Origin of the sequence: Rathayibacter sp. VKM Ac-2762 (assembly GCF_009866585.1) — a bacterium.
GTDB lineage: Bacteria > Actinomycetota > Actinomycetes > Actinomycetales > Microbacteriaceae > Rathayibacter.
In genome coordinates this window covers 1,975,203-2,088,637 of the sequence record NZ_CP047419.1, presented here as the reverse complement: position 1 = coordinate 2,088,637, position 113,435 = coordinate 1,975,203, and the positions used below count along the sequence as shown (strand labels likewise).

The following is a 113,435-nucleotide window of genomic DNA, read 5'->3' as shown; positions in this document are numbered from 1 at the left end:
ATGGGCGGGGTCTGGGTGCGCTCGGACGACCACAGCACCGACGTCCCCGGGCTCTACGCGATCGGAGAGGCCTCCAGCGGACTGCACGGCGCCAACCGCCTCGGCGGCAACTCGCTGATCGAGCTGCTGGTCTTCGGCCGGATCGTCGGGCAGGCGGCGGCGGAGTACTCCGCCTCACTGACCGCCCAGACGCGCTCGGCCGCGTCCGTCCAGGTCGCCCGCGACGAGATCGCCGGCCTGCTCGCGGCCGACGGCGCCGAGAACGTCCGCGCTCTGCAGCGCGCGATCCGCAACACGATGACCGAGCACGCCGGAGTCGTCCGCGACGAGGAGGGCCTGCTCGCCGGGCTCGCCGAGCTGGACGCGATCGAGGCGCGCATCGCCGACATCGGCGTGCACCCGGACATCGCCGGCTTCCAGGACCTCGCCCACGCCTTCGACCTCAAGTCGGCCGCGATGGCCGCGCGGGCCACCCTCGAGGCAGCGCTCGAGCGCCGGGAGAGCCGCGGCTGCCACAACCGCAGCGACTACCCGGACATCGACCCGGCCCTCCAGGTGAACCTCGTCTGGTCGCCCTCCACGGGGATCACGCGCGAGGAGATCCCCGCGGTGCCGGAGGAGATCCAGGCGCTGATCAGCGGCGAGGTCGCCACCGCGGGCAAGCTGCTCGAGTAGCCGGAACCGCGACGGCACGACGCCGGCTCCCTCCCGCGGGGCCGGCGTCGCGCCGTGCGCGGCGCTCGCCGCCCCGCCCGGATCCGCACCGCCGGTTCGTCGGCGCAGGCGCCGCGCTGGTCTACGGTGAAGCCACGGTGCCGCCGGAGCATCCGTCCAGGAGGAGCAGACGATGCCGCCCGAAGGCCAAGGATTCTCGCCCGAGCCGCTGCAGAACATCGTCGAGCGCCTGGCGGGGGTGCTGGGGCGCTCGGTCGCCGTCGACGACGCGGAGCTGCAGCTCCTCGCGCACAGCGCCCACTTCGGCGACGAGGACTCCGCCCGGGTGGAGTCGCTGGTGGGGCGCTCGGTGACGCCGGAGCGGGCGGAGTGGGCCCGGCAGGCCGGCGTGCTGCGCGCGACCGCGGCGTTCTTCACCGACGCGGCGCCCGAGCTGGGCCTCCGGCGGCGGTACGTCGCTCCCGTGCGCGTCGACCGCGAGCTCGCCGCGGTGATCTGGATCATCGACGACGAGACCCTCACGGCCGCGGACTTCGACGCCGTCGACCGCGCGGTCGACGACATGCGGACCGTGCTCGTCCGCCGCGCGATGACCTTCGACGACGGCCTCCAGCAGGTCGAGGCGCAGGTGCTCGCGCTCCTCTCGGACCGGTCGGACGACCGGGTCGACGCGGCCGAGGAGATCGCGGCGGCGGGGATCTTCCGCGGCTGCGTCGCGTACCAGGTGCTCGGCCTGGTGATCGCGAAGGGCGAGGGCGACCGCTCGATCGGCGCCCCGGTCCGTGTGATCGCGCGAGCCGTCGCGCAGCACAGCTCCGGTGCCGCCGTCGCGCGGACCGACCAGGGCGTGGTCGTGCTGGTCGGCTACTCGGTCGCACCCGCCGAGGACCGGATCGCCGCGCTCGTCGAGTCGCTCCGCCGCGGCCTCGACGGCGCGGGCATCGCGGCGACGATCGGGGTCGGGGCGCTCGTGCCCGGGCTCGACGGCGTGCTGCACTCGCACGAGCAGGCCGAGTGCGCGGCGCGGGTCGCGGGAGCGACGGAGGCGGGCGCGGTCCGCTGGGACGAGTCGGGGCTCGATGGGATGCTCGCGGCGCTGCTCCCCGAGACACTGCGGTCGCACCTGGTTCCGCCCGAGCTCGGGCGGGCCATGCAGGAGCAGTCCGAGGACAACATCCTCGCGGTGCGGACCTTCCTCGCGAACGCGGGCAACGTCGTGCAGACCGGCGCCGACCTGCACCTGCACCGCACCACCGTCTACTACCGGCTCGGCCGCTTCGCCGAGACGACCGGGCTCGACCTCGCCGACGGCGACACCCGGCTGATGCTGCAGCTCTGGTTCCGGATGTCGCCCTACGTCCGGATCACCGAGGGCTGACCCTCCGACAGCCGTCGAGCCGCCCCCTCCGCCCCTTCGACAGCAGCACGTGCCCCCGGGACCCCCGCTCTGCCTACCATCGGGCATGCCTTCGAATCCTGGACCCGTCTGCGTCGTCGGCGCGGGCATCATCGGCGCCTCGGCCGCCCTCCACCTGATCGAGCTCGGCGCCCGCGACGTCACGGTGATCGACGCCGGCTCGCCGCTGAGCGGCACCACCCCGGCCGGAGCCGGCTTCGTCGCCCGCTACGGCGCCGACAGCAACCGCCGGATCGGCACCCACGCCGTGCCCCTCGAGGAGTACGGCCTCTCCTTCTACCGGGGCCTGCACGACGCCGGCGTCGAGATCGAGTTCGCCGCCAACGGCAACATCGCGATCGCCCGCACCGAGACGACCCTCACCACCCTCGTCGAGGGCATCGTGCGCCACCCGCTGGCGTCCCCCGGGACCCGCGCGCTGGACGCGGACGAGGTCGCGTCGATGACCTTCGGCGCGGTCGACCCGGCGAGCGTCGTCGGCGGAGTGCTGCTCCCCGAGGCGATCCAGGTCACCACCGGGCTCGCGCTCCAGGAGGTCCTCCGCCGCGCGGAGGCGCTGGGCGTCCGCTTCTCGTGGGGCACCGAGGCGACCGGGATCCGCCGGGACGGCGACCGGGTGACCGGTGTCGAGACCACGGCGGGTGTCGTCGACGCGGCGACCGTGGTGCTCGCCGCCGGAGCCTGGACCCCGGCGCTCCTGGGCACCGTGGGCCGGGCGCTCCCGCTCATCCCCACCGTCGCCACCCGCTTCGTCTCGGAGCAGGCCGGGCTCTCGCCGCTGATGCCGACGATCCAGAGCCTCGACCTGGGCCTGTGGCTGCGCGAGCTGCGCGGCGCGTTCTCGTGGGGCGGCGGCTTCGCCTACCGCCGCGTCTCGGTGCTGGAGCGCGAGGAGGGGCTGGCGCGTGCGTTCGCCCGCCCCGTCTCGCCGCAGCTGATCGAGGCTCAGCGCGACTACCAGGCGTCCGTCGCCGAGGTGTTCCCGGCGCTCGCAGGGCTCGGCACCGCCGAGATCATCCAGGGCATGCCCGTCTACTCCGTCGACGGCGGCCTCTACATCGGGCCCGTCCCCGCGTGCGACGGCCTCTGGGTGCTGGCGGGCGACAACGAGTCCGGAGTGACGCACGGGCCGGGCATGGGCCGTCTCGTCGCCGAGATGATCACCGGCACCGAGCCCTTCGCCGATCCGGAGCCGTTCCGCCTCGACCGCGTCGACCCCGCCCTCTACCCGGACGAGGCGTCGATGATCGCCGAGATGGCCGGCGACCGGGTGCTGAAGGCGATGCGCTGAAGGCCGTGCGCTGCCACCCGTGCGCTGAAGGCCCGGCGCTGAGCCGCTGACGTGCACGAGAGCCGGCCGTCCCTCCCGCTGAGCGGTGGGGGCGGCCGGCTCTCGTCAGTCCTGCGGCAGGGCCAGGGCGTCGAGGACCGCGGCCTCCGCGGCGACGGCGCGGTCCAGCTCCCGCAGGTCGACGTTCTCGTCGGGCCCGTGGACCCTCGACTCGGCGTCGGCGACGGTCGTGATGCAGAGGACCGACTCCGGGAACGCCGCCGAGAGGGCGCTGACGACGGGGATGCCGCCGCCGCCTCCGAGCAGGTCGGGCGAGCGCCCCCACGCGTCCTGCAGCGCGGCGACCACGACGCCGGAGATGCGCGCGTCGCTCCACGGCTCGCTCCGGCTCACCTCGTCCACGCGCACGTGCGCACCGAAGGGCCGCTGCGCGAGCAGGTGCGCCCGGAGCGCGGCGGCCGCGTCGTCCATCGCGAGCCCCGGCGGCACCCGGAGCGAGACGCGCGCGCGCACCCGGGGGAGCAGCACGTTCGCCGACTCCGCGATCCGCGGCGCGTCGATCGCGAGCACGGAGAGGGCGGGAGAGGCCCAGAGGGCGGTCGCGAGGTCGTCGGCGACGTGCACCCCGTCGAGCAGTCCGAGCCGGGCCCGGAAGGCGTCCGGATCGACGCGGGCGGTCGCCGGCGCGCCGACCCGCAGCCCCGGCACGGCCACCTCGCCCCGCTCGTCGTGGAGGGAGGCGGCCAGTCGGCAGAACGCGGTCAGGGCGTCGACCGCTCCTCCGCCGTTCACGCCGCTGTGCGCGGGCTCGTCCATCACGGCGACCTCGACGTCGACGGCGAGCAGCCCGCGGAGCGACTGCGTCAGCGACGGAGTGCCGCGGGCCGCGTTCACGCCGTCGTTCACGAGGACCAGCGCGGGCGCCTCCTCCAGGGCGAGCCCGGCGAGCAGGGCGGGCGCTCCGGGGGAGCCGACCTCCTCGCCGCCGTCGAGGACGACGATCAGGCCGAGCCGCCGGTCGGGGCGGAGCTCGTCGATCGCCGCGAGGTGCGCCACGACGCCGGCCTTGTTGTCGGCGCTGCCGCGTCCGGTGACCACATCCCCCCGGTGCAGCGGCACGAAGGGGTCAGACGTCCAGCCGGCGCCCGCGGGCTGCACGTCGTGATGCGCGTAGAGCAGAGCGGAGGGGACGCCGGGGAGCAGTCCGCGCGTGCCCACGACCGAGGGGCGGCCGGCGTCGTCCTCGACGAGCCGGGTGTCGAAGCCGCGCTCCCGCAGGGCGTCGGCGAGCAGGGTGGCGCTCCGGCGCAGGTCGCCGAGGCGCGAGGGATCGGCCGAGACGGTCGGCAGGGCGATGAGCTCGTCGAGCAGCCGGGCGCGCTCCCGCCGGTCCATCAGGCCACCGCCCGGACGGCGTCGTCCTCGGCCGCCACCTCGGCCAGCGCGGAGGCGAGCCGGTCGACCGCGGTCCGGGGGACGCCGGCCAGGTTGATCCGCCCCGACGGGAGCCCGTAGGCGCCGAAGTCGTGCTGGAGGCGGTGCATGGCCGTCGGCGACAGCGGGAGAGAGAGGAACAGGCCCCGCTGGTCGCGGAGGGCGGCGAAGCGGGCGGGGGCGCCGGCCGCGAGAGCGCCGCCGATGAGGCCGTCCCGGAGCCGGGTGACCCGGTTCCGCATCCGCTCGAGCTCGTCGCGCCACGAGCGCTCGAGATCCTCGTCGCCGAGGATCGTCGCCACGATGGCCGCTCCGTGGTGCGGGGGCTGCGAGTAGGCCGCCCGAGCGATCGCCTCGAGGGTGCTCATCGCACCCGGAGTGCCGGACGGGTCCAGGAGGAGGAGGGCGCAGCCGACGCGCTCGCTGTAGAGGCTGAACGCCTTCGAGCAGCTGACCGAGACGATGCCCTCCGGCACGCGGGCGAGCAGCCGCCGCATCCCCGCGAGGTCCTCCTCGAGGCCGTCGCCCAGCCCGTAGTAGGCCTGGTCGATGAAGGGGATCACGCCCGCCCGGACGATCTCGTCGGTCAGCCGGTCCCACATCGCGGGCGTCAGCGAGGCTCCGGAGGGGTTGTGGCAGTTGCCCTGGAGGAGCACCGCGTCGCCGGGCCGGGCGGAGCGCAGGGCGTCGACGGTCGGCTCCAGCCAGGGGCGGCCCGACGCGTCCAGGAAGGGGACGGCGTGGATGTCGAGGCCGGCCGCGCGCAGCACGGGGGCGTGGTTCACGTAGGAGGGGGCACCGAGGATCACGCGCCGCCCCGGCTCGAAGTGCGCGAGGAACTCGGCCAGCAGCCGCAGCGCGCCGGTGCCCGCGACGGTCTGCACGCCGATCGCCCGCTGCGCCAGGTCCTCGCCGAGGAGGAGCGCGCTCATCCGCGCCGTGAAGGCGGGGTGGCCGCTCGGCCCCCGGTACTGCTTCGACTCGCGCCGCCCGAGCAGGAGGCGCTCCGCGTCGTGGACGGCGTCCATCACAGGGGCCTGCAGGTTCTCGTCGCGGTACACGCCGAGGGTCAGGTCGAGGCGGTCGGGCCGGGGGTCGGCGGCGTAGCGGCGGGTGAGCTCCCAGACGGGGTCGGGAGCGAGGCTGTGCGCGGTGACGATCATCGGTGGCTCCTGGAGGGGGTCGGGCGGGAGAGGGAGGGGACGGGGTCGGGCACGGGCGGGGCGGTCCGGCGCGCCGTGCTCGCGACGATCACGCCGAGCACGATCAGGGCGAGCCCGACGACCTCGCTCGCCGGCAGCGTCTCGCCGAAGAGCGGCAGCGCGACCAGGGCGGTGACGACGGGGCTCAGCGACCCGAAGGCCGCGGCGCGGCCCGCGCCCAGGGAGCGGACGGCGACGGTGTAGGCGAGCGCGGCGACGATCCCGACGCCGACGCCCTGGACGAGGCCGAACACCGCGACGGCGCTCGGATCGGCCGACCCCGAGAACAGGGTGGAGGGCAGGGCGCCGGTGACCGCCGCGACGAGGCTCAGGAGGAAGGAGGGGGCGCAGACCACCACGAGCACCGCGACCGGGGTCAGCCGGGTCCGCCGGAGGCCCAGCGTGTACACGGCCCAGAGGATCCCGGCGGCGAGCAGGATGCCGATGCCCAGGGCGACCGACGCCGCCGAGGTGAGCACCACGATGACGACGACGCCGACGACGATCGCGCCCAGTCCGGCCAGGCGGGCGCCGCTCGGGCGCTCGCGCATCAGCAGGAGCGCGAGCAGAGCGACGAAGACCGGCACCGAGCCGGGGATCACCAGGCCCACGAGCGCCGCGCTCGTCAGGCTCCCGCCCGCGGCGGCCGTGAGGAAGTAGGGCAGCCCGGCGCCGACCGCGAGGCAGGCGAGGGTGAGCGGCGACTCGCGCCGGATCGCCCGGATCGCGCCGGGGAGCGCCGGTGCCAGCACCAGCAGCGGGATCCCGAAGCGCAGGAGCGCGACGTCGACCGTGGTGAGGCCCGACCCGCCGATCCCGCGGATGCTCAGGGCGAATCCGGCCCAGGTGGCCACGGTCGCGATCATCGCGACGGTCCCGGTGAGGGCGGATCTGGTCATGGCGGTCCTCTCGGCGGGGCCGGTTGATGCCGACCCTCCGAGGCTAGGTCGGGGGAGGAGGCTGGCGATTGCGGATCCGAGCGCGGAATCCGGTGGTAGCGGCAGGATCTGCCAGGATCGGCGGTATGGACGACATCGACATGCGCATCCTGCAGGAGCTCCAGCAGGACGGCCGGCTCAGCAACCAGGACCTCGCCGACCGGGTGGGCCTCTCGCCCTCACCGTGTCTGCGCCGCGTGCGCCGGCTCGAGGAGGACGGCGTGCTGATCGGCTACCGCGCCGTCGTCGACCCCCGCGCGGTGGGCCTGGCCATCACCGCCTTCGTGCGCCTGCGCCTCGAGAGCCACAGCCCCGAGATCGTCGAGCAGGTCGAGACGGCCATTCGCGGGATCCCCCACGTGACGGAGGCGTACCTGATGGCGGGCGACAGCGACTTCCTCCTCAAGATCGCCGTCGAGGACCTCGAGGGGTACGAGACGCTGGTGCGCACGAGGATCCGGATGATCCCCGCCCTGGCCTCGATCGAGACCTCCTTCGCCTACGGAGTGACCAAGCCGCAGTCCCCTCTTCCCGCGCGCAGGTGAGCGCGCGAGGCGCTCCGGAGCCGTTCAGACAGCTGTCGGAACGGCCGCTCCGAGAACGCGAATCCTGACGGCGAGGAGCGCCTGACCCACTCCCTAGCGTGAGACGGGCCGGAGCGACCGGCCCTGCCGGAAGGAGCCCCGTGTCCGTCTCACTGCCCCTCGTCCTCCCCGGGCGTCGCGGCGTGAAGAGCGCCTCGAACCCTCTCCTGCGCTATCTCTTCCTCCGCTTCCTGCTGATCGTCCCGACGGTGCTCATCCTCGTCACGATGGTCTTCTTCCTGATGCGCCTGACCGGCGATCCGATCACCGCCGCCCTCGGCGGACGGCTCTCCGGGGCCGAGCTGGCCGCCCGGGTGGCCGCCGCCGGCTACGACCGCCCCGTGCTGGTGCAGTACGTCGACTACCTCGGGGGCGTCCTGCGCGGCGACTTCGGCACCACCATCAGCGACAACCGCCCGGTCACCGAGGTCCTCGCCGTGTACGGCGCCGCCACCTTCGAGCTCGCCGTCTACGCGCTCCTGGTCGCCCTGGTCGTCGGCGTGCCGCTCGGCGCGATCGCCGCCCGCAAGCGGGACCGGACGCCCGACATCGTCCTGCGGGTCCTCGCGATCCTCAGCTACGCGACCCCCGTCTTCTTCGCCGGGCTCCTGCTCAAGCTCGTCTTCGGCGTCGTCCTCGACGTGGTGCCCACGGCGGGCCGCTCGAGCACCGGGACGGAGCTGATGCTCACGACGCTGCAGCAGCCGACCGGGCTCTTCCTCGTCGACGCGCTGCGCTCCGGGAGCAGCTCCGCAGTGACCGACGTGCTCGCCCACGCGGTCCTCCCGGGCCTCACGCTCGGCCTGCTCACCGCGGGCACCTTCCTCCGCCTCGTGCGAACCAACATGATCGGCACCCTGCAGGCGGGCTACGTCGAGGCCGGCCGCTCCCGCGGGGTCTCGGAGGGGAGGCTCGTCTCCCGCCACGCCTTCCGGCCCGCCCTCATCCCGATCATCACCGTCATCGGCATGCAGATCGCGATGCTCCTGGGCGGTGCGGTCCTCACCGAGACCACGTTCGAGTGGCGCGGGCTGGGCTTCATGCTCGGCCAGTACCTCGCCGCCCGCGACTTCGTCGCCGTGCAGGGGATCGTCGCGGTGCTCGCCATCATCGTCGCCGTCACGAACTTCGCGGTGGACGTCCTCGCCGCCCTGATCGACCCCCGAGTGAGGTTCTGACATGACGACCGTCTCCGCTCCGCCGCGTCCGCTGCGGGACCGCCTCCCCCTCGTCGCGCAGGTGCGCAGCAGCACCGGGTCCCAGCGGGCGATGCTCCTGATCGGCCTCGCGCTGGTCGGCGCCCTCGTGATCGTCGCCGCGTGCGCGCCGCTGCTGGCCCCGTTCGGCTACGACCAGCTCGCCGTCGACGGCCGCAACTTCGGCGCGCAGCAGCCGCCCGGCGGGCAGCACCTGCTGGGCACCACGGTCGGCGGCTACGACGTCCTCTCGCGCACCCTGTGGGGAGCGCGGACCGCGGTCCAGGTGATCGCCCTGTCGCTCCTGACCTCGGTCGCGGCGGGCGTGCTGCTCGGCGCGGTGTCGGGCTACGTCGGCGGCTGGCTCGACAGGATCCTCGTGGTCGTCGCCGACGCCGTGTACGCCTTCCCGAGCCTCCTGCTCGCGATCGTCCTGTCGATCGTGATCTCGGGCGGCCAGTCGAGCCTGTGGGGCGGAGTCCTCGCCGCGGCGATGTCGATCACCGTCGTCTTCGTGCCGCAGTACTTCCGGGTGGTCAGGGCGGAGGTGCTCCGGGTCGTCTCCGAGTCCTTCGTGGAGTCGGCGCGCGTGATGGGCGCGCGGGACCGGCGGATCCTGATCCGCCACGTGCTCCGCAACTCCACCCGCACCCTGCCCGTGATCATCACGCTGAACGCCTCCGAGGCGATCATGACGCTGGCCGGCCTCGGCTTCCTCGGCTTCGGCATCGAGCCCACCTCCGCCGCCGAGTGGGGCTACGACCTCAACCGCTCGGTGCAGGACGTCACGAGCGGGATCTGGTGGACCTGCGTCGCTCCCGGCGCCGCGATCATGATCGTCGTGCTCGGGATCACCCTCGTCGGCGAGAGCCTCAACGACCTGTCCGACCCCCGCCTGCGCGTCCGCCGCCGCAGCCAGAGAAAGGCCCGGCGATGACCGCCGTACTGAGCATCCGCGACCTCCGCGTCGTCTTCGACACCGACCACGGCCCGGTCCAGGCGCTCGAGGGCGTCGACCTCGACGTCGCGCCGGGGGAGATCGTCGCCCTCGTGGGGGAGTCGGGCTCTGGCAAGACCGTCACCGGCAAGGCGGTCCTCGGGCTGCTGCCGGAGTCGGCCGTCGTCTCCGGCAGCATCCGCCTCCGCCACGGCGGGAGCGACGTCGAGATCGTCGGCGCCCCCGAGAAGACGATGCGGCGGCTGCGGGGAGCGGCGGCGGCGATGGTGTTCCAGGAGCCGTCGACCGCGCTCAACCCGGTCTTCACTGTGGGCTGGCAGATCGTCGAGGGGCTCCGCGCGCACACCTCCCTCGGCCGCCGCGAGGCGCGGGCCGAGGCCGTCCGGATCCTCCGGACCGTCGGGATCCCCGATCCCGAGCGGCGGATCGACGACTACCCGCACCAGTTCTCGGGCGGGCAGAAGCAGCGGATCGTGATCGCGATGGCGCTGATCCAGGGCGCCCCGCTGATCGTGGCCGACGAGCCGACGACCGCGCTGGACGTGACCGTGCAGGCCGAGATCCTCGAGCTCCTGCGCACGCTGCGGCGCGATCTCGGCGGGTCGATGCTCCTCATCACGCACAACATGGGGGTCGTCGCCGACCTGGCCGACCGCGTGATCGTGATGAACGGCGGCCGGATCGTCGAGACCGCGGACGTGCAGTCGCTGTTCTCCGCTCCGCAGCACGAGTACACCCGCTCGCTCCTGGCCGCGGTCCCGCGGATCGGCGCGCCCGGCGCTGCGGGGCCCGAGCCCGCTCCGGGAAGCGAGCCGCTCGTCGTGGCGGAGCGGCTCGAGATCGTCTACCCGGGGCGCCTGGGCAAGCCCTCCTTCACGGCGATCGCCGACCTCTCGCTGACGCTCGCCCCCGGCGAGGTCCTGGGCCTCGTGGGGGAGTCGGGCTCGGGCAAGACGACGCTCGCCCGGACGATCGCCGGGCTGGTCCCCGCGACCGGCGGCTCGCTCCGGGTCCTCGGCTCCGAGCTCGTCGGGCGCCGCGCCTCCCTCGGTGCCGCCGCGCGCGCCGACCTCGGCTTCGTCTTCCAGGATCCGGCGACCAGCTTCAACCCGTTCCTGACCATCGGCGAGTGCATCGCCGAGCCGTTCGTCATCCACGGGCGCGCGGAGTCGGCCGCCGGCGTGCGCGAGGAGGTCCTGGATCTGCTCGACGCGGTCCGCCTGCCCCGCGCCTTCGCCGACCGCTTCCCCCACGAGCTCTCCGGCGGGCAGCGGCAGCGGGCCTCGCTCGCCCGGGCCATCGCGCTGCGCCCGCGCCTGCTCATCGCCGACGAGCCGACCAGCGCGCTCGACGTCTCCGTGCAGGCGACCGTGCTCGAGCTGTTCGCCGAGCTGCAGGGCGCGCTCGGCTTCGGCTGCCTCTTCGTCAGCCACGACCTCGCCGTCGTCGACCGCGTGGCCGGCCGGGTGGTCGTCCTGCGGCAGGGCGCGGTCGTGGAGCAGGGGTCGACCGCCGAGGTGCTCCGCTCGCCCCGCGAGGCGTACACGCAGAAGCTCCTGGCATCGCTCCCCGTGCCGGATCCCGCGCTCCAGCGCGCGGCCCGGGAGGCGCTGGCCGCCGCGAGCCGGGACGAGCTGGCGGCCGCGGGCTGACGGCGGGCCGGACCGGGCGGCACCTGGTCCGGCTCAGCGGGCGTCCGTTCCTGCGGGCGCCCGCCTCGGCGCGCGTCCGGTCGGGCAGGCGTCCGCTCAAGCGTGTCCGGTCGGGCAGGCGTCCGCTCCTGCGAGGGTCGGTCGGTCAGGCGTCCGCCCCGGTGCGCGCCCGCTCCGCAGGCCGTCCGCCCTACAGGACCGGACCGGCGAGCACCGGACGCGCCGTCGCGGCGAAGCGGCGGGGGGCGGCGACGCCCTCGGACAGGTCCGCGAGGACCCGCCCGATCGCCGGGGTGAACTTGAACCCGTGGCCGGAGAAGCCCGCTCCGACGACGATCGGCCCGCTGCGGTCGAGGATGAAGTCCTCGTTGCGGGTCATCGTGTACGTGCAGCTGATGACGTCGCAGACCTCCGCGTCAGCGCCCGGGATCCACTCCGCCACGTAGCGGCGGAGGGCCGCGAGCTGCTCGGCGACCGGGCGGCGGGTGCGGGCGTCCGGATCGACGCTCCTGCCCACTCCGTGCCAGCCGACCTTCAGGCCCTCGCCCGGCGTGAGCATGCCGTAGACGGGGCTGAGGAAGTACGCGTGGTCGGCGCGGTCCGGGTCGGGCGTGTGGTTGAAGCTCGGCCACGCCGCGTCGGGCATGCGGAGCCGGAAGTGCGCGGGGTGCTCCTCCGAGACCCGGAGGGGGCGCAGCGGCACGAGGCCGGCGAGGAGGGGCTGCGTCCATGCTCCCGCGGTGACGACGACCCGTCGGGCACGGTACTCGGTGTCGTCGGTCGTCACGATCACGGTGTCCGGTCCGACGACGTCGATCCCGCGGACGGGGGTGTCGTAGCGGAAGCGGGCGCCGCGGCGCTCGGCGCCGGCCCGCAGCGCGAGCAGAGCGTCGGCGGCGCGGACGCGTCCGCTGCTGGGGACGTGCAGCACCTCGCTCTCGAAGCGGAGCGCCGGCCAGCGGTCGCGGGCCTCGGCGGCGGAGATCAGCTCGCTCGCGACGCCGCGGGCGCGGTGCGCCTCCCGGACCGCGCGGAGGGGACCGACGGGTCCGAGGTTCACGAGGCCGACCCGGTCGAGCAGCGTCGTGCCCTCCTCGACGCTCAGCCGGTCCCAGAGCCGGGAGGCCTCGCCGAGGAGGTCGAGGTAGTCGTCGGCGGCGTAGGCCTCGTTGAAGTTCCGGGTGCGGCCGTGGGACGCGCCGTTCTCGTGGCCGGGGCCGAACTGCTCGAGGAGCACCACGTCGGTGCCGCGCTGGGCCAGCTGCCAGGCGGTGGCGGAGCCCATCGCGCCTCCTCCGATGACGACCGTGTCGACGTTCTCACGCACCGCGACCTCTCTCTCCCGGTCCGACCCGCGCGGAACCGTGAGGACTCCACTCTGACGACGCGGAGGGTCGGCGGCCATGGACAGGTGGCGAGGGCGGAGGGCCCGGGGCACAGCAGACGTCGAACCCGGGCCCTCCCGGCCGGGCGCGGCGCCGGAGCGCGGTGCGACAGTTGTCGAAGCGAGCGGCCGCAGACCCCGACGACTACTCGACGCCGGACGCACGCTCCCTCGGCACCATGGACCCAGCGCCCCGGCGTCCCTCCCTCATCCCCGCCGCACGGCTGACCCGCAAGGAGTTCCCCATGAGATCCCGAGTACTGGCTCCCCTCGTCGCCGGTGCGGCGATGGCCGTCGCCCTCACCGCCTGCTCGCCGGGCACCACCGGAGCCCAGGCGCCCCCCGGGATCCTCCTGGGGACCACGGACAAGGTCACCGCCCTGGATCCCGCCGGCTCCTGGGACCTCGGCTCGGCGACGCTGCAGAACCAGGTCTTCTCCTGGCTGCTGACCTCCGCCCCCGGATCGACGGATCCCGTGCCGGACCTCGCGGCCTCGGCCGAGTTCACCGACCCCACCCACTACCGCGTCGCCCTGCGCGAGGACGCCGCCTTCGCCAACGGCAATCCGCTCACCGCCTCGGACGTGGTCTTCACCTTCGAGCGCCAGGTGGCGATCGCCGCTCCGAACGGCCCCTCGTCGCTGCTCTCGGACATGGTCTCGGTCGAGGCGGAGGACGACTCCACCGTCGTCTTCACACTGGCCACCCCGGACAACGCCCTCTGGCCCCAGATCCTCACCAGCCCCGCCGCCGCGATCGTCGACGAGGACGTCTTCTCGGCCGACTCCCTCACCACCGACGACGACATCGTCGCCGGCGACGCCTTCAGCGGGCAGTACTCCATCACGAGCTACAAGCTGAACTCGCTCGTGCAGCTCACCCGCAACGACTCCTACGACGGCCTCCTCGGCGCCGCCGCCAACGAGTCCGTGATCGTCCGCTACTACGCGGACGAGAGCAACCTCAAGCTCGACATCCAGCGCGGCGAGATCGCGGTCGCCTACCGCACGCTGAACGCGACCGACACCGAGGACCTCCGCGGCGAGGAGGGCCTGACGGTGCACTCCGGTCCCGGTGCCGAGATGCGCTTCCTGGTCTTCAACCCCGAGACCATGCCCTACGGCTCCGCGACCTCCGAGGCCGACGCCGACAAGGCGCTCGCCGTCCGCACCGCCGTCGCCGACCTGATCGACCGCGACGAGCTGTCGGACCAGGTCTACAAGGGCACCTACGCGCCGGTCTACTCGATCGTCCCCAGCGCTCTGACCGGATCGACGCCGGCGTACGAGCAGGCCTTCGGCGACGGGAGCGGCGGTCCCAGCGCGGACGAGGCCGCCGCCGCGCTCCAGGCGGCCGGGATCACCGGTCCCGTCGACCTCAAGCTGCAGTACAACACCGACCACTACGGCTCCAGCACCTCGGACGAGTACGCGCTCATCAAGAACCAGCTCGAGCGCAGCGGGCTGTTCACGGTCGACCTGCAGTCGACGGAGTGGACGCAGTACGTGAAGGAGAAGTCGACCTCCTACCCGCTCTACCAGCAGGGCTGGTTCGCGGACTACCCGGACTCGGACAACTACCTGAACCTGCTCTACGGCACCGACGAGGCCCCCTCCATCCTCGGCGCCGCCGTGAAGGACGACGCCTACAACGAGGTCGTGCTGCGCGAGCGGAGCCTGGCCCCCGGCGACGAGCGCACCGCGGCGATCGAGGAGGCGCAGCGCCTCGCGGCGGAGAAGGCGATCACCGTGCCGCTCCTCGAGGGCACGGAGACCGTCATCGCCTCCTCCACGATCTCGGGCATCGACGACACGCTCGACGGCTCCGGCCGATTCCGCTTCGGGCTGCTCCGGAGCGAGTGATCGGGGCGCGCTGATCGGCCGGACGGGCCGCGGCGCCGCAGGAGGGGGAGACCCTCGGCGGCCGCCGCGGCCCGTCCGTGCGTCCGGGGGCGGCACTGCGAGGGCGGCTCTGCCAGGACGGGGCACCCGGATCGATCAGCGCGCCAGCGCTGCCAGCTCCGCCCGGGTGCGGGCCCCGGCCTTGCGCAGCAGGTTCGACACGTGGAACTTCACCGTGTTGCCGCTGATGCCGAGGTCGTCCGCGATCCGCTGGTTCGAGGCGCCGAGCGTGATCAGGTTCAGCACCTCCCGCTCGCGCGCACTGAGCTCGGCGAGGTCGAGTCCGTCGGGCTGCGCCGGCGGATCGAGGGGGAGGCGGATCGACAGGGTCGACCCCCAGCCCGCGGTCGACGCGACCGAGAGCTCCCCGTCGAGCCCGCGCACGCGCTCGGCGATCGGGCGCAGGGCGTCGTCGCGGGTCGTCAGCTCGCCCCGGCCGTCGTCGCGGATCTCGATGAGCAGGTTGAGCCCGTCGCAGTCCCACTGGATCCGCACACGGCGCGTCTGCTCCGACTCCACGAACGCCAGCACGGCGCTCCGCACGATCGCGCGGGCCGCGTGCGCCACCTCGCCGGGGAGGGCGCGCCCGGTGGCGGGCGGCTCGACGAACTGCACGTCGAGGTCGCCGAAGCGCACGAGCGGGCGCAGGTCGCTCCGGAGCCGCGCGAACGCGCCCACGACGGGCTCCAGCATCGCGCTGCGCTGCTCGTCCGAGGCGGTGCGCAGCTCGACCAGGGCGTTCGCGGCGATGTCGATCGCGACGGTGCGGGCCGCACGGTCGTCGAGGCGCTCGGCGCGCAGGGCGGCGAGCACCGACTCCAGCGCCACCGCGTGCCGGTCGGCCTGCTCGGCGACCGTGCGGGCGTGCTGCTGCAGCAGGGTGCGGGAGGCGGGGGACTCGGCGGGATCCATCCCCCGAACCTACCCGTCCTACCCGGGAGCGGCACCGCCCACCCGATCGGGTAGGTGGGCCTCCTCGATCAGGTGGCGCGCGGATCCGGTCGCTGGGCGCACTGTGGATCCATGCCCGCTGACGACCGCACCACCGACCCCGCAGAGGCGCTCGCCGTGATCGCCGCCGAGGTGTCCGCCGCGACCGCCTCGCTGACGACCGACCGGCTCGAGCCCGTCCTCGAGCTGCTCGCCGGCGCCGACCGCGTCTTCGTCCACGGCGCCGGCCGCTCCGGCCTCGCCCTGCGGATGACCGCGATGCGCCTCATGCACCTCGGACTCGTGGTGCACGTGGTCGGCGACGTGACGACCCCGGCGATCCGCGGCGGCGACGTGCTGCTCACCGCGAGCGGCTCCGGCACCACCGGGGGCATCGTCCGCGCCGCGCAGGCCGCCGTCGACGCCGGAGCGCGGGTCGCGGCGATCACGACCGCCGCCGACTCCCCGCTGGCCGGGCTCGCCTCCGCCGTGGTGGTCGTGCCCGCCGCCGACAAGCTCGACCGCTCCGGGGCCGCCTCGGCGCAGTACTCCGGCGGGCTCTTCGAGCAGGTCGTCGTGCTCACCGGCGACGCCCTGTTCCACGCGCTCTGGCAGCGCCGCGGCGACAGCGCCGACGAGCTCTGGCCGCGCCACGCGAACCTCGAATGACCCGACTCCCCACCTCGACAGGAAGAAGAACCCCGTGAAGCTCCAGTTCGCCATGGACACCCTGAGCACCGACGCCGCCCTCGAGCTCGCCGCTGCCGCCGCCCCGCACGTCGACATCCTCGAGCTGGGCACCCCGCTCATCAAGAGCGCCGGCCTCTCCGCCATCACCGCCGTCAAGGAGGCGCACCCCGACAAGACGGTCTTCGCCGACCTCAAGACGATGGACGCGGGCGAGCTCGAGGCCGACATGGCCTTCGCGGCCGGCGCCGACCTCGTGACGGTCCTCGGCGTCGCTGGCGACAGCACCATCGCCGGCGCGATCGCCGCCGGGAGGAAGCACGGCAAGGGCGTCGTCGTCGACCTCATCGGCGTGCCCGACAAGGCCGCCCGCGCCCGCGAGGTCGTCGCCCTCGGCGCCGAGTTCGTCGAGATGCACGCCGGTCTGGACGAGCAGGCGGAGGAGGGCTTCACCTTCGAGACCCTGCTGCGCGACGGCGAGTCCTCGGGCGTGCCGTTCTCGGTCGCGGGCGGCGTGAGCACCGCCACCATCGAGTCGGTGCAGCGCGCCGGCGCCCTCGTGGCCGTCGCGGGCGGGGCCATCTACGGCGCCCCGGACGTCGGCGAGGCCGCCGCGGCCCTCCGCGCCGCCATCGTCTGACCCGTCGGCGCCGCCGCCCCCGAGGCCCGCTGATCCGGGTCGCGAGGGCGGCGGCGCCCTCGTTCCGCGCGGGAGGCGGCAGCGCATCCCCGCCGGACGCCCGGCCCCTCTCGACTCGCCGACGGCGCGGTCCTACAGTGGCTGCGACGACCCTCGACTCCCGCCGCGGGACCGACGGCGCCGTCGCGAGCGGAGGGAAGCCGTGTCCTCGACCGCCCCCGTGCCCGGAGCCGCCGTCGACGCCTCGACGAGGCTCCGCGACTTCCACCAGATCCTCCTCAACACCGCCGTCGCGAACGTGACGACGAGCTTCCTCTGGTTCGCGCTCACGTTCTGGGTGTACCTCGAGACGCGCTCCGTCCTGGCGACAGGGATCATCGGCGGCGCCTACATGCTGCTCGTCGCGGTCTTCGCGATGGCCTTCGGCACGATCGTGGACCGGCACCGCAAGTTCCGCGTCATGGTGTTCGCCGGCGCGGTCACGCTCGTGTCGTTCGGCGTCGCGGGCGGTCTCTTCCTCGCGCTGCCCGAGGCGGCGCTCCTGGACTTCCGCGCCCCCTGGTTCTGGGTGTTCTCGGGCACGATCCTCTTCGGCGCCGTCATCGAGAACATGCGCAACATCGCCCTGTCCACGACGGTGACCCTGCTGGTCCCGGTGGAGGGGCACGCCCGCGCGAACGGCCTCGTCGGCACGGTCCAGGGCCTCGCCTTCGTGGTGACGAGCGTCTTCAGCGGGCTCGCCATCGGCCTGCTCGGCATGGGGTGGACGCTGGTGATCGCGATCGGCCTCTCCGCCGCCGCGCTCCTGCACCTCCTGTTCCTGCGCATCCCGGAGGACCGGCCCGCGCCGACGGGGGAGAGGGCGCCGCTGATCGATCTCCGCGGCAGCATCACCGCGGTGCGGGCGGCGACCGGGCTGTTCGCGCTCATCGTCTTCTCGACGTTCAACAACCTGATCGGCGGCGTCTACATGGCGCTGATGGACCCGTACGGCCTCGAGCTGTTCCCGGTCGAGCTGTGGGGCGTGGTGCTCGGAGTGACGGCGACCGGCTTCGTCATCGGCGGTCTGCTCGTCGCGAGGTTCGGGCTCGGGAGGAACCCCATCCGGACGATGCTGCTGCTCGTGATGGCGATGGGCCTGATCGGCGCGGTCTTCACCCTCCGCGACTGGTGGTGGCTCTACGCCGGCGGCATCTGGATCTACATGACCCTGATCCCGGCGGTCGAGGCCGCCGAGCAGACGGTGATCCAGAAGGTCGTCCCCTTCGAGACCCAGGGGCGCGTCTTCGGCTTCGCGGCGGCGTTCGAATCGGCCGCCGCTCCGATCACGTCGTTCCTCATCGCCCCGATCGCCGAGTTCGCGATCATCCCGTACATGGAGTCGCCGGCCGGGCGCTCGGCGTTCGGCGGGCTGCTCGGCGACGGCATCGGCCGGGGGATCGCGCTGGTGTTCCTGGTCGGCGGAGTCGTCATGATCGTCGCGGCCGGCGCGGCGATGCTCACCCGCTCCTACCGCGTCATGTCGGCGCAGTACCTGCGGGAGGCCGCGGCGAGCGGAGCGGCGGGGTCGGGCGATGCGTCCGTGGCCGACGCGTCCGCGACCGGCGCCTCCGACTCCGGATCCGCGGAGGACGGGGCCGTCGAGGCGCCCGCCCCCGCCGAGAGCGCCGCCGACCGCCGCCTCTGAGCCCGCCCCGCCCGGGTCAGTGCCCGCGCGCGATCCACTCCTCGCGGTGCGGCGCCTCCGCTCCGATCGTGGTCGAGTCGCCGTGGCCGGTCCGGACCACCGTCGCGGCGGGCAGCGTCAGCAGGCGCTCCGTGATCGAGTCGATGATCGTCGGGAAGTCGCTGTAGGAGCGGCCGGTGGCCCCCGGCCCGCCCTGGAAGAGGGTGTCGCCGGTGAACACCGTGCCGAGCGCCTCGGCGACGAAGCAGACGGCGCCGGGGGTGTGGCCCGGGGTGTGCCGCACCTCGAGCTCGACGCCGGCGACGGGCACGATCCGCCCGTCGACCAGGGCGCCGCTCGGGGCCGTGCCGGGGTGCACGGCGTCCCACAGCATCCGGTCGGCCTCGTGGAGCAGCACCGGGGCGCCGGTCGCAGCGCGGACTCCCTCGACCGCGTCGAGGTGGTCGTCGTGCCCGTGGGTCAGCAGCACGGCGAGGAGCCGGCGCTCGCCGACGGCCGCGAGGATCGCGTCCGCGTCATGGGCCGCGTCGATGACGACGCACTCGGAGTCGTCGCCGACGATCCAGACGTTGTTGTCGACGTCCCAGGTGCCGCCGTCGAGGCTGAAGGTGCCGCTCGTGACGAGCTGCTCGATCCGCGCGCCCATCAGAGCACCACCACCGAGCGGAGCACGTCGCCGCCGGCCATCGTGGCGAAGGCCTCCTCGATGTCCTCGATCCCGATCCGCTCGCTCACGAACTCGTCCAGGGGCAGTCGGCCCTGGAGGTAGAGGCCGGTCAGCATCGGGAAGTCCCTCTCCGGCAGGCAGTCGCCGTACCAGCTCGACTTCAGCGAGCCGCCGCGGCCGAAGACGTCGAGCAGGGGGATCTCGAGCGTCATCTCGGGAGTCGGCACCCCGACCAGCACCACGGTCCCGGCGAGGTCGCGGGCGTAGAACGCCTGGCGCCAGGTCTCGGGGCGGCCCACGGCGTCGATGACGACGTCCGCTCCGAAGCCGTTCGTCAGGGCCTGCACCGCCGCGACGACGCCCGCCTCGTCGAGGCCGCTGGAGTCGATGACGTGCGTGGCGCCGAGCTTCTCGGCCGCGACCAGCTTCTTGGGGTCCCGGTCGATCGCGATGACCGTGCCGGCGCCCGCGAGAGCGGCGCCGACCACGGCGGCCGTGCCGACTCCTCCGCAGCCGATGACCGCGACGGAGTCGCCGCGCGTCACGTTCCCGGTGTTCATCGCCGCGCCGAGGCCGGCCATGATCCCGCAGCCGAGCAGGCCCACCGCGGCGGGGTCCGCCTCCGGATCGACCTTCGTGCACTGCTTCGCGTGCACGAGGGTCTTCTCGGCGAAGGCGCCGATCCCGAGGGCGGGGCTGAGCTCGGTGCCGTCCTCCAGGGTCATCCGCTGCGTCGCGTTGAAGGTGTCGAAGCAGTACCAGGGCTCGGCCCGGGTGCAGGCCCGGCACTCGCCGCAGACCGCGCGCCAGTTGAGGACCACGAAGTCGCCGACCGCGACGTGGGTGACTCCCTCTCCGATCGCGCTGACCCGTCCGGCCGCCTCGTGACCGAGGAGGAAGGGGAAGTCGTCGCTGATCCCGCCCTCGCGGTAGTGGAAGTCGGTGTGGCAGACACCGCAGGTCTCGATGTCGACCACGGCCTCGCCCGGGCCCGGGTCGGGGACGACGATGTCGACGAGCTCCACGGGAGCGCCCTTCGACCGGGCGATGACGCCGCGCACAGTGGTGGGCATGGGGGCTCCTTCGACGGGGGCGTGCAGGTCCGCTCCACAGTAACGACCGCGGGATGCGGGTGCGCCGGGTGGACGCGGGCGCTCCCGCTCTCTCCGGTGCCGGGCCGCCCGCCTCGCGGACCGCGACCCTGACAGTCGGTAGGGTGCGGGCCATGCGCACTCTGTACCCCGAGATCGAGCCCCACGACTCCGGCATGCTCGACGTCGGCGACGGCCACTCGCTCTACTGGGAGGTCTCGGGCAACCCCGAGGGCAAGCCCGTCGTGTTCCTGCACGGCGGCCCCGGAGCCGGCACCTCGCCCGCCCACCGCCGGCTGTTCGACCCCGAGAAGTACCGCATCGTGCTGTTCGACCAGCGCATGTGCGGCCGCTCCACCCCGCACGCCGGCGAGCCGGAGGCCGACCTCTCGACCAACACCACCTGGTACCTCGTCGCCGACATCGAGCGCCTCCGCGAGCACCTCGGCGTCGAGCGCTGGCTCGTGCTCGGCGGCTCCTGGGGCTCGACCCTCGCCCTCGCCTACGCCGAGACCCATCCCGAGCGGGTCAGCGAGATCGTCCTCCGCGGGATCTTCACCCTCCGCCGCGCCGAGCTCGAGTGGTTCTACGAGGGCGGCGCCGCCGCGGTCTACCCGGATCTCTGGGAGGGCTACACCTCGGTCGTCCCGGCCGGCGAGCGGGGCAGCCTCATCGAGGCGTACTACCGCCTCCTCCACGACGCGGACCCCGCCGTGCACGGCCCCGCCGGTGTCGCCTGGACCACTTGGGAGGCGTCGACCATCACCCTCCTGCAGAAGCCGGAGCTGATCGCGGACTGGTCCGATCCCGTCTTCGCGCTCGCCTTCGCCCGCATCGAGAACCACTTCTTCGTGCACAGGGGCTGGCTGGAGGAGGGGCAGCTGATCCGCGACGCCGGTGTCCTCCGCGACATCCCGGCCGTCATCGTGCAGGGCCGCTACGACATGTGCACCCCGGCCTTCACCGCCTGGGACCTGCACCGGGCCTGGCCCGAGGCCGACTTCCGGATGATCGCCGACGCGGGCCACGCCTTCGACGAGCCGGGGATCCTCGACGCGCTGATCGAGGCGACGGACCGCTTCGCGTCCTGACGGGCGGGGCGGTCCGCGCCTCGCGGCCGGGATGCCCGGGCGCCCGTGCCTGAGCGTCCCGCGCCCGGTGCCGTCGTGCCCCGGGAGCGGGTCTACCCTGATCAGATGCGCGCGGACGACGCCTCCGGGATGGAGGACTGGCCCACCGGCCGGCTGCTCTCCACCGCCTCCCGGATGGTCGAGCACGCCTGGCACGGCGCCCTCGCCGAGATCGGCCTCACCCACGCCGGCCTGATCGTGCTGCACCTCCTGCAGGCGGGTCCCGTCGCGCAGAAGGAGCTGGCCGCCGCGGCCCACGTCGAGGTGCAGACCATGTCGCGCACCATCGAGCGCCTCGAGCGCGAGGGCCACGTCTCGCGCACCACGGATCCGTCGGACCGCCGCCGGCAGCTCGTCGCGCTCACCGACGCGGGCGGCGAGGCCTGGCGCCGGGCGCACCGCCTCGAGGTCGACATGTTCCCGGGCTCGCTCGAGCACGGCCCCCTGCGCGAGGCGCTGCTCGAGATCATCCGCTCGGCCAGCGAGTCGCGCTGGGGCTGACCGCAAGCCCGAGCGGAGCCCGTCCGCGGAGCGCTAGCTTCGTCGGCATGACCTTCAACGACGACTCCCAGCTCAGCGGCGGCAAGGTCCGCCGTCGCGGCCGCACCACCGGCATCGCCGTCGGCGGGGGCGCGGTGGGCGTGGTCGTGCTCGCGCTGCTCTCGCAGCTGCTCGGCGTGAACCTCTCGGGCCTCGGCGAGGTGTTCGGCGGAGGCGGGTCCTCGCCGGAGGGCGTCACCTCCACCGCGGTGGCCTGCGACAGCGGCGCCGACGCGAACACGCAGGTCGACTGCCGCCTCGAGGGTGCGGCCGAGTCGCTCGACCGCTACTGGGGCGAGCAGACGCCGACCCTCGGAGTCGCCTACACGACCCCGACCGGCGTCGACCTGTTCGAGGACAGCACCACCACCGGCTGCGGGAGCGCGACCGCCGCGGTCGGCCCGTTCTACTGCCCGCCGGACCGGACGATCTACCTCGACACCGACTTCTTCGACGAGCTGCGCACCCGGTTCGACACCTCGGGCGGATCGCTCGCGCAGATGTACATCCTCGCCCACGAGTGGGGCCACCACATCCAGAACCTGACCGGCGCGATGGAGTCGGCCGACCGCTCCGGCACCGGCCCCGAGTCGGACTCGGTGCGCCTCGAGCTGCAGGCCGACTGCTTCGCCGGAGCCTGGGTGGGCGACGCCTCGACGGTGCCCGACGAGACCGGCACGCCCTACCTCAAGCCGGTGACGGCGCAGGAGTACCAGGACGCGCTCGGCGCCGCGGCCGCGGTCGGGGACGACCGCATCCAGGAGCAGGCGACCGGCACCGTCGATCCGGAGGGGTGGACGCACGGCTCGGCCGAGCAGCGCCAGCGCTGGTTCCAGGCCGGCTTCGAGGGCGACGCCACCAGCTGCGACACCTTCGCGGCCGCGCAGCTCTGACCGGGCGCCGCTGAGGGCTCCTCGCCGCTCGATGGGGACCCGCGCGGGTCAGGACACGGAGTCGGCCGGCTCCTCCATGTACCACTCGGTGAACGAGCGCGCCCGCCCGTCCGGGGCGAAGCGGATGACCCAGAGGTTCAGGTAGGTGCGGTCGCCCGGGTAGACGGTGCGCGCCTCCACCACGGCGGTCTCCTCCGTCAGCGCGACCAGGCCCCACGCGAACGTCGGGTCGGCGGGCTCCTCCTCCGCCAGCCACCACTCCACGATCGCGTCGCGCGGAGTGATCGCGTCGCGGTGCGGCGCCGTGAAGTACTCGGCGTCCTCGGTGAACAGTGCGGCCACGTCGGCCGCGTCGTCCGTGGCCCAGGCCTTCTCGTAGCCGGTGATCCAGCTCTCGATGTCGATCATCCGCCCATCCTCGTCCTGCCCGACGCGCGCGGGAAGGAGGAGGAGGGAACAAAGCGGCGGCCCGTGCTGTTGAGCCCCGAGCCGGTCGAAAGCAGAGCCGAGCGATACGATCCCGCCGACGACGGCCCGCCCGCCGCCGCGGTCCGGGTGCGCGTCCGCCGCCGACACGAAGGACAGCCGTGCCCGACTCCGACAGACGCTCCCTGACCCGCTCGCCGGACCCGCGCCTCATCACCGCCGTCCTCGCCTTCGCGGGGATGAGCGCCTCCTTCATGCAGACGCTGGTCGTCCCGATCCAGTCCGAGCTGCCGACGCTGCTCGGCGCCGACCGCACCGAGACCGCGTGGGTGATCACCGCGACGCTGCTGAGCGCCTGCATCCTCACCCCGGTCTCGGGCCGCCTCGGCGACCTCTACGGCAAGCGGCGGATGGCCGTGGCCGCGCTGGTCGTCCTCGTGATCGGCTCGATCGTCTGCGCCTTCGCGGGCGACGTGTGGACGCTGGTCGTGGGCCGGGCCCTCCAGGGCGCGGTGATGGGCGTCATCCCGCTCGGCATCTCGATCCTCCGCGACACCCTCCACCGCGACCGGCTCCCCGGCGCGATCGCCCTGGTCAGCGCGACCCTCGGCATCGGCGGCGCGCTCGGCCTGCCGCTCAGCGCCCTCATCGCGCAGAACACCGACTGGCACGTCCTGTTCTGGATGTCCGCGGGCCTCGGCGTCCTCGACATCGTCCTCGTCCTCCTGGTCGTGCCGGTGTCGACGCTGCGCTCGCCCGGCACCTTCGACGTGGTCGGCACGATCGGCCTCGCCCTCGGACTGAGCGGCGTGCTGATCGCCGTCTCGCGCGGCAACGACTCCGGCTGGACGAGCCCCGCGATCCTCGGCTCCGGCCTCGGCGGCATCGCCGTCCTGCTCCTCTGGGGCTGGTACGAGCTGCGGCAGGAGAGCCCGCTCGTCGACCTCCGGGTGGCCGCCCGCCCCGCCGTGCTCTTCACCAACCTCGCCTCGGTGGCGGTCGGCTTCGCGTTCTTCGGCGCCCAGATCACGCTGCCGCAGCGCCTCGAGCTGCCGGCCGCGTCGGGCGTCGGCTTCGGCCTGAGCCTGATCGTGGCGAGCCTCGTGCTCGCGCCCTCAGGCCTGGCGATGATGGCGACGTCCCCGCTCGCCGCCCGCCTCTCGGCGCAGTCCGGGCCGCGGCTCGTGCTGATCGCCGGCTCCGGGCTGATCGCGGTCTCGTACCTGCTGATCCTCCCGTTCGGCGGCGAGGTGTGGCAGATCCTGGTGATCAACGCCCTCATCGGGGTCGGCCTGGGCCTCGCCTACGCCGCGATGCCGACGCTCATCATGCACGCCGTCCCCGCCTCGGAGACCGCCGCCGCGAACGGGCTGAACTCGCTGATGCGCACCCTCGGCACGACGCTCTCCTCCGCCGTGACCGCGGGCGTGCTCGCGCAGCTGACCGTGTCCGTCGGCGACGTGCAGCTGCCGAGCTCGCAGGGCTTCGAGACCACGTTCGTGATCGGCGCGATCGGAGCGCTGGTCGCCGTCGCCCTCGGCCTGCTCATCCCGCGGGCGCCCCGCCCGGAGGCGCGACCCGCTCTGCCCTGACCGGACCGCGCGTCGTCGGCCGCGACTGCTCCTCGCCGAGGACCTGATCGCGGCCGGCGTCGCGCGTCCGCTACTCGTCCTCGAGCAGCATCCGCTCGATCTGCAGCTCGCGCAGCCTCGTCGAGGCCTGCAGGTTCTCGCGCGCGGCGAGCACCAGGCGGCACAGCAGCACCAGCAGGACGATCGCGAGCACCGCGACCGCCGTCACGACGACTCCGTACAGCGCGGTCAGGACTCCCCAGGTCTGGATCATCCCTCGACGCTACGGAGCCGCGCCCGACCTCGCGTCCCCCGCTCGGCGGAGAGCGCGGGGCGGGGCGGGCAGCCGGTGCAGGGGCAGTGGACGCGCAGAGCCCGGCCCGCAGGGGCTCAGCCCGCGAACGCCCCGCGGTACGCCCGCGCCGGGTGCGTCGCCGGCAGCTCGTCCGTCCCGAACAGCTTGCGGCGCAGCGTCCCCTCGGCGTACTCGGTCTGCGCGAGGCCCCGCTCCTGGAGCACCGGCATCACCCGGTCGACGAACTCCTCGTAGCTGCCGGGCAGGATCCAGTTGACGACGTTGATCCCGTCGATCCCCGCGTCGCGCCAGCCCGCCAGGTGGTCGGCGATCTGCTCCGGAGTGCCGACGACCCGTCCGCGCAGCTTCGCCGAGAGCCGGGCCAGATCGCGGACGGTCGGCTCGCGGTCGGGGGAGGCGTCCCGGATCCACTGCAGGTGGCTCTGGCCGGCGTAGGTCTCGATCGCCGAGAGCGGCAGGTCGGGGTCGAGCTTCTCGCCCGTCGCCGGGTCGAAGCCGAGGTTCGAGTGCACGAGGAAGGCGTCGGAGGAGAGGTACTCGTCGATCTCGCGCTCGGCGCGTCGCGCCTCCTCCTCCGTGTCGCCGGTGATGAAGGAGAGCCCCAGGTAGAAGGAGGGCGCACCCGCTCCGCGACCGGCCGCCGCGGCGAGGGCCCGCGTGTCCTCGATCAGCTCGCGGGTCTTCTCCGGCGACCCCGAGAACACGAACTGCGCCTCCGCGTTCCGCGCGGCGAAGCGCCGGCCCGCGGGGGAGGAGCCGGCCTGGAAGAGCACGGGCGTGCGCTGGGGCGACGGAGCCGAGAGGTGCGGCCCCTGCACGCGGTAGCGCTTCCCGACGTGGTCGATGCGGTGGATGCGCGCCGGGTCGGCGAAGGAGCCGCTCTTGTCGCGCAGGAGCGCGCCGTCGTCCCACGAGCCCTCCCACAGCTTGTAGACCACGTCGAGGTACTCCTGCGCCCAGGCGTAGCGCTCGTCGTGCTCCTCGAGCCGGTCGTAGCCGAAGTTGCGGGCCGCGCCGTCGAGGGCGCTGGTGACGATGTTCCAGGCGATCCGCCCCTTCGAGAGGTGGTCGAGGGTCGAGACCTTCCGGGCGAAGTCGAACGGATGCGACTGCAGCACCGAGCTCGTGAACGCGAAGCCGAGGTGCTCGGTGCTCACCGCCAGGGCCGAGAGCAGCACGGACGGGTCGTTGCTGGGCAGCTGCAGCCCCTCGCGGGCGTTGACGTCCCAGTCGCCGTCCGCCGGACCGTAGAGCCCCGCCACGTCGGCGAAGAACATCGCGTCGAAGCGGCCGCGCTCCAGCGTCCGGGCGAGGTCGATCCAGAGCTGCACGTCGTCGAACTCGTGCTGCCGGGCGTCGGGGTGGCGCCAGAGGCCGTGCTGGATGTGGGAGGCGGTGTTCATGACGAACGCGCAGAAGCGCAGCGGGCGGGGCTCGGTGATCACGCTCCCAGGCTAGGCCGGGCGCCTCCCACCGGTCTCGAACGACTCCGCGCGTAGGGTGTCCGACTGTGGAATCCCGCATCCCCGAACCCGCGCACGCCGTCCCTCCGCTGACGGATGCCGTCGCCGAAGCGCTCGACGCCACCACCGTCGCCGAGATCCGCGCCCTGCGCGACGACTTCGCGCGCTTCATGCTCCAGTACAAGTTCGGGATGGACGAGATCGTCACGAAGGTGTCGATCCTGCAGGAGGAGTTCCGCGAGCTGCAGGAGTACAACCCGATCGAGCACGTCACGAGCCGGCTCAAGTCGGCCGACAGCCTGATCGAGAAGATCGAGCGCAAGGGCTGCGAGACGACCTTCGACGGCATCGCCGACGCGATCACCGACATCGCCGGCGTGCGGATCACCTGCAGCTTCGTCTCGGACGTCTACCGCGTCTTCGACCTGCTCACCTCGCAGTCCGACGTGACGGTGCTCGAGGTGAAGGACTACATCGCCGAGCCGAAGGAGAACGGCTACAAGAGCCTGCACGCGATCGTCGAGGTGCCCGTGTTCCTCTCCGGCGGATCGGTCGACGTCTGCGTCGAGGTGCAGTTCCGGACCATCGCGATGGACTTCTGGGCGAGCCTGGAGCACAAGATCTACTACAAGTACGACCGCCAGGTCCCGCAGGAGCTCCTCGACGGCCTCGCCGACGCGGCCCGCACCGCCGCCACCCTCGACGCCGACATGGAGCGCCTCCACCGCCAGGTCCGCGGCCCGCTGCCCGGGGCGCGCACCTACGACGTCTGACGCGCCGCCCCACGCCCCCGATCGGGCCGCCCCGACTCCTGCCGATCGAGCACCCCGCGCAGCGGGCCTCTCGAGATCCCCCTACGGAGTCAGCAGCGGCAGCAGCGCCAGCAGCAGCACCGCGGAGCCGTTCAGTGTCGCGTGCGAGACGATCGCCGCTCCGAGCCGCCCGGTGATCGTCGCGATCCAGCCGTGCGCGAGTCCCGCGGTGACCGTGGTCACGCCGAGCGTCACGATCGTCGCCGGGTTCACCATCTGGTGCCCGTGCAGCAGGGCGAAGACCGCCGTGGACGCCAGGATGCTGAACGCCATCGCCCAGATCCGGCGGCCGCGGGTGGGCGGCGCCGACTCCGCGGAGCCCCGGAGCATCCGGTTCCGCACCGCGCGCATCACGACGCCGCGGCAGAGGACCTCCTCGACCAGCGGCGCGACGACGACGGGGATGAGGACCGAGCTCAGCACGAACCACAGCGGGTCGGGGTCGATGTCGAGGTTCCCCTGCGCGTCCTGGAGGAGCGGAGCGAACGCGGCGAGCACGAACAGGATCACGACACGCACCGCGACGCCGAGCCCGATCCCGATGGGCACGTCGATCCAGCGGAACCGCAGCCCGAAGTCGGCCGCCATGGTGCCCAGCCCGCGCAGCCGAGACGCCGCGAACGGCACGATCAGCGCGACGAGGTAGCTCGCGAGCGCCCCCGCGAAGGCGAGTCCGGCGGAGTAGGGGAGCACGCCGAACCCCAACAGCAGGATGAGCACGGCCAGCGGCAGGACGATCCCGACGATCGTGAGCACGGCGGTCGGCAGGCCCCAGCGGACCCGAGGATCGGGCAGGTAGAGGAGGGAGGAGTAGGGCGCGTGGACCGAGGGGAGGGGCTCGACCGGCCACGAGGGCGCCGCAGCGGAGTCGGGCGCGAGCGTCGCGGGATCGGGCGGCGGGAAGGCGTCGGGTTGCATGGCCGGGCCAGCCTACGCAGACCGCCTGGACGGGATCCGGGCCGCAGTCACTGCTCGGCGCGGGCCGGAACGGGAGGGATGTGCGGCGGATCGCGGCGGCGGGGACCTCCGGGTACGAAGAAACCCCCGCCATGTAGAAGCTAGGCGAGGGTTCCAGTGGCTCCGACGGGCGTCGATCCCGTGACCTCACGATTTTCAGTCGTGCGCTCTACCAACTGAGCTACAGAGCCGTTGCGACGTGATGTCGCTGGAGAGGTTATCTCCTGAAAAAGGCCCTTCCTCTCGGAAGGGCCTCTTTGCGACCCTGACGGGACTTGAACCCGCGACCTCCGCCGTGACAGGGCGGCACGCTAACCAACTGCGCTACAGGGCCTCGTTGCGAAGACAAGCATACTGCCTTCGAGGCTGTTCTATTTTCACGCCCCGACCCTCTCGAGCCGGCGCACTTTCCGGTGGTGCTTGTACTTCTGGTGGTGCTGGTAGTACCGACCCATCCGTGACCCCAACGGGATTCGAACCCGTGCTGCCGCCGTGAAAGGGCGGTGTCCTAGGCCACTAAACGATGGGGCCGGAGACTCGCGGGGCGACCCTGCGGCCGACCCCCCATGACTACCGACACGCAAGCATAGGGGGCCGCGGCGCAGGATGCAAAATCGACGGTTCCGCAGGCGGCGTGCACCCCGTCCGGGGTTGACCCGGGTCTAGGAGATCGGGCAGGGCCGCGGTTAGGGTGGGGCGGAATCGCTCTTCCCCCCACCCGCGCGCCGGAGCCGCACCGCCGCGGAGGGAGGGCCCCCTATCCCCGAGGTCCCATGCCCCACTCCCTGCGCCGTCCGCGTCCCGCCCGCCTCCCCGGCGCGCCGCGACTCGGGCGACTCCGAGGTGCTGCCCTGGCCTCCGCCGTCGTCGCGCTCGTCGCCGGCCTGCTCGTCGCCACTCCCGCCCAGGCGGTCGAGTACCCGTCGTGGGCCGACGTCGAGGCGGCGAAGGGCGACACCGCCGCCGCCGCCGCTCAGGTCGACCGGATCACGTCCCTGATCGGCGACCTCCAGAGCGAGGTCGCCTCCGCCCAGCAGCTCGCGCAGCAGCGCGGCGACGAGCACTTCGCCGCTCAGCAGGCGTTCGACGAGGCCTCGGACCAGTCGAAGAAGCTCGAGGACCGGGCCGCCGCCAGCGCCGAGGAGGCCGACAAGGCCTCGCAGCAGGCGGGCCTGCTCGCCGCGCAGCTCTACCGCAGCACCGGCACCGACCTGTCCGTCAACATCTTCCTCGACCAGAAGGCCGGCCAGGCCGACCAGCTGCTGTCGAAGATCGGGAGCATGACCAAGCTGGTCGAGCGCTCCTCCGCGATCTACGAGCAGGCCAGCACCGCCCGGAACACCGCGTCCTCCCTCGCCGACCAGGCCGAGGTCGCGCAGGCGGAGCGCGAGCGCCTCCGCGTCGCCGCCGAGCAGAAGCTGGCCGAGGCGACCGCCGCCCAGGAGGCGTCCGAGGCCGCGCTCGCCGAGCAGCAGGAGCAGAGCGTCGTGCTCGAGCAGCAGCTCGCCGCGCTCCGCGACACCGAGTCGAAGACCGTGGCCGAGTACGAGGCCGGCGTCGCCGCCCGCGAGGCCGAGCGCCTCCGGAAGCTCGCCGAGGAGGAGGCCGCCCGCCAGGCCGCCGCCCAGGCCGAGGCCGCGCGCCGCGAGGCCGCCCGGGCCGCGGCCGCGTCCAGCGGCGGCAGCGGTGGCGGTGGCGGATACGTCGCCCCCTCGGGCGGCGGCGGCTCCAGCGCCGTCAGCGACTCCGGCTGGGTCCGCCCTGCCGGAGGCCGCATCACCGGCACCTTCGGCCCGCGCGACAGCATCTCGACCGGCGGAGGATCCTCCGGCTCGTACCACCGCGGCACCGACCTCGCGGGCGGCTGCGGTATCCCGATCTTCGCGGCGCACAGCGGCACCGTTTCCTACGCGGGCCCCAACGGCACCTACGGCAACTGGGTTCTGATCGACCACGGCAGCGGCATCAGCACCGGCTACGCCCACATCGTGTCCGGCGGGATCTACGTCCGCGTCGGCCAGCAGGTCCAGGCGGGCGAGCAGATCGCCGCCGTCGGCTCGACCGGCGCCTCCACCGGCTGCCACCTGCACTTCGAGACCCGCGTCAACGGCTCCGCCGTCGACGCCCAACCTTTCATGGCCCAACGAGGAGTCACCCTTGGCTGACGCACAGACGACCGCACGCACCTTCACCCCGGCACCCCGGGAGCGCGCCTGGAAGGGCCGCCTCCCGCTCGTCATCTCCGCCGCCTTCGCGGTCACGGCGGTCACCGCGTCCCTCGGCATCACCCCGGCCCTCGCCGACGACGCGAAGTACCCCTCGTGGGACGACGTGCAGAACGCCAAGAAGGACGAGGCGAGCAAGCAGGCCGAGATCGACTCGATCACCGGCCTCATCGCGAGCCTGCAGACCGCGGTCGACGAGAAGTCGATCACCGCGATGAAGAAGGCCGAGGCCTGGCGCCAGGCCAAGGAGGCGCTCGACGCCGCTGCGAAGGCCGTCGCCGACCTCGAGGAGAAGGCGACCACCGCCTCCGCCAAGGCCCAGACCTCGGAGATGCGCGCCGGCCTGCTGGCCGCGCACCTCTCTCGCGCCGCCGGCGGCGACCTCTCCGCCAGCCTCGTGGCCAAGGGCAAGGACGCGGGCGACCTGCTCTACCAGCTCGGCGCGATGTCGCAGCTCTCGGAGCAGTCGCAGAAGGTCTACGCCGACGCCCTCGCCGACAAGCAGAACGCGGAGTCGCTCGGCGACCAGGCCGACCGCGCTGTCACCGAGCACCAGGCGCTCTCGGACGAGGCCGACGCCGCCCGCAAGGACGCCGACGCCGCCGCCGAGTCGGCCCGCGCGTCGCTCTCGGCGCAGGAGGAGAAGTCGCAGGAGCTGGTCGCCCAGCTCGCGCTGCTGAAGGACTCCTCGGTCGAGGCCGAGACCCAGTACCTCGCGGGCGAGCAGAAGCGCCAGGCCGACGAGGCCGCCGCTCAGGCGCAGGCCGAGGCGGAGGCCGCCGCTCAGGCGCAGTCCACCGCCCGCTCCGCCCAGCAGCAGTCCTCGGCGCAGGCCGACACCGCCGCCCCGTCGCGTCAGACCGCGTCCCTCCCGCAGCCCGCCGCGCCGCAGCCCGCGCAGCAGCAGCCCGCTCCTGCTCCGGCCCAGCCCGCTGCTCAGCCGGTCGCCCAGCCGGCGGCTCAGCCGCTCCCGCAGCCGGTGACCGCTCCGGTCCTGGTGCCGACCAGCGGCGCCGTCGAGAACGCGATCTCGTACGCGATGGCGCAGCTCGGCGAGGAGTACGTCCTCGGCGGCATGGGCCCGGACCAGTGGGACTGCTCGGGCCTCACCAAGGCCTCGTACGCGTCCTCGGGCATCTACATCGGCACCCACTCGGCGACGAACCAGTACAACACGATGGCCGGCGCCGGCAAGCTCGTCCCCTACAGCCAGCGCCAGCGCGGCGACCTGATCTTCTGGGGCGGCGGCGGGGACTACTACCACGTGGCCATCTACCTCGGGAACAACCAGATCATCGAGGCCGCCGACTACGGCAAGCCCGTGCGCATCTGGAACACCTGGGGCACGCCCGCCGGCATGGTCGGCCGCCCGGCCGCCTGAGCCGCGGCCGCACAGCACAACGAGAGAACCCCCTCCTGTCGAGACGACGGGAGGGGGTTCCTTCGTTGATGCGAGGGGTCAGTGACCCTCTTCGGCCAGCTTCTTGATGCCGTCCTGGACGATCTGCTCCGCCTCGGCGGCGTCGCCCCACGCGTCGACCTTGACCCACTTGCCGGGCTCGAGGTCCTTGTAGCGCTCGAAGAAGTGCTTGATCTCGTTCTTCGTCTGCTCCGGGACGTCGCCGATGTCCTGGATGTGCTGCCAGCGCGGGTCCTTCGCGGGGACCACGATCACCTTCGCGTCGGAGCCGGCCTCGTCGCTCATGTTGAGCACGCCGACCGGGCGGACGGAGACGCCCACGCCCGGGAAGACGGGGTACTCGAGCAGCACCAGCGCGTCGACGGGGTCGCCGTCGAGGCCGAGGGTGTTCTCGAAGTACCCGTAGTCCGTCGGGTAGACGAAGGAGGTGAAGAGCACGCGGTCGAGGTAGACGCGACCGGTCTCGTGGTCGACCTCGTACTTGTTGCGGCTCCCCTTGGGGATCTCGACGACGACGTCGTATGCGGCCATGCTCTCTCCTTGAGTCGGTGGCGCCGTGAGCGGCGCATCGGCGGACGGATCGGCCTCCGGAACGCTCGCGCGGGTGCGCGCGCGGGAGGGGCGGATCGCTGGCATTACGTTACTTGATGTGCCCGATCGCCCCCGCCTGACCCCCGCCGTCGCCGATCTGCGGCGGGCGGTGCGCGAGAGCCTCGACGGGCTCGCCCCCGGAGCGCTCGTGCTGGTCGCGCTGAGCGGGGGAGCGGACTCGCTCGCGCTCGCGGCGGCGGTCGCCTTCGAGGCCCCGCGAGGCGGGAGGCGGGCCGGCGCGGTGATCGTCGACCACGGGCTGCAGGAGGCGTCGGCGGAGGTCGCGCGGCGGGCCGCGGAGCAGGCGCACGGGCTGGGGCTCGCGCCGGTGCTGCGCGAGGTGGTGACGGTGTCCGCCGAGGGCGGTCCGGAGGCGGCCGCCCGCAGCGCGCGCTACCGCGCCTTCGTCGACGCGCTGACCGCGACGGGCGCCGCCGCGATCCTCCTGGGCCACACCCTCGACGACCAGGCCGAGACGGTGCTGCTGGGGCTCGCCCGCGGAGCCGGTGCGGCCTCGCTGCACGGGATGGCGCCGGTCAGCGGGCCGCTGAGGCGGCCGCTCCTGGGCCTGCGCCGCGAGACGACCCGTCTCGCCTGCTCCGACCAGGGGCTCGTGCCGTGGGACGACCCGCACAACGACGACCCCCGCTACTCGCGGGTCCGGGTGCGGAACCGCGTGCTGCCCGTGCTGGAGGACGAGCTCGGGCCGGGAGTGGCGCAGGCCCTTGCGCGCACGGCCGAGCAGCTGCGGGAGGACGGGGACGCGCTCGACGCGCTCGCCCTCGACTGGGCGCTCGAGCTGGTGGGCCAGGACGAGGCGGGGCACGTCACGGTCGACGCGCGCGGGCTCGCGGCGGACCCGCCGGCGCTGCGGCAGCGGATCATCCGCCTGGTCGTGGCGAACGAGTTCGGAGTCGCGCTCTCGCGCTCGCAGACGCTGGCGGTCGCCGCGCTGGTCACCGACTGGCACGGCCAGAAGGGCGTCGACCTCCCCGGCGTCCTCGCCACCCGCCGCGGCACCACCCTCGTCTTCGCACCCGCGGCCCCCTGACCCCGTCCCCGCCAGACGCCCGACCCCTCCCCGCGAGATCCCGCTCCGGCACGCGACTCGCCGACAGAGGTGTACCGGAGCGGAGTCTCGCGGGGGGGGGCGGGGGCCGGGCACCCGTAGAGTGGCCGGGTGGAAGCAGCCGACATCGCCGACGACATCACCGAGGTCCTCTACACCGAGGCCGAGATCCACGAGCGGATCCGCGACCTGGCCCGCGCCATCGAGCGCGACTACGCGGGCGAGAACCTGCTCATCGTCGGGGTGCTGCGCGGCGCCGTGATGGTGATGGCCGATCTGGCCCGCGAGCTCAAGCTCGACATCGTCATGGACTGGATGGCCGTCTCGTCCTACGGGAGCGGTACCAAGTCCTCCGGCGTCGTGCGGATCCTGAAGGACCTCGACTCCGACATCACGAACCGCAAGGTGCTGATCGTCGAGGACATCATCGACTCCGGCCTCACGCTCTCGTGGCTGCAGGGCAACCTCCGCAGCCGCGGCGCCGAGTCCGTCGAGATCTGCGCGCTGTTCCGCAAGCCCGCGGCCGCCAAGGTCGAGGTCGACGTGGCCTATGTCGGCTTCGACATCCCGAACGAGTTCGTGATCGGGTACGGGCTCGACTACGCCGAGCGCTACCGCAACCTCCGCGATGTCGCCGTCCTCGCCCCGCACGTCTACGAGTAGCCCCGCGGACACCGCGCAGGAGAGCCTCGAGCGGCTCTTCGCGGTGCCGCTGCTGGGCTATCACATGAGCTACCCGACCTCGCTGCGGGCCGACCTCGAGTTCAACTACTGGTGGCTCGCGCACGCGATCGACGCGGCCGTCGACGCCTTCGAGCGCACGGGCGACGAGGCGCACCTGGAGCGGGCCCGGCGGATCCACCGCGCGATCCGCCTCCGCAACGGCGGGCGCCTGGTGAACGGCTACTTCGACGACATGATGTGGCTCGGCGGCGCGCTCGCCCGCCTCGGGGAGGCCTCCGGCGACCCGCGCTTCCTCGACCGGGCCGACCGCCTGTGGCGCTTCGCCGTCGCGAAGGGCTGGAACCTCCGCCACGGGGCGAGCCTCGCCTGGCGCCGCCGGCAGCTGGACTACAAGAACGCGCCCGCGAACGGCCCGTTCGCGATCCTCGGCGCGCGCCTGGAGCGGCTGCGGCCCGACGGCCGGGAGGAGCTCTCGCGCGCCGCCCTCGACTGGATGCACGTGCGCCTCCGCGACGACGACACCGGCTTCGTCGCCGACGGCATCGGCCGCGAGGGAGGCTCCGCGCGCGACGACTGGGCCTTCAGCTACAACCACGCCGTCTACATCGGCGCGGCGCTCGCCCTGCACCGCCTGCGGCCCGACCCCCGCCTGGTCGCCCACGCCTCCCGCACGGCCGAGGACCTGCTGGACCGGCTCGCCCCCGACGGCGTCTTCGTCGACCAGGGATCGGGGGACGGTGCCCTGTTCGGCGGCATCGCCTACCGGCACCTCGTCGACCTCGCCACGACGAGCGGAGTCGCGCCCGCGGTGGCCGCCCGCCTCCGCGGCTTCGTCGCCGGCAGCGTCGCCGCGCTGCAGAGCTCGAGCGTCCGCCGCGGCGTGCTGCTGGCCGGGCCCCGCTGGGACGCGCCTCCGTCGCTGCCCGCCACGCTCTCGGCCGAGATCGGCGCCGTGCTCGCCCTGGAGGCGTCAGCGCGACTGGACCGGTCGCCGGTGCCGTCAGACTGACGGGGTGAAGGCACCCGAGAAGCGCACCGTCGCCGTCGTGATCAACCCGAGCAAGTTCGACGACGTCGGCGCCGCGGAGGACCTGGTCGCGACGATCGCGCGCCGCCACGGCTGGAACGAGCCGCTCTGGTTCGAGACCAGCCCGGGCGACTCCGGTGCCGCTGCGGCCCGCGCCGCGCTCGAGGCGGGCCCGGACCTGGTGTGCTCGATGGGAGGCGACGGCACCGTCCGCGCCGTCGCCACAGTGCTGCGCGGGACCGGCGTCCCCTACGGCCTGCTGCCCAGCGGCACGGGCAACCTCCTCGCGCGGAACCTCGGGATCCCGCTCGGCTCGCTGCCCGAGGCGGTCGAGATCGCCCTGCTCGGGCAGGACCGCGCCATCGACGTGGGCACGGCCGCGTTCGACGACGGCGAGGAGCGGGTGTTCATGGTGATGGGCGGGGTGGGCCTGGACGCCGAGATCATGGACAAGACGGACGAGGAGCTGAAGAAGCGGGTGGGCTGGGGCGCCTACTTCGCGGCGGGCGCGCCGGCGATGTTCAAGGCCGGATTCGAGGTGACCCTCACGATCGACGGCGCGGAGGAGCCTCCGCAGCGCTGCTTCATGGTGCTGGCCTGCAACTGCAGCTCCGTGGTGGCGAACATCGAGCTGGCCGCGGGCGCGGTGCTCGACGACGGCGACCTGGAGCTGGTGCTGCTGCGTCGGCGCTTCGGCCTCGCGCTGGATGTCGCGACCGGCAACCGCAACGGGCTCGCCTCCCTCCGGCAGTGGCCCGGCCGCGAGTTCTCGTTCGAGCTCGACCAGCCGGTGCTCGCCGAGCTGGACGGGGATCCGGTCGGCCGCACCCGCTCCGGGCGCTTCGGCGTGGATCCGAGCGCCCTCCTCGTGCGCCTGCCGGTGCCGACGCCGCGGAGCCCGGGACTGACTCCGCACGACTCGGTGATCGTCGACACGTCCGCCATCGCGACGCTGCTCCCGGGGCCGCCCTCCTCCTGATGCTTGCGCGCTCTTCTTTACGGTTGTAAGTTATCTGACGGACGTAAAGAAGGCGCTCCTCGCGCCGGGAAGAAGGACCCCGTGACCGATCCGCGGCTCACCCGCTCGCGCGAGCTTCTGCTCACCGCGATCACGAGTGCCCTCGACCGCCCGGGCGACGACCAGCCCTCCATCACGGAGCTCTGCGGCGCCGCGGGCGTCAGCCGCCCCACGTTCTACCAGCACTTCGGGGATGTGCCGTCACTGATCGAGGCCGCCGCGGTGGAGCGGATGCACGCGCTGTTCGGTGACGTCGCTCCCGGCACCGCCCCCGCCGACTGGGAGGGCGCGGTCCCCCGCATCGTCCGCGGGCTCCTCGAGGGCCTGCTCGTGCACGCCGACTTCTACCGCCGCGTGCTGAGCGGAGGCACGGCCCGCGCCGTTCAGGAGTCGGTCGTCGCGTTCCTCGCGCAGCGGCTCCTCGCCTTCTCGCCCCTCGCCGAGCGCGGATCGGGCGGCGGCGACCACGCACGCGTCGAGCGCTTCGCCGTCCTCCTCGCCGCCGGCACCACCTGGCTTGTCGTCGGCTGGCTCCTCGACGGCGACGCCCGCCGTCCCGCGGCCTCGGCCTCCGCCGACATCGCCGAGCTCCTCGTCACCGGAGTCGCCTCGCCGCGGCTCGCCGCCCTGCACTCCACGAAGTAGAAGGACCATGACCACCTCCCCGCTCCGCCGCGCCCTGCGCGCCGTGAACCCGCGCCTCGTCGTCGTCTTCGCCGCGATCGCGCTCATCCCGCTGATCTACGCGGGACTGCTGACCTCGGCCAACCTCGATCCCACGCACCACCTCGACACGGTGCCCGCCGCGATCGTCAACGAGGACACCGGCGCGACCGCCTCGGACGGCTCCGCGCTCGCCCTCGGCGACGACCTGACCGAGCAGCTCACCACCGACACGTCCGGCTCGGACTTCGCCTGGACGGCGACCGGTGCCGACGAGGCGTCCCGCGAGCTCGCCTCCGGCGACGTCCTCGCCGTCCTGACGGTGCCGGCCGGCTTCTCGGCCGACGTCGCCTCGGTCGGCGGCGACGACCCCGCCGCGGCCGTGCAGGCGAAGCTGTCGATCGAGACGAACGACGCGGCCAACCTGATCGTCGGCAACATCGCCTCCACCATCGGCACCACCGTGACGAAGACGCTGGAGGAGAAGGTCGGCGCGACCTACCTCGAGAACGTCTACCTCGGCTTCACCGACGTGCACTCGAGCCTCGAGCAGGCGGCCGACGGCGCCGCTCAGCTGGCGGACGGCGCCGGGACCGCCGCGTCCGGCTCCTCCGAGCTGGTCGTCGGGCTCGCGCAGCTGCAGGACGGCACCGCGCAGCTGGCGACCGGCGCCGACTCCCTCCGCTCGGGCGCGGGGAGCGCGGCCTCCGGAGCGTCCGACCTCTCGTCGGGACTCCAGCGGATCGCGAGCGGGACCGGGCAGCTGCCCGACCAGGCGGCGGCGCTCGACACGGGAGCCCGCACGGTCGCCGACGGCGCCCAGCAGCTCGACGGCGGAGCGGCGTCGCTCGCCTCGGGCGCCACCGACCTCGCCGCGGGGACGTCGACCCTGAAGGACGGCGCGGCCTCGGCGGCGTCCGGCGCCGAGGCGCTGGCCACCGGGTCCGCCTCCCTCTCCGACGGAGCGGGGAAGGCCCTCGCAGGAGCCCAGCAGCTCGCGACCGGCGCGGGAGCGCTCGCGACCGCCACTCCGCGACTCGCCACCGGGGCGACCGGCGTCGACTCCGGCCTCGCCTCCCTGCTCTCGCGGTACGACTCGCTGTCCGACGCCCAGCGCGTGGCCGAGCTGACCGCCCTCGAGCAGGGTGCGGCCGCTCTCGCGGGCGGAGCCGCCTCGGCGGACGCGGGCGCGCAGACGCTCGCCTCCGGTGCGACCGCGCTCGTCGGCGACGACGGCAGCGGACTGACGGCGCTCGCCGCCGGTGCCGCCACGGTCTCGGGCGGAGCCGCCGACCTCGCGACCGGCACCGCCGCTCTGTCCACCGGGGCGACCGCCGCCGCCGACGGCGCCCAGAAGCTGCAGACCGGTGCGCAGGCCCTCGCCCAGGGAGCTGCGACCCTCGACAGCGGAGCCGCGCAGGTCGCCGGCGGAGTGGACACCCTCTCCGGCGCGGTCGGCCCGCTCACCAGCGGAATCGCCTCCGCGGCCGCCGGCGCCTCCGACCTCGCCTCCGGGACGGCCGCCCTCGCGACGGGCGCCTCGGACCTCGCGGACGGCGCCGAGACCGCCGCGACCGGCTCGGCCGACGCGGCCACCGGTTCGCAGGACCTCGCCGACGGGATCGACTCGCTCGCCTCGGGATCGCGCACCCTCGACACGAAGCTCTCGGACGGCGCGGACGACGTGCCCACCTACACCGGCGAGCAGGCTCAGGAGCTCAGCACCGTCGCGGCCGCCCCGGTCGGGATCGACGCCGAGCGGATGAACCGCGTGCCGTCCTACGGCTACGGCCTCGCCCCCTACTTCATGGCGCTCGCGCTCTGGGTCGGCGCGCTCGCCTTCTACCTGATGAGCGCCCCGCTCAGCTCCCGCCTCCTCGCCGCGCGCCGGCCCGCCTGGGTCATCGCGCTGCGCAGCTACCTGCCCGGCGCGCTGATGGCGGTCGCCCAGGGCGTCCTGGCAGCGCTCGTCATCCGCTTCGGAGTGGGCGTCGAGGCGTCGAACCTGCCCGGGCTGATCGGGATCGCCGTGCTCACGAGCCTCACCTTCGTGGCGATCAACCAGGCGCTGATCGCGCTGCTGGACGCCCCGGGCCGGTTCCTGGCGCTGCTGATGATCGTGCTGCAGCTGTCCTCGGCCGGAGGCACCTACCCGGTCGAGACCGCTCCCGCCTTCTTCCAGGCGATCCACGGCGTGCTGCCGCTGACCTGGACGGTGGAGGCGTTCCGCTCGCTGATCGCCGGCGGCAGCATCGGAGTCGCGCACGCGGTCCTGGTGCTCGTGCTCTGGCTGGTCGGGGCGCTCGCCGTGACCGTGCTGGCCGCCGCCCGCCGCCGCCGCGGCCTCGTGCCCGCCCTCCGCGACCCGGAGCCCCTCCTCGAGTCGGCCTGACCCGGCCGGGCGGGCCCGGTCTGCCGTCCGCGCCTGCTGCCCCTCGCCGCGGCACGCCCCGCCCGGACACCTTCGCCCCCTCCGAGACCGCAGTAGTCGTCGCTGTCGAGCTCGAGTGCGACAACTCCTGCGCTCTCGCGGCGCGCCCCGCCCGGACACCTTCGCCTCCTTCCCGAGACCGCAGTAGTCGTCGCTGTCGAGCTCGAGTGCGACAACTCCTGCGCTCTCGCGGCGCGTCCCTACCGCCGAAGCGCCGATCCCCGCGACCTCCACCCGCAAGGCAGAGGACGCGGACCGGGAAACGCGTGCCAGCGTTTCCCGGCAGTCCGACAGCACCCGCTCTGCGGAACGCACCCCGTCGCGAAGCCGACCGCGCGCGGGGATGCGGCCCGCCGCATCCCCGCCGGACCACACAGCCCGCGGCCGTTCGGCCCACGGCGAACGCGTGGGCGGCGCTCAGAGTGCGGGAGGTAGCCTGGCAGCCACAATCTCCTCGTCAGAAAGGCGCCGGGTGTCGCACCCGCAACAAGCATGAACGTGAAGCGCATCTTCCGGGGTCCCATCCTCTACGTCGTCCTGGCGATCGTCGCGGTGTGGATCGGCTCCTCGCTGATCACCATGTCCGGCTTCCGGCCGGTCACGACGCAGGAGGGTCTCGACCTCCTGAAGGACGGCAAGGTCGACTCGGCGAAGATCGTGGACGGCGAGCAGCGCGTCGATCTCACGCTCAAGCAGGCCGACGGCGACAACGGCACGCAGGTGCAGTTCTACTACGTGGCCCCTCGCGGCGCGGAGGTCGTCGACGCGGTGTCCGCGGCCGATCTCGGCAGCACCGGCTACAACGACGAGGTCCCGCAGACCAACTGGTTCCTCTCGGCTCTCGGCTTCCTGCTCCCCATCCTGCTGATCGGCGCGTTCTTCTGGCTGATGCTCTCGGGCATGCAGGGCGGCGGCAACCGCGTCATGCAGTTCGGCAAGTCGAAGGCGAAGCTCGTCTCGAAGGAGTCGCCCAAAGTCACGTTCGGCGATGTCGCCGGCGCCGACGAGGCGATCGAGGAGCTGCACGAGATCAAGGAGTTCCTCAAGGAGCCCGCGAAGTTCCAGGCCGTCGGCGCCCGCATCCCGAAGGGCGTCCTGCTCTACGGCCCCCCCGGCACCGGCAAGACCCTGCTGGCGCGCGCGGTCGCGGGCGAGGCGGGCGTCCCCTTCTACTCCATCTCCGGATCGGACTTCGTCGAGATGTTCGTCGGCGTCGGCGCGAGCCGTGTCCGCGACCTGTTCCAGCAGGCGAAGGAGAACTCGCCGGCCATCATCTTCGTCGATGAGATCGACGCCGTCGGCCGCCACCGCGGCGCCGGCATGGGCGGCGGTCACGACGAGCGCGAGCAGACCCTCAACCAGCTGCTGGTCGAGATGGACGGCTTCGACGTCAAGACGAACGTCATCCTGATCGCGGCGACGAACCGCCCCGACATCCTCGACCCCGCACTGCTGCGTCCGGGCCGCTTCGACCGCCAGATCGGCGTCGACGCCCCCGACCTGCTCGGCCGCAAGCGGATCCTCGAGGTCCACGGCCGCGGCAAGCCGCTCGCCGGCGGCGTCGACCTCGAGGTCGTCGCCCGCAAGACCCCGGGCTTCACCGGCGCCGACCTGGCCAACGTCCTCAACGAGGCCGCGCTGCTCACCGCCCGCTCCAACGCGCAGCTGATCGACAACCGCGCGCTCGACGAGGCCATCGACCGCGTCATCGCGGGGCCGCAGCGCCGCACGCGGGTCATGCGCGACAAGGAGAAGCTGATCACCGCCTACCACGAGGGCGGACACGCTCTGGCGGCGGCGGCGATGCGCCACACCGACCCCGTGACCAAGGTCACGATCCTTCCGCGCGGTCGCGCCCTCGGCTACACGATGGTGCTCCCGCTGGAGGACAAGTACTCCACGACCCGCAACGAGCTCCTCGACCAGCTCACGTACGCGATGGGCGGCCGCGTCGCGGAGGAGATCGTCTTCCACGACCCCACCACCGGAGCGTCGAACGACATCGAGAAGGCGACCTCCATCGCCCGCAAGATGGTCACCGACTACGGCATGTCCGCGAACGTCGGAGCGGTCAAGCTCGGCCAGTCGTCGGGCGAGATGTTCCTCGGCCGCGACATGGGCCACCAGCGCGACTACTCCGAGCAGATCGCCGAGACGGTCGACGCCGAGACGCGCCAGCTCATCGAGCAGGCGCACGACGAGGCGTGGCAGGTCATCAACGACAACCGCGACATCCTCGACCGCCTCGCGATGGAGCTGCTCGAGAAGGAGACGCTCGACCACGACCAGCTGGCCGAGATCTTCAAGGACGTCCGCCGCATCGACGAGCGCCCGCAGTGGCTCTCGAGCGACAAGCGCCCCCTGTCCGACCTGCCGCCCATCGCGGTCCCGGTCGCCAAGGCGCCGATCGACTCGGGTGCGACCGACGGGGGAGTCTCCTCCGCCGGTGCCGACGAGGTCGCGCCGAAGCGCCCGCCGCTGATCAACCCGCGCCCCGCGACGGCGTAGCGCGCGCGTGCCCGTCGACAAGGCGCGCATCGAGGCGGCCGTCGCCGAGATCCTCGCGGCCATCGGGGACGACCCGGGCCGCGAGGGACTCCTCGACACGCCGCGGCGGTTCGCCGAGGCGTACGAGGAGTTCTTCGGCGGGTTCGACGACGACGCCCCGGCCCAGCTGACCGAGACGTTCGCGGTGGTCGAGGGCGGCCAGGAGTCGCCGCTCGACCAGACGGTGGTCGTGCGCGACCTCGCCTTCCGCTCCGTCTGCGAGCACCACCTCCTGCCGTTCCTCGGCGTCGCGCACATCGCCTACCGGCCGCGCGAGCGGGTCGTCGGCCTCGGCCGGCTGCCGCGCGTGGTCGAGACGGTCGCCTCGCGACCGCAGATCCAGGAGCGGATGACCGAGCAGATCGCCGACGCGCTCGAGCAGGGCCTCGCTCCCGAGGGCGTGCTCGTCGTGGTCGACGCCGAGCACGGCTGCGTGCGGATGCGCGGGCCGCGCCAGACCGCGAGCTCGACCGTGACGGTCGCCGCCCGCGGCTCCCTCGCCGACCCGGCCGCCCGCGCCGAGATCATCGCGCTGATCGGCGCCGCGCGGGGGGAGTGACGTGGCCACCACCGTCGCCGACCTCACGCCGACCGGCCGCGCCGCGCTCCTCGGGATCCTCAACGTCACTCCGGACTCGTTCAGCGACGGCGGCCGCTGGCTGTCCGTCGACGACGCCGTCCGTCACGGCCTCGACCTGACCCGGCCCGCCGGGGACGGACCCGCCGCGTTCGGCGCGGACCTGGTCGACGTCGGCGGCGAGAGCACCCGCCCCGGTGCGGCGCGCGTCGACTCCGCCGCCGAGCAGGGCCGCGTGCTGCCCGTCGTCCGCGCCCTCGCCGCGGAGGGGGTGCGCGTCAGCATCGACACGATGAGCGCCGCCACGGCGGAGGCCGCCCTGGACGCCGGCGCCGTCGTCGTCAACGACGTCTCCGGCGGCCTCGCCGATCCGCGGATGCTCCCGCTCGTCGCCGAGCGCGGCGCCGTCTACATCGCGATGCACTGGCGCGGGCACAGCGCGGGCATGACCGCTCTCGCGTCCTACGGCGACGTGGTGGCGGACGTCCGCGGCGAGCTCGAGCGCCGCGTCGACGCCGCCCGTGAGGCCGGGATCCGGGACGACCGCCTCCTGCTCGACCCCGGCCTCGGCTTCGCGAAGGTCGGCGCGCACGACTGGGCGCTGCTGGCCGGGCTCGACGCGATCGTCTCGCTGGGCTTCCCGGTCCTGGTCGGCCACTCGCGCAAGCGGTTCCTCGCTCCGTTCGCCCCCGCCGGCGCCCCGGCCGCCGAGCGCGACGAGGTCTCCGCCATGCTGAGCCTCGTCGCCGCCGGGCACGGCGCCTGGGGCGTCCGGGTCCACGACGTCCGCTCGTCCGCCCGCGCCCTGGCCCTCGCCGCCCGACTCCAGGAGGAGACCCCGTGACCGCGATCGACCCCGCCGCCCTGGCCGTGCGCGACTCCATCACCCTCACCGGGCTGCGCGTGCGCGCGCACCACGGCGTTTTCGACTTCGAGCGCGAGAACGGCCAGGACTTCGTGATCGACGCGACGGTCTGGCTCGACACCGCGCCGGCCGCCGAGGGCGACGCGCTGGCCGAGACGGTGCACTACGGCGAGCTCGCGATCGCCCTGGCCGACGCGGTGACCCGCGACCCGGTCGACCTCATCGAGACCCTGGCCGAGCGCCTCGCCCGGGTGGCCCTGGGCTTCGCCGCCGCCGACGTCGTCCGCATCACCGTCCACAAGCCGGACGCGCCGATCCCGCTGCCGTTCGAGGACGTCGCCGTGCAGATCACGAGGACCCGCTCGTGAGGCCGCGGCAGGAGCGCGTCCGCCCGGTGCGCCACGTCGTGCTCGCCCTCGGCAGCAACCTCGGCGACCGCCAGGCGCACCTCGAGGAGGCGCTGCGGGCCCTCGCCACGACGCCGGGCCTGCGCATCGAGGCGGTGTCCAAGGTCGTGGAGTCGCCCGCGTGGAAGCCCGAGGGCGTCGACGAGGACGCGCCCGGGTACCTCAACGCGGTCGTGACCGGCTCGACCGTCCTCGAGCCCGACGACCTGCTCGCGGCGACGGCGGCGATCGAATCGGCCGGCGGCCGGATCCGCGGCGAGGGCGAGGAGCGCTGGGGCGACCGGACCCTCGACATCGACGTGATCGCGGTCGGCGGCGTGCTCCGCGACGACGCGCACCTGACCCTCCCGCACCCGCGGGCGGCCGAGCGGGCGTTCGTGCTCGAGCCGTGGCTCGACGTCGAGCCGGCGGCGGTCCTTCCCGGGGCCGGACCCGTGGCCGAGCTGCGCGCACGGGCGACCGACCGCGTGACCGACCACCCGGCCGGGCTGACCTGGCCGGGGAGCGACTCCGCCCGCGGCACCACCGCCGACCCCGAGAGCAGGACCCCGTGAGGCGCACCCGCATCAGCACCCTGCTCGGACTCGGCCTCGCCGGGGCCGTCGCGGGGTTCCTCCTCGACCTCGCGATCGCCGCCGCCGGCCGCCCCGTGCTCATCCCGCCGCTGACGGTTCCGCTGACCCTGATCGTGGTCGCGGCCCTCGTGCTCGGCTTCGCCGTCCCGATCCACCGCGCCACGAAGGGCACGCTGCGCCGGCCCATCGATCCGTTCCGGGCGATGCGCGTCGTGGTGCTGGCGAAGGCGTCCAGCCACGTCGGTGCTCTGCTGCTCGGAGCCTCCGGCGGCATCCTGGTGTACCTGCTGAGCCGTGCGATCCCTTCGCTAGGCTCCGTGTGGCAGGACGTCGCGACCATCGTGGGTGCGCTCGTCCTGCTGGTGGCCGGCCTGGTCGCCGAGCACCTGTGCACCATCCCGCCGAGCGACGACGACGACAGCGCCGTCGGCGAGGTGAACCACGCCTGACGCCGACGCCCGGACCGCCGCGGGCAGTGAGGACGACGCCATGCCCGCCGAGCCCGAGGACGCGTCGCCGACGACCCGCCGCGACGCGAGGGGACGCCGGCGGGACCGCCTCGACATCACGGGGGAGTGGCGCCGCGTCTCGCCCCGGTACGTCGCGGTCGAGGTCGTGTCGGCCATCGTGTCGAGCGTGCTGCTGCTCGCCGTGCCCGTGGTGCTGATGCTGATCGGCCTGCCGTGGGGCTGGATCCCGATGGCCGCCGCGGCCGCCCTCGCGGTGACCCTCCTGATCGTGGCCCCGCGCCGTGCGCGCGCCTACGGCTACCTCCTGCGCCAGGACGACCTCCTCTTCCGCCGCGGCATCATGTTCCAGCGCTTCGTGTCGGTGCCGTACGGGCGGATGCAGCTCATCGACGTCAACCGCGGGCCGCTCGCCCGGGCGCTCGGCCTCGCCGACCTCCGCTTCGTCACCGCCGCCGCGGCGACCGGCGTCAGCATCCCGGGCCTGGCCGAGCAGGACGCGGAGGAGCTCCGCGACCGCCTGGTCGAGCTCGCCGAGTCGCGCCGGGCCGGCCTGTGACCGAGCTCCGCGCCGTCGAGACGGACCTCGCCGACGGGGAGTGGCACCGCCTCCATCCCGCGACCCCGGTCCTCAAGGGCGGGATCGGCCTGCTGGTCGTCCTCGGCATCGTGATCACGAACCTCCGCGAGCGCCTGGTCGAGCTGTTCCTGCCCGGGCCTGAGGGGTACGAGAGCGGCGATCCGGTCGACGAGCTGCTGCGCCGCGGTCTCGTCGGCTGGGCGCTGCTGGCGGTCGCGGTGGGCCTGGCGGTCGCCGTCTTCGCGTTCTGGCTGTCCTGGCGGATGCACACCTTCCGCATCACGGACGAGCTCGTCGAGGTGCGCTCCGGCGTGCTCTTCCGGACCAACCGGCGGGCGCGGCTGGACCGCATCCAGGGCATCGCGGTGCAGCGTCCGCTGTTCGCGCGGCTGTTCGGGGCCGCGAAGCTCGAGGTGAGCGTGGCCGGGCAGGACGCGAACGTCCAGCTGTCGTACCTCGGCTCGCGGCTGGTGGACGCCCTGCGCCGCGACATCCTGCGGCTCGCCTCCGGGGTGCGCGAGCGGGAGGCGACGGTCGACGGTGCGGCTCCGGCGGGCGGGTTCCTGGCGCGCCGGCTGGAGGAGTTCGGCGAGCCTCAGGACGAGACGCCGCCCGAGTCGGTCGTCTCGATCCCGCCGGGCCGGCTCCTCGGCTCGCTCGTCTTCAGCGGCTTCACGCTGTTCCTGGCCGCCTCGGTCGTCGCCGTGGTGTTCGTCGCCGTCTACGGCTCGCCCTACGTGCTCTTCGCGATCCTGCCGGGCCTGATCGGCTCGGGCAGCTACTACGTCCGCCAGTTCGTGCGCTCGCTCCGGTACTCGATCGCCGCGACGCCCGACGGAGTGCGGGTCGGCTACGGCGTGCTCTCGACCAGCAGCGACACGATCCCGCCCGGCCGGATCCATGCCGTCGAGATCACGCAGCCGCTGCTCTGGCGCCCGTTCGGCTGGTGGCAGGTGCGGATCGACCGCGCCGGCCACGCGGCCTCCCGCGGGGCGAACGGCGAGCCGAACACCACGATCCTGCCCGTGGGCGACCTCGCCGCCGTCGAGCGCGTCCTCGCCCTCCTGCTGCCCGGACCGGCCGAGGGAGCGGAGTCGACGCCCGTCGGCGACGCGCTCCGGCACCGCGACGCGGCCGGTTTCACCCGGGCGCCGCGCTCGGCGGTGTGGCTCCGCCCCTTCTCGTTCCGGAGGACCGGGTACCGGCTGACGGACGAGGTCGCGATCCTGCGCAGCGGAGCGGTCTGGCGGCGGGTCGCCGTGGTGCCCCTGGCGCGGATGCAGAGCGTCGGGGTCCAGCAGGGACCGCTCCAGCGCCTGCTCGGGCTGGCCTCGGCGCGCGTGCACACGGTGGCCGGCCCCGTCACTCCGCTCGTGCCGGTGATGAGCGCAGCCGACGGACTCGCCTTCTTCGAGAGCCTCGCGGCGGCCGGAGTGCGGGCCGCCGACCGTGACGCGAGCCACCAGTGGGGGCGGCGAGCGGCCGCACCCGCCCTGCCCGACTGGCCCGCTCCGGAGGGGGAACCGCATGCCTGAGAACCGCCGCGACGGACGCCTGGGCGTCGGCGTGATCGGTGCCGGACGCGTGGGCCCGGTGCTCGGTGCCGCGCTCGCCGGGGCCGGCCACGCCGTGATCGGTATCGCCACCACCAGCGAGAGCGGCCGCGAGCGCGCCGATGCGCTGCTCCCCGGAGTCCCCGTGCTCGCGATCCCCGAGCTCGTCGAGCGCAGCGAGCTGGTGATCGTCGCCGTCCCCGGGAGCGAGATCGCCGCCCTGGTCGCGGGGCTCGCCGCGACCGGAGCGTGGCAGCCCGGCCAGCTGGTGCTGCACACGGCGCCTGAGCACGGCTACGGGGTGCTCGCTCCGGCGCTCGCCTCCGGGGTCATCCCCCTGGCAGTCCACCCGGCGATGGCCTTCAGCGGCACCAGCCTCGACCTGGCGCGCCTCGCCGAGACCTACTTCGCCGTGTCGGCACCGGGCCCGGTGCTGCCGATCGCGCAGGCGCTGGTGGTCGAGATGGGCGGGGAGCCGGTGACCGTGGCGGAGTCGGACCGCGCCGCCTACGCGGAGGCCGTCTCGACCGCCACGACCTTCTCGACCGCGATCGTCGACCAGGCGGCGGGCCTGCTGGCGGGCATCGGCGTCGAGAAGCCGGGCTTCTTCCTCTCCAGTCTCGTCCGCTCCTCCGTCGACGACGCCCTGCGCCGCGCGGCGGGCTGACGGGCGGCGCCGCTCGAGACGCCGCTCCCCGGGTGGGACGCCGCTCGGGAGGCGGTGCCTCGCGGAGGAGCACGGCGTCTCCGTGCCGAGGGCCCCGTTGGTCGCGGGCCCGCCGGTAGCATCGTCGGGTGATCAGCACCGTCCACCGCATCGGCGACCTCCGCGAGCGGCTGCAGGAGGCGCGGCGGGCCGGTCGGCGCATCGCGCTCGTGCCGACGATGGGCGCCCTGCACGCCGGGCACCTCGCCCTCGTCGAGCGGGCGCGCGAGCTGGCCGACGTCGTCGTCGTGTCGGTGTTCGTGAATCCGCTGCAGTTCGGTCCGACCGAGGACCTGGACCGCTATCCGCGCGACCTCGAGGGCGACACCGCCCTGCTCGACGCGGCCGGGGCCGACCTCCTCTTCGCTCCGGGAGTCGCCGAGATGTACCCCGACGGGCCGTCCTCCACGAGGGTCGTCGCGGGGGAGGTCGGCGGCCTCTACGAGGGGCGCGCGCGGCCGGGCCACTTCGACGGGATGCTCACCGTCGTCGCCAAGCTCCTGAGCATCGCCCAGCCGGACGTCGCGGTCTTCGGGCAGAAGGACGCGCAGCAGCTGTTCCTCGTGCGCCGCATGGTCCGCGACCTCGACCTGCCCGTGGAGATCGAGGGCGTCGGCATCGTGCGGGAGGAGGACGGGCTCGCCCGCTCCAGCCGCAACCGCTACCTCGACGAGGAGCAGCGCCGCGCGGGTTTCGTGCTGCCGCGCCTCCTCGCGGCCGCCGCGGAAGCCGCGGACCGCGGTGCCGCCGCGGCGATCGAGGCCGCCGAGGCCGTCGCGCACGCCGAGCCGCTCGTTAAGCTGGACTACCTCGTCGTCGTGGATCCCGCGACGCTCCTCCCGGTCGACGCCGACCACCGCGGCCCGGCACTCGTGCTCGTCGCCGCGATCGTCGGCACCACCCGCCTCCTCGACAACGCCCCGATCCTGCTCGCCTGATCGCGGCCGTCCGCCCCGAACCGAAAGCACCGCGACCCCTCATGGCCGACACCCCCGACGTCCCCGAGTCCACGACCCCCGCCGCCGAGCAGTCCGACTCCGAGCAGGCCGCCGCCGAGCGGGCCGCGCAGCAGGAGGCCTCCGAGCAGAAGGCCGTCCGCCTCGCCAAGCGCGAGCGCCTGCTCGAGCTCGCGGGCGACGACCTCGGCGCCGGCGCCTACCCCGTCGCGGTCGGAGTCACCGACACCATCGCGGCCGTCCGGGCGCGCCACGAGGGCATCGAGCCGGACGTGAAGACCGGCGAGCGCGTCGGCCTCGCGGGCCGCGTAGTGTTCCAGCGCAACACGGGCAAGCTCTGCTTCGCGACCCTGCAGGCCGGCGACGGCGAGCGGATCCAGGCCATGGTCTCGCTGGGCGACGTGGGCGAGGAGTCGCTCGCGGCGTGGAAGGAGCTCGTCGACCTGGGCGACCACCTCTTCGTCGAGGGCGAGGTCGTCTCGAGCAAGCGCGGCGAGCTGAGCGTGTGGGTGTCGGAGTGGACGATCGCCGCGAAGGCGATCCTGCCGCTGCCGAACCTGCACAACGAGCTCGGCGACGAGACCCGGATGCGCCAGCGCTACCTCGACCTGATCGTGCGCCCCCAGGCCCGCGAGACGGTCGTCACCCGCGCCCGCGTGAACGCCTCCCTCCGCGACACCTTCGCCTCGCACGAGTTCCTCGAGGTCGAGACCCCGATGCTGCAGGTGATGCACGGCGGCGCCTCCGCCCGCCCCTTCGCCACGCACTCGAACGCCTTCGACACCGAGCTGTACCTGCGCATCGCGCCCGAGCTCTACCTCAAGCGGGCGGTCGTCGGCGGCATCGACCGGGTCTTCGAGATCAACCGCAACTTCCGCAACGAGGGCGCCGACTCCACCCACTCGCCCGAGTTCGCGATGCTCGAGGCCTACCAGGCGTACGGCGACTACAACTCGATCGCCGACCTCACCCAGGAGCTGATCCAGAACGCGGCGCAGGCCGTCGCGGGCTCGCACGTGGTCACCTGGGCCGACGGCACCGAGTTCGACCTCGGCGGCCGGTGGGACCGCATCTCGATGTACGAGAGCCTGTCGCTCGCGGCCGGCATCGCGATCACGCCGGAGACGGAGCTCGCCGAGCTCGAGACCCTCGCCGCGCGCGAGGGCGTCGAGGTGCACGTCCCCACGCACGGCAAGTACGTCGAGGAGCTGTGGGAGCACTTCGTGAAGGGCGGCCTGACGCGTCCGACCTTCGTGATGGACTTCCCCGTCGACACCTCGCCGCTCGTGCGCGCGCACCGCAGCATCCCGGGCGTCGTCGAGAAGTGGGACCTCTACGTCCGCGGCTTCGAGCTGGCCACCGGCTACTCCGAGCTGATCGACCCGGTCGTGCAGCGCGAGCGCTTCGTCGAGCAGGCCCGCCAGGCCGCCGCCGGCGACGACGAGGCGATGCGCCTGGACGAGGACTTCCTCCGCGCCCTCGAGCACGGCATGCCCCCCACCGGCGGCATGGGCATGGGCATCGACCGCCTCCTGATGGCGATCACCGGCCTCGGGATCCGCGAGACGATCCTGTTCCCGCTCGTCAAGTAGGGTCGCAGGAGCCGAGGGGGAGACATGGTCAGGGCATCGAGCATCGTCGCGGCCGTCGCGGCGGGCGTCCTCACGATCGCGCAGTTCGGAGTGGGGACCGCGGTCGCCGCGAGCGTCCTCACCTCCTCCGGCGACGTCGGCACCGCGCTGGCCGACCGGCGGGCGGTCGAGGCGTTCACGCCCGACCCCACGATCGCCGGCTTCGCGGAGCGGACCGCCATGTCCGACCGCGGCCGCGCCCTCTACTACGCGTCGAGCCCGTCGGTCGAGCCGACCGCCGGCTTCAACGACCTCTGCGGCTACGGCGCCTCCGACGACATCGTCCTCGGCTGCTACACCGGCACCAGCATCTACATCTCGGACGTCGCCAATCCCGACCTCGACGGGATCCGCGACGTGACGGCGGCCCACGAGATGCTGCACGCCGCGTGGGTGCGGCTCGACGCGGAGGAGCAGGCCGAGCTGGGCGACGAGCTCGAGGCCGCGTACGAGACCCTCCCTCAGGACGGCACGATCGCCGAGCGCCTCGAGCTGTACCGCACCGGCGGCCTCGGCGAGCGCGTCAACGAGCTGCACTCGATCCTGGGGACCGAGGTGGCCGACCTGCCGCCGGCGCTCGAGGCGCACTACGCCGAGTTCTTCGACGACCGCTCCGTCGTCGTGGGCCTGAACGCCCGCTACGAGGCGGTCTTCACCGATCTCGAGAACCGCATCGAGGACCTGGTCTCCCGGATCGAGACGATGTACGCCGACCTCACGGCGCGAGTCGACGCGAACAACGCCGAGTACGACGCGCTCAACGTCGAGATCGACGACTTCAACTCGCGCGCCGACAGCGGCGACTTCGGATCGACGGCCGAGTTCGAGGCGGAGCGCGCCGATCTGCTCGCCCGCAGCCAGGCCGTCGACGCCACCCGCGCCGCCATCGACGCGGACATCGCCGTGTACGACGGCCTGCGCTCGGAGCTGGAGGGCCTCAACTCCGACGCCGCGGCGCTGAACAAGTCGGTCGAGAGCCAGTAGCGCCCAGCGCCCGCGAAGGCCGCTGGGCGCACGGGCCCCCGGGCTCACGGCTCCCGCGCCGGTGCCGCGGGTAGGATCGCCGCATGGACTGGGAGCTGTGGAACCAGGGGCTGTGGGCCCTCGTGCCGACGATCACGGTCGGAGCCATCTTCTGGTTCGTGATGCGCGCCCTCATCCGCTCGGACCGCAACGAGCGCCGCGCGTACGACCGCATCGAGGCCCGCGAGCGCGAGCGCCGCGGCCTGCCTCCCCGCGACGCCTCCTGACCACCGCCGCCGCGCGGGTGCCTCCCGCGCCCGCTGAGCGGCTCCGCACGACGAACGAGGAGGCGCGGTGCCCGCACCCGACTGGGCCGTGATCCTCCCGATCGCGGCCGTCGTCGTCGAGCTCGTGGTCCGCGTGATCGCCGTGATCGTCGTGCCGCGGAACCGCCGTCCGACCACCGGTCTCGCCTGGCTGATGGCGATCTTCCTGATCCCGTACGTCGGCATCCTGCTGTTCCTCTTCATCGGGAGCTACCGGCTGCCGCGCAAGCGCCGCCGGAAGCAGCAGGAGATCAACCGGTTCATCCTGGAGTCGACCGACGGCATCGACCGCGTCGCCCGGGAGCACCCGTGGCCGCAGTGGCTGGAGTCGGTGGTCACCCTCAACCGCAACCTCGGCGCGATGCCGCTGGTCGGCGGGAACGACGCGCGCCTCCAGGGCGACTACGAGCAGACCATCCGCGCGATGGCCGCCGAGATCGACCGCGCCCGCCGGTACGTGCACTGCGAGTTCTACATCCTCGCCGCCGACTCGACCACCGCGCCCTTCTTCGACGCGCTCGACCGCGCGGTGGCCCGCGGGGTGCGGGTGCGGATCCTCCTCGACCACATCGCGTCGATCCGCGTGCCCGGCTACTACAGCGGCACCCATCGCCGGCTGCGCGTCCTCGAGCGGGCGGGCGCCTCGTGGTCGTACATGCTCCCCGTGCGGCCGTGGCGCGGGCAGTACCAGCGGCCGGATTTGCGCAACCACCGCAAGCTGCTGATCGTCGACGGCAACGCGGCCTTCATGGGCTCGCAGAACGTCGTCGACTCCAGCTACAACAAGCGCGGCAACATCCGCCGCGGCCTGCACTGGCACGACCTGATGGTGCGCCTCGAGGGGCCGGTGGTGCAGGGCATCAACGCCATCTTCATCACCGACTGGTACAGCGAGACCGACGAGCTGCTCCTGCGGGAGTCGGAGCCGATGGAGGCGCTGCAGCAGCGCGACACCATCGACTGCCAGGTGGTGCCGAGCGGGCCGGGGTTCGAGGGCGAGAACAACCTGCGCCTGTTCCTGACGCTGCTCTACTCGGCGCAGAAGTCGATCATCATCACCAGCCCGTACTTCGTGCCCGACGAGGCGATGCTCTACGCGATCACGACGGCGACCCGGCGGGGCGTGCACGTGGAGCTCTTCGTCTCCGAGATCGGCGACCAGGCCGTGGTCTACCACGCCCAGCGCTCGTACTACGAGACGCTGCTGACCGCGGGCGTGCGCATCTGGATGTACCGCAAGCCGACCATCCTGCACGCGAAGCACTTCACGATCGACGACGACGTCGCCGTGATCGGCTCGAGCAACATGGACATGCGCTCCTTCACGCTCAACCTCGAGGTCTCGCTGATGGTGCGCGGCGCGGAGTTCGTCGAGGACCTGCGCCAGGTGCAGCAGGACTACCGCGAGCACTCCCGCGAGCTGACCCTCCGCGAGTGGCGGCAGCAGCCGCTCCGCTCGACCCTGCTCGACAACCTGGCGCGGCTCACCTCGGCGCTGCAGTAGCGCGGCTCCCGTCCGCCCGCCGGCGGAGGATGCGCGGCCCCGGCTCGTCGCGCAAGGCCCTGTGCGGGCCGCCGCGCCCCGCGTAGCGTCGGAGCGTCCTCAGCACCATCCGGTTCCGCCTGCCCGGCGCCGGGTTCGAGAAGGGAACGGACATGACGGCATCCCGTACGACGCGCATCCTCATCCTCGGCGGCGGCTACGTCGGCCTGTACACGGCCTGGGGCCTCGAGAAGAGACGGGGGGAGGCGCCGATCGACGTCACCGTCGTCGAGCCGAACCCCTACATGACCTACCAGCCGCTGCTGCCCGAGGTCGCCGGCGGGCACGTCCAGCCGCGCCACGTCACGGTGCCGCTGGTCTCCGCGCTCAAGCGCACCCGCGTGATCCGCGGCGCGATCACCGGCGTGAGCCTCGCCGAGCGCAGCGCCACCGTCGCCGCGATGGACGGCTCCACTCGCACGATCGAGTTCGACCAGGTCGTCTTCGCGCTCGGAGCCGTCACCCGCACGTTCCCCACGCCGGGCCTCGCCGAGCACGGCATCGGCTTCAAGACGGTGGAGGAGGCGGCGCACCTGCGCGACCGCGTCATCGAGAACATCGCGAAGGCGGCGCTCACCACCGATCCCGCCGAGCGCCGGCGCCTGCTCACCTTCGTCTTCGTCGGTGGCGGCTACACCGGCGTCGAGGCGCTGAGCGAGCTGCTCGACCTCAGCCGCAAGACCCTCGCCGCGCAGCCCTCCCTCTCGATGGGCGACGTCACCTGGCACCTCGTCGAGGCACTGGACCGGGTCGCCCCCGAGGTCGGTCCCGAGCTCTCGAAGTGGACGCTCGACCACCTCCGCTCGCGCGGCGTGCACGTGCACCTGAAGACGACGATGCCCTCCTGCGAGGACGGCGTCGTGGAGCTCTCCTCGGGCGAGCGCATCCCGACGGCCACGATCGTGTGGACCGCCGGCGTGAAGCCGAACCCGATCCTCGACGCGACCGACGCGCCCCGCGGGCCGAAGGGCCACGTCATGGCGGATGCGCGCCTGCGGGTCATCCGCGAGGACGGCGAGCCGGTGGGCGGCGCCTGGGCGGCCGGCGACGGCGCGCAGGTGCCGGACCTCACCAGCGAGAAGCAGCCCGCGTACTACCCGCCGAACGCGCAGAACGCGGTTCGGCAGGCCAAGCTCCTGGCGCGCAACATCATCGCCGACCTCACCGGAGGCACAGTGGAGGAGTACCGGCACGCCTCAGTCGGGACCGTCGCCGAGTACGGCATCGGCAAGGGCGCGGGCCTGATCAAGGGCGTGAAGCTGCGCGGCCTCCCCGCATGGCTCGCGCACCGCGCCTACCACGGAGCGGCGATGCCGACCCTGGACCGCAAGTGGCGGATCATCACGGGCTGGCTCGTCGACGCCGTCACTCCGCGCGACCTCTCGCCGATGAGCGCGCTGCAGGATCCTCGCCGCGCCTTCCGCGAGACGGCCGAGGCCACCGACCGCGAGGCAGCAGCGAAGGCCGCCGCGAAGAAGGAGTCGGACGCGTCCTGACGCGCCGGTGAGAGCGCGGGAGTCGCGGTGGTCGAGCGGGATCATCGCGACTCCCGCGCTCCCGAGTCGTGGGCCCCGCCTCGGAGCGCCTCGCCCTGACGGTCTCGGCTCAGGCCCGGCGGCGCGGCTTGAGGCGCACGGTCGGCAGCACGGGCGCGGGGAGCGCGCGTCCGCCGTACCCGTCGACGGTGCCGAACGGTCCCGCGGGATCCGCCCGGGCGATCACGTCGGACTGCCAGCGCTCGCGGGCGGCCGCCACGTCGTCGTGGCTGCGGCCGACGAAGTTCCACCACATCACCAGCTCCTCGGCGAACGGCTCGCCGCCGAGCAGCACCACGCGGGCTCCCGCGTCCCCGGCGGTCAGCACCAGGTGCGAGCGGCCGGGCGTCAGGTAGGCGAGGTCCGAGCGCGGGACGTCCGCACCCTCGACCGCCACGGGGCCGGCGTCGACGAGCACGCCGTACTCCCACGACTCCTCGACCGGCAGCTCGACCCGGGCACCCGGCTCGAGGTCGATCTGGGCGGCGACCAGCGGAGTGAAGGTGCTCGCGGGCACCGACGCGCCCAGCATCCCTCCGACGAAGACGCGCACCAGCGCGCCGGGCAGCTCCACGGGCACGCCGCGGTGGTGCTCGAAGAACGGATCGACGAGCCGCGCCTCCTCGGGCAGCGCGACCCAGAGCTGCACCCCGTGCAGGACGGGCGCGCCCCCGGTCGAGACCTCCGAGTGCGAGATGCCGCGTCCGGCCGTCATCAGGTTGAGCTCGCCCGGGCGCACCACGGCGAGGCTGCCAACGCTGTCGCGGTGCTCGATCTCGCCCTCGAAGAGCCAGCTCACGGTCTGCAGGCCGGTGTGCGGGTGCGGCGGGACGTCCATCCCGGCCTCCTCGCCGAGCCGCACCGGGCCGTAGTGGTCAGCGAAGCACCATGCGCCGATGGTCGAGCGCGAGCGCTGGGGGAGGGTGCGGCGCACCTCGATCGCGCGCGGACCGCCGAGCGGGACGAGCCGCGCCTCCAGGATCTCGACCGCGCCGGACTCGCGAGGGACCGGCTCCGCGGCGACGGGGAGCTCGTCGGGATGCTCCTCCAGGTTGCTCATGCGGGAAGTGTATGCCTTCGCATGGACCGGTGGACGGGACCGTCGCCCGCACCCCTCCGGATCGCGTGCACGCCCAGGGCGAACAGGCCTGCTCACCGGGGGGAGCGCTGGTTACAGTCGACGTATCGGAGCCCACCCCTGCGGGTTCTGTAGGGAGTGACAGCATGTTCGAGAGATTCACCGATCGCGCGCGGCGCGTCGTCGTCCTGGCCCAGGAAGAGGCCAAGATGCTCAATCACAACTACATCGGCACGGAGCACATCCTGCTCGGCCTGATCCACGAGGGCGAGGGAGTGGCCGCCAAGGCGCTCGAGTCCCTCGGGATCTCGCTCGACGCTGTGCGCGAGCAGGTGCAGGACATCATCGGCCAGGGGCAGCAGCAGCCGACCGGCCACATCCCCTTCACGCCTCGGGCGAAGAAGGTCCTCGAGCTGTCCCTGCGCGAAGCGCTGCAGCTCGGCCACAACTACATCGGGACCGAGCACATCCTGCTCGGCCTCATCCGCGAGGGCGAGGGCGTCGCCGCTCAGGTGCTGGTCAAGCTCGGTGCCGACCTGAACCGCGTGCGCCAGCAGGTCATCCAGCTGCTCTCCGGCTACCAGGGCAAGGAGCAGGTCGCCGTGGGCGGTGAGCAGCAGCAGCCTCAGGGGGGATCGCAGATCCTCGACCAGTTCGGACGCAACCTCACCCAGGCGGCGCGCGACAACAAGCTCGACCCGGTCATCGGGCGCGAGAAGGAGATCGAGCGGGTCATGCAGATCCTCTCCCGCCGCTCCAAGAACAACCCCGTCCTGATCGGCGAGCCCGGCGTCGGCAAGACCGCCGTCGTCGAGGGCCTCGCCCAGGCGATCGTGCGCGGCGACGTGCCCGAGACGCTGAAGGACAAGCAGCTCTACACGCTCGACCTCGGCTCGCTCATCGCCGGGTCCCGCTACCGCGGTGACTTCGAGGAGCGCCTCAAGAAGGTCACGAAGGAGATCCGCACCCGCGGCGACATCATCACCTTCATCGACGAGATCCACACCCTCGTCGGCGCAGGGGCCGCTGAGGGCGCGATCGACGCCGCCTCGATCCTCAAGCCGCTGCTCGCCCGCGGCGAGCTGCAGACCATCGGCGCGACCACGCTCGACGAGTACCGCAAGCACTTCGAGAAGGACGCCGCTCTCGAGCGCCGCTTCCAGCCGATCCAGGTCGCGGAGCCGTCGCTGCCCCACACGATCAACATCCTCAAGGGGCTGCGCGACCGCTACGAGGCGCACCACAAGGTGTCCATCACCGACGGCGCGATCGTCTCGGCGGCCAATCTGGCAGACCGCTACATCAGCGACCGCTTCCTCCCCGACAAGGCGATCGACCTGATCGACGAGGCCGGCGCACGCCTGCGCCTCTCGATCCTCTCTGCGCCGCCGGAGCTGCGCGACTTCGACGACCGCATCGCCGTGGTCCGCTCCGCCAAGGAGGCCGCGATCGAGGACCAGGACTTCGAGAAGGCCGCGTCGCTGCGCGACGAGGAGAAGCAGCTGCTCGGTGAGCGCCTGCGCCTCGAGAAGCAGTGGAAGTCGGGCGACGTCAAGGCCACCGGCGTGGTCGACGAGGGCCTGATCGCCGAGGTCCTCGCCCAGGCGACAGGCATCCCGGTCTTCAAGCTCACCGAGGAGGAGTCCTCGCGGCTCGTCTTCATGGAGAAGGCCCTGCACCAGCGCGTCATCGGCCAGGAGGAGGCCATCGCGGCCCTCTCGCGGACGATCCGCCGCACCCGCGCGGGCCTCAAGGACCCCAAGCGCCCCTCGGGCTCGTTCATCTTCGCCGGCCCCACGGGCGTCGGGAAGACCGAGCTGGCCAAGGCGCTCGCCGAGTTCCTCTTCGACGACGAGAACGCGATGATCTCGCTCGACATGTCGGAGTACGGCGAGAAGCACACCGTCTCGCGGCTGTTCGGCGCCCCTCCCGGGTTCGTCGGCTTCGAGGAGGGCGGCCAGCTCACCGAGAAGGTGCGCCGCAAGCCGTTCAGCGTGGTCCTCTTCGACGAGATCGAGAAGGCGCACCCGGACATCTTCAACTCGCTCCTCCAGATCCTGGAGGAGGGTCGACTGACCGACGGCCAGGGCCGTGTCGTCGACTTCAAGAACACCGTCATCATCATGACCACCAACCTCGGTGCTCGTGACATCGCCGGTGGTCCCGTCGGTTTCCAGATCGAGGGCGACAACGCCACCGGCTACGACCGCATGCGCGGCAAGGTCAACGAGGAGCTCAAGAAGCACTTCAAGCCCGAGTTCCTCAACCGCGTGGACGACGTCATCGTCTTCCCGCAGCTGTCGAAGCCCGAGCTGCTCCAGATCGTCGACCTCTTCATCAAGCGCCTGGGCGACCGCCTGCTCGACCGCGACATGACGGTGGAGCTGACGCAGCCGGCCAAGGAGCGCCTGATCGAGGTCGGATTCGACCCGGCCCTCGGTGCGCGCCCCCTGCGCCGGGCGATCCAGCGCGAGATCGAGGACCAGCTGTCCGAGCGGATCCTGCACGGCGAGCTCGGCGCCGGAGACCACATCCACGTGGACTTCGCCGACAACAGGTTCGTCTTCACCACGACCCCGCGCCTGATCTCGATCAGCGCCGGCGCGTCCACCGGAGCGGCCACGGCCGGCCCGGCGACGCCCGACCTGATGTCGTAGCAGGCTGCCGAACGACCCCGTGCCCGTCCCCTCTCGCGAGGGGGCGGGCACGTCGTCGTCCGGGGGTGGGCGCCTGCTCGCAGGATCCCGCGCCCGGTGCGGCCTAGGCTTGTCGAATGGCCGATTGGAAGTACCCGGTGCGCCGCGCGCGCACGAGCGATGTCCCCTTCATCCAGGAGCTCAGCGAGCCGCTCGTGAACGAGCGCATCCTCCTGGGCAAGGACCGCGTGGTGCTCTACGGCGCCGTGCAGGAGTTCCGCATCGCCGAGGACGGCCACGGGACGGCGATCGGCTGCGGTGCGCTGCATGTGATGTGGGACGACATCGCGGAGGTGCGCACCCTCGCGGTCGCGCAGGACTGGCTCGGGAGGGGTGTGGGCCACCACATCCTGGAGCGCCTCGAGAACGACGCGCGCGAGCTCGGCCTGAAGCGCCTGTTCTGCCTCACCTTCGAGGTCGACTTCTTCGCCCGCCACGGCTTCGAGCCGATCGGTGAGAAGGTCGTCGACCCCGAGGTCTACGCCGAGCTGCTCCGCTCTCCCGACGAGGGAGTCGCCGAGTTCCTCGACCTCGCCCGGGTGAAGCCGAACACGCTCGGCAACACCCGCATGCTGAAGACGCTCTGACCGCCGCCACGTCGTAGCCTGTCCCGGTGACTCCGCCGCCCCGCCGCCTGCCCTCCCGGGTCTACCGGCGACGCCGCGCCGGAGTGCTGCTCGCGCTGGTCGTCATCGTCGCGGGCCTGGCGGTGGTGCTGTCGCTGCTCCCGCGGATGACCGGCTCCGACGCCGCGTCGAGCCCCACGCCGACCGTCGTGCTGCCGACGCTCTACCCGACCACCTCGCCCGGTGCGACGCCCGGCGCCGCACCCGCCTGCTCGGCCGACTCCGTCGCCGTCACCGCGGTCACGGACGCCACGAGCTACGCGCCCGGCGAGGATCCGCAGCTCTCGCTCTCGCTGGCCAACATCTCGAGCACCGACTGCGTGATCGACGCGGGCACGAGCAAGCAGGTCTTCACGATCACGAGCGGCTCCGAGCAGATCTGGACCTCCACGGACTGCCAGACCGGCGCGGCCGATCTGCCGGTGCTCCTCCAGGCGGGCCGCTCGGTGATGGGCAGCGCGCTGACGTGGGACCGCACCCGCTCCTCCGCCGACACCTGCTCCGGCGGACGCGAGGCGGTCGAGGCGGGCGGCGCCGCCTACAACCTGTCGGTGTCGGTCGCCGGCATCCCCTCGGGCTCGCCCACGCAGTTCCTGCTCCAGTAGTCCGCCCGGGGGACGTGCCGGGCGTGCGTCGGCGCGTAGCATCGCAGGCATGTGGGGGCTGCTCGGCACGATCCTGTCCGCCTCGACCGGCCGGGCGGGGGTGGTCGCGCGGCGCGCGGCGGCCGTCGCCCTCGCGGTCCCGCTGCTGGTCGGCGGAGCGGCGGCGCAGGCTGTGGCGGCTCCGCAGCCCGTCGCGGCTCCGCAGCCCGTCGCGGGTGCGCAGCCCGTCGCGGGTGTCGTGCGCGCGGATGTGGACGGCTTCCGGTTCTCGGAGTACTCGGCCGACTTCCGTCTCGACCGCGACGAGGAGGGCCGCTCGACGCTGACCACTGTCGAGACCTTCGTCGCCGAGTTCCCGCCGTCGCAGAACCGCGGCATGCAGCGCGCGATCCCGCTCGACTACGAGGGGCACCCGACCGACGTCGACCTGGTGTCCGTCACCGACGGCGACGGGGCGGCGCGGCCGGTCGACACCGAGCGCGAGGACGGCTTCCTCCTGGTCACCAGCGCGGCGGACGAGTTCGTCAGCGGCAGGCAGACCTACGTCTTCACCTACACGCAGCACAACACGACCCTGCCTGGATCCGGCACGCGCAGCGGTGAGGACGAGTTCTACTGGGACGTCAACGGTACGGGCTGGCGCCAGTCCTTCGACCGCTACGACGTGCGCGTCGAGCTCGCCGGGTCGCTGGCCTCCGCCGCGACGGGGACTGTCAGCTGCTACCGGGGACCGGAGGGCTCGACGACGCCCTGTCCGATCGGCCGCGACGGCGCGGTCGTCACGGCATCGGGGGAGTCGCTGGCTCCGGGGGAGAACGTGACCGTGGCGATCGGCTTCGCTCCCGGGACCTTCACGCCGCGCGACGACCGCTACCTCGCCTCCGGCTGGTCCTGGGTGCAGCTGGGCGGCCTCGCCGCGGTCCTGATCGGCCTCGCGCTCGCCGTGCACCGCCGCCGGACCGTGCTCCGCGACGCTCCCGGCCGCCCGACCGTCGTCGCCGAGTACGACCCGCCCGCGGAGGGGCTGTTCCTCTCCGCCGCGCTGCTGCGGAAGACGTCGAAGGCCCCCGCGGCCGGACTCCTGGACGCCGCCGTCCGCGGTCTCGTGCGCATCGAGGAGACGGGGGAGGGGCGGAAGCAGGAGTACGCCGTGCGGGTGCTCGACCCTGCGACGACGCCGACGCGACGCGCGGGACGCCCGCGGCCCCTCGCCTCCGACGACCGCGAGTTCCTCGACATCGCCCTCGGCCGGGCGCCGGGGACGGTGCGTGAGCTCTCGGGCAAGGACAAGGAGTTCGGCAAGGCCGTCGGACAGTTCCAGACCGCGCTGGGCAACCGGGTGACCGAGGCGGGACTGAAGAAGGCCGGGACGATCGGCGGCAGCGTGCTCGTGATCGTCCCGCTGCTGCTGGGTGTCATGGCCGCCTTCCTGGGCGCGATCCTCCTGATGACCCGCTCCTTCGGCGGAGCGCTCCCGCTCGTGCTGATGCTCGTCGCGATCGTCGCGGCCGTCGTCGGGACGATCCTGGTCTCGAGGGTGCCGCTGACGGCCGCGGGCGCGGAGCTGCGCGACCATCTGCGCGGGCTCGAGCTGTACATCCGCCTGGCCGAGGCCGACCGGATCGCGATGCTGCAGTCGCCCCGCGGGGCGGACCGGCGCACGGTCGGACCGGTCGAGGTGGTCGAGGTGACGGAGCGCCTGCTGCCGTGGGCCGTGCTCTTCGGTCTCGAGAAGGAGTGGTCGGCGGAGCTCGCGTCGGCCTACGAGCGCACCGGCGAGGAGCCGGTCTGGTACTCCGGACCGAACGGCTTCCACGCGGCGGGCTTCGCCGGCAGCGTGTCCTCGTTCTCGTCGTCGACGTCGAGCTACGTCGGATCCTCGTCGAGCTCCTCGAGCGGCGGCGCGGGCGGCGGCGGCAGCTCGGGTGGGGGCGGCGGGGGCGGCGGCGGAGGCGGCGTCTAGGGGCAGGCTGCGACGGGCGGCCGCGGCGGAGCGGACGCGTGCGTGGTCGGGCGGAGCTGTCGGGTAGTGCTCTCGGAGCCGGCGTTCGCCTCCGGCGGCGATCCTCGACGATGCGGTGGACGGGGGCGCCCGCGGCTCCGAGCGGTGGACGAGTGCCTGTGCAGCGGGCCGGGGACGCAGCCGTCAGTGCGTGGGGACCCGCTCCGGACGGATGCGCTCGGGAACGGGGACGAGCGCGTGGGTGATCGCGCTCGAGAGGGTGAAGGCGCTGGAGTCGAGGTGCGAGGAGTGCCCGAGTCGTGTCGCTTCGGAGGCGCGCTGCTTCGCTCCGGAGGCGGGCCGGATGTCTCCCGAGAGGCTGATCTCGCCGAACGCGGCGATCCCGGGCCGCAGCGGCGTGTAGGCGTGGGCGGAGGCGATGGCGACCGCGATCGCTAGGTCCGCCGCCGGCTCCATGAGCTTCACGCCGCCGACAGTCGACACGTAGACGTCGCAGCGCCGCAGGGGGATGCCCGCCTGCCGCTCGAGGACCGCGAGGATCATCGCGACCCGGGACGCGTCGACTCCGTTCGTGACGCGGCGGGGGTGCTCGCCGTCGTTCGCGATCACGAGCGCCTGGATCTCGACGGGGAGCGCGCGGCGTCCCTCCATCGCGACCGTGACGCAGATGCCCGGGGTGGGGAAGCGGGTGCGGCTGAGGAACAGACCGCTCGGGTCGGGGATCTCGGCGATGCCCTCGGAGGTCATCTCGAAGCAGCCGACCTCGTCCGTCGGGCCGAAGCGGTTCTTGAGCGAGCGGACGAAGCGCAGCGCCGTCTGCCGGTCGCCCTCGAAGTGGCAGACCACGTCGACCAGGTGCTCGAGCAGGCGCGGCCCCGCGATGGAGCCGTCCTTCGTGACGTGTCCGACGAGCACGAGGGGGAGCGCCCGCTCCTTGCAGACGCGGATGAGGGTCGCGGCGACCTCGCGGACCTGGCTGGGACCGCCGGGCAGGCCGTCGACGGTGTCGCTCGCGACCGTCTGCACCGAGTCGACGATGAGCAGGTCCGGTCGGACCTCGTCGATCTGGCCGAGCACGGTGGCGAGGTCGGTCTCGGCCGCGAGGAAGAGGCTGTCGTGCATCGCGCCGGTGCGCTCGGCCCGCATGCGCACCTGCGCGGCCGACTCCTCCGCGCTGACGTAGAGGACCCGCTGGCCCTCGGCCGCGGCGCGGCTCGCGACCTCGAGCAGGAGGGTCGACTTGCCCACGCCGGGCTCTCCCGAGAGCAGCACGACCGCACCGGAGACGATCCCGCCGCCGAGCACGCGGTCGAGCTCGCCCACGCCGGTGGGGCGGTGCGCCGCCGACGTGGTCTCGATCTCGGTGATGGGCCGCGCGATGCGGCCGGCGGCCGGAGCCACAGCGGCGACCGCGCGGACGAGGCCGGTGCGCTCGGTGCTCTCGATCACGGAGCCCCACTGCTGGCACTCGCCGCAGCGGCCGACCCACTTCGCGGTCGTCCACCCGCACTCCGAGCAGCGGTACGGGGCGGTGCGCGTCTTCGAGGAGGCCATGAGGTCCTTTCGGGGCGGAGGAGGGGGACGAGCGCGACGCTACGGGGGACCCCCGACACCGCCGCTCGTTCGAACGTGTCTTCGACAGTACCGTCGACCACCGACGCCGCGAGCGGGGCGCGCCAGGCCGGGGGAGAGGTCTCGTGGAGGCCGCCTGTGGAGGAGCGTCGTCGCGGAGGAGCGGAGGCGGAGGATCGCGCCTCGGAGAACGACTCCGCCCCGAGCGCCGCTCCGTCGGCGTCGGACGTCTGCGGGAGACTGGGGACATGCCCTCGACAGTGCACGTCCTCAAGTCCGGCCGCCCGCTCGGAGTCAGCTGGTCCGGCCCCGAGGGCGCCGAGCGGGTCGTCGTCCTGGCGCATCCCGCTCCCGGCTCCTCGGACTTCGACCCCGACCCGGAGGCGACCGCGCGCCACGGCGTGCGCCTTCTCTCATTCGACCGCCCGGGCTACGGCGCCTCCTCCCTCCTGACCGACCTCGACCCCGCCGGAGCGGGCGTCGGAGCCAGCCCCGAGCAGGCCGCCGCCGACATCGCCGAGTACCTCGCGACCGTCGGCATCGCCTCCGTCAGCGCCGCCGGCTGGTCGGCGGGAGGCCGCGTGGCCCTCGCGCTCGCCGCGAACTACCCCGGCCTCGTGGAGCGCGTCGCCGTGATCGGCACGCCCGCTCCCGACAGCGCCGTGCCGTGGGTCGGCGACGAGAACCGCGCCGAGCTCGCCCGCCTGGCCGACCTCCCGCTCGACGAGGCCGTCCGCTCGCTCACCCGCACCCTCGAGGGCGCCTTCGGCCCGACCCCCGCCCCGGACGCCCTGCTCGGGATGCTCGGCTCCGGCGACGCCGACACCGCGGTGCTCGAGACCCCCGGAGTCCGCGAGCGCCTCTCGCGCATGCTCGAGCGCGCCGCCGCCCAGGGCGCCCTCGGCATGGCCGCTGATCTCATCGGCTACGGCGTGCAGGAGTGGGGCTTCGCCGTCGAGTCCGCCGAGCCGCCCGCGCTCCTCCTCTACGGCGCCGAGGACGCGGTCGCCGGCCGCCGCCATGCCGAGTGGTACGCCGCCCGGCTGCCCGACTCCCGCCTCGAGGTCGTGCCCGGCCGCGGCCACCTGCTCGCGATCCCGGAGTGGGACCGCGTGCTCGGCTTCCTCCTCCCCGCCTGACGGCGGCCCGTCCGCTCGATTGGCGCGACTTCCGGCCGTCGCGTACACTCGACCCCGGTACCGTGTCCGAGCGGCCGAAGGAGCATGTCTCGAAAACATGTGTGGGCTTGCGTCCACCGTGGGTTCAAATCCCACCGGTACCGCCAACGAGAAGGCCCCCCGCTTCCACGGAAGCAGGGGGCCTTCGTCGTTCCCGGCGAGCTCCGGCGGTCGCGACGTGCGGGTCAGCCGGCGCGGAGCAGCCAGGAGCGGCCGGCGCGCAGGGCCCGGTACAGGCGCGTGAACGCGTGGTCGGCCTCGGCCGAGCCGACGTCCGAGAAGGAGCCCGCCCCGCCCCAGAGCCCGAGCGCGTCGGCGGCCGCCGCCCGTACCTCTCTGCGGGTCGTCGCTCCGGCGAACAGCTCGTCGAGCCGGTCCGCGACGCGGGCCCGCGCGCCGTCCTGCTGCGACCGTGCGACGTCGCGCACCTCGGCGACGGCCGCCGTGATCTCGGCGAGCACAGCGGGGATCGTGCGGTCCATCCTCCTGAGCCTAGGAGCGGGAGCGCGAGCGCTGCGAGGCGGCGTGGGTCAGGAGCGTCGCCACGACTCCGACGAGCACGCCCAGCGCGGTCTCGAGCGCCCGGTCACGCAGCAGCACGAGCTCGTCGACGGGATGCGCGAGCTCGACCATGAGGATCGCGAGCGGAGTGACGAAGGCGAGGGTCAGGCCGTAGTTGCGGCCGACGACGAGCTCGGCGGTCATCTGGAGGAGCACCACCACCACGATCACGGCGAGCGGGGAGAGCGGCAGGGCCAGGAGCGCGGCCGCGATCAGCACTCCGACGATCGTGCCCAGCATCCGGTGTCCCGCGCGCACGAGCCGGGCGCCGGCGTCCGCTCCTGAGACGGCTGCGACGGCGGAGACCATCGCCCAGTAGGGGTGGCCCAGGCCCGTCGCGGTCGGGACGGTGCCCGCCACCAGGACGACGGTCCCGAAGCGGAGCAGGGCGGCGCGCGTCGCCGGACGGGCCGCCGCCGCGCGGAACGAGGTGCGCCACGGCGTCGGGGCGAGGCGGCGTGCGCGGGGGAGCGCGAGACCGCTCAGGCCGACGACGAGCGAGAAGGCGGCGGAGCCCGCGGCGAGAGCGACGGCGAGCGGGATCCGCGAGGGCTCGGACGGGACGGACGCGCACGCCGTGACGGCGAACACCGGGAACAGCGGGCCGGGCGGGTGCCAGTGCAGGGCGTCGCTGAGGTAGGCGGCCGCGACGGTCACGGCGACCACGACGGGGATGATCAGCCAGTCGCGGTGAGGAGAGAGGGAGACGACGGTGCCGAGGGTCACGGTGGTGACGAGGAACGCGGCTGCCGACAGCTGCATCAGCAGGCGCGGCCGGTGCGTGTGCTGGCGACCGTAGAGGGCCGTGAAGGCGCCGAAGGTCGCGTAGAGGGCGAGATCGGTGCGGCCGAGCGCCCAGAGGACGAGCAGCGGGACGGCGATCGAGACGCCGGCGCGCAGGGCGACGCGATGGGCGCCGGCGTGCGGGCCGAAGGCGAGGAGCTCGCGGGGGTGGGGCAGAACGGGGGTGGCGGCCATCGGGTCCTCTGATCGGGGTCCGAGCGGCGGCGGCCGGAGAAGTGTTTCACGGGTGAAGCAGATATACTTTACGTGTGAATCAGTCTGAAAGCCAGCCGGGCGACGCGGTCGACGAGATCAGGGCGGGCTGGGCAATGCTGCGGCCCGAACTCGACACCTCCGCCGTCGACGTCGTCGGGCGGCTGATCCGCGCCTCCGCGCTGATCGTCCGGGCGACGGAGGAGCTGCTCGCCGCCCACGGGCTGACCCGCGGCGAGTTCGACGTGCTCTCCACGCTGCGTCGCGCCGGCGCTCCGCAGTCGCCGACGACCCTCCGGACGATCGCCCTCGCCTCCGCTCCCGCGATCACCAAGCGCGTGCACTCGCTGGAGCGTCGGGGCCTGGTGCGGCGCGCCGCGAACCCGGCGGACGGGCGCGGCTCGCTCATCACGCTGACTCGCGAGGGGGAGGAGCTGGTCGACCGGGCCTTCCACGAGGTGCTCGATGCCGAGCGGGCGCTGCTCTCGGGGGTGCCCGCCGATCTGCGGGCGGAGGCGTCGCGCTCGCTCCGCGCGGTGCTCGCGAGCGTCGAGGCCGCCGCGAGTCGGTGACCCGCGTGGTGACTGCGAGGCGGCGGGCGCTCGCTACCGTGGTCCCATGCGCCTGACCTCGAGCTTCACCGTGCCGACGCGGCCGCCGGTGCTGCAGCTGGTCAAGACGGCGGCGGCCACGGTCGTCACCTGGCTCCTCGCCGGCGTCGTCTTCCCGGGGACGCTGCCCGTCTTCGGCGCGATCGCCGCGCTCCTCGTCGTCGCGCCGAGCATCAACCAGTCGTTCTCCAAGGCCCTCGAGCGCTCGGTCGGCGTCATCATCGGCGTGATCGTCGGATCCGTGATCGGCACGGTGCTCGGCGGCGAGAGCATCATCGTTCTCCTCGCGATCGTGGCCGCGATCGCCGTCGGGTGGGCCGTGCGCCTGACCCCCGCCTCCGCGGTGCAGATCCCGATCAGCGCGATGCTCGTGCTCTCGGTGGGCGCGGTCACGCCGAACTACGCGCTCGACCGCATCCTCGAGACCCTGCTGGGCGCGGCGGTGGGAGTCGTCATCAACGTGCTCATCGTCCCTCCGGTCGTGCTGGCACCGGCCGAGCGGGCGATCGGAGACCTCACCGCTCAGCTCGCCGCCGCCCTCGACGACCTCGGCGACGCCCTCCAGGCCCCCGTCCCGCGACGCCGGCTCGACGAGCTGCTCATCAACGCCCGGTTGCTGCAGACCATGCAGAGCAAGGCGGAGGAGGCGATCGCGACCGGCGAGGAGTCCCTCCGCCTCAACCCGCGCCGCTCCGCCCACCGCGACCGGCTGCTGGCCCTCGACTCCGTCGTCCCGCGGCTGGGGCGCATCGTGACCCGGGTCCGCGGCATGACGCGGACCGTGCACGACCTCTACGACGACGAGCTCGTCGGGGAGCCGACGATCGCCGACATCGCCGTCCAGCTGCACCGGGCCGCCCACGATCTGCGGCTCCTCGTGCAGTCCTCGGTCGACGTTCCCGAGCCGGAGGCGATCACGGACGAGCTGCCCGCTCTCACCGCGCCGCTCGTGATCGCGACTCCGCATCCGCAGCACTGGATCCTGCTGGGGGCGCTCGCCGAGGACCTGCGGCGCATCCGCGAGGAGATCGTCGGCGCGGAGTCCTGACGGGCGGGCGCCGAGTGGCGTCGGCGGGAGGTCTGCTTTCGCGAGCGCTCGGCGTCTCGCGCCGCGCGACATGCGGCTCGTGGTGGCCTGCGGTGGTCAGCCGTCCTGCTCGCCGTCCTTCCTCGGTCCGCCGCCCTCGACGAGCTCGCCGTCGCCCGGGTCGGGAGCGACCTGGTGCAGTGCCTCGGGATCGCTCGCCTCGGCGTGGAGGGTCTTGCCCTCGGCGATGAGGGAGTCGTCGTCCACGAGGATCCCGGCCAGCTCGGTGATGCGTCCCCGGAGAGCGCCGATCGGGTCCTCGGTGGGCGCGTCCTCCTCGGAGTGGTCGACCTCCGAGTCGGGGTAGCGGCGGAGGGCGGCCTCGTCCCGGTCGGGCTGCGGCGCCCGCGCGTGCTCGACGCAGAGGCGGGCGACCTCCTCCGCGTGCGCGTGCATCACGGAGTGGGAGGCGTCGGGGATCTCCCAGACCCGCGCATGCGGCATCGACCGGGCGATCTCCTCCGCCCACTCGCGCGGCACGAGCCGGTCGAACTCGCCGCGGATGACGAGGGCGGACGCGCGGATCCGGGGGACGGTCTCCTCGATCCGGTAGTGCAACATCTCGGGCAGCACACGGGAGAACCAGCGCGGTCCGCAGAGGAGGTAGGCGCCCGCGGCGAGGATCGCGACCTTGAGCGGCTCGCGGACGCTCGACTGGGCGAAGCGGAGCGCGGCGGTCGGGAGGCGGCGCTCGTGCCGGTTCATCACGGGTCCGAGCAGGACGATGGTGGTCAGCTCCGGACGGCGCGCGGCGAGCTCGGCCACCACCTGCGTCCCCATCGAGTGGCCGAGGACGACGGGATCGTCGAGGCCGAGCTCGTCGATGACGGCGCCGACCAGCTCGGCGTAGTCGCCGATGTCCATGCGCCGCGCGTCGATCGGGTGCGGCACGCCGCCGAAGCCCGGCAGGTCGAGAGCGTGCACCGGACCGAACTCGTTGAGCGCGGGCGCGAGGCGCTCGAAGTAGGTGGCCGCGACTCCGATCCCCGGCACGAGGACGAACGTGCGCTCGCCGTCGCGCCCCACCGTGCTCACCCGCGCCCAGACGTCGCGGTGGTGCACGCGCTGGACCGAGACGTCGGTGCTGCGGGTGCGGCGGTGCGGATCCCGCCCCCGGGAGCGCGTGGTCGCGAAGACGTCGCGGACTCCGCGCCGGAGAGTCGTGGCGAGAGTGGGGAGGAGGTCGCTCGGGCGGAGCACGGGGCCTCCTTCGATCGGGGGAGTCGGTCGCTGCGAGCCTAGGCGCTCGCCGCCGGGCTCAGATCAGCATGTCGTCCGACCTGTGGAGGATCAGGCGGGCCGGCCCGGTGTGGAGGACGCCGTTGGTCAGGGGGGCGGTCCGGACGCCGCCGCGCCTCCGCATCGCCCGGAACGCCCCGGGGGCGAGCACGACGTCCATCCAGGCGCAGGGGTTCGCCGGTCGTCCGCCCTGGAACTCGATCCGCTCCCCGCCCTGCTCGATCGCGAACGTGCGGCCGGCGAGGGCATCGACGTCGGCGCCGCGGACGATGATGTTGCGGCGGGCGTCGGCGGGGTCGAAGGGCCCTGCGCCGAGCTCGGCGGCGATGTGCTCGAGGGTCTCGACCGCGAAGAGCGTGATCGCCGCGGGGCGGTGCGCGCGCTGGGCGAAGAAGCGGTCGCCGACGATGCCGAGGCCTGCGCGGATCTCGATCCGCTCGGGCTGCTCGTTCCCCTCGGACGGCACCGGGCCATCGGCGGGGCGGCCCTCGTAGCGGTGCAGCGGAGAGACGACGAAGCCCACGAGCTCGATCGCGGCGGCCTCCATGAGCCCACGGTACGCCGTGAGGGGGAGCAGCGGCGTCCGCCGGTCGGAGGCTCTGCGAGACGCTCCGGGACACCGCGACGGAGCCTGGGTTCTGGTGGCTGCGGCGGCGTCCCGAGAGGGAGCCGTCTGCGCCGCCGCCGCCGATTCGCGGAGGGGGCTCCCGGCATGTATAGTCGTACCTCGTTGCGTGCGCCTCTGGCCCACGCGATGGACTGCGCCCGTAGCTCAACGGATAGAGCATCTGACTACGGATCAGAAGGTTGGGGGTTCGAATCCCTCCGGGCGCACTCTGGTTGAGACAGAGCAGAACGGCCCGCTTCGGCGGGCCGTTCTCGTTTTAACGGTCGCTCGTTCCGGTGGCCGTCGGCGTCGGTCTCCCGGTGAGTGCAGGGCGAGGGAACAGCCGATTCTCCGCCTCGCAGGACGCCTCTTCGCGCCGTCGACGACGTCGACCGTCTTCCGCCCGCATCCGCGGTCAGTCCGCGCCCGCGCTCGCGATCACTCCTCGCAGGCTCTGCGATCACGTGTCGCGAACACGCAGCTCGGCTCGTCTCACGCGCCGTTTCCTCCTCCACAGCGACCATCTCGCGCCGTTCTCCACGGATGCAGCCGTCCCGGCCGCGGTGACGTCGAACCGAGCAATACTCTCCTTCCGTGGGGCTGAACGGTCGCCGCCGACGCAGTGCGCTCGGTCGGCAGAGGAGAGGACATCGGATGAGTCGAACGGAACAGTCGGGGCGGGACGAGCGCGGACGACCCCGAGCGCGGACGGCGCGAGCGCTGGTCGGCACGACGGCGGGCTGCGTGCTCGTGAGCGGGCTGCTGGGCGGAGGCCTCGCGCCGCCGCCCGCCGTCGCCGCCGACGGTCCTCACACGACGATCGAGAACACCCTCCTGCAGGGAGGCGCGACGAACGCCGGCGTGACGACCGTCTCGGCCTGGGTCCAGAAGGGCGAGACGCTCCGGGTGGACCTCCACCCGCTCCACGCGGGCTCGGGGACCGGCGAGGGCGAGACCGGCGGCGGTACCGCCCGGGTGACGGCTCCGGGCGGCGCCGTCCTCGACGAGCAGGACTTCGCGCCCGGAGCGGCGCCCTCGGTGTCCGCCGGCGGCTCGTTCGTGGCGGACGAGACCGGCGTCTTCCAGATCCGGGTGTCCGACGACGACGTGACGGCGCCGGTGAACCTCGTCTGGAGCATCGGCGTCCAGGACGCGCGGGGCGCGGCGGTCGCGGGCCGGGTGTGGTCCGACTCCTATGCGATCCAGTCCGGGGCGAAGGAGTCCTACTCCTCGCCCGAGGAGCGGCGCTCCTCCTTCACCCTCCACGCCGTCACGGAGACGGGCGCCCGCTACGAGCTGGGGCTGCGCGGCTACGACGGAGTCGCCTCGACGGTCCAGGCCACGAACAAGGGCAACGTGAAGGTCGGGTCGTCCGATCCGTCCTATCTCTCGGTCCCCATGCCGCAGTCGAGCGAGGCGGGCGGCATCGGGGCGCAGTACGTCCAGGCGTCCGGACGCTCCGGGATCGACGGCCTGCAGACCTACAAGCTCTTCCTGGACCCGCCGTCGTCCGACCTGCCGGAGTCGATCGCTCCGGCCTACCGCGCGCCGACGATCGAGGGCCTCGCCTTCCGGCGGTCGTCCGCGGGCTCCGACGCGGGCACGCTCACGGGCGTCCTGGGGACGCAGCCGGGCACCGTCGTCGTGGACGTCGATGCGGACGGGGACGGCTCCTACGACGGCGAGCGCGACGTGCATCTCACCCGGATCGCGGGGACGACCGGTCCCTTCTCGGTCGACTGGGACGGACGGGACGCGAAGGGCGGATCCGTCGACGTGACCGACCCCGACGTCACCTTCCGTGCCTCCATCGGTCGCACGAACGAGTTCCACTTCACGCGGGTCGACGCCGAGACGTCCGCCGGCGGCGTGTCCGTCGTGCGGTCGACCGGCGGCGGCGACGACCCGTCGACGGTGCACTGGGACGACTCGCTCCTCGCCGGATCGAACTCGGAGCGCTACTCGGGCACCTCCGCGGTGACGTCCGGCGACGGCGGCACCGACTCGTCCGGCGGGGTGCACCGCTGGGAGGGCGACGACTCCGGGCGGGGACGCGTCCCCAACGCCAACGACTCGGTGCACGGCTCCTACGGCGACCTGCGGGCGATCGACGACTGGGCCTACGGCTCGGACGGTGCGGTCGCGGTCGCACGCCTCGATCCGCTCGCGCCGCACGTGACCATCGCGAAGACCTCGTCGGTCGACTCCGCCACTCCGCTGCTCCGCGGCGCCCGCGTGCCCTACCGGGTGACGCTGACTTCGGACGGGACCGGGGACTACTCCGACGCCGCCGTCATCGACTACCTCGACAAGGGCGTGCTCGACGACGCCGAGCTCGACGCCGGCTCCCTCCGCGCCTCGCAGGGCACGGCCACGATCGACGCGGAGACGGGCCGCATCTCCTGGGCGGCCGGCAGCCTGCCGGTCGGGGCGACGGCCGAGCTGACCTTCGACGTGATCGTGACCGGCGAGGGGGACCGTGCGCTGACGAACACGGCCTGCCTCGCCGATGCGCCCTTCGCTCCCGCCTCGTCCGGCACGGGGACCGACGCGAATCCCTGCGCCACCGTCCCGCACGACATCGGCGAGGGGTCGCTCCTGATCCGGAAGACCGCGTCCCAGGCGAGCGCCGAGCACGGCGGCACGGCGGGCTTCGACATCGTCGTGGCGAACACCGGAACGGTCGACGCGACGGACGTGACCGTGACCGACGTCCCGACGCTCGACCACCTGCTCGAGGCGACCATCGAGAACGGCGCCGGAGGAACGCAGCCGGCGACGGAGCCCGTCACGGGTCTCGACATCCCCGCCGGCGGTCAGGTGTCACTGCACGTCAGCGGCCGGGTCGCCGACGGGTACGACGCCGCGACCCTGCCCAACCGCGTCTCGATCACCCACCAGCCCGAGGGCTTCGACCCGCCGACGGTCGAGAACGCCTGCGCTGACGATGCGACGTCGTCCTGCGCCGAGATCCCGGTGCCGCCCGTCGAGGGCAGGCTCTCCATCGAGAAGACGGCGATCGGGAATCAGGTCGACCACGGCGGGCGTGCCGGGTTCCGGATCGTGGTCGCCAACGAGGGGGCTCGGCCGGCGGACGGGGTGACCCTCACCGACATCCCCGAGCTCGCGCACCTGAGCGACGTCACGATCTCCCGGGACGGCGGCCCGGCGTCGTCCGACCTGACTGTCGAGGACCTGTCTCTGGCACCGGGAGCGTCGACGACGTTCACCGTGACCGGACGGGTCGCCGACGGCGTGGACGCGTGGACCATCCCCAACCGGGCGCGCCTGACCGAGGTCCCGGAGGGCTTCGATCCGACGACCGTCCTGCACCCGTGCGCGGACGACGGCGGAGCCAGCTGCGCCCAGGTGGCGGTGCCTCCGGTCGGACTCGTGCCGACGGTGCTCGCCTCGACGGGAGCGGCGGCCGGGCCCCTCGCGGCCGGAGCCGGCGCTCTGCTCCTGGCAGGCGGCGCCCTGACGGCGCTGCGCCGTCGCTCGACCCGCACCTCGTGAACCGGAGCCCGGGCCGCTGCAGCGCGACCCGGGCTCCCGGACCCTCTCCTCGAAAGGCACTACTGCATGACCGAGCACGGCCTCCCGTACCGCATCACCGAGCGCTTCCCTCTCCCCGATGGACGCGTCGGCGTCAGCACCTGGTGGTCCGCCGATCCGGAGCAGCTGGAGCAGCAGCTCCGCACGCGCTCCGGACATCCGCATCCCGAGAGGGAGCCGGTCCGGAGACTGCACCTCGCGACCGCGACGATCGTGCTGATCGAGGAGCGGACCGCGGGAGGCTTCCGCCCGCTCGACCCCCGCCTCCGGGCCCGCACCGATCCGCGCTGGCGCCGGGCTCTCCTGCGGTCGCGCCGGTCGGCCCGGCTCCGACGGGTCATCGGTCCGCGGGACCTGCCGAGGACGGATCCGCCGTCGAGCGTCCACCGATCGGTCAACTGAGACCCATCGGTCGGAGCACGAGTTGTGGCACTTTCCGAGCGCCCTGCTTGGGACCTAGTGTCGCATTGTGACTGCTCCCGCCGCTTGGTACCCGGATCCGACAGATCCCACCCTTCTTCGATACTGGGATGGTTCCGCTTGGACTGACCACACGCATCCGCTAGCAGCAGTGCAGCAAGAGACTCGGGAGTCGCAGAGTTCGGCGTCGCAGCCCTTGTCCCGTCGCGAGCGGCGGGCCGCGGAATCCCAAGAGCAGGCGGAGCGGGAACAGATTCGCGGAGGCGTTGACCGACAGGAGGAGCAGCGCGGCGAATCCTCCGAGGTGACGAGAGAAGGAGCCGCGCCGGTCCGACCTCCTTCCGGCGGGGATACGAGCGAGGCCCGCTCCGGCGGAGACGTGCCGTTCTTCGGGGCTCGGAAGATCGCCAGAGAACTTCAGGCGCGAGTGGCGGAACTCGAAGCATCGATGGACCGCTACGGTCTGCTGGAGCTCGCGGCACTCGACACGGAGAAGAGACGGCGACGAGAGGAGATCGCAGCGGATCAGCGTGCACACGAGGTCGAAGCGGCGCAGGTCGCCGCCGCGGCGCACCGTCGAGAATCGGAACTCGAAGCTGCGCTGACCGCTCTACAGGCCGAAATCGCCGCGCGGAGGACGGAGTTGGCGGATCTGGATCGCGAGATCATCGGGGTCCGTCACTCGATCGAGGTGCAGGAGCTCGGCCTCTACGACTACGAACACCCCGCCGAGTCGTCCGCCGACCTCGCCACTCGATTGGAAGCGCTGCGCTCCGAGATCAAGAGCGCCGTTCGAGAGAAGCGGGCTGCCCACGCGGCGAGCAATTTCACCTTCAACAACTCGCAGGCGCAGGGGCGCAAGTTCGTCGGTGACATGACCAAGATCCTGCTGCGGGCGTACAACGCGGAGGCGGAGAACTGCGTGAAGTCGGTTCGAGCCGGAAATCTTGCAACGGCTCAAGCCCGCCTGAGCAAGGCTTCGGAGATGATCGAGCGTCAGGGCTCGATGGTGTCGCTCACGATCGATCCGCAATACCACCACATGAGGCTCACTGAGATCCAGCTCGCCAACGACTATCTCCAAGCACTTCAGCGGGAGAAGGAACTGGAGCGGGCGCGACGCGAGGAGCTCCGCGAGCAACGCAAAGCGGAGCAGGAGCTGGCCCGTGAACACGAGCGTCTTGATAAGGAACGCGCGCATTACATCGCGACGCTTTCCGCCCTCGAAGCGAACGGAGACGTAGACGGGGCAGCCAGGCTGCGCGCCCGGATCGAGGACGTGGACAGGGCGCTACACGACGTCGACTACCGCGCGGCAAACATTCGAGCAGGGTACGTGTACGTCATCTCCAACGTCGGCGCATTCGGCGACGAGGTCGTCAAGATCGGTATGACGCGTCGACTCGAGCCGATGGACAGAGTGAACGAACTGGGCGACGCCTCCGTTCCCTTCCGCTTCGACGTACACGCGCTGTTCTTCGCAGACGACGCCGTCGGCATCGAGGCGATGCTGCATCAGACGTTCGCGGACCGACGCGTGAACCGGATCAACCTCCGCCGGGAATTCTTCTACGTCAAGCCGGAGGAGGTACTGGCGCAACTGAAGATGCATTCCGTCGAGATCGTCGAATTCCGGACCGATGTCGCTTCGGAGGAGTATCGGGCGAGCGTCGCGCTTGCCGCGCCTGCTCGCTGACGCGCGCTCCGCTTATCAGGCGGCAGCGGTGAGGTCGAGGTCCGCATCGTCCGCCGAGCGGTCTCCACGAGCGTCGTCCTCGGCCGGGGATGCCGAGGCCGCGATGCGCGAGCGCTCGAGCCCGGCGAGGAGCACGGCGAAGGCCTCCTCGAGCTCGGCGGTGTCGCGGAGCAGGACGCGCTCACCGCTCGTCGGATCGAGGCGGACCGTCCGGTAGGCCGGGCGGGGGAGGTCGGAGACCAGGGTGATGATGCCGAGGACGACGCCGCTGCGGCGGGCGCGCGCGGTCCAGCGGTTGGCGTGGGTGCGGAGAAGGATCATGACCGGGGCCGTCCTCGGTGACGTGGTGCAGGAGCGGGGGGAGGGGGGTGTCGCTGGCGGTGCGGGGATCCTCTCGAAGCTTGCTGCACGAAGGGCCTCCGCTTCCTGTGCTTGACAGCAGAGCCGAGCAGCGGTCACCGGCGCCGGGCGGCCGCCGCGGCGTGCAGGGCCCGCAGGAACTCGGGGACGACCGGGTTTCCGGTGTCGCGGGCGAGCACACCGATCTCACGGCTCGCGCCCGGATCGTCGATCGGGATCTCGCGGACGTCGTCGTCGACCGAGGACGGGCTCGGCGGCAGGATCGTGAGTCCGAGACCGGCTGCCGCGAGTCCCCGGGCGGCGCGGTAGTCGCCGACCTCGAACGCCGGCACGGGGTCACGGCCGTCCACGGCGAGCAGGCGCCGGGCCGACTCGTGGAGGCCGTAGCCGGGTGCCAGCATGATCAGGTCGAGGCCGCGGAGGTCCTCCACCGTGACCGAGCGCCGCGAGGCCAGCGGATGACGGGGGTCCACGACCGCGAGGAGAGGCTCCGAGTAGAGGGTCGTCGTGGTGGTTCCGGGGAGATCGGGCGGATCCGCGACGATCGCCAGCTCGGACTCGCCCTCCGCCACGGCCCGCAGGCAGAGGGCTCGGGAGCCGTGACGGAGCCCGAAGCCGACTTGCGGCCAGCGGCGGCGGAACCGGCGGATCACATCCGGCACGAAGCTCTCCCCGAGGAGCGTCTGGAAGGCGAGGTCGATCCGGCCGTGCTCCACGTCGCCCGCCTGCCGCACCTCCGCGAGGCCGGCGCGGATCACCGACATGCCGTCCTGAGCGGCCTCGGCGAGCCGGGTCCCCGCCTCCGTCAGCACCACCCCGCGGCCCTCCCGGCGGACCAGGGGAGTGCCGACCAGGGCGGACAGCCGGGCGAGCGACCGGCTCGCGGTCGGCTGCGGGATCCCGAGCTCGGCGGCCGCCGCCGTCACGCTCCCGGTCTGGGCGACCGCGACGAGCAGGGGCAGGAGGCGGAGGGTCGCGGGCCAGTCGTCGGACACGCCACCACCCTAGATCCGGACATGACCAGAACGCATGAACAGTACGACAAAGGGCATTAGTCATGCACCCGCAGGCGGTCTACCGTCGGAACCATGAGCACCGCCGCACGCACCCGACCGATGCGCGCAGCGGCACCCTTCTCGCAGCGGCGGCTGACCATCGCCCTCCTCGCCGCCGGGGTCGCGACCTTCGCCGAGCTCTACGCCGTGCAGAGCGTCCTCCCGCAGCTCGCGCGGGAATGGGCCCTCGCCCCGTCCGACGCCGCGCTCACCGTCTCGGCCGCGACCCTCGGACTGGCGCTCTCGGTGCTGCCGTGGGCCTCGGTGGCCGAGCGCATCGGACGGCTCGAATCCATGCGGATCGCGGTCCTCACGTCCGTGGTCCTGGCGCTGCTCGCCTGCATCGCCCCGACCTTCGAGCTCCTGCTCGTCCTGCGCTTCCTCGGGGGAGCGGCACTGGGTGCCGTCCCGGCCCTCGCCGTCGCGGCGATCCACGACCGGGTCGGAGGCGCCGGAGCGACGGCCGCCGCGACGGCGTACGTCTCCGGGACCACGATCGGCGGTGCCGCCGGACGCCTGGTCGCCGGACCGCTCGCGGCGGCGCTCGGATGGCGCGGAGCCCTGCTCGTCGTGACGGCCGTCTGCGCGGCGGCGGCGATCGTCTTCGCCGTGCTCGCGCCCCGGGGCGGCGGCGCGCGCGAGGCGGCCCCCGGCGGCTGGCGAGCGAAGACGGCGCAGGTGCTCCGCGATCCGATGCTCGTCGCGATCGCGCTGCAGACGTTCCTCGCGGTCGGCGTGTTCGTCGCGGTCTACAACTACCTGGCGTTCCGGCTCGAGGCGCCGCCGTTCGCGCTGGCGCCCGCGCTCGTCTCCCTCCTCTTCGCCGCCTACCTCGCGGGAACCGTCTCCTCCCGGCTCGCGGGGAGATGGGGGCCGCGGATCGGTCCCCGCCTCGTCATGCGGATCGGCGTCGCCCTGATGATCGTCGGACTGCTGGTGATGCTCGCCGAGAACGTCGCCGTGGTGATCGCGGGACTCCTCGTCTTCACGGCCGGCTTCTTCGCCCTGCACGCGACCGGCGCCGCCTGGACGGGAGCGCGGGCGGTTCCGGCACTCCGAGGGCACGCCGGTGCGGTCTACACGATCGCCTTCTACGCGGGCTCGGCCGCCGGCGGCTGGCTCCTCGGCCTGGCCGTCGGAGCCGGTGGCTGGCCGGCGCTGACGGCGGTGACGATCGGCCTGCTGCTGGTCGGAGCGGGGATCGTCAGCCTCCCGTCGCGCACCACCGCGGCCGGGCGGTGAACCCCCGCCTCCGTCGACCGCACCCCGAGCTCCGCCCGACACCTCCCCGCAGCGGGCGAGGTGCGACATGATGGCCCGACTGCACGAAGCGGGGGACGGCATGGCGCGGAGCACCGGAGCGGACGGCTCCCCACGCGAGAGCGGCGGGACGGACGAGGGCGGCACCGACCCGCGCTACCACGCGGGCTTCCAGCGCGGCTACGACGGACGCGGCGCCGAGCGGCGCGGCAGCGGCGAGGAGCGCCTCCGCTCCCCGTTCCTGTCGGGCGGGGCCGCGGGCACCGGGCGCTCGGCCGGCCGGAGAGGCGGCCGGTCCGCTCCCGAGCACGAGGACGTGCGATCGGTCGGCGGCCCGACGGGCTCCCGAGCCTCCGGCCGACGGACCGCTCCTGAGCGCGCGAGAGCGGCGGTGCGGGCCGTCCCGACACCCGCGGAGCCGACCGCGCCCCGACCCGCGGAGCCGACAGTCCCACTCCCGACCGAGCCGACCGTCCCGCTTCCCGCCGAACCCGACTCCGCTCCCGGCGACGCGGCACCCGACTCCGGTGACCGTCGCGACGCGACCGACATCGACCCTCGCCCCGCTGTCTCCACTCGCCGCATCGCCGGAGCCCTGGCGGTCGTCGGCGCCGTGAGCGTCCTCGTCGGACTCCTCGCCCTCTGGAACAGCTCCCACAGCTGGTACGACTACTCGCCGTCGCAGAGCGCCTTCGGGCCCGAGCAGTACCTCCGCGTGCTCAGCGACAACGCGATCGGGCCGTTCCTCACCGTCGGCCTGATCGCGCTCGGCCTGGCGGTCGTGGTCCCGCTGCTGAGGGCTCCCCGCTGATGACGCGGGTCCGCCTGCTCTGGGCCGCCGCGATCGCGGTCACCGTCGTCCTCTGGGCCGCAGTGCTCGCGCTCCCGGTCGTGGTCCTCCTGCTGCCGAACCAGTACCAAGGCGACTCGATCACGGTCCCGCCGGAGCTCTACGTGCGGCAGGCGCTCGCGATGGTCGCGCCGCCGCTCCAGACCGCTGCCCTGGTGATGCTGGGGGCGCTGATCGTCGTCGCGGTCGCGCGGCGCCCGCCGGCGAAGGCCCGTACGACGGACGCGGCGAGCGGCTGGGACGACGCCGTCCTCCTCGACCCGGACGGCCGCGAGCAGCGCAGAACAGGCTCGGCAGGCCGCTGAGCATCCGCTGCTCGATCGGAATCCGCCTCCCGGGAGCACCCGCTCCTCCCCGGTCGGAAGCCGCTCCTCCGGACGCACCCGCCCCTCACGCCCGCAGCAGCTGGAACCGCTCCCGCGCCGCCCCGCCGGCGACGAGGTCCGCGAGCAGCTCGCCCAGGACCGGGCCGAACGTGAAGCCGTGTCCCGAGAACCCGGTCGCCAGAGTCATGCGGCCCACGCGGTCGATCACGAAGTCCTCGTCGGGGGTGCTGTCGTAGAGGCAGCTGATCGGAGTGGCGCTCGCCGCGTCCACGCCCGGGATCCACTCCGCGACGTAGCCGACGAGGCGGGCGAGCGCTCCGGGCTCGGGCTCGAAGGTGCGCTCGTCCGGATCGACGACGACTCCGGTGCTGTGCTCGCCCACCTTCATCCCGACTCCGGGCGTCGCGAGCCCGTAGGCGACGGGCACGCCGACGCGGTGGTGGGCGAAGCTCGGCCAAGAGTCGAGGGGCAGGTCCGTCGCGAAGTGCGCGGGCTGCTCCTGCGTGACGCGCAGCGGAGGGAGGCGTCGGCCGGCCGCGCGGACGAGGCCGTTCACGAGCGGCGGCGTCCAGGATCCGCCGGCCACGACGACCGCGTCGGCGTCGAGAGCGCCGTCGGTGGTCAGCACGCGCACGTCGTCGGCGCGCTCCTCGATGCCCAGCACGCGCGTCCGCGTCCGGAGGACGGCGCCGCGTCCGAGGGCGGAGTCGAGCATCGCGTCGATCGCGGCCGCCGCGTCGAGGCGTCCGCCCTCGGGGTGCAGCAGGACGTCTGTCTCGAAACGGAGTCCCGGCCAGCGCCGCTACGCCTCGTCCGCCCCGATCCGCACCACGGTGATCCCGTCGCGCAGGAGGACAGCCTCGACGGCGGCCAGGACGGCGGGGTCGCCGTGGTCGATCGCGCCGACCGGGTGCAGCAGGCGGCGGCCGGTCTCGGCCTCCAGCCGTGCCCAGGCGCGCCCGGCCCGTCCGGTGAGGGCGCGGTAGTCGTCCTCGAGGTAGCCGCGGCGGAAGATGCGCGTCGCGCCGTGGGACGAGCCGCGGTCATGACCCCGCTCGAACTGCTCGACGAGCACCACGCGATCGCCGCGCTCGGTGAGGGCGCGGGCTGTCGCCGCTCCGACCAGGCCGGCCCCGACGACGACGACCTCACGGGTCACGGAGTCTCCCGGGAGGCGCGGCGCACGCCGAGCAGGACGACCAGGCGGAGGAACCCGACGAGTCCCATGCCGATCAGTGCGGCGATCAGCATCAGCACGGCGACACCGGCCACCCAGGTCGTGTCGCCCGTCACCGACTGAGCTGCGAACTCGGTGCAGAACAGCGCCAGCCCCGCGTAGCTCAGGATGAGGACGGTGATCGTCCCGGGGCGGCGGAGGCGCTGCGCGGGCGTCCGCCAGAGGGCGGGCGGCTCGAGCCAGCGGCGCAGCAGCCGGATCACGAGGGTGCCGACCAGGCCGAGGAAGCCGGCCGCGATCAGGATGATGCCCGCGCCTCCCAGCCCCGACGCCTCGACGCCGGCCAGCTCGAGGGCGATCCCGATCGCGACGCCGACGGCTCCTGCGCCGCCCGCGATCATCGCCGCCCACACTCCGAAGCCGCCGCGGAGGACGCTCTCACGCTCGGGACGTGACGGGTCGGCGTCCATCGGACGCTGCTGACGCGGACGGATCGGCGCAGGGGGAGCCGACGCCGGCGCTGCTGCCGGAGCGGCCGCGGCCTCGGACACGCCCCAGACCGGAGCGGCGTCCGGCGTCTGCGACTCGATCACGTTCTCGCGCACCGGCACGTAGCGCAGCGGCGCGTCGATCCGCACCTGCGGCCGCCCCCGCACGACGATCGTCGCCCCCAGGTCGGCCCCGCGCTCCAGCGCGACCGGTCCGAGGAGGAGCCCGACCGCCGGATCGATCCGCCACGCGTCCGACCGGGGAGCCGACCCGTACCACTCCGCCGACACGGCCCCGCCGAGATCGACCGAGATCGGCCGCCCGTCGCTGTAGCTCGTCACCGGCACGAGCGAGCGGCCGGAGTTGCGCACCCGCGCGCCCACCCGCCACCAGTCGTCCCCGGCGTGCGTCAGCCGCACCTCGACGTCGACCAGCGACGCCGGCACCGCCCGCCGCCGTCCGATGACCACCGCGACGACCGCGAGCCCGGCGATGACCAGCCCGCCGAGCAGGCCGACCACTCCGATGAAGATCTCCATGGGAGCAGTCAAGCAGGCGCGGGTCGCCGGCGCGGGCGCGACGAGGTGGCCTCCGGGAGGCTCGATCCCGGCCGTCGACGCCGCCGCTCCGCGCGGCCGCCCCGTTCCCGACGCTCCGCCCGACCGTCGAGCCCGGAGCGGGTCACTCCGCATACTGAAGAGGCGCGTCGCGTCGACCGCATCGCGGGTCTCATCGCAGGAGGGGTCGATCATGCGCCACTGGTCGGCGGCCCCCGTGCGTCGGCGCGCTCGTCGACGGGCCGGAATGATCCTCGCCCTGCTGGGGGCTGCGGCGCTCGCCGTCGCCGCCGTCGCGCTGTCGGACACGGCGGGAGGAGGCGGACCGGAGGCGGTGCCCTCCTCGGCCGGTGCTTCTGCGGCGTCGAGCAGTTCGGCTGCTCCCGCGCCGAGCAGTCCCGCGGCGGACGTCGAGCCGTCCGCTCCGGAAACGGAGCCGTCCGCTCCGGAGACGGAGCCGTCCACTCCGAAAGTGGAGCCGTTCGCTCCGTCCCTCGCGACGCTTGCCGCTCTCCCCTCGGTCGAGGGCCCCGCCGCCGTCCCCTACGACCGCGACCTCTTCGGACAGGCGTGGTCGGACGTCGACCGCAACGGCTGCGACACCCGCAACGACGTCCTCGGCCGTGACCTGCTCGCCCCCGTGTTCAAGCCCGGCACCCGCGACTGCAAGGTCCTCACCGGCACCCTGATCGACCCCTACGACGGCGCCTCGGTCGCCTTCGTCTCCGGGACCGACACCTCCCGCCTGGTGCAGATCGACCACGTCGTCGCCCTCGGCTGGGCGTGGCACCACGGCGCCTGGTCGTGGACGGACGACCAGCGTCTGGCCTTCGCGAACGATCCCGCGAACCTCGTCGCCGCCTCCGAGCAGACGAACCGCGCGAAGAGCGACGCCGGCCCGGGGGAGTGGCTGCCACCGGCCGCGGAGCTGCGCTGCGGGTACGTGGAGCAGTTCGTGGCCGTGCTCAGCGTCTACGGGCTCGGGATCGACGCGCGGGACCGGGCGGCGTCGGAAGCGGTGCTGGCGGGGTGCGGGGAGTGAGGGGCCGGTCCGGCTGTCGCGAGCGGAGCGTCGGCGACGGTTGTCGGTTGCGCCGGCCAGAATGGCTGAGCCGAGAGGGGGCCCGATGACCGGGAGCGCGTACGAGGACTTCGACTACGAGGGAGAGCTGCCGATCGGCTGGAGGCGGGCTCTCCCCTGGCTCGAAGGGCACGCGACCGCCGACAGGGCGGAGCTCCGCTCCGTGCTCGCGGAGGCGGACCCCTCGGATCCGAGCGCGCGCTCGGCCGTCGTCGAGCACATCGTCGAGCACAGGTCCGCTTCGACCATGGGCGAGCTCTTCCCGTCCGTCCGGGTCCGCGGCCTGCCCGAGCGCATCGACAGCGTCCGGCTCGCCAACGTCCTCCTGAGGGAAGGACTCGTGGACTTCGAGGCACTGGCGCCGATGCGCGTCCGGGGACTCATGGTCGTGCGCGGCATGGGCGCCCGCAGCCTCACGGATCTCCTGAGCTGGTACGTCGGAGAGGCACTCCGGACCGGAGAGGACCGTGCGGCGCCGCTCGCCGAGCAGTCTCCGCCGTCTCGACGTTCCCGTCAGGCGGCCGAGGCCACCCCGCGCACGCGGCTCCTCGATGCGCTCCACCTCGCCTCCGCCTGGAACGAGGCGCTCGGCCTCAGCGACGAGCCGCTCCTCGCCGGTTCCCGGGACACGGCGAACGCTCCGGCCGAAGTCGTCGAGGCGTGGTCTCTGCTCGACTCGCTCACCTCTGCGGAGTGGAGCGGAGGAGCGCCGGCAGCGACGCTCGCCGAGCAGCTCGGAGTCCACCTGTCGGAGCTGGACGACCGTCAGCGGGTGATCCTGCTCGAGCGGCACACAGCCGGTCGCCGCGCGACCCTCGACGTCCTCGGGGAGCGGTTCGGCGTCACTCGCGAACGGGTCCGCCAGCTCGAGGTGCGCCTGCGCGCCGCTCTGCCCCTCTGGCTCGAGCGCGATCAGGCGCTGGCCTTCCGCGCCTCCGCGGTGAGGGCCCGCATCGGAGCGCTGTCCCACCTCGACGGGCTGTCCGACGTCCCCGGACTCCTGGACGAGATCGACGACGACGGCACGTCGGCGCTCGCCGTGCTGGACGCCGTCGACGACGGCTTCGAGGGCGACGGCGCCTGGTTCGCCGCGCCCTCTCTCGGGGCCGCACGCGCCGAGACGGCCGTCCGGTTCGCCGACCTCGTCGATCCTCACGGCGGAGCGACCCACGCGGAGGTCCTCGCCTCCTTCGCCGAATGGACGTCGCTCAGCGAGAAGAGGGTCGTCGAGTGGATGGCGATGCTGGGCCACGTCCGCATCGGGGACGTCTGGACGAGTTCGCGTCGGAGGTCGATCGGCGATCTCGCAGTCGTCCTGCTGAGCAGCGAGGGCGAGCCGAGGTCCGTCGACTGGATCGAGGCCGCGTTCGAGGGCGAGCGCGAGGTCCGGTCGATCCGCAGCGCCCTCGCCGCCGACGCGCGTCTGGTCCGGGTCGGCCGCGACGACTGGGCGCTCGCCGAGTGGGGCGGAGAGGCCTACACGAGCATCAAGGACGCCATCGCCGCAGAGGTGCGCCGCAACGACGGAGCGGTCGCGCTCGAGGCGCTCCTGGAGGATCTGCCGGAGCGGTTCTCGATCTCGGCGAACAGCATCAGGACCTACGCCGGAGGCTGGCCCTTCGTCGTCCAGGCCGGAGTGGTGCGCTTCGCGGAACGCAGAGCAGTCGTCCGGACGAAGCCGGGGATGACCAGGAACCTGTACTTCCTCGACGAGGGGCGCATCGCCTTCCGCATCGACGTCACCGGGGAGCACCTGCGGGGGAGCGGGACCATGCTCTCGTCCGGAGTCGCCCTCGCGCTCGGCGTGGCCCCCGGGGAGACCAGGCAGTGGAGCGGGGACGGGTGGGGTCTGACGATCACCTGGGTCCGCACGCAGCCGATGATGAGCACTCTCCGCGCAGGGCTCGCGACCATCGACAGCGCGGCCGGAGACAGCGTGCGGCTCGTCTTCGACGGTGAGCACGTGACCGTGGCCGGCATCGAACGGCCGGACGACCTGCTCGCCGTCATGGGCATCACCACCGCGGACTCCTCGACGATGGCCCGGGCGGTCGGCCTGCCCGAGGAGGCGAGCCGTGAGGAGCTCGAGGCCCGGCTGGAGGATCGGGGCGAAGGGGGGCTCGCGAGCGGGCTGGCTGAGGCCGACGGGGCGACCGACCGGATAACGGAAACGATTCTGCCTTGAGGGACTCGAGCCTCTGGCGCGGCGCAGGGGCGGTGCCTCTTCTTCGTCCGAAATAACGGCTTCCTTGAGAAACGTTCTTCGGCCTTCGCTTCGCTGAATGAAGAGGAGACCCTCGTCGATCTGAATGAGAGTTCGTCACCCCCCGGATGCGTGACAAGCAATAGTCTTCATTTGTGAAGACGAGGAAGCGGTGCTCGCGGCGGGCTCGATTCGCGAACTCGAGTGGATCCGTCTCTTTCTCGAGTCGCTCATGCCTGCGCGACCGCATCGAGGGGTGTCATGGCTGACCCAGCCGGGCCCTCTGAGTCGGGACCGTTCGATCTCGTCCCCGGGACTCGCACCACTCGTCGGGAAATCCATGCTCGATTCGGCGGGGACTGGCGGCGGGGGATCTCCGTTCCGAGAGATCATCGAAACATCTTCGTTTTCACAGATCCCGTCCGAGGCGCCAAGCACGGCTACGACGTGCACGAGGGCCTCACGCCGGAGGGTGTCTTCCTCTACACGGGAGAAGGCCCTAGCGGTGATCAGGATCTGAATTACAGCAATCGGGCGCTTCGAGACGCGGACGCGACATGCGTGCCGGTCAGAGTCTTCGCGGTGGACGGGACGTACGTCACGTACGTCGGGTTGTTCGTCCCGGACGACCCTCCGTATTCCGTGCAATTCGTTCCCTCGGTCGGTGACACGTCGAGAAGCGTGCTCGTCTTCGCACTTCTCCCGGTCGACGCCGACACGTCGCTCCTCGAGGCCGGAACGCTTCTCGGGAACGGTGCGCCGGAGATCTCCGAATGGCGAGAGCCTGCATTCGGTGAGATCGAACTCGCCGGAGGGTCGGTCGAGGCTCGATCCATGACGCGAGTCGAGTTCGAGCTGCAGCGGGACTTCGGTCGGTGGCTGATCAAGAACGACATGCCACCTCGACGAATGCGCTTGGCGGTTCGTGGTGGCCGAATAGAGCCCGACCTCTACGTCCCCTCGACGGGATGGATCGTCGAGGCGAAGAAGTCCACCGCGCGGTCGTTCGTACGCACCGCTATCGGACAAGTCCTCGAATACACTCAGCTCGCACGAGATCACCACGTCGAGGCGAAGCCCATGATTCTTCTACCCGGTCGGCCCGAAGTCGATCTCCTGAGGCTGCTGTCGGGTCTCTCCATCATCGCAGCCGTCCGCGACGGATCGGAGTTCGCCCTTCAGCATCCAACTCGGTGACTAGGGGCCTCGGAACTCGCATGATGATCGAGCCTCGATCGATGCGGCTCGATCGCATCTATGGTCGGGACCGATCATCGCGGAATCACTCCGGATCGCTGTCGAGTTCCGTGCTGGACACCTGAAGAAGGATCATCCTGTCGAGGACATCGATGTCGACGAGCCCGTAGAAGTCGACCATGTGCTCCATCCGGCCGGCCGCGGTCTGCATCGAGGCCAGTCGCGACACGGCGAGTACCTCTTGCAGAGGCACCTCCAGAAGGCGCCGGACCCCCAGCGGTCGGATGCGGAGTGCCGGCGTTCCCGCGATGCGCAGGGTGCGTTGGGACCCGAGGAGGGGGATCTCGAAGTCGTCGGCTTCGATGCGGCGGGAGTCGAGCAGTGAGGCGATCGCTCCGTTCATCGCCGCGTCCGCCGATCCGAGGATGGACTCGTCCTCCACAGTGCCCGCGATCAAGCGGCGGAGGCGCGATTGCAGGACGGGTCCTTCCGCCGCGATCGCCGCTTCGACCACTCCTTCGAGCGCGGACTCTTCGAGCAGCTGCGTGGCGGACAGGGCGGCGGGACGGACGTAGGCGATGTACTCCGGTTCGACGAGCCCGAGTGCACGCTCGGGAACCTGTTCCTCGGGGACGACGGAGACGGAGGCGCCAATGGTGCTTCCGGTGTCGTGCGACGCGTTCAGGCCGCCCGTCACCTGGAGGGTCGACTGCTCGACGACCTCGTCCGCCAGGGCGCGGATCTCGTCCTCGTCGAGGGCGGGCGTCTGGACGAAGGCGAGGAGTCGGCGGATCCTCTTCGTCGCGTCCCGGACGATCGCCCGACGATCACCGGTGACGGTGACGAAGGACCGGGCGAGCGCGCGTACGAGGGCGCTGTCGCCGCCGATCGACCGACGCTCGAACAGTTGGTTGAGGTCGCTCTCCGACAACGGGCCGAGCAGTTCGGGCTCCTGTCGGAACGCTTCGCCCTGCCACCACAGGCGAGCCCAGGTGTGACGGGTCAGGTCGCTTCCGATCCACCGTTCTTTGTTGCGGTGCCCGAACCGCCATTCCGTGACGTCGGGCAGCACCGCGAACGAGACGAAGGACCAGACGTCCCCGGTCGCCGCTTCGGCGAACGGCACGTCGATCAGCTCGCGGACCACGAACGCGGCCTCACGGTCGAAACGCCCGAGGTCGTCTCCGGCGGAGTCGGGGAATCCGTGGCTCTGCGCGAGAGCGGTGACCCGCTCCCGAAGGGTCTCGAACTCCTGCTCGTCGGCGCGGTTCCCGATCGCGCGCCAGTGGGCGTCGCGGATCAACTGCCGTCCGCTCGCGGACCTGTCGTTCTTGACCCGGTCCCATTCCCCTGCCGCGATCGCCCTGCTCAGCCTCGGCCAGATGATCACGAGAGCTGCCTTCCGACGCCGAGCGTGCGCACTTTCGACATGATCGCCGCCCGCCACATCGCCAGCTCGGAGGGGACGACGGGGACGGATCCGAGGTCGTCCGCCCGGGTGAGGAGTGAGCGGAGCACGTGACCGACTGTCTCCTCCTCCCAGTCGTTCTCCATCAGGTCGTGCTGAAGCATCGAGGCGGACTCCAGCAGCAGTCCGAGAACGCCTTCCTCGAGGCCGTCGAGCAGCATCTTCTCGCGGTCGGTGGGCCTCCTGGATCCGATGGCCTTCGTGAGTTCCGCATCGCGCTCGTTGATCTGCAGCCGGAAGCCCGCGAGGAAGGCCTGGTCCAGCTCCTGAGACGTCTCGAGGTGCCAACTGGCGGCGTTCGGAAGTCGCGTCTTGACGAAGTCGACGACCTCGACGGGGAACATGCCGATGGTGCCTTCGAGTGCCACCGAGTACCGGCGCTCAGCCAGCACGGAGCCGCGACGGCGGGCCGTCCCGGCTCCGACGTCCGCGTTCGGCAGAGCGACGACGGCGGTGGTGATCTCGACCTTCCCGTCGAGGCGGGCTCCCGGCATCGTGACCGTGAAGTCGGTGACTCCGGCGTCCGCGAGTGGAATCCGGGGAGCGGCCGCGCGGAACCTACTGGACGAAGAGGACCAGGAGACGGCGAGCGCCATCTCGCGCAGCGTCAGACCGGTCTCCGTCTCCACGGCGCGAGGGTCGATCTCGACGGAGCCGCGGATCACCAGGTCGATCGAGGGGTCCCACCCCTCGATCTCGTCCCGGAGAGGAACCCACGCGTCCCCGTCGAGGAGATCCGGCGCCGACCAGCTGATCGTCGCGGGTGAGGGTGTGCGATAGGGCGCGAGTGCGTCCGCCATGTCAGCTCTTCCAATCCACAGTGAGACGCAGGGCGGCGTCGTCGACGATCGTCACGGAGAGCCACCACCGACCCGCCGCATCGGTCTGCGGCGACAACACGGGTCCCTGAACGACGGAGGTGTCGCCCTCCTGCCGACGCCAGACGAAGTCGGGCGCTGCGGCGCCCTCGGGCGGGTCCTCTTCGAGGCCACCGCCGTCGAGGACGACCTGCGCCGAGGCGACCACGGTCTGCTCGTCCTCCGACGGGGGGACCTCGACCAACGCGCGCAGGACAGCGATCCCGTCCTCGACCACGACACTCGGACCTTGGACGATGCGCGGCTTCGTCGCGCGCCGACGCCGAGAGCCGCCGCCCCCGCCGCCTTCACCGCCGCCTCCCGAGCGCTTGTCCGCGACGGGACCGTCGGACCCGGCACCCGTCCCCGAGAAGCTGCGAGTGACGGAGCCGAGACGGGCGGCCAGTCGACCGAGGCCCGCCGTCTCTGTGGAGGACTTGAACGTCTTCTTCGGTCCCGTCTCCTTCTGGATCGCCCCCCGGAGGAATGCGCCCAGATTGTTGACGACGCCGAGGTCGGTGCCGCGCAGTCCGGCCGGTACCCACGCGTCATGAGTCGGAGGTTCGGCACGACCGAAGACGTCGTCGGCCTCTTCGGACCCGATGAAGACACCGGAGTAGCCGAATCGAGGGTCGGGGTGCTCTTCGCCGATGAAGTAGTCGACGACGAGTTCGACCCTGCGCATCCGTGCGATGTGACGGCGTGGCCCACTGATCGGACATGCCGCGTCGAACTCGTCGTCCTCGGAGGGAACGGCCGGGGACAGCTGCAGTGCCATCGTTCCCACGTCGAACGGCGCTCGCTGGCGGGTGTAACGGTGGCCGTCGAGTCGACGGGCCTTCTCGAGGGCCATCGCGAAGGGTGCGACCGTCGGAATCCGATCGGCTGAAGGGACCGCTTCCTGCTTCCCGTCGACACTCGTGGAGAGGAGGAGGACTCCTTCCGGCGCGGGGACCGTCTTCGGCCAGAGGTGCCAGACCATGGAGGAACGGAGGAAGGCGATCGCTTCATCGACGGTCCTCGGTCGTTCCAAGTCGAACATCCCCAGGTCGGGGTCGATGATGACGACGTCCGTCCCGTGCTCGCCCTCGGTGAATCCCGGCAGCCCCAGTCGCGCGGACAGGTCCGCCGCTTCGAACCCCGTCACCGGGTCGGGCACGCCGTCCACCACGTCGCCCCACCAGTGACGGCCCGTGTAGACGTCGTTTCCGTCCATCCACTTGTGCGTCATCGCTGCGCCCATGACTCGCCGGCCGGCCTTGCGATCGACCGCGTGGGTGTCGACCAGGATGGCGCTCGCCCGACTGACCGAGTAGTAGATGCCCTTGCCGAAACCGTAGGTCCCGCCCCCCAGCGACTGGTTCCGTGGCTCGCCCACGTTGCGGAGGAACTGGACGAAGTCGGGGCGCTCGTCCTCCTCGACGCGTGCATCAGCGCGCGCGGGACCACCGAGTCCCACGGTCCCTCGATCGCTGACCGTCATGACGAGAGTGTCGGGGGTCCATTCGGTCTTCTCGAAGAGTCCGCTCTCCGTCGGAAGCTTCGACTCGAAGTTCTCCTGCCACACAGCGGCACGATCACCGAGGCGGGAGATGTCGATGGAGAACCGGACCTCGAGCCCGGCCCGAGCGTCCCAACTGTTCTGAGCGGCTTCTCTCGCCAGGACGGTGAGGGGATCGAGTCTGGGCTGACCGAGTTGCTTCTTGATGCCGTCGGCAGCTGCCGAGCCTTCCGGCGCGAAGCGCTGGGACCACCATTCAGGCATGTAGGACCTCCTGCAGGAGTTCGTCGACACCGCGTGCCGAGGCGAAGGGAAGAAGCGCGGCGGTCCGCAGTCGATAACTCACGTCGGAGTAGTCCTCCTCGGCACTACCGGGCAAGGGGACGAGTCGGGGTGTCGTGTCTTCGACATCGAGCACGATGACGGAGCCCGTCCGGAATCGAGTCAGTGGAGGACCGTCGAACGCGGTCGACAAGCCGAGTAGAGCGAGCGGTCGGTCGAGATCGACGTCGTGAACCTCGCGGAGTCGCGCCGCGGTCTCGAGGACGGTGGCACCGTCCTCCGCTTCGAACACCTCGATCAGAAGGAGGTGCAGGCTTCGCCCGTCGTGCCTCGCCAACTGTCGGAGGCCGTGGACTTCGATGGAGTCCGAGTCCGCCACGGCCTTGACCTCGACGCAGCCGGAGGGGAACTCGAAGTCGTGCGGTTCTCGGAAGGGCCCACGCCAGGCGTCCGCGACGGTCGCGTCGATGCTCAGAGCCCGATCGAGAACGGCGAACTCCGCCGCGATCCCCATCTGCTCGATGAACGACAACCGCTTCCCTCGCTCCAGGGCGAGAAGACGCCGCCATCGGTCGATCGCTTCGAGAGCCGCCGCGCCCGCTGACCGCGGGTCGTCGACGCTCGCGATGACGTCCTCGATGAGGAGGTCGAACTCCGCGTGCACGGAGGAGTCGCCGCACGCGACGTCCAGGACGATTCCGCTGTCGACGCCGAAGGCCAGGTGGCGAACGGCGAAACGAACGGCGTCCCCGTCCCCCGGGAGCGACGGAGGTGCGATGACGAGAGGGACGAAGAGGTGACGTCGACCCTCACCGTCCACACCGAGACGGACACTTCTCGGACCCACGTCCTTCATCGGGAAGGATTCGAGCCGATTCCCCGAGGGACGGACGAGGACCGCCCAGGCGCCGGCGGTCGTTCCCGTCGGACTCACGCCGTCGTTTCCGCTTCGGTGTCCTCATCGACGCCTTCGACGCGATCGTCGGGCTCCTCGATCTCCATGTTCGACAGATCGACCGAGACCTTCGTCGCCGCGACGACGAGCTCAGGGGAACGCTGGCCCGGGAAGACGACGCCGATACCGACCGGGACGACCTCGGCGTCCATGGACAGGCGGAGTCCGTCCCTGCCGCCCAGCGCCCCACCCTTCGGAGCGATGAAATAGAGGACGAGCAGACCCTCCGCGCGGGCGACCGGATCGAGGTCTCTGAGCCTGATCAGGTCCTCCTCACTGGCCTTCCGCGCGTCCTGACGGGACAGACCGAGATCGGCGACACGGTCCTCCTTGCTCATCAGGGTCTTGATGTCGGCCCCCTCGAAGCTCTCCTTCCCGTTCACCCGGCCGCGCGTGACCATGTGCACGTCGAGATCCCCGACCTGGACGGGCTCACCCTCCGGGCTCTCGACGATCGCGACGGACCACGTCTCGAGGCTCTTCTCTTCAGCAGTGGTGCACTTCTCGATGTACTGCCGCATGAGGTCGGGATCGACGTCCTTCGACTCCGTGTGCACCGAGTAGTCCGACAGGAACCGCTGAACCAGATCCACCGGAACGTGACGGTAGAGTCGCGCTCCTGTCGCTCCGGTCTCCAGAGGTCGTTCCGATCCTCCGCACGCGTCGAGGAGTACGGTCGCGGCGTCGAGGTTGTTCTGCAGCCACGTCCGGTCGTGGTTCCGGAAGTACCGCGTCTGGAAGCGCCGCCCCTCGAACGACACGAATCGAGGGGAGGCGGCTCCCATCTTCGCGGTGATCCGCAGCGCCGGGTGCGTACTGATGCGGACAGCGGCCTGTTCCGGCGTGATGTCCTCCCGCTGGAATCGGTCGATGTCGTCGCGCATCTCGTACTCGACCCGGGAGAGATGGCGGAAGTTGTCTTGCAGCTCCGCCGTCATCCAGATCCGGGGCAGGTCCTCGTAGCCGGTCCGGTAGCCGAACCAGCGCCCCATCTGCATCAGAGTGTCGTACGCGCTGGCGGCTCGAATGAAGAAGCTGACGACCAGTCCTTCAAGGGTCAGGCCGCGCGAGAGAGTGTTTCCACCGACGGCGATGACGACCTGCGAGGGCCGGGAGTTGTAGTCGAGGCGATCGGTGCTGCGGAAGTTGTCGAGGACGACCCGGGACTCGTCGACGCTCGATCGCAGGAACGGGAGGATCTCGTCGAACGTCGAGACGGACTTCGTAGGATCCTCGAGGGGCACTCGCGTGCTCTCCGTCGCCCAGAGTGCGCGCAGTCGATCCTCCGTCCCGGACCCTTCAGTGGCGAGACCGAGCGCTGTGGCGCCCCGGTACTGCTCGATGACCGGTTTGAAGGCCTCGTGCACCGACGTCTTGACCGTGGTGTGCACCAGCATCGAGCTGTGGCCGCGGTCGCCGCGTGCTCGACGGGCAGCCGTCGCCAGCCAGAACCAGTCGAGCGCGTCGGCGAACTCGGCGGTCACCTCCGGTACGAAGGTCGCGGCGTCCTTGGTGCCGGGCCGCAGTTTCGCGACGTCGTCGTCCGGCACGATCCGCACCATGTCGTATCCGTCTTCGGGCTGATCGGTCGATGCCAGGTCGGACGTCACCGTGTCACGACCGAAGATCTTCTCGGGTCCGAAGTAGCCGTCAGGCCTTGGCAGGCTGAGGATGAAGTCCCGCGGGTACAGATCGCTCTTGTCGTAAGGGTTGATGAAGACATTGGCGAAGGGAGTCGCGGTGTAGCCGATGTAGGTCGACTTGGCGGCGAGGCCGAGCAGATCCGTGATGAGCGGATTGATGGTCGACGTCTCAACGGACGCCTGGTCCGCCTCGTCGTCGATCACGAGCATCGGGCGCTCCCGGAGCGCCGTCCGGGCCCCGTCCGTCTCGAGCCACTTCTTCAACTTCCTCAGGACGGAGGCGTTCTTCTTCACCACCGCGACTCCGGTCTTGTTCCCGGAGAGGAGCGCAGCAGCGTCGAACGGAGGGAGTCGGAAGTCGCGGTCGAGCTCGGTCAGTCGGAACCAGTCCTTCGCCGGAACCCGCGCGAGCGCTTCCTCCAAGCGCATCTGAGTCTGCTTGCGGAGGGCGTTGTGGATACCGGAGAGGACGATGATGAGCCCGTACTCGAGATCGGCCATCTTCGCCGCCGTGGCGAGGAAGTTCGTCGTCTTGCCGCTCTGCACGTAGCCCACCACGAGACCGCGGGTACCCCAGCCGGCCTTGTCGGGTCGTTCGGTGTGAGCGACGACCTTGTCCGACGAGCTGTTGACGCTCATCAGGCGGTCGTCGTTCCAGCCTTCCGAGCGGAACTGCTCGTACAGACCGCTCCAGAACTTGTCGTCCGGGGTGGGGCCCGGGTACCAGTCCGCTTTGCCCGCGGCGATGATGACCGGTCCGCCCGTCACCACTTTCTTCTTATCCGCTTCGAACCGATCGCGGAGCTGGGCGAGTACGCCCGCGTCCAGTACACCTGACATCGATTCTTCTGCGGCCTCGACGCCGTGCCGGCGCGCGTACGAGGCGAACATTCCGTAGAACAGGTCGATGCTGATCGAGACCACTTATCCTTCGTCGGACGATGATGCTCGTGCAGCCTATTGAGGCCCACCGACATGGGCAACTCGAAGTCGAACCGGTTCAGCTCGATGAAGCGGCATTCGAGTCGACCCTCAGAAAAGTGAGATCGAATCCGCTTCGCGAGGACCGGCGACGAGGACGTCGCCGTCCAACGCGCCGATGAGGTGAGTCGCGATCGCAGCGCCGAGCGGGATGGGCACGGCGTTACCGATCTGCTTCGCGATGGCCGTCCGGGACCCGACGAATCGGTAGTCGGTGGGGAAGCCCTGCAAGACGGCCGCTTCGAAGAGGGAGATCGACCGCATCGCTTCGGGGTGCAGGTAGCGGCCCTTCTCCGGCTTGAAGAACTCGGTCCTGATGGTCACGGCCGGTTTGTCCCAGTGCAGCCGTCCCATCACGTCAGCCGAGCCTGTGCGGTGGTTCCTCCAGCAGTTCGCCTGCAGCTCGTAAGGGAGGTCGAACCGATTACCGCCGGGCGGGATCCGGGCGAAGCGCTGGAGGGAGAGTGATGAGTAATTCCTCCCGGTGTGCAGTTCGAGACCGGAATACGGACCCTTGAGCAGTCTTCCCGCGAACTCGATCGACCGCTCGGGGAGGTCTCTCTCATCGATGGTCTCGAAGGAGATCCGGTGCTCTGCCATCAGAGCGTCGCGAACGGTCCGGTGACGTCCGAGATGGGAGGGCTCGGGGAAGCCCGGCGTGACGAGATCGCGACGGTGACCGATGAGTACGGCGCGCTTCCGTGCCTGGGGAGCGCCGTGGTCGGCGGCGTTCAGGATCCGGCACTCGAAGGCGTAGTCCTCGAGGACCTCTCCCGGCTGTACCGCCGCTTCGAACTCGCGGAACTGCGGCGACTTCATGAAGGCGGCGACGTTCTCCACGACGAAGTACTTCGGCCGCACGCGACTGATCGTCTCGGCGTAGGTCTTCCAGAGGTCGTTCCGCTCGTCCTCGACGTCCTGCTTGCCGAGGGTGGAGAAGCCCTGGCAGGGCGGACCGCCGATGACGATGTCGATGTCCGTCGGCATCGGTGCGTCGGCCAACCAGCTCTGAATGCTTCCCGCCCAGGCCTTGCCCCTGCCGAAATTGGCCTCGAAGGTTGCAGCGGCCGCGATGTCCCACTCGACAGCCGCGACCGTCTCGATCCGGGACGAGGCGGAGTGGAACCCTGCGGTGAGGCCGCCCGCGCCGGCGAACAGATCGAGGGTTCGAATCGGGCCGCGTTCCATGTGACAAACGTACTGTGACAAACGCACTGAAAACGGCGGCACCGCAGGCCCGAGGCGGTGGATCCTCTTACGCTCGGATCATGTCCTGGGCTTCGAGCGACGGCGTCCGGCGCTCGATGCGCAGCAACCGCGGCCGAGACACGAAGGCGGAGCTCCGCATCCGATCGGCGCTCCACGCCGCGGGACTCAGGTACCGCCTCCAACGCAAGGTGCCGGGGTCGTCCCGGCGCACCATGGACGTCGCCTTCCCCCGACAGCGCATTGCGGTCTTCATCGACGGCTGCTTCTGGCACGGTTGCCCGGTGCATCACACGGTGTCGAAGACCAACGCCGGCTTCTGGGCGGAGAAGGTGACGAGGAATCGCGAACGGGACCGCGACACCGACCGACTACTCCGAGAGGCAGGCTGGATCGCACTTCGTTTCTGGGAGCACGAGGACCCCGACGAGGTCGTCCGGGTCGTCACGGAGACGGTCGCGTCCCGACGAGTTCAGTGACGCTCCCGCCTCCGCCCCCTCTTTGACGCCCCACCCACCCCCGTGTTACGTTCGCTCTCGGACATGTGACTGGTCGTGCAGGCAGGATCCGACGAAACGCGTAATGAGCGTCGTCGGGTCCTTTTTTTGTGCCCGGACGCCTCCTGACGCTCGGCCGGAGCACCGATGACGGTGCCGGAGGGGGCGGGGACGGCGACGGACGGCCGGGCAGCACAGCGCAGGGAAGCGCGCGTCCCCACACACCCGGAGGAGTACCGATGAGTACCCAGGAGAGCGCGAAGGCGATCCTCGAGCACGTCGGCGGCGCCGCCAACGTGGCGAAGCTGCAGCACTGCTCGACCCGTCTGCGGTTCGCGCTGGCGGACGACGCGAAGGCCGACGTCGAGGCGCTGAAGGCGGTGCCCGGCGTGATCGGCGTCGTCACCGGCCCGCAGACGCAGGTCATCGTCGGCAGCGGCGTCAGCGAGATGTACGCGGCGGTCGAGAAGCTGCGCGGCGGCACCACCACGTCGACGGCGCAGGCGAAGCAGCCGCGGTCCCTCAAGCGCCTCGGCGCGACGATCATGGACTTCGTGGTCAGCGTGTTCACGCCGATCATCCCGGCCATCGCGGGCGCCGGCATCTTCAAGTCGTTCCTCGTCCTCGCCTCGGCGCTGGGCTGGCTCGACCCGGCCTCCGACAACTTCAAGCTGCTGTCCGCCATCCCGGACGCGGTGTTCGGCTTCCTGCCGCTGCTCGTCGCCTACACGAGCGCGAAGAAGCTCGACGTGAACCGGCCGCTCGCGCTCGGGCTCGTCGGCGTCCTGGTCTTCCCGGCGTTCACGACGCTGCTCAACCAGGAGGGCGGCGTCGCGCTCTTCGGCATCCCGGTGCCGGTCATCGCCTACAACGCCCAGGTGTTCCCGGCGATCCTGGCCGTGCTGCTGCTCTCGGTCGTCGAGCGCTTCTTCACGAAGCACTCGTGGGGCCCGATCCGCACGTTCTACGTGCCGCTGATGTGCCTGGTGATCGTCGCTCCGGCCACGATCTTCCTGCTCGGACCCCTCGGCTACTGGCTCGGCTCGATGCTCACCGGCGCGATGATCGGCCTCTACGGCGCGCTCGGCTGGGTGGCCGTCGCGCTGCTGGCCGGCGTGCTCCCGCTGATCATCTCGGTCGGCATGCACAAGGCGTTCATCCCGCCGACCATCGCGACGATGGCCAGCGCGGGCAAGGACACCTTCTACCTCGCCTCCTCGCTCGCCCACAACGCGGCGGAGGCGGGCTCCAGCCTCGCGATCGCCCTGCGCACCAAGAGCGCGACCCTCCGCGCCACCGCCTTCTCGGGCGGCCTCTCGGCCCTCTTCGGGATCACCGAGCCGGCGCTCTACGGCGTCACGCTGCAGAACAAGCGCGCCCTGGTCTCCGTCATCACGGGCAGCGTCGTCGGAGGCGCCTACATCGGCGCCACGCAGGTCGCCGCGTTCGCGCTGGTCAGCCCCGGCGTCGCCAGCATCTCGATGTTCATCGACGGGCTGAACCCCTGGAACCTGCTCAACGCCGTGATCGGCCTGCTGATCTCGGTCGCCGTCTCGTTCGTCGTCTCCTTCGTCATCTGGCGCGACGACGCCTCCGCCAGCGTCCAGGCGCTCGGCGACGTGGCGGCCGACGCCGGGAGCCCGCTCGCGCTGCAGGCGCCGCTCACCGGCTCCGTCATCCCCCTCTCGGAGGTGCCGGACCCGGTGTTCTCGGCCGGCGTGCTCGGCGAGGGGCTGGCGATCCGCCCCACCGACGGAGCCGTCCGGGCGCCGTTCGCGGGCGAGGTCATCGCACTGCTGTCCTCCCGCCACGCCGTGGGGCTGCGCCGCGCGGACGGCGTCGAGGTGCTCATCCACGTCGGCATCGACACGGTGCAGCTGGACGGCGCGCCGTTCGAGGCGCACGTCGCGGTCGGCGACCGGGTCGAGGCCGGGCAGCTGCTCCTCACCGCCGACCTGGCCGCGATCACCGCGGCCGGCTACGACACCACGACCCCGGTGCTCGTGACCAACTCCGCCGAGTACACCGTGCTCGTCGAGGCCGCCGAGCGGATCACCGCCGGCGACCGGATCATGACCGTGACGCAGAAAGAGAAGGAGCTCGCCGATGGCGCTTCCTGACGGATTCCGATGGGGCGGCGCCCTCGCCGCCAACCAGGTCGAGGGCGCGTGGCGCGAGGGCGGGCGCGGCCCGGCGGTCAGCGACGTCGCCTCCTACAAGCCGAAGGCGGACCCGAAGGAGTACGCGATCCACCACCGCAACACGGTGGAGAGCATCACGGCGGCGATGTCCGACGACGACACCGAGTACTACCCCAAGCGCCGCGGCATCGACTTCTACCACCGCTACCCCGGCGACCTCGCGCTGTTCGCCGAGATGGGCTTCACCACCCTCCGCGTCTCGATCGCCTGGACCCGCCTCTACCCGACGGGGGAGGAGGCGGAGCCGCTCGAGGAGGGCATCGCCTACTACCTCGCCCTCTTCACCGAGATGCGGCGCCTCGGGATCGAGCCGCTGGTCACGCTCTCGCACTACGACCCGCCGCTCGCCCTCGCGCTGAAGCACAACGGCTGGGTCGACCGCCGCACGATCGGGCTGTTCGAGCGCTTCGCCCGCACCTGCTTCGAGCGCTTCGGCCACCTCGTCGACATGTGGCTGACCTTCAACGAGATCGACGGCATCATCCGCCACCCGTTCACCTCGGGCGGGATCATCGAGGAGACCGTCGAGGGCAGCGTGGAGCAGGCCTGCTACACGGCCCTGCACCACCAGTTCGTCGCCTCCGCCTCGGTCACGAGGACGCTGAAGGAGCTGTGGCCCGAGTCGCGGATGGGCTGCATGCTCACGATGCTGACCACCTACCCCAACACCTGCCACCCCGACGACGTCGCGGCGACGCAGGCGAAGGAGCGGATGCTCTACCTCTGCACCGACGTCCAGGCGGGCGGCGCCTACCCGCGCCTGGCGCTGCGGGCGCTCGAGAGCCGCGGGGTCGAGATCCCGTTCGAGTCGGGCGACGCCGAGCTGCTGCGCGAGCACCCGGTCGACTTCATCTCGTTCAGCTACTACATGTCGATGACGGAGTCCGTGCGCCCCGACGCCGAGCGCACCCCCGGCAACACGGTCCTCGGCGTCAAGAACCCGTTCCTCGAGTCGAGCGAGTGGGGCTGGCAGATCGACCCCGTCGGGCTGCGGATCTCGCTGATCGACCTCTACGACCGCTACGGCAAGCCGCTGTTCATCGTCGAGAACGGGCTCGGGATGCGCGACGAGCTGACCGAGGACGGCCGGGTCCACGACCCGTACCGGATCGACTACTTCCGCGCGCACTTCGAGCAGATGATCCAGGCGGTGGACGAGGGCGTGGAGCTGCTCGGCTACGTGAGCTGGGCGCCGATCGACCTGATCAGCGCCTCCAGCTCGCAGATCTCGAAGCGCTACGGGTTCGTGTACGTCGACATGGACGACCTCGGCCATGGCAGCACCGAGCGCTACCGGAAGGACTCGTTCTTCTGGTACCAGAAGGTCATCGCCTCGAACGGCGCGGATCTGGGATGATCCTCCTCTGCCCGGAGGCGCCGTCCGGCTCTCCGGGCAGAGGCCCCGCCACCCCCACCCCAGCCCTGACGCGGCCGTCGACGGAGACACGCATGCAGACCATCAAGAAGGTGCTCAACTCGAGCGTCGTCCTCGTCGTCGACGAGCGCGGCGTCGAGCGCGTGCTCCTGGGCAGGGGGATCGGCTTCGGAGCGAAGGCCGGCGAGGCGATCGAGCCCTCGAGCGTCGACCAGGTGTTCGTGGCGCTGGACGACTCGGATCAGCGCAACCTCGTCGAGCTCCTGGCGCAGATCCCGCCGGAGTTCGTCGAGCTCACCCGCGCGGTCGTCGCCGACGCGGAGGAGCAGGGGCTGAAGCTCGACCCGCACGTGTACCTCGCGCTCACCGACCACCTGCACTTCGCGGTGGAGCGGCAGCGGCGCGGGCTCTCGGTCGCCAACCGGCTGGCCTGGGAGATGCGGACGGTCTACCCCGTGCAGTACGCGGTGGGGGAGCGGGCGGTCGAGCGGATGCGCGAGCGCCTGGACGTGGAGCTGCCCGCCGACGAGGCCGCGAACGTCGCGTTCCACCTCGCCAACGCGGAGCTCGGCAAGGTCGGGATCGACTCGCTCCGGATCGTGCAGCTCATCCGCTCGGTGACCGCGATCATCCAGCACTCCAGCGGAGCCGCGCTCGACCGCGACGACCTCCGCTCCGCCCGCTTCGTGGCGCACCTGCAGTACTTCGCCGAGCGCTTCTTCTCGGGCGGCCTGCTCGAGAGCGAGGACGACTTCCTCTTCACCAGCCTCAGCGCCCGCTACCCGCGCGCGATCGCCTCCGCCGAGCGCGTGCGCTCCTTCGTGGCGGCCGAGTACCAGGCCGCCCTGCCCAACGAGGAGGTCGCCTTCCTGGCCCTCCACATCGCGCGCGCCGCTCCGGAGTAGCGCGCTGACCCCGGAGAACCGCATGCACCGCACCACCCCCGCCCGCCCGACGACGCCCGCGAGCGCGCGCCCGTGAGCGGCACGATCCACCTCGTCCGCCACGCCGAGACCCTCTTCAACGTCGCCGGCCAGCTGCAGGGCTGGTGCGACTCGCCGCTGACCGAGCGCGGCGAGCGCCAGGCGGCGGCCCTCGGCGAGCGGATGCGCGAGGTGCCGCTCGTCGCGGCGTTCACGAGCGACCTCACCCGCACCCGCACCACGGCGGCGGCGGCGCTCGCCGGGCACCCGTCGCTCGAGGCCGAGCCGATGGTCGAGCTCCGCGAGTGGCACTTCGGCGCCTTCGAGGGGCAGCCGAACGCCTCGCTCTGGGAGCCGGTGTTCGCCGATCACGGCTACTCCTACGTGCCCTCCTCCGCCGACTGGCCGCGGATGACCGACGCCGGGCTCGACTCGGTGCTCGACGCGATCCACCGCCACGACCCCTCCGGCCGGGCCGACAGCGGTGCCACCGTGCGCGCCCGCGTGGAGGCCGCGATCGCGCGGTTCGTGCCGGCGGCCGAGCACGGGGACGTGCTGGTCGTGACGCACGGAGCGGTGCTCGGGAGCATCCTCCGCGCGCTCGACCCCGCGCACCGGCCGCAGCGGGGCTACCCGAACTGCGCGGTGGTGACGGTGACGGACGGCGTCATCGGCGAGGTCGACGGGAGCTGCGCGACGGCCTGACCCCGCCCCGGGCCCGGCCGTCACTTCAGCGGGTCGTTGCCCCAGTTCATCAGGGAGTAGCGCCACTTCGTCTCGGTGACATCGCCCGAGGGACGCTGCTTCGCGTGCCGGTGCACGTAGCCGACGACCTTCGTCATGTGGGCGTAGTCGTCGTCGCTCAGGTCGGCCTGCTTCGTGCCGAGCAGCTCGACGATGCGGCGCCCGCTCTCGTGGCCGACGGACTCGCCGCCGCCCTCCGGCTTCTGGCCGACCTCCTTCGACTCGTCGGTGCCGAGCCACTCCTCGAGCTCCTTCGCGGTCATGTTCACGGCGTCGTGGAACTCGTCGCGGGTCGTCCGCTTCTCGTCGTCGGTGGGCATCGCGGGGCTCCTCGGGTCGGTCGGTGACCTCCAGCGGAGCGTGTCGGTGGGGGAGAGGTCAAGCCCCGTGCGCGGTTCCAGGGCGCGCGTAGCGTCGGAGGAGTCCGCACCAGCCGACCACCGCCGGCGTCCGCCGCCGGCAGAGAAGAGGCCCACATGCCCTCCCGCAACACCCTCGTCCGCAGTCTCCACGACCTCGGAGCCGCCGCCTGGTTCGGCGGCTCGCTCATGGGCGCCGTCGGCCTTAACGGCGCCGCGTCCACCTCGTCCGACCCGGCGGAGCGCCTCCGCCTCTCCTCGAACGGCTGGGCCCGCTGGACCCCTGTGCAGCTCGCCGCGATCGCCGCCCACGGCGTCGGCGGCATCGGACTCGTCCTCGCCAACAAGACCCGCCTGGCCAACCAGCAGGAGAGCCGCACGAACACCGTCGTCAAGACCGTCGTGACCGGGCTCGCCGGTGCCGCCTCGGTGATCGCCGCGGTCGCCGGAGCGACGCAGGCCAAGCACGCCGACGAGGGCGCCCCCGGCGTGACCGAGGCGTCGGAGCACAACTCGCAGGAGCTGACCACGGCCCTCCGCGTGCAGAAGGTCACCCAGTGGGCCATCCCCGTGCTGACCGCCGTCATCATCGTCCTCGGCGCCCAGCAGGGCGAGCAGCAGCGCCCCGTGAAGGGCCTCTTCGAGACCACGGCGCGGATGTTCCGCAAGTAGTCCCCGCGCTCGCGCGCAGAACGTCGGCCGAGAGTGCCCGCCGTACCCCGAGGGTGGAGGCGGCTGCTCTCGGCCGACGTTCTGCGTGCGGGGTCCGGCTAGCGGCGCGAGGGCCGGCGGCGGACGGTCAGCGCGAGGGCTCCCGCTTGCGAACACGTCGCCTGGTCGGCGTCGGAGCCCTCGGTCCCCTTTTCGACCGTCTCCGGGAACACGCGCCCACCGATCGCTGCCTCTCGATCAGGCGCTACGCTCCGGCATCCCGCTGCTCCTTCTCGGACGTCAGAGCGTCGATCCCGTTCTCGTGCCCGACACAGCTGGCGACCGTGTCCGGATCGATGCCCAGCGCGTAGCGGACCTCTTGTCCGGCGCTCTGCTGTTCAGTCGTGGCCTCAGGGAACGTCGAGTAATAGGCGTCACTGAAATCGGCCGAGTTGGCCATCGTGTTGAGAGTGGCCATCTCGGCGATGTAGGAGCCGCGGATCGTCGCGATCTGCTCGGAGACATCGCTCGGCCAGTGGTAGTACGAGTCGTCCAGGAGCGTGAGTGTCCGTCTTGTCAGATCGAGCCGAGCAGACGCAGCGGCGTGCACGCCGGAAGGGTCCGGGTCGCCACCGTTCAGAAGCTCGTCCTCGCCGGATGAGAAGGCGTCGCTCAGATTCTTGATCGCGATGTTGTTGGGGCAGACGAGATCGAGATAACGGGACGCCGCTTGTGCGGTGTCGAGCTCGACGAACGCAGGTGTCGCGGGCGCCGCAGGTGCAGGGGTCGTCGACTCGGCCGGAGCTGCTGCGGGCGCGGAAGCCGTGCAGGCAGTCAGGAGGAGCATTGCCGCACTGAGAGCTGCAGGGAAAAGGGCTTTACGCACGGCGGCTACTCCGGGGTCGCCGAGCAGAGCGCCGACGCGAAGGCCCCGGTGCTGGTCTGCTCGGCGATGACCTCGCCGTCGAGGGTGATTCGGCAGCTGATCTCGCCTTCGTCATCGATGCCGTTCGAGGCGGTCAGCGTGAAGCTCTGGAAGGTGAAGTCGCCTCCGGTCTGGACTTGCAGCTCCTTCGTGAAGGGGAGCGCCTGACCGGTGGCCTGCTCGGAGCCGGAGGTTCCTCCGTCGTAGGTCGACCAAGTGATGGAGGCCGCGGTAGCCGAGCCGGTGACCTCATAGACGAGCGTCCGCGGCACGGCAGCGGCCTCGGAGCTCTCGGCCTGCGCGGTGGCGATCGCGTTCGAGACGCCGCTCGCGAATCCGGCCGTGTAGACGATGGCGAGAATGATCGAGAGGACAAGCGCGATCACGTTGAGGACGGTGCCGGCGATGGCCGTGCCGCGAGAGCGGCCCTTGAGGAAGAGGCCGATGATGCCGAGGACGAGTCCGATGAAGGCGAGGAAGCCCGAGGCGTAGTTGACGATCGGGATAAGAGCGCCGATGAGCGCGAGGATTCCGATGATGAGGGAGGCGAGGCCCAGCCCGTTGCCGGTCTTCTTCGGAGCGGAGGGGGCGGAGCCGGGGAATACGGCGGGGTTGAACTCGGTCATCTGCGGAGTATGTCAGAGGCTGACAGGCAGCTGAGAATCCAGAGAGCGGTATTGCTTAGAGATGCCGTCCCGCCTGTGTTGACCCGCTATCTCTACATAGGTAGCGTCATCCGTGTGCAGCCACTCCCTCGCCTCACGTCCGCCACCGCGGACGTCCTCCGGACCCTCCTCGACGCCGACGGCCCGACCTGGGGCATGGTCGTGATCAAGGCCACCGGGCGACCGGCGGGCAGCGTCTATCCGATCCTGGAGCGGCTCGAGGGAGCGGGCTGGGTGGTCTCGGAGTGGGAGGCCGCGAGCGTGCGGAGCGGCCCGCGTCGCCGGCTCTACGAGCTGACCGCGGAGGGCGCCCCGGCAGCCCGGGCCGCCGTCGAGCGGATGCGGTCGACCGCGCGGACGGCGCCGCGAGCGGCGGAGGCGACCGCATGAGCGCGCTCCTGCGGCTCCTGTCGCTGCTCCTGCCCCCGCTCGCCCGGGAGCGCTACCTCGAGGAGTGGCGGGCCGACCTGGCCGGGGCCGCCGAGCTGGGACTGCCCCGGCGCGGCGTCGTCCTCGGAGCGCTCGCCCTGCTGGTGAGCGTCGACCGCGACCTGCCCGCGCACACCGGCGAAGCGCGGGGCACGCTCCCGCGCCGCCTCGCCCGCCGCGGACTCGCGCTCTTCGCCGCGGCCGCGCTGATGCTGAGCGGCATCGCGCTGACCGGCGGCGGGATCGTCCCCGAGCCGGGTGCCGCCTCCGACACCGCCCTGGCCGCCGTCGGCGCCGTGCAGACCGCGGTGCTCGTCGCCGCCGTCGCGGTCGCGGTCCTCGGCGCGATCCACCTCCTCGGCGCCGCGGCGTCGGCCCGCACGGTGCTCGCGCGGATCTCCCTGGTCGCGGCCGTCGTCGGCCCGGTGCTCACCGCGGCCGGACTCCTCCTCCCCGGACCCCTCGCCCTCGTCGGCCTGCCCGTCTCCCTCGCCGGACTCGTCTGCGGCGCGATCGTCCTCGGCGGCTCGCGGACCATCGCCCTCGCACCGCGGACGGCGACTCGCGCTCAGCGCCTCCCCGTCGCCCTCGCGGGCCTCGCGCTCGTGGCGGGCGTCACGGTGGTGGGCGCCGTCGATCTGCTGGTCTGGAATCCGCAGGCGAAGGTCCCCGGCGTGGCCCTGGCGGAGATCTACGCGACCATGTCCGAGCGCGACGGCTTCGAGTTCGGCTCCCACGCGATCTGGGTCACCGGCTGGGCCGCGTTCTGGACGGCCGCCGCGATCGTCGTGACGGCCGGCGCCCTCGTCGGCCGGAGGTCGCCGCTCACTCCGCGGCGGATCGCGGTGCTCATGCTCGCCTTGGTCGCCGGCGCCGTCGTCTTCCGCTTCTTCGCCGGGTTCGGCTTCGGGATGTCGGTCGCCGACACCTTCGTCACGTCCGGCGGCGACGGCTCCCTGGTCTCGGCGATCCTGCCGCCGCTCGGACAGCTCGCGCTCGCCGGCGCCGCGATCGCGGTGGGCTGGGCGCCCCGGATCGCCCGGCCGACGGCGGCCTCCGCGGCCTGATCGTGCTCGTGCCGGCGGAGACTTTCCCCCGGGCGGCTCGGAATCCGCGAGATCGGGGCGGCCTGCCGACGTACCTCCCTTCGTGGTGAACACGAACGGCCCGTTCCGGCGCGGCTGAGCGCCCGCCGACCTACTCCAGCCGCCGCAGGAAGCGGGCCGGCTGGTCGAGGAAGCCGCGCCAGGTCCGCACCAGGTCGAGGTCGTCGTAGCGGCAGGGGCGCAGGCCCGTCTCGTCGAGCTCGTAGAGGTCGGCTCCGGGGAGGGCCGCGAGGATCGGCGAGTGCGTGGAGAGGACGACCTGCGAGCCGCCGGCGACCAGGTCGCGCAGCTGCCCGATCAGGGCGAGGCAGCCCGACACCGAGAGGGCCGACTCCGGCTCGTCGAGGAGCCACAGCCCGCTGATCCGGGAGCGGTTCGCCACGATGTCGAGGAACGACTCGCCGTGGCTCCGCTCGTGGTACCCGCCGTCGATCCCCACCTCCTCCAGGTAGCTGAAGAAGCCGTGCATCGTCTCGGCGCGGAGGAAGAAGCCGCGCTTGGACGCCCCGGCCCCGCGGACCAGCTGGAGGTGCTCGGCCAGGTCCGACTCCGAGGCGCGGGAGGAGTGCATCGCACCCGTGGATCCGCCCTCCGCGTTCAGCCCGTAGGCGAGGGCGACCGCCTCGAGCAGCGTCGACTTGCCCGAGCCGTTCTCGCCGGTGATCACCGTCACCTGGCCGAGATCCCAGCCCTCGGCCAGCACCTGCCGCACGGGCGCGAGCGTCGCGGGCCAGCGCGCGAGGTCGGCGGGGTGCTCGGGTCGGGCCTGCACGCGGCGCACCGGGAGGGTCGAGAACACCCGATCAGTCAAGCAGGTCGACGCTCCAGCCGGCCTCGGCCAGCGCGCGGGCCGTGTCGGCGCGGGGGGAGTAGGGGAGGTCGTCGGCGCCGACCACGCGGTAGTCGGTGTCGCCGGGGCCGACCCAGAGGACGGAGTCGGACGGGCCGGCCCGGTGCAGCGCGGCGCGGACGGCGTCGGCCGGCTCCGCTATCTCGAGCACCTCGCAGCGCTCGACGCGGCGGGCGCCGTCGACCAGGGCGCGACGGATCCGCGCCGGGTCCTCGAAGCGCGGGTGGTGGTCGGTGACGATCACCAGGTCGGCGCGCTCGGCGGCGGCCCGGCCCATCGGCGCGCGCTTGCTCGGGTCGCGGTCGCCGTCGGCGCCGAGGAGGACGAGCACGCGGCCGGGCGTCACCTCGCGGAGGGCGTCGACGGTGCGCGCGACCGAGTCGGGCGTGTGCGAGAAGTCGAGGAAGACCCGCGGCCCGTCGGCGCCGGACACGAGCAGCGTCCGCCCGGGCACGGTGACGTCGATCCCGGAGCCGACCGCCGCGGCCACCCGGTCGCGCGCGTGGCCCGCCTCGATCAGCATCACCAGCGCGAGGGCCGCGTTCGAGGCCATGTGGCGGCCGAGGAGCGGGACGGAGGTGGTCGTCGACCAGCCGTCGCGGGCGGTGAGCCGGAAGCGGGTGCGGTCGACCGCGGTCTCGAGCACGTCGATCCGCCAGTCGGCTCCGTCCCCGGCGGAGAGCGTCACGACCGGGACGGAGGCCTCGCGGGCGACCCGGCGCCCCGCCTCGGTGTCGACGACCACGACGCCGCGCCGGCTCCGCTCGGGCGTGAACAGGCGTTGCTTGGCGCGGAGGTACTCGTCCAGGTCGCCGAAGTCGTCGAGGTGGTCGTGGCTGAGGTTGGTGAACCCGGCGACGTCGAGCACGATCCCCTCCATCCGGGAGCGCACGAGCGCCTGAGCGCTGACCTCGATCGCCGCCGCCTCGACGCCGTCCTCCGCCATCCGGGCGAGGAGCGCGTGCAGCTCGGAGGCCTCGGGCGTGGTGAGGCGGCTGGCGACCACGTGGTCGGCGCTGCGGCGCTCGGCGGTGGAGCTCAGCCCCGAGACGACGCCCAGCTGCCGGAGCACCGCGTCGAGGAGGTGCACGGTGCTGGTCTTGCCGTTGGTGCCGGTCACGCCGAGGAGCACCGGTCCGCTCCTCGTGCCGTACACCTGCGCGGCGACCGGGCCGAGGGCGGTGCGGGGGTCGTCGCTGAGGAGGACGGGCAGTCCGGAGGCGCGCGCCTCGTCGAGCCCGCCCGCGTCGGTGAGCACGGCGACCGCTCCTGCCGCCGCCGCATCGGCCGCGAACCGGGCCCCGTGGCTCCTCCTCCCGGGGAGCGCGGCGAAGAGGGCGCCGGGGCCCGCTTCGGTGTGCGCGACGGTCACCGCGGTGATGCGGACGTCGGAGCCGTCGCCGTGGAGGCGGAGCCGATCGCTCGCGAGGTCGGCGAGCGCGACACCGGCGGCGTGGAGCGGTTCGAGGAGCCGGAACACCGGCATGCGGGCCTCCTGCGGGGCGGGCGGGGCGGCGTCGCCGAGGGCCCGCGGGCGCCGCCGGGCGACCGGAGGGGGAGGGCCAAGGGGCCCAGACCCCAGCTTGCGCGCCGCTCCCCCCGATCGGGGAGGCCCTTGCCACCGCCCGCCCGGGCCGCTACCCGCCTCCGCCTACTGCCGCGAGAACGCCTCCTGGTACAGCGCCGCGAGCTCGGGGGAGCTCTCGCCGCTGAGGCCGCAGGTCAGGATCGTGTCGCCGTCGGCCGCGACCAGGTAGTCGACCCCGGTCTCGAACACGATCGGGGCCCCATCCACCGCAGTGTCCCTGCCCTGGGTGACCGTGACGCCGTCGCCGACCTCGCCCGCGTAGCGCTCGAGCACGTGCAGGGTGACGGTGCTCCCGTCGATCGAGCGGACCTCGGCCCGGAACGCGAGCTGAGCAGGGGCCAGCGCGGCGGCCGTCACCGGCGAGCACGCCGCCATCGGCCCGCCCGTGCTCGGCAGGATCAGCGTCGAGGTGCTGCCCCCGCCCACGCCGAGCGCGAAGGGCAGCAGGAGGGAGGCGGCGGCCCCGGCGCTCAGCGCGCCGACTCCCACGATCAGCCAGGGGGAGCGGCGGCGGGAGTGCACCGTCCGCGTGCCCTCGCCCGTCGCGGCGGCGATCTGCTCGGCGAGCTCGTCGCGGTCGAGCGCAGGGAGGCTCCGCGCGGGGTCGACCGTGCGGAGGAGGCGGCGGACGTCCTCGTCGTCGGTTCCGGTCATCGGAGTCCCCCTTCGGGCGCGTGCGGGTCGGTGGAGTCGTAGAGCTCGGCGAAGCGGCGCCGCGCGCGGTGCAGGCGGATCGAGACGGCGTTCGCCGTGACTCCGAGGACCGCGGCGATCCCGCGGACGTCGAGCTCCTCCCACGCCCAGAGGCGCAGCAGCTCGGCGTCCTGCTCGCGCATCCGGGCGAGCACGAGGCGCACGGTCTCCTCCACGCCCGACGCCTCGCCCTCGTCGATCTGCACCTGCGGCGGATCGACGACCGCGATCCGCTGGGCGAGCATGACCTGGCGGCGCTGCATCCGCCGGGCGTTCTGCAGCTGGAGCCGAGCGACGCCGATCGCCCACGGCACCGGGTCGTCCTCGGGCACGTCGGCGCTGCGGCGCCAGAGCACCGAGAGCGTCGCGGCGAGCACGTCGTCGGCGGTGGCGGAGTCGGTGCGCCGCCAGAGGTAGCGGCGGACGGGATCGGCGACCGCGGCGGCGACCGCGGCGAACCGGTCGGGACCCGCGAGGGGAGCTGGCATGTGCCTCATGCTCCCTCCTGTCCGGGATCGGCGCACATCTTTCACCGGCGCGCCGGGCGGGACTCCGCGCTCTCCCAGCAGCGCGGGAGCGCGGGTCGGCGCTCAACGCCGCGAGGCGCCGACGAACTCCAGCCAGCCGGCCACGAACGGCTCGATGTCGTCCACCTCGTCCAGCGCGAGAGCGTCCAGATCGACTCCGCGGCACTCCAGCGTGAGGACGTGCCCGCGCACCCACGCGGCCGCGCGCACCGCGCCGGCTCCCTCCCACACCTCGAAGGGCTCCGGAGCCCCGTCGACCGGGATCTCCGCGATCCGCGTGGGAGCGGGCAGCGCCTCCGGCTGCACGAACGAGACGGGCGCCTCCTCCCGGCAGCAGAGCAGCGCGACGTCGTGCCGCGGATCGCCGAGGGTCGTGCGGATCTCGACGGAGGGCCCCGGCCCGCCCGGGACCGCCTCGTCGGCGAGGAACGAGAGCCCCCGGGGGCCGCCCGTCAGCGTCCACTCCGCCAGCAGCCGCGGACCGCTCCAGCCCGAGACCGCCCAGAGCGGGAGGTCGCCGAACGACCCGCGGATCCGCGCGACCCGCTCGGCGAGGTGCGCGGAGAACTCCTCCTCGCCGAGCCGCCGCGCTCCATCCATGGCCCGATCGTAGGTCGGGTGCCGCGGCACGGCCAGACCCCTCGCTACTGTGAACGTCGACCCCCGCCTCCCTTCCCCGCCGAGGAGCCCCATGCCCATCTGGACCCTGCACGGAGACGGCCGCACCGTCGAGCCCGGCGCCGTCGTCGCCCCCGGCGAGCGGCTCGCCTGGCCGGCCACGATCGCCATCGGAATCCAGCACGTCGTCGCCATGTTCGGAGCGACGTTCCTCGTGCCCGTGCTCACCGGGTTCCCGGTCGCCACGACCCTGCTCTTCTCCGGAGTCGGGACGCTGCTGTTCCTCCTGATCACGCGCAACCGGCTCCCCAGCTACCTCGGCTCGAGCTTCGCGTTCATCGCGCCCGTCACGGCCGCGACCGCCGTCGGAGGGACGGGGTCGGCGCTCGCCGGAGTCGTCGCCGTGGGCCTCCTCCTGGCCGCCGTCGGCGTCCTCGTGCAGGTCGTCGGCCTCGGCTGGATCGACAGGCTGATGCCGCCGGTCGTCGCCGGCGCGATCGTGGCCCTGATCGGGTTCAACCTGGCTCCGACCGCGTACCTCAGCTTCAAGCAGGCGCCGATCACCGGGACGATCACGCTCGCCGCGATCATCCTGTCGAGCGTGTTCCTCCGCGGCTTCCTCGGCCGCGTCTCGATCTTCCTCGGCGTGGTCATCGGCTACGTCGTCGCCCTGCTGCGGAACGAGATCGACTACTCCGCGGTCGGTGCGGCCGACTGGTTCGGCCTGCCGCCGTTCACCCTCCCCGACTTCGCCTCCGGATCCACGTGGTCGGGCATCGCGATGTTCCTGCCGGTCGTGCTCGTCCTCATCGCCGAGAACGTCGGACACGTCCGCGGCGTCGCGACGATGACCGACGCCTCCGCCAACGCCAGCACCGGCCGGGCCCTGATCGCGGACGGTGTGGCGACCACCCTCTCCGGCGCCTTCGGCGGCTCCGGCACCACGACCTACGGCGAGAACATCGGAGTGATGGCGGCCACCCGCGTGTACTCGACGGCCGCCTACTGGGTCGCCGGCGTCACCGCGATACTGCTCAGCCTCTCGCCCAAGGTCGGCGCCGTCTTCAACTCGATCCCGGCCGGAGTCCTGGGCGGCGCCACCACCGCGCTCTACGGCCTGATCGGCGTGATCGGCATCAAGATCTGGATCGACAACCGCGTCGACTTCTCGCGCCCGGTCAACCAGTACACCGCCGCGGTCTCCCTCGTGATCGCGATCGCCGGCTTCTCGTTCTCCTCCGGCGGCTTCGAGCTCGGCGGCATCGTCCTCGGCGCCGGCGCCGCCCTCGTGATCTACCACCTGGGCAACGCCATCGCCCGCTGGCGCCGCACCGGCGCCGACGACGGCGGCCCCCTCCCCGCCATCGGCCAGCTCGGCGGCGACCCGCAGGACAGCTGACCGCGGCCTGCTCCGGCCTGCCGCTCCCGAGACGCCGCCGTGCCGTCCGGACGCCGCCCTCCGGCGGACGTCCCGGCGCGCGCGGCGGCGTCTCGGGCGCCCGCCGGAGCCGTCCCGGCGCGCGCACCGCAGCACTGCCTCCGCTTACCACGTTCGGGGCAGTCCGCAACCCGGTGCGCTCCCAGGCGGCTCCCGCCTAACGTCGAGCGTGACGACCGCAGCAGCGGAACGCCGCACACCGAGTGAGACAGCAAGGAGCACCACCGTGCCGCAGATCATCGAGACCGTCGACGTCAACGTCCCCGTGTCCGTCGCCTACAACCAGTGGACCCAGTTCGAGGAGTTCCCGCGCTTCCTCGACGAGGTCGAGTCGATCCAGCAGGTCACCGACACCCTCACCGTCTGGAAGGTGAAGGTCGGCCCCGTCGAGCGCGAGTTCGAGGCGAACATCACCGAGCAGCACCCCGACGAGCGCGTCGCGTGGAACAGCACCGGCGGCGAGACCGACCACGCCGGCGTCGTCACCTTCCACAAGCTCTCCGACACCGAGACCCGCGTCACCGTGCAGCTCGACTGGGAGCCGAAGGGCTTCCTCGAGACGCTCGGCTCGCTCGTCGGCGCCGGCAGCCACGCTGTGAAGAAGGACCTGAACAACTTCAAGGAGTACATCGAGAAGCAGGGCACCCCCGACGGTGCCTGGCGCGGCGACGTCGAGGCCTGAGCCGTGACCGACGCAGCCACCTCGTCCGAGGGCGAGAAGAAGGCGAACGGTCTCGGCGACGACGAGACCATCCCGCACTCCGAGGACGGGCTGGCGGTGGGGGTCTCCGGAGACTCGCACTTCAACCCCGAGGAGGACGCTCCCGAGGAGCCCTCCGAGAGCTGACGCTCTCCTCCGGGGAGCCCGACCGCTCTCCTCCGCGAGATGCCACTTGTGCACATGACACGCCGCGAGGCGTGCGCACAGGTGGCATCTCGCAGTTGAAGGCTCAGCGCCAGGCCCGGGTGTACTGCGGGGGCACCGGCAGGTCCGCGCCGAGCTCGTGCGCCATCCGCACCGGAGCGTTCGGGTCGCGCAGCAGCTCGCGGGCGAGCAGCACGACGTCGGCGTCGCCGTTCGCGACCACGCCCTCCGCCTGCTCCGCCGTGGTGATGAGTCCCACGGCGCCGACCAGCGCACCGGTCGCCTTCCGCAGGTCGCGCGCGAACGGCACCTGGTAGAGCGGCGCCACCGGGATGCTGGCGTGCACGAGTCCGCCGGTCGACACGTCGAAGAGGTCCACGCCCTCGGCGCGCGCCCACTCCGAGACGGTGATCGTCTCCTCCAGCGTCCAGCCGCCCTCGGCCCAGTCGGTCGCGGAGAAGCGGACGAGCAGCACGAGCTCCCCGATCTCGGCGCGGACCGCGCGGACGACCTCGAGCAGCAGGCGCGCCCGGTTCTCGAGCGAGCCGCCGTAGGAGTCCTCGCGGGTGTTCGAGAGCGGCGACAGGAACTGGTGGAGCAGGTACCCGTGCGCGGCGTGCAGCTCGATCACGTCGAAGCCGGCGTCCGCGGCGCGGCGGGCGGAGGCGCGGAACGCCTCGACGAGGCCGGGCAGCTCCTCCGCGGCCAGCTCGCGCGGCTCCGCGTAGCCCTCGAACGCGACGGCCGAGGGAGCGACGGTCGGCCAGCCGCCGTCCTCCAGCGGCACGGATCCGCGTCCGCTCCACTCGCGGTAGGTCGACGCCTTCCGGCCCGCGTGGGCGAGCTGCACGCCCGCGAGCGCGCCCTGTCCGTGCATGAAGTCGACGATCGGAGCCCAGGCGTCGCGCTGCTCGTCGTTCCACAGCCCCGTGTCCCAGGGGCTGATCCGCCCCTCGGGGACGACGGCGGTGGCCTCCGCGATGACGACGCCCGATCCGCCGCGCGCGAGCCCGCCGAGGTGCACGAGGTGCCACGAGGTGGGCACGCCGTCCTGCGCCTCCACCGAGTACTGGCACATCGGTGCCGCCCAGAGGCGGTTGCGCGCGGTCCTCGAGCGGAGCGTCAGCGGCTGGAGCAAGGCGGTGTCGGTCATGTCTCTCCTGTCGTGCTTCTCCGCGGAACGCCGCTTCGGTAGGCGATACGCCGGTGAGGGCGCACGCCGGCGGCATCTCGCGGAGGGGGTCACGTGCTCCAACCGGGAGGAGAGCCCGGCTATGCCCGGATCAGCGCGGCCAGGTCGCCCCGGGCGCGTCCTGCCAGACGGTGCTCGGCGGAGCGAGCGACTCCAGCTCCTCGAACAGCGCGTCGGGGATCTCGAGCGCGTCGTCGGCCACGAAGGAGTCGTAGTGCTCGGCGGAGGTGGCGCCGACGACCGTCGTCGTCACGCGGGGGTCGCGCGTCGAGAACTGCAGCGCGGCGGCGGCGAGCGGCACGCCCGCCCGGTCGCAGGCCGCTCCCATCGCCGCGACGGCGTCGACGATCTCGCGCGGCGCCGGCCGGTAGGCGTAGGAGGCGACCGGCTCCGGCCAGCGCGCGAGGGCGCCTCCGCCGTAGACCGCCGCGTTGACGACGATCACGCCGCGGTCGACGGACGCGTCGATCAGCTCCTCGGAGGAGCGGTCGACGAGCGTGAAGCGGTTGTGGGTGATCACGGCGTCGAACAGGCCGGTGTCGACGTAGTGGCGCAGCATCGGCGCGGGTCCGCCCGAGATCCCGATCGAGAGGGCGACGCCCGCCTCCTTCATCGCGACGAGCGCGCGGACCGAGCCGTCCTCGGCGAAGGCCTCGTCGTACGAGATGCGCTCCGGGTCGTGCAGGTAGAGCAGGGGGAGGACGTCCATACCGAGGCGCTCGCGGCTCTCGTCGAGGCTGCGGCGCATCCGCTCGGCCGAGTAGCTGCCGGTGCTCGGGTCGCGGTCGAGCTTGGTGACCACGGTGATCCCCTCGGGGACGCCGCCGCGGGCCTGCAGGGCCTCGCCGATCAGGCGCTCGCTGTGGCCGCCGGCGTACTCGTTGGACGTGTCGACGACGGAGACGGCGCGGGTGGCGGCGTCGGAGTCGAGGACGCGCTCGAGGGCAGGCACCCGGTCGAGGTCGGCGACGCGCTCGGGCCGCCAGGAGGTGCCGAGGGTCAGCCGGGTGACGGTGGCGCCGGACGGGCCGAAGGGCCGGAGGCGGGAGG

At 72.5% G+C, this 113,435-nt stretch carries 103 protein-coding genes, 5 tRNA genes and 1 pseudogene (2 of these 109 cut by a window edge); 68 read left to right on the top strand and 41 right to left on the bottom strand.

Features of this window, described 5'->3' with window-relative positions; translation table 11 throughout:
- From GTU71_RS09890 to GTU71_RS09880, 3 genes are all read left to right on the top strand, one after another.
- Positions 1-675 carry the end of an FAD-dependent oxidoreductase gene (locus tag GTU71_RS09890; protein ID WP_159939815.1) on the top strand. The gene continues 1,077 nt to the left of window position 1, outside the view, so only the last 675 of its 1,752 coding nucleotides appear in the window; the start codon falls outside the window, past its left edge; the stop codon is at positions 673-675.
- A gap of 172 nt (positions 676-847) precedes the next feature.
- Entirely contained in the window at positions 848-2,053 is a 1,206-nt protein-coding gene (locus tag GTU71_RS09885) for a helix-turn-helix domain-containing protein (protein ID WP_159939813.1), read from the top strand.
- 85 nt (positions 2,054-2,138) lie between these two features.
- Complete coding sequence (locus GTU71_RS09880; protein WP_159939811.1) at positions 2,139-3,383, top strand: FAD-binding oxidoreductase; 1,245 nt, start codon at positions 2,139-2,141, stop codon at positions 3,381-3,383.
- Between the two features lie 105 nt (positions 3,384-3,488).
- Here the strand turns inward: GTU71_RS09880 and GTU71_RS09875 are convergent, their stop codons facing one another.
- From GTU71_RS09875 to GTU71_RS09865, 3 genes are read right to left on the bottom strand one after another with little or no spacing between them, the layout of a single operon-like run.
- Positions 3,489-4,778 carry a M20/M25/M40 family metallo-hydrolase gene (locus tag GTU71_RS09875; protein WP_159939809.1) on the bottom strand — a complete coding sequence of 430 codons (1,290 nt, stop codon included), beginning with the start codon at positions 4,776-4,778 and terminating at the stop codon, positions 3,489-3,491.
- Positions 4,778-5,980, bottom strand: coding sequence for an aromatic amino acid transaminase (locus GTU71_RS09870; RefSeq protein WP_159939807.1), 1,203 nt, complete (start codon positions 5,978-5,980; stop codon positions 4,778-4,780). The genes GTU71_RS09875 and GTU71_RS09870 overlap by 1 nt, the downstream gene beginning before the upstream one ends.
- Positions 5,977-6,918: a DMT family transporter gene (locus tag GTU71_RS09865; protein WP_159939805.1), complete on the bottom strand. Its 942-nt coding sequence runs from the start codon at positions 6,916-6,918 to the stop codon at positions 5,977-5,979. Before GTU71_RS09865 ends, GTU71_RS09870 begins: the two co-directional genes overlap by 4 nt.
- Positions 6,919-7,043: 125 nt before the next feature.
- On the opposite strand from GTU71_RS09865, the gene GTU71_RS09860 reads away from it, so the two are divergent.
- From GTU71_RS09860 to GTU71_RS09845, 4 genes are all read left to right on the top strand, one after another.
- Complete coding sequence (locus GTU71_RS09860) at positions 7,044-7,502, top strand: Lrp/AsnC family transcriptional regulator (protein WP_104282519.1); 459 nt, start codon at positions 7,044-7,046, stop codon at positions 7,500-7,502.
- 152 nt (positions 7,503-7,654) lie between these two features.
- Positions 7,655-8,719, top strand: a complete 1,065-nt coding sequence (locus tag GTU71_RS09855; RefSeq protein ID WP_244230686.1) for an ABC transporter permease — start codon at positions 7,655-7,657, stop codon at positions 8,717-8,719.
- A gap of 1 nt (position 8,720) precedes the next feature.
- Entirely contained in the window at positions 8,721-9,674 is a 954-nt protein-coding gene (locus GTU71_RS09850) for an ABC transporter permease (RefSeq protein ID WP_104328278.1), read from the top strand.
- Positions 9,671-11,347, top strand: a complete 1,677-nt coding sequence (locus GTU71_RS09845) for an ABC transporter ATP-binding protein (RefSeq protein WP_159939803.1) — start codon at positions 9,671-9,673, stop codon at positions 11,345-11,347. Before GTU71_RS09850 ends, GTU71_RS09845 begins: the two co-directional genes overlap by 4 nt.
- A gap of 190 nt (positions 11,348-11,537) precedes the next feature.
- Here GTU71_RS09845 and GTU71_RS09840 read toward each other — a convergent pair whose 3' ends face one another.
- Positions 11,538-12,674: an FAD-dependent oxidoreductase gene (locus tag GTU71_RS09840; RefSeq protein WP_244230521.1), complete on the bottom strand. Its 1,137-nt coding sequence runs from the start codon at positions 12,672-12,674 to the stop codon at positions 11,538-11,540.
- Positions 12,675-12,976: 302 nt separating this feature from the next.
- Here GTU71_RS09840 and GTU71_RS09835 point away from each other — a divergent pair, with 302 nt between their 5' ends.
- On the top strand, positions 12,977-14,593 hold the full coding sequence (locus GTU71_RS09835) for an ABC transporter substrate-binding protein (RefSeq protein WP_104328281.1): 1,617 nt from the start codon (positions 12,977-12,979) through the stop codon (positions 14,591-14,593).
- Between the two features lie 135 nt (positions 14,594-14,728).
- Here the strand turns inward: GTU71_RS09835 and GTU71_RS09830 are convergent, their stop codons facing one another.
- Positions 14,729-15,544, bottom strand: coding sequence for a LuxR C-terminal-related transcriptional regulator (locus GTU71_RS09830; protein ID WP_104239653.1), 816 nt, complete (start codon positions 15,542-15,544; stop codon positions 14,729-14,731).
- A 111-nt stretch (positions 15,545-15,655) separates the two neighbouring features.
- Here GTU71_RS09830 and hxlB point away from each other — a divergent pair, with 111 nt between their 5' ends.
- From hxlB to GTU71_RS09815, 3 genes are all read left to right on the top strand, one after another.
- Entirely contained in the window at positions 15,656-16,231 is a 576-nt protein-coding gene (hxlB, locus tag GTU71_RS09825) for a 6-phospho-3-hexuloisomerase (RefSeq protein WP_104249685.1), read from the top strand.
- Between the two features lie 34 nt (positions 16,232-16,265).
- Positions 16,266-16,889 (top strand): 3-hexulose-6-phosphate synthase, encoded by a 624-nt coding sequence (gene hxlA, locus GTU71_RS09820; protein WP_159939799.1) that lies wholly within the window; start codon positions 16,266-16,268, stop codon positions 16,887-16,889.
- 220 nt (positions 16,890-17,109) lie between these two features.
- Complete coding sequence (locus GTU71_RS09815; protein WP_208543635.1) at positions 17,110-18,576, top strand: MFS transporter; 1,467 nt, start codon at positions 17,110-17,112, stop codon at positions 18,574-18,576.
- Positions 18,577-18,592: 16 nt separating this feature from the next.
- Here the strand turns inward: GTU71_RS09815 and GTU71_RS09810 are convergent, their stop codons facing one another.
- Positions 18,593-19,222 (bottom strand): MBL fold metallo-hydrolase, encoded by a 630-nt coding sequence (locus tag GTU71_RS09810; RefSeq protein WP_104224396.1) that lies wholly within the window; start codon positions 19,220-19,222, stop codon positions 18,593-18,595.
- Positions 19,222-20,316 (bottom strand): S-(hydroxymethyl)mycothiol dehydrogenase, encoded by a 1,095-nt coding sequence (locus GTU71_RS09805; RefSeq protein ID WP_104226021.1) that lies wholly within the window; start codon positions 20,314-20,316, stop codon positions 19,222-19,224. The genes GTU71_RS09810 and GTU71_RS09805 overlap by 1 nt, the downstream gene beginning before the upstream one ends.
- Positions 20,317-20,468: 152 nt before the next feature.
- Between GTU71_RS09805 and pip the strand changes: the two genes are divergently transcribed.
- From pip to GTU71_RS09790, 3 genes are all read left to right on the top strand, one after another.
- Positions 20,469-21,425 (top strand): prolyl aminopeptidase, encoded by a 957-nt coding sequence (gene pip / locus GTU71_RS09800; protein ID WP_104226020.1) that lies wholly within the window; start codon positions 20,469-20,471, stop codon positions 21,423-21,425.
- A gap of 105 nt (positions 21,426-21,530) precedes the next feature.
- A complete protein-coding gene (locus GTU71_RS09795; protein WP_104224399.1) occupies positions 21,531-21,965 on the top strand; it encodes a MarR family transcriptional regulator in 435 nt (144 codons plus the stop codon).
- Between the two features lie 47 nt (positions 21,966-22,012).
- On the top strand, positions 22,013-22,897 hold the full coding sequence (locus GTU71_RS09790) for a neutral zinc metallopeptidase (protein WP_104224400.1): 885 nt from the start codon (positions 22,013-22,015) through the stop codon (positions 22,895-22,897).
- A gap of 48 nt (positions 22,898-22,945) precedes the next feature.
- Here GTU71_RS09790 and GTU71_RS09785 read toward each other — a convergent pair whose 3' ends face one another.
- Positions 22,946-23,305 (bottom strand): nuclear transport factor 2 family protein, encoded by a 360-nt coding sequence (locus tag GTU71_RS09785; RefSeq protein WP_104249695.1) that lies wholly within the window; start codon positions 23,303-23,305, stop codon positions 22,946-22,948.
- A gap of 179 nt (positions 23,306-23,484) precedes the next feature.
- Between GTU71_RS09785 and GTU71_RS09780 the strand changes: the two genes are divergently transcribed.
- Positions 23,485-24,915 (top strand): MFS transporter, encoded by a 1,431-nt coding sequence (locus tag GTU71_RS09780; RefSeq protein ID WP_244230520.1) that lies wholly within the window; start codon positions 23,485-23,487, stop codon positions 24,913-24,915.
- Positions 24,916-24,985: 70 nt separating this feature from the next.
- On the opposite strand, the gene GTU71_RS09775 is transcribed toward GTU71_RS09780, so the two are convergent.
- A complete protein-coding gene (locus tag GTU71_RS09775) occupies positions 24,986-25,168 on the bottom strand; it encodes a hypothetical protein (protein ID WP_104224402.1) in 183 nt (60 codons plus the stop codon).
- Positions 25,169-25,284: 116 nt separating this feature from the next.
- Positions 25,285-26,652 (bottom strand): NtaA/DmoA family FMN-dependent monooxygenase, encoded by a 1,368-nt coding sequence (locus GTU71_RS09770; RefSeq protein ID WP_104224408.1) that lies wholly within the window; start codon positions 26,650-26,652, stop codon positions 25,285-25,287.
- Between the two features lie 191 nt (positions 26,653-26,843).
- On the opposite strand from GTU71_RS09770, the gene GTU71_RS09765 reads away from it, so the two are divergent.
- Positions 26,844-27,446, top strand: a complete 603-nt coding sequence (locus tag GTU71_RS09765; protein WP_104224409.1) for a GTP pyrophosphokinase family protein — start codon at positions 26,844-26,846, stop codon at positions 27,444-27,446.
- An 81-nt stretch (positions 27,447-27,527) separates the two neighbouring features.
- Here GTU71_RS09765 and GTU71_RS09760 read toward each other — a convergent pair whose 3' ends face one another.
- From GTU71_RS09760 to GTU71_RS09745, 4 genes are all read right to left on the bottom strand, one after another.
- The gene (locus GTU71_RS09760; protein WP_159939795.1) at positions 27,528-28,403 is read right to left on the bottom strand and encodes a type II CAAX endopeptidase family protein; all 876 of its coding nucleotides are present in this window, start codon (positions 28,401-28,403) and stop codon (positions 27,528-27,530) included.
- A 157-nt stretch (positions 28,404-28,560) separates the two neighbouring features.
- Positions 28,561-28,633: transfer RNA gene (locus GTU71_RS09755), tRNA-Phe, on the bottom strand.
- Between the two features lie 69 nt (positions 28,634-28,702).
- A tRNA-Asp gene (locus tag GTU71_RS09750) sits at positions 28,703-28,776 on the bottom strand.
- Positions 28,777-28,900: 124 nt separating this feature from the next.
- Positions 28,901-28,973, bottom strand: a tRNA-Glu gene (locus tag GTU71_RS09745).
- Between the two features lie 242 nt (positions 28,974-29,215).
- Between GTU71_RS09745 and GTU71_RS09740 the strand changes: the two genes are divergently transcribed.
- Both GTU71_RS09740 and GTU71_RS09735 read left to right on the top strand, forming a co-directional pair.
- Positions 29,216-30,607, top strand: coding sequence for a M23 family metallopeptidase (locus tag GTU71_RS09740; RefSeq protein WP_159939793.1), 1,392 nt, complete (start codon positions 29,216-29,218; stop codon positions 30,605-30,607).
- Positions 30,600-32,048, top strand: a complete 1,449-nt coding sequence (locus GTU71_RS09735) for a C40 family peptidase (protein WP_244230519.1) — start codon at positions 30,600-30,602, stop codon at positions 32,046-32,048. The genes GTU71_RS09740 and GTU71_RS09735 overlap by 8 nt, the downstream gene beginning before the upstream one ends.
- Positions 32,049-32,126: 78 nt before the next feature.
- Here the strand turns inward: GTU71_RS09735 and ppa are convergent, their stop codons facing one another.
- On the bottom strand, positions 32,127-32,618 hold the full coding sequence (ppa, locus tag GTU71_RS09730) for an inorganic diphosphatase (RefSeq protein WP_068255683.1): 492 nt from the start codon (positions 32,616-32,618) through the stop codon (positions 32,127-32,129).
- A gap of 118 nt (positions 32,619-32,736) precedes the next feature.
- Here ppa and tilS point away from each other — a divergent pair, with 118 nt between their 5' ends.
- The 21 genes from tilS to GTU71_RS09625 all read left to right on the top strand — a co-directional run bounded on the left by tilS (position 32,737) and on the right by GTU71_RS09625 (position 54,762).
- Positions 32,737-33,729, top strand: a complete 993-nt coding sequence (gene tilS / locus GTU71_RS09725; RefSeq protein ID WP_159939791.1) for a tRNA lysidine(34) synthetase TilS — start codon at positions 32,737-32,739, stop codon at positions 33,727-33,729.
- Between the two features lie 129 nt (positions 33,730-33,858).
- Complete coding sequence (gene hpt, locus GTU71_RS09720) at positions 33,859-34,410, top strand: hypoxanthine phosphoribosyltransferase (RefSeq protein WP_104224109.1); 552 nt, start codon at positions 33,859-33,861, stop codon at positions 34,408-34,410.
- Between the two features lie 64 nt (positions 34,411-34,474).
- Positions 34,475-35,440 carry a glycoside hydrolase family 76 protein gene (locus GTU71_RS09715; protein ID WP_159939789.1) on the top strand — a complete coding sequence of 322 codons (966 nt, stop codon included), beginning with the start codon at positions 34,475-34,477 and terminating at the stop codon, positions 35,438-35,440.
- 4 nt (positions 35,441-35,444) lie between these two features.
- Positions 35,445-36,437, top strand: a complete 993-nt coding sequence (locus GTU71_RS09710) for a diacylglycerol kinase family protein (RefSeq protein WP_159939787.1) — start codon at positions 35,445-35,447, stop codon at positions 36,435-36,437.
- Positions 36,438-36,518: 81 nt separating this feature from the next.
- Positions 36,519-37,121: a TetR/AcrR family transcriptional regulator gene (locus GTU71_RS09705; protein ID WP_104224106.1), complete on the top strand. Its 603-nt coding sequence runs from the start codon at positions 36,519-36,521 to the stop codon at positions 37,119-37,121.
- A gap of 7 nt (positions 37,122-37,128) precedes the next feature.
- A complete protein-coding gene (locus GTU71_RS09700) occupies positions 37,129-39,531 on the top strand; it encodes a YhgE/Pip domain-containing protein (protein ID WP_159939785.1) in 2,403 nt (800 codons plus the stop codon).
- 531 nt (positions 39,532-40,062) lie between these two features.
- Complete coding sequence (gene ftsH, locus GTU71_RS09695; RefSeq protein WP_104224104.1) at positions 40,063-42,078, top strand: ATP-dependent zinc metalloprotease FtsH; 2,016 nt, start codon at positions 40,063-40,065, stop codon at positions 42,076-42,078.
- Positions 42,079-42,085: 7 nt separating this feature from the next.
- Positions 42,086-42,676: a GTP cyclohydrolase I FolE gene (folE, locus tag GTU71_RS09690; RefSeq protein WP_159939783.1), complete on the top strand. Its 591-nt coding sequence runs from the start codon at positions 42,086-42,088 to the stop codon at positions 42,674-42,676.
- Position 42,677: 1 nt separating this feature from the next.
- A complete protein-coding gene (folP, locus tag GTU71_RS09685; protein ID WP_104238405.1) occupies positions 42,678-43,538 on the top strand; it encodes a dihydropteroate synthase in 861 nt (286 codons plus the stop codon).
- Entirely contained in the window at positions 43,535-43,927 is a 393-nt protein-coding gene (gene folB / locus GTU71_RS09680) for a dihydroneopterin aldolase (RefSeq protein ID WP_104347803.1), read from the top strand. The genes folP and folB overlap by 4 nt, the downstream gene beginning before the upstream one ends.
- The gene (gene folK, locus GTU71_RS09675) at positions 43,924-44,520 is read left to right on the top strand and encodes a 2-amino-4-hydroxy-6-hydroxymethyldihydropteridine diphosphokinase (RefSeq protein ID WP_159939781.1); all 597 of its coding nucleotides are present in this window, start codon (positions 43,924-43,926) and stop codon (positions 44,518-44,520) included. Before folB ends, folK begins: the two co-directional genes overlap by 4 nt.
- The gene (locus tag GTU71_RS09670; RefSeq protein ID WP_104238407.1) at positions 44,517-44,990 is read left to right on the top strand and encodes a DUF3180 domain-containing protein; all 474 of its coding nucleotides are present in this window, start codon (positions 44,517-44,519) and stop codon (positions 44,988-44,990) included. Before folK ends, GTU71_RS09670 begins: the two co-directional genes overlap by 4 nt.
- A 40-nt stretch (positions 44,991-45,030) precedes the next feature.
- Positions 45,031-45,567: a PH domain-containing protein gene (locus GTU71_RS09665; protein WP_159939779.1), complete on the top strand. Its 537-nt coding sequence runs from the start codon at positions 45,031-45,033 to the stop codon at positions 45,565-45,567.
- Complete coding sequence (locus GTU71_RS09660) at positions 45,564-47,123, top strand: PH domain-containing protein (RefSeq protein WP_104287738.1); 1,560 nt, start codon at positions 45,564-45,566, stop codon at positions 47,121-47,123. The genes GTU71_RS09665 and GTU71_RS09660 overlap by 4 nt, the downstream gene beginning before the upstream one ends.
- Positions 47,116-47,808 (top strand): DUF2520 domain-containing protein, encoded by a 693-nt coding sequence (locus GTU71_RS09655; RefSeq protein WP_104224097.1) that lies wholly within the window; start codon positions 47,116-47,118, stop codon positions 47,806-47,808. Before GTU71_RS09660 ends, GTU71_RS09655 begins: the two co-directional genes overlap by 8 nt.
- 128 nt (positions 47,809-47,936) lie before the next feature.
- Positions 47,937-48,785 carry a pantoate--beta-alanine ligase gene (panC, locus tag GTU71_RS09650; RefSeq protein ID WP_159939777.1) on the top strand — a complete coding sequence of 283 codons (849 nt, stop codon included), beginning with the start codon at positions 47,937-47,939 and terminating at the stop codon, positions 48,783-48,785.
- Positions 48,786-48,826: 41 nt separating this feature from the next.
- Complete coding sequence (gene lysS / locus GTU71_RS09645; protein WP_104224095.1) at positions 48,827-50,395, top strand: lysine--tRNA ligase; 1,569 nt, start codon at positions 48,827-48,829, stop codon at positions 50,393-50,395.
- A 24-nt stretch (positions 50,396-50,419) separates the two neighbouring features.
- A complete protein-coding gene (locus tag GTU71_RS09640; protein WP_159939775.1) occupies positions 50,420-51,418 on the top strand; it encodes a hypothetical protein in 999 nt (332 codons plus the stop codon).
- An 83-nt stretch (positions 51,419-51,501) separates the two neighbouring features.
- The gene (locus GTU71_RS09635) at positions 51,502-51,684 is read left to right on the top strand and encodes a hypothetical protein (RefSeq protein WP_104224094.1); all 183 of its coding nucleotides are present in this window, start codon (positions 51,502-51,504) and stop codon (positions 51,682-51,684) included.
- 67 nt (positions 51,685-51,751) lie between these two features.
- Positions 51,752-53,227, top strand: a complete 1,476-nt coding sequence (gene cls, locus GTU71_RS09630) for a cardiolipin synthase (protein WP_159939773.1) — start codon at positions 51,752-51,754, stop codon at positions 53,225-53,227.
- Positions 53,228-53,379: 152 nt separating this feature from the next.
- The gene (locus GTU71_RS09625) at positions 53,380-54,762 is read left to right on the top strand and encodes an FAD-dependent oxidoreductase (RefSeq protein WP_104272976.1); all 1,383 of its coding nucleotides are present in this window, start codon (positions 53,380-53,382) and stop codon (positions 54,760-54,762) included.
- A 109-nt stretch (positions 54,763-54,871) separates the two neighbouring features.
- Here GTU71_RS09625 and GTU71_RS09620 read toward each other — a convergent pair whose 3' ends face one another.
- Positions 54,872-55,861, bottom strand: coding sequence for a pirin family protein (locus GTU71_RS09620; protein ID WP_159939771.1), 990 nt, complete (start codon positions 55,859-55,861; stop codon positions 54,872-54,874).
- A gap of 164 nt (positions 55,862-56,025) precedes the next feature.
- On the opposite strand from GTU71_RS09620, the gene GTU71_RS09615 reads away from it, so the two are divergent.
- From GTU71_RS09615 to GTU71_RS09600, 4 genes are all read left to right on the top strand, one after another.
- Entirely contained in the window at positions 56,026-58,536 is a 2,511-nt protein-coding gene (locus tag GTU71_RS09615; RefSeq protein ID WP_104234294.1) for an ATP-dependent Clp protease ATP-binding subunit, read from the top strand.
- A gap of 116 nt (positions 58,537-58,652) precedes the next feature.
- Complete coding sequence (locus tag GTU71_RS09610; protein ID WP_104224089.1) at positions 58,653-59,162, top strand: amino-acid N-acetyltransferase; 510 nt, start codon at positions 58,653-58,655, stop codon at positions 59,160-59,162.
- A gap of 26 nt (positions 59,163-59,188) precedes the next feature.
- On the top strand, positions 59,189-59,806 hold the full coding sequence (locus GTU71_RS09605) for a hypothetical protein (RefSeq protein WP_104224088.1): 618 nt from the start codon (positions 59,189-59,191) through the stop codon (positions 59,804-59,806).
- 49 nt (positions 59,807-59,855) lie between these two features.
- Positions 59,856-61,769 (top strand): DUF2207 domain-containing protein, encoded by a 1,914-nt coding sequence (locus tag GTU71_RS09600; protein ID WP_159939769.1) that lies wholly within the window; start codon positions 59,856-59,858, stop codon positions 61,767-61,769.
- A 183-nt stretch (positions 61,770-61,952) separates the two neighbouring features.
- On the opposite strand, the gene radA is transcribed toward GTU71_RS09600, so the two are convergent.
- Entirely contained in the window at positions 61,953-63,323 is a 1,371-nt protein-coding gene (gene radA, locus GTU71_RS09595; RefSeq protein ID WP_159939767.1) for a DNA repair protein RadA, read from the bottom strand.
- Between the two features lie 266 nt (positions 63,324-63,589).
- Here radA and GTU71_RS09590 point away from each other — a divergent pair, with 266 nt between their 5' ends.
- Complete coding sequence (locus GTU71_RS09590) at positions 63,590-64,480, top strand: alpha/beta hydrolase (protein WP_159939765.1); 891 nt, start codon at positions 63,590-63,592, stop codon at positions 64,478-64,480.
- Between the two features lie 56 nt (positions 64,481-64,536).
- A tRNA-Ser gene (locus GTU71_RS09585) sits at positions 64,537-64,626 on the top strand.
- 78 nt (positions 64,627-64,704) lie between these two features.
- Here GTU71_RS09585 and GTU71_RS09580 read toward each other — a convergent pair.
- Both GTU71_RS09580 and GTU71_RS09575 read right to left on the bottom strand, forming a co-directional pair.
- Complete coding sequence (locus GTU71_RS09580; protein ID WP_159939764.1) at positions 64,705-65,001, bottom strand: hypothetical protein; 297 nt, start codon at positions 64,999-65,001, stop codon at positions 64,705-64,707.
- Between the two features lie 10 nt (positions 65,002-65,011).
- The gene (locus GTU71_RS09575) at positions 65,012-66,058 is read right to left on the bottom strand and encodes an FUSC family protein (protein WP_104345438.1); all 1,047 of its coding nucleotides are present in this window, start codon (positions 66,056-66,058) and stop codon (positions 65,012-65,014) included.
- Between the two features lie 74 nt (positions 66,059-66,132).
- Between GTU71_RS09575 and GTU71_RS09570 the strand changes: the two genes are divergently transcribed.
- Complete coding sequence (locus tag GTU71_RS09570; protein WP_159939763.1) at positions 66,133-66,648, top strand: MarR family transcriptional regulator; 516 nt, start codon at positions 66,133-66,135, stop codon at positions 66,646-66,648.
- A gap of 46 nt (positions 66,649-66,694) precedes the next feature.
- Positions 66,695-67,735: an FUSC family protein gene (locus tag GTU71_RS09565; RefSeq protein ID WP_104225996.1), complete on the top strand. Its 1,041-nt coding sequence runs from the start codon at positions 66,695-66,697 to the stop codon at positions 67,733-67,735.
- Between the two features lie 96 nt (positions 67,736-67,831).
- Here GTU71_RS09565 and GTU71_RS09560 read toward each other — a convergent pair whose 3' ends face one another.
- On the bottom strand, positions 67,832-68,974 hold the full coding sequence (locus GTU71_RS09560; RefSeq protein ID WP_159939762.1) for an alpha/beta fold hydrolase: 1,143 nt from the start codon (positions 68,972-68,974) through the stop codon (positions 67,832-67,834).
- A gap of 58 nt (positions 68,975-69,032) precedes the next feature.
- A complete protein-coding gene (locus GTU71_RS09555) occupies positions 69,033-69,560 on the bottom strand; it encodes an MOSC domain-containing protein (RefSeq protein WP_104248232.1) in 528 nt (175 codons plus the stop codon).
- 214 nt (positions 69,561-69,774) lie between these two features.
- Between GTU71_RS09555 and GTU71_RS09550 the strand changes: the two genes are divergently transcribed.
- The 4 genes from GTU71_RS09550 to GTU71_RS09535 all read left to right on the top strand — a co-directional run bounded on the left by GTU71_RS09550 (position 69,775) and on the right by GTU71_RS09535 (position 75,291).
- Positions 69,775-69,847 (top strand) — tRNA-Arg (locus GTU71_RS09550).
- 427 nt (positions 69,848-70,274) lie between these two features.
- Positions 70,275-73,136 (top strand): DUF11 domain-containing protein, encoded by a 2,862-nt coding sequence (locus GTU71_RS09545; protein WP_159939761.1) that lies wholly within the window; start codon positions 70,275-70,277, stop codon positions 73,134-73,136.
- A gap of 66 nt (positions 73,137-73,202) precedes the next feature.
- Complete coding sequence (locus tag GTU71_RS09540; RefSeq protein WP_159939760.1) at positions 73,203-73,577, top strand: hypothetical protein; 375 nt, start codon at positions 73,203-73,205, stop codon at positions 73,575-73,577.
- Between the two features lie 67 nt (positions 73,578-73,644).
- Complete coding sequence (locus GTU71_RS09535; protein WP_104328891.1) at positions 73,645-75,291, top strand: DUF4041 domain-containing protein; 1,647 nt, start codon at positions 73,645-73,647, stop codon at positions 75,289-75,291.
- Positions 75,292-75,306: 15 nt separating this feature from the next.
- On the opposite strand, the gene GTU71_RS09530 is transcribed toward GTU71_RS09535, so the two are convergent.
- On the bottom strand, positions 75,307-75,612 hold the full coding sequence (locus GTU71_RS09530) for a hypothetical protein (protein ID WP_104328890.1): 306 nt from the start codon (positions 75,610-75,612) through the stop codon (positions 75,307-75,309).
- A 134-nt stretch (positions 75,613-75,746) separates the two neighbouring features.
- Positions 75,747-76,646 (bottom strand): LysR family transcriptional regulator, encoded by a 900-nt coding sequence (locus GTU71_RS09525; protein ID WP_104239291.1) that lies wholly within the window; start codon positions 76,644-76,646, stop codon positions 75,747-75,749.
- A gap of 93 nt (positions 76,647-76,739) precedes the next feature.
- Here GTU71_RS09525 and GTU71_RS09520 point away from each other — a divergent pair, with 93 nt between their 5' ends.
- From GTU71_RS09520 to GTU71_RS09510, 3 genes are all read left to right on the top strand, one after another.
- Positions 76,740-77,948, top strand: a complete 1,209-nt coding sequence (locus GTU71_RS09520) for an MFS transporter (RefSeq protein ID WP_159939759.1) — start codon at positions 76,740-76,742, stop codon at positions 77,946-77,948.
- A 67-nt stretch (positions 77,949-78,015) separates the two neighbouring features.
- Positions 78,016-78,777, top strand: coding sequence for a hypothetical protein (locus GTU71_RS09515; protein WP_159939758.1), 762 nt, complete (start codon positions 78,016-78,018; stop codon positions 78,775-78,777).
- Positions 78,777-79,121 carry a hypothetical protein gene (locus tag GTU71_RS09510; protein ID WP_159939757.1) on the top strand — a complete coding sequence of 115 codons (345 nt, stop codon included), beginning with the start codon at positions 78,777-78,779 and terminating at the stop codon, positions 79,119-79,121. The genes GTU71_RS09515 and GTU71_RS09510 overlap by 1 nt, the downstream gene beginning before the upstream one ends.
- Positions 79,122-79,206: 85 nt before the next feature.
- Here the strand turns inward: GTU71_RS09510 and GTU71_RS09505 are convergent.
- Positions 79,207-80,301 (bottom strand): annotated as a pseudogene (locus tag GTU71_RS09505) (FAD-dependent oxidoreductase).
- Positions 80,298-81,347: a hypothetical protein gene (locus GTU71_RS09500; RefSeq protein ID WP_104266677.1), complete on the bottom strand. Its 1,050-nt coding sequence runs from the start codon at positions 81,345-81,347 to the stop codon at positions 80,298-80,300. Before GTU71_RS09500 ends, GTU71_RS09505 begins: the two are co-directional and overlap by 4 nt.
- A 490-nt stretch (positions 81,348-81,837) precedes the next feature.
- Between GTU71_RS09500 and GTU71_RS09495 the strand changes: the two genes are divergently transcribed.
- The 3 genes from GTU71_RS09495 to GTU71_RS09485 all read left to right on the top strand — a co-directional run bounded on the left by GTU71_RS09495 (position 81,838) and on the right by GTU71_RS09485 (position 85,846).
- Positions 81,838-82,407, top strand: a complete 570-nt coding sequence (locus GTU71_RS09495) for an HNH endonuclease family protein (protein ID WP_159939756.1) — start codon at positions 81,838-81,840, stop codon at positions 82,405-82,407.
- Between the two features lie 85 nt (positions 82,408-82,492).
- Positions 82,493-84,631: a sigma factor-like helix-turn-helix DNA-binding protein gene (locus tag GTU71_RS09490; protein WP_159939755.1), complete on the top strand. Its 2,139-nt coding sequence runs from the start codon at positions 82,493-82,495 to the stop codon at positions 84,629-84,631.
- Between the two features lie 279 nt (positions 84,632-84,910).
- Positions 84,911-85,846: a hypothetical protein gene (locus tag GTU71_RS09485; RefSeq protein ID WP_159939754.1), complete on the top strand. Its 936-nt coding sequence runs from the start codon at positions 84,911-84,913 to the stop codon at positions 85,844-85,846.
- A gap of 85 nt (positions 85,847-85,931) precedes the next feature.
- Here GTU71_RS09485 and GTU71_RS09480 read toward each other — a convergent pair whose 3' ends face one another.
- From GTU71_RS09480 to GTU71_RS09455, 6 genes are all read right to left on the bottom strand, one after another.
- Positions 85,932-87,236 (bottom strand): hypothetical protein, encoded by a 1,305-nt coding sequence (locus GTU71_RS09480; RefSeq protein WP_159939753.1) that lies wholly within the window; start codon positions 87,234-87,236, stop codon positions 85,932-85,934.
- Positions 87,233-88,114 carry a hypothetical protein gene (locus GTU71_RS09475; RefSeq protein ID WP_159939752.1) on the bottom strand — a complete coding sequence of 294 codons (882 nt, stop codon included), beginning with the start codon at positions 88,112-88,114 and terminating at the stop codon, positions 87,233-87,235. Before GTU71_RS09475 ends, GTU71_RS09480 begins: the two co-directional genes overlap by 4 nt.
- Position 88,115: 1 nt before the next feature.
- Complete coding sequence (locus GTU71_RS09470; RefSeq protein ID WP_159939751.1) at positions 88,116-89,936, bottom strand: hypothetical protein; 1,821 nt, start codon at positions 89,934-89,936, stop codon at positions 88,116-88,118.
- Complete coding sequence (locus tag GTU71_RS09465) at positions 89,929-90,888, bottom strand: PD-(D/E)XK motif protein (protein WP_159939750.1); 960 nt, start codon at positions 90,886-90,888, stop codon at positions 89,929-89,931. The genes GTU71_RS09470 and GTU71_RS09465 overlap by 8 nt, the downstream gene beginning before the upstream one ends.
- On the bottom strand, positions 90,885-93,476 hold the full coding sequence (locus GTU71_RS09460) for a Z1 domain-containing protein (RefSeq protein ID WP_159939749.1): 2,592 nt from the start codon (positions 93,474-93,476) through the stop codon (positions 90,885-90,887). The genes GTU71_RS09465 and GTU71_RS09460 overlap by 4 nt, the downstream gene beginning before the upstream one ends.
- Positions 93,477-93,584: 108 nt before the next feature.
- Complete coding sequence (locus tag GTU71_RS09455; RefSeq protein ID WP_104226076.1) at positions 93,585-94,721, bottom strand: DNA cytosine methyltransferase; 1,137 nt, start codon at positions 94,719-94,721, stop codon at positions 93,585-93,587.
- Positions 94,722-94,801: 80 nt separating this feature from the next.
- Between GTU71_RS09455 and GTU71_RS09450 the strand changes: the two genes are divergently transcribed.
- The 5 genes from GTU71_RS09450 (at position 94,802) to GTU71_RS09430 (ending at position 100,440) form a co-directional block, all read left to right on the top strand.
- The gene (locus GTU71_RS09450) at positions 94,802-95,218 is read left to right on the top strand and encodes a very short patch repair endonuclease (RefSeq protein WP_104296099.1); all 417 of its coding nucleotides are present in this window, start codon (positions 94,802-94,804) and stop codon (positions 95,216-95,218) included.
- Positions 95,219-95,475: 257 nt separating this feature from the next.
- A complete protein-coding gene (locus GTU71_RS09445; RefSeq protein WP_159939748.1) occupies positions 95,476-97,356 on the top strand; it encodes a beta-glucoside-specific PTS transporter subunit IIABC in 1,881 nt (626 codons plus the stop codon).
- Entirely contained in the window at positions 97,343-98,794 is a 1,452-nt protein-coding gene (locus GTU71_RS09440; RefSeq protein ID WP_159939747.1) for a family 1 glycosylhydrolase, read from the top strand. Before GTU71_RS09445 ends, GTU71_RS09440 begins: the two co-directional genes overlap by 14 nt.
- Before the next feature lie 92 nt (positions 98,795-98,886).
- Entirely contained in the window at positions 98,887-99,717 is an 831-nt protein-coding gene (locus tag GTU71_RS09435; RefSeq protein ID WP_104225973.1) for a PRD domain-containing protein, read from the top strand.
- 72 nt (positions 99,718-99,789) lie between these two features.
- On the top strand, positions 99,790-100,440 hold the full coding sequence (locus GTU71_RS09430) for a histidine phosphatase family protein (RefSeq protein ID WP_159939746.1): 651 nt from the start codon (positions 99,790-99,792) through the stop codon (positions 100,438-100,440).
- A 20-nt stretch (positions 100,441-100,460) separates the two neighbouring features.
- Here GTU71_RS09430 and GTU71_RS09425 read toward each other — a convergent pair whose 3' ends face one another.
- On the bottom strand, positions 100,461-100,799 hold the full coding sequence (locus GTU71_RS09425; RefSeq protein WP_104282476.1) for a DUF3140 domain-containing protein: 339 nt from the start codon (positions 100,797-100,799) through the stop codon (positions 100,461-100,463).
- 156 nt (positions 100,800-100,955) lie between these two features.
- On the opposite strand from GTU71_RS09425, the gene GTU71_RS09420 reads away from it, so the two are divergent.
- On the top strand, positions 100,956-101,510 hold the full coding sequence (locus tag GTU71_RS09420; RefSeq protein ID WP_104225963.1) for a hypothetical protein: 555 nt from the start codon (positions 100,956-100,958) through the stop codon (positions 101,508-101,510).
- A gap of 244 nt (positions 101,511-101,754) precedes the next feature.
- Here the strand turns inward: GTU71_RS09420 and GTU71_RS09415 are convergent, their stop codons facing one another.
- Positions 101,755-102,336: a hypothetical protein gene (locus GTU71_RS09415; RefSeq protein ID WP_159939745.1), complete on the bottom strand. Its 582-nt coding sequence runs from the start codon at positions 102,334-102,336 to the stop codon at positions 101,755-101,757.
- Positions 102,337-102,380: 44 nt separating this feature from the next.
- Complete coding sequence (locus GTU71_RS09410; protein ID WP_104233472.1) at positions 102,381-103,040, bottom strand: MmpS family transport accessory protein; 660 nt, start codon at positions 103,038-103,040, stop codon at positions 102,381-102,383.
- Positions 103,041-103,154: 114 nt separating this feature from the next.
- Here GTU71_RS09410 and GTU71_RS09405 point away from each other — a divergent pair, with 114 nt between their 5' ends.
- Both GTU71_RS09405 and GTU71_RS09400 read left to right on the top strand, forming a co-directional pair.
- Positions 103,155-103,469 carry a helix-turn-helix transcriptional regulator gene (locus GTU71_RS09405; protein WP_244230517.1) on the top strand — a complete coding sequence of 105 codons (315 nt, stop codon included), beginning with the start codon at positions 103,155-103,157 and terminating at the stop codon, positions 103,467-103,469.
- Positions 103,466-104,575 (top strand): hypothetical protein, encoded by a 1,110-nt coding sequence (locus GTU71_RS09400; protein ID WP_159939744.1) that lies wholly within the window; start codon positions 103,466-103,468, stop codon positions 104,573-104,575. Before GTU71_RS09405 ends, GTU71_RS09400 begins: the two co-directional genes overlap by 4 nt.
- Before the next feature lie 130 nt (positions 104,576-104,705).
- On the opposite strand, the gene GTU71_RS09395 is transcribed toward GTU71_RS09400, so the two are convergent.
- The 5 genes from GTU71_RS09395 to GTU71_RS09375 all read right to left on the bottom strand — a co-directional run bounded on the left by GTU71_RS09395 (position 104,706) and on the right by GTU71_RS09375 (position 108,872).
- Positions 104,706-105,413 (bottom strand): AAA family ATPase, encoded by a 708-nt coding sequence (locus tag GTU71_RS09395; protein ID WP_104268547.1) that lies wholly within the window; start codon positions 105,411-105,413, stop codon positions 104,706-104,708.
- A gap of 4 nt (positions 105,414-105,417) precedes the next feature.
- On the bottom strand, positions 105,418-106,950 hold the full coding sequence (locus tag GTU71_RS09390; protein ID WP_104323588.1) for a UDP-N-acetylmuramoyl-L-alanyl-D-glutamate--2,6-diaminopimelate ligase: 1,533 nt from the start codon (positions 106,948-106,950) through the stop codon (positions 105,418-105,420).
- A 165-nt stretch (positions 106,951-107,115) separates the two neighbouring features.
- Complete coding sequence (locus tag GTU71_RS09385) at positions 107,116-107,706, bottom strand: hypothetical protein (RefSeq protein WP_104346126.1); 591 nt, start codon at positions 107,704-107,706, stop codon at positions 107,116-107,118.
- Positions 107,703-108,233 carry a sigma-70 family RNA polymerase sigma factor gene (locus GTU71_RS09380; protein ID WP_159939743.1) on the bottom strand — a complete coding sequence of 177 codons (531 nt, stop codon included), beginning with the start codon at positions 108,231-108,233 and terminating at the stop codon, positions 107,703-107,705. Before GTU71_RS09380 ends, GTU71_RS09385 begins: the two co-directional genes overlap by 4 nt.
- Before the next feature lie 102 nt (positions 108,234-108,335).
- Entirely contained in the window at positions 108,336-108,872 is a 537-nt protein-coding gene (locus tag GTU71_RS09375; protein WP_104225957.1) for a hypothetical protein, read from the bottom strand.
- Positions 108,873-108,963: 91 nt separating this feature from the next.
- Here GTU71_RS09375 and GTU71_RS09370 point away from each other — a divergent pair, with 91 nt between their 5' ends.
- From GTU71_RS09370 to GTU71_RS16210, 3 genes are all read left to right on the top strand, one after another.
- Positions 108,964-110,289 carry a solute carrier family 23 protein gene (locus GTU71_RS09370; RefSeq protein ID WP_159939742.1) on the top strand — a complete coding sequence of 442 codons (1,326 nt, stop codon included), beginning with the start codon at positions 108,964-108,966 and terminating at the stop codon, positions 110,287-110,289.
- A 265-nt stretch (positions 110,290-110,554) separates the two neighbouring features.
- Positions 110,555-111,010 (top strand): SRPBCC family protein, encoded by a 456-nt coding sequence (locus tag GTU71_RS09365; protein ID WP_104224157.1) that lies wholly within the window; start codon positions 110,555-110,557, stop codon positions 111,008-111,010.
- A gap of 3 nt (positions 111,011-111,013) precedes the next feature.
- Positions 111,014-111,175: a hypothetical protein gene (locus GTU71_RS16210; RefSeq protein WP_167299017.1), complete on the top strand. Its 162-nt coding sequence runs from the start codon at positions 111,014-111,016 to the stop codon at positions 111,173-111,175.
- A 103-nt stretch (positions 111,176-111,278) separates the two neighbouring features.
- Here the strand turns inward: GTU71_RS16210 and GTU71_RS09360 are convergent, their stop codons facing one another.
- Positions 111,279-112,346: an NADH:flavin oxidoreductase/NADH oxidase gene (locus tag GTU71_RS09360; protein ID WP_159939741.1), complete on the bottom strand. Its 1,068-nt coding sequence runs from the start codon at positions 112,344-112,346 to the stop codon at positions 111,279-111,281.
- Positions 112,347-112,476: 130 nt separating this feature from the next.
- Positions 112,477-113,435, bottom strand: partial view of an aldo/keto reductase gene (locus GTU71_RS09355; RefSeq protein WP_159939740.1) — the 3' portion only. The gene runs 13 nt beyond the window's last position; only the last 959 of its 972 coding nucleotides appear in the window; its start codon lies beyond the right edge, outside the window; its stop codon occupies positions 112,477-112,479.

Excerpts from the sequence above, each read along its gene's own strand:
- GTU71_RS09470 (WP_159939751.1), bottom strand. The coding sequence starts at position 89,936 with ATGCCTGAATGGTGGTCCCAGCGCTTCGCGCCGGAAGGCTCGGCAGCT.
- GTU71_RS09740 (WP_159939793.1), top strand. The coding sequence starts at position 29,216 with ATGCCCCACTCCCTGCGCCGTCCGCGTCCCGCCCGCCTCCCCGGCGCG.
- GTU71_RS09700 (WP_159939785.1), top strand. The coding sequence starts at position 37,129 with ATGACCACCTCCCCGCTCCGCCGCGCCCTGCGCGCCGTGAACCCGCGC.
- GTU71_RS09500 (WP_104266677.1), bottom strand. The coding sequence starts at position 81,347 with ATGGAGATCTTCATCGGAGTGGTCGGCCTGCTCGGCGGGCTGGTCATC.
- GTU71_RS09370 (WP_159939742.1), top strand. The coding sequence starts at position 108,964 with ATGCCCATCTGGACCCTGCACGGAGACGGCCGCACCGTCGAGCCCGGC.
- GTU71_RS09610 (WP_104224089.1), top strand. The coding sequence starts at position 58,653 with ATGGCCGATTGGAAGTACCCGGTGCGCCGCGCGCGCACGAGCGATGTC.
- pip (WP_104226020.1), top strand. The coding sequence starts at position 20,469 with ATGCGCACTCTGTACCCCGAGATCGAGCCCCACGACTCCGGCATGCTC.
- GTU71_RS09360 (WP_159939741.1), bottom strand. The coding sequence starts at position 112,346 with ATGACCGACACCGCCTTGCTCCAGCCGCTGACGCTCCGCTCGAGGACC.
- ppa (WP_068255683.1), bottom strand. The coding sequence starts at position 32,618 with ATGGCCGCATACGACGTCGTCGTCGAGATCCCCAAGGGGAGCCGCAAC.
- GTU71_RS09520 (WP_159939759.1), top strand. The coding sequence starts at position 76,740 with ATGAGCACCGCCGCACGCACCCGACCGATGCGCGCAGCGGCACCCTTC.
- GTU71_RS09835 (WP_104328281.1), top strand. The coding sequence starts at position 12,977 with ATGAGATCCCGAGTACTGGCTCCCCTCGTCGCCGGTGCGGCGATGGCC.
- ftsH (WP_104224104.1), top strand. The coding sequence starts at position 40,063 with ATGAACGTGAAGCGCATCTTCCGGGGTCCCATCCTCTACGTCGTCCTG.
- GTU71_RS09880 (WP_159939811.1), top strand. The coding sequence starts at position 2,139 with ATGCCTTCGAATCCTGGACCCGTCTGCGTCGTCGGCGCGGGCATCATC.
- GTU71_RS09575 (WP_104345438.1), bottom strand. The coding sequence starts at position 66,058 with ATGGCCGCCACCCCCGTTCTGCCCCACCCCCGCGAGCTCCTCGCCTTC.
- GTU71_RS09775 (WP_104224402.1), bottom strand. The coding sequence starts at position 25,168 with ATGATCCAGACCTGGGGAGTCCTGACCGCGCTGTACGGAGTCGTCGTG.
- GTU71_RS09445 (WP_159939748.1), top strand. The coding sequence starts at position 95,476 with ATGAGTACCCAGGAGAGCGCGAAGGCGATCCTCGAGCACGTCGGCGGC.
- GTU71_RS09590 (WP_159939765.1), top strand. The coding sequence starts at position 63,590 with ATGCCCTCGACAGTGCACGTCCTCAAGTCCGGCCGCCCGCTCGGAGTC.
- GTU71_RS09485 (WP_159939754.1), top strand. The coding sequence starts at position 84,911 with ATGGCTGACCCAGCCGGGCCCTCTGAGTCGGGACCGTTCGATCTCGTC.
- GTU71_RS09555 (WP_104248232.1), bottom strand. The coding sequence starts at position 69,560 with ATGGAGGCCGCCGCGATCGAGCTCGTGGGCTTCGTCGTCTCTCCGCTG.
- GTU71_RS09850 (WP_104328278.1), top strand. The coding sequence starts at position 8,721 with ATGACGACCGTCTCCGCTCCGCCGCGTCCGCTGCGGGACCGCCTCCCC.
- GTU71_RS09545 (WP_159939761.1), top strand. The coding sequence starts at position 70,275 with ATGAGTCGAACGGAACAGTCGGGGCGGGACGAGCGCGGACGACCCCGA.
- GTU71_RS09475 (WP_159939752.1), bottom strand. The coding sequence starts at position 88,114 with ATGGCGGACGCACTCGCGCCCTATCGCACACCCTCACCCGCGACGATC.
- GTU71_RS09375 (WP_104225957.1), bottom strand. The coding sequence starts at position 108,872 with ATGGATGGAGCGCGGCGGCTCGGCGAGGAGGAGTTCTCCGCGCACCTC.
- GTU71_RS09600 (WP_159939769.1), top strand. The coding sequence starts at position 59,856 with ATGTGGGGGCTGCTCGGCACGATCCTGTCCGCCTCGACCGGCCGGGCG.
- GTU71_RS09530 (WP_104328890.1), bottom strand. The coding sequence starts at position 75,612 with ATGATCCTTCTCCGCACCCACGCCAACCGCTGGACCGCGCGCGCCCGC.
- GTU71_RS09865 (WP_159939805.1), bottom strand. The coding sequence starts at position 6,918 with ATGACCAGATCCGCCCTCACCGGGACCGTCGCGATGATCGCGACCGTG.
- GTU71_RS09810 (WP_104224396.1), bottom strand. The coding sequence starts at position 19,222 with ATGGGCGCGCGGATCGAGCAGCTCGTCACGAGCGGCACCTTCAGCCTC.
- GTU71_RS09875 (WP_159939809.1), bottom strand. The coding sequence starts at position 4,778 with ATGGACCGGCGGGAGCGCGCCCGGCTGCTCGACGAGCTCATCGCCCTG.
- GTU71_RS09635 (WP_104224094.1), top strand. The coding sequence starts at position 51,502 with ATGGACTGGGAGCTGTGGAACCAGGGGCTGTGGGCCCTCGTGCCGACG.
- GTU71_RS09420 (WP_104225963.1), top strand. The coding sequence starts at position 100,956 with ATGCCCTCCCGCAACACCCTCGTCCGCAGTCTCCACGACCTCGGAGCC.
- GTU71_RS09830 (WP_104239653.1), bottom strand. The coding sequence starts at position 15,544 with ATGGATCCCGCCGAGTCCCCCGCCTCCCGCACCCTGCTGCAGCAGCAC.
- GTU71_RS09785 (WP_104249695.1), bottom strand. The coding sequence starts at position 23,305 with ATGATCGACATCGAGAGCTGGATCACCGGCTACGAGAAGGCCTGGGCC.
- GTU71_RS09450 (WP_104296099.1), top strand. The coding sequence starts at position 94,802 with ATGTCCTGGGCTTCGAGCGACGGCGTCCGGCGCTCGATGCGCAGCAAC.
- GTU71_RS09565 (WP_104225996.1), top strand. The coding sequence starts at position 66,695 with ATGCGCCTGACCTCGAGCTTCACCGTGCCGACGCGGCCGCCGGTGCTG.
- radA (WP_159939767.1), bottom strand. The coding sequence starts at position 63,323 with ATGGCCTCCTCGAAGACGCGCACCGCCCCGTACCGCTGCTCGGAGTGC.
- GTU71_RS09490 (WP_159939755.1), top strand. The coding sequence starts at position 82,493 with ATGACCGGGAGCGCGTACGAGGACTTCGACTACGAGGGAGAGCTGCCG.
- GTU71_RS09860 (WP_104282519.1), top strand. The coding sequence starts at position 7,044 with ATGGACGACATCGACATGCGCATCCTGCAGGAGCTCCAGCAGGACGGC.
- GTU71_RS09885 (WP_159939813.1), top strand. The coding sequence starts at position 848 with ATGCCGCCCGAAGGCCAAGGATTCTCGCCCGAGCCGCTGCAGAACATC.
- GTU71_RS09805 (WP_104226021.1), bottom strand. The coding sequence starts at position 20,316 with ATGCCCACCACTGTGCGCGGCGTCATCGCCCGGTCGAAGGGCGCTCCC.
- GTU71_RS09615 (WP_104234294.1), top strand. The coding sequence starts at position 56,026 with ATGTTCGAGAGATTCACCGATCGCGCGCGGCGCGTCGTCGTCCTGGCC.
- GTU71_RS09845 (WP_159939803.1), top strand. The coding sequence starts at position 9,671 with ATGACCGCCGTACTGAGCATCCGCGACCTCCGCGTCGTCTTCGACACC.
- GTU71_RS09510 (WP_159939757.1), top strand. The coding sequence starts at position 78,777 with ATGACGCGGGTCCGCCTGCTCTGGGCCGCCGCGATCGCGGTCACCGTC.
- GTU71_RS09620 (WP_159939771.1), bottom strand. The coding sequence starts at position 55,861 with ATGAGCAACCTGGAGGAGCATCCCGACGAGCTCCCCGTCGCCGCGGAG.
- GTU71_RS09665 (WP_159939779.1), top strand. The coding sequence starts at position 45,031 with ATGCCCGCCGAGCCCGAGGACGCGTCGCCGACGACCCGCCGCGACGCG.
- GTU71_RS09440 (WP_159939747.1), top strand. The coding sequence starts at position 97,343 with ATGGCGCTTCCTGACGGATTCCGATGGGGCGGCGCCCTCGCCGCCAAC.
- GTU71_RS09790 (WP_104224400.1), top strand. The coding sequence starts at position 22,013 with ATGACCTTCAACGACGACTCCCAGCTCAGCGGCGGCAAGGTCCGCCGT.
- GTU71_RS09410 (WP_104233472.1), bottom strand. The coding sequence starts at position 103,040 with ATGACCGAGTTCAACCCCGCCGTATTCCCCGGCTCCGCCCCCTCCGCT.
- GTU71_RS09415 (WP_159939745.1), bottom strand. The coding sequence starts at position 102,336 with ATGCTCCTCCTGACTGCCTGCACGGCTTCCGCGCCCGCAGCAGCTCCG.
- GTU71_RS09400 (WP_159939744.1), top strand. The coding sequence starts at position 103,466 with ATGAGCGCGCTCCTGCGGCTCCTGTCGCTGCTCCTGCCCCCGCTCGCC.
- GTU71_RS09390 (WP_104323588.1), bottom strand. The coding sequence starts at position 106,950 with ATGCCGGTGTTCCGGCTCCTCGAACCGCTCCACGCCGCCGGTGTCGCG.
- GTU71_RS09380 (WP_159939743.1), bottom strand. The coding sequence starts at position 108,233 with ATGCCAGCTCCCCTCGCGGGTCCCGACCGGTTCGCCGCGGTCGCCGCC.
- GTU71_RS09540 (WP_159939760.1), top strand. The coding sequence starts at position 73,203 with ATGACCGAGCACGGCCTCCCGTACCGCATCACCGAGCGCTTCCCTCTC.
- GTU71_RS09435 (WP_104225973.1), top strand. The coding sequence starts at position 98,887 with ATGCAGACCATCAAGAAGGTGCTCAACTCGAGCGTCGTCCTCGTCGTC.
- GTU71_RS09515 (WP_159939758.1), top strand. The coding sequence starts at position 78,016 with ATGATGGCCCGACTGCACGAAGCGGGGGACGGCATGGCGCGGAGCACC.
- GTU71_RS09625 (WP_104272976.1), top strand. The coding sequence starts at position 53,380 with ATGACGGCATCCCGTACGACGCGCATCCTCATCCTCGGCGGCGGCTAC.
- GTU71_RS09765 (WP_104224409.1), top strand. The coding sequence starts at position 26,844 with ATGCTCCAGTACAAGTTCGGGATGGACGAGATCGTCACGAAGGTGTCG.
- GTU71_RS09580 (WP_159939764.1), bottom strand. The coding sequence starts at position 65,001 with ATGGACCGCACGATCCCCGCTGTGCTCGCCGAGATCACGGCGGCCGTC.
- lysS (WP_104224095.1), top strand. The coding sequence starts at position 48,827 with ATGGCCGACACCCCCGACGTCCCCGAGTCCACGACCCCCGCCGCCGAG.
- GTU71_RS09760 (WP_159939795.1), bottom strand. The coding sequence starts at position 28,403 with ATGCAACCCGACGCCTTCCCGCCGCCCGATCCCGCGACGCTCGCGCCC.
- GTU71_RS09655 (WP_104224097.1), top strand. The coding sequence starts at position 47,116 with ATGCCTGAGAACCGCCGCGACGGACGCCTGGGCGTCGGCGTGATCGGT.
- GTU71_RS09715 (WP_159939789.1), top strand. The coding sequence starts at position 34,475 with ATGAGCTACCCGACCTCGCTGCGGGCCGACCTCGAGTTCAACTACTGG.
- GTU71_RS09870 (WP_159939807.1), bottom strand. The coding sequence starts at position 5,980 with ATGATCGTCACCGCGCACAGCCTCGCTCCCGACCCCGTCTGGGAGCTC.
- GTU71_RS09455 (WP_104226076.1), bottom strand. The coding sequence starts at position 94,721 with ATGGAACGCGGCCCGATTCGAACCCTCGATCTGTTCGCCGGCGCGGGC.
- GTU71_RS09640 (WP_159939775.1), top strand. The coding sequence starts at position 50,420 with ATGGTCAGGGCATCGAGCATCGTCGCGGCCGTCGCGGCGGGCGTCCTC.
- hxlB (WP_104249685.1), top strand. The coding sequence starts at position 15,656 with ATGCCCGCTGACGACCGCACCACCGACCCCGCAGAGGCGCTCGCCGTG.
- GTU71_RS09795 (WP_104224399.1), top strand. The coding sequence starts at position 21,531 with ATGCGCGCGGACGACGCCTCCGGGATGGAGGACTGGCCCACCGGCCGG.
- GTU71_RS09385 (WP_104346126.1), bottom strand. The coding sequence starts at position 107,706 with ATGACCGGAACCGACGACGAGGACGTCCGCCGCCTCCTCCGCACGGTC.
- GTU71_RS09425 (WP_104282476.1), bottom strand. The coding sequence starts at position 100,799 with ATGCCCACCGACGACGAGAAGCGGACGACCCGCGACGAGTTCCACGAC.